Source organism: Streptomyces sp. NPDC006208 (assembly GCF_040613775.1).
In the GTDB taxonomy this organism is placed as follows: domain Bacteria; phylum Actinomycetota; class Actinomycetes; order Streptomycetales; family Streptomycetaceae; genus Streptomyces.
The window spans coordinates 1-100,573 of record NZ_JBEXSW010000035.1 but is presented as its reverse complement, the minus strand read 5'-3'; the positions used below and the strand labels follow the sequence as shown (position 1 = coordinate 100,573).

The window sequence follows — 100,573 nt, the reverse complement described above, 5'->3', positions numbered from 1 at the left end:
CATTGACCACCTTGGTGCCCGCCGTGCCGAGCTCCGACACCGGGCCGGCACGAGTGCCGGCCCGGCGCGGCTCGCTCTCTCAGTTCTGCACCGGGACGCTCCACGGCAGAGCGATCCAGACGGTCTTGCCGCCGTCGGCGGTGGGCGTGATGGACAGGCGCCCGCCGCACTCCGCGGTGAGGCTGCGGATGATGACCATGCCGCGGCCGTTGTCCTGCCGGACCGCCGCCGGCAACCGCTGCGGCCAGCGCGGGTAGCTGTCGGTGACACCGATGCTGAGCTGCTCATCGCGCTCCAGCCGCAGATCGACGGTGAACGTGGGCGACTGGCCGAAGGTGTGCTGCACGGCGTTGGTGGCGAGCTCGGAAACGATGAGCCGTACGGTGTCGGCGGCTTCGGCCTCGACGGGCAGTCCCCACCCGGACACGACACTGGTGACATATCTCCGGGCCGCGGAGACCGAGGCCGGATCGCTCGGCAGAGTGACGGATGCTTCTTGCTTGTCTGCCATGGCGACGCTGTCCCTTTCCCACCGGGGCCGGTCTCCGACTCGTAGCGGATGAAATGCGAGGACGGCCACGGATTGCGCTGCGCGTCAGACTGCCACTTATGGGGCGGCAAGGATGCCGATCCACCGGGATAGGCATTTATCTGTCGCTCGATGCGGTGAACTCTGCTACGGGAGAACGTATTTGGGGTGGCCGGCGCTGTGCGGCGTCACAGCGCCGGAGCGGTCCGGACAATCGTGTCGACCGCCCTGTCGAGCTGCTGACCTGTGAGGTCGGCGCGGGCCGTGAGCCGGATGCGGGAGATGCCGTCCGGCACCGACGGCGGGCGGAAGCACCCGACGACCAGCCCCGCCGCCCGGCAGTCCGCCGCCCAGGCCAGAGCGGCCTCGGGCGAGGGCGCCCGCACCGAGACAACGGCCGCGTCCGGGCGCGCCGAGGTCAGACCCGCGGCCGTCAGCCGTCGGTACAGCGTCGCCGCCACCTCACGGGCGCGGCCCGCGAGCTCCGGTTCACGGCGCAGCAGGCGCACGCCGGCCAGCGCCGCCCCGGCCGCGGCCGGGGCGAGGCCGGTGTCGAAGATGAACGTGCGGGCGGTGTTGACGAGATGGTCGATGACCCGGGCCGGTCCGAGGACCGCGCCGCCCTGGCTGCCGAGGGACTTGGAGAGCGTGAGCGTGGTGACGACACCGGTACGGCCTGCGAGGCCGGCGGCGTCCAGGGCGCCGCGGCCGCCGTCGCCCAGGACGCCCAGGCCGTGCGCGTCGTCGACGAGCAGGGCGGCGCCGGCCTCGCGGCAGGCCTCGGCGAGCGCCGGCAGCGGGGCCGCGTCACCGTCCACCGAGAACACCGAGTCGGTGACGGCGACGACACGCCGGCCGCGGTGCGCGTCGAGTGTCTTGCGCACGGCTTCCACGTCCGTGTGCGGGACGACGGCGGTCTCGGCGCGGGAGAGCCGGCAGCCGTCGACGATGGAGGCGTGGTTGCCCGCGTCCGAGACGATCACCGCGTCACGGCCGCTCAGTGCGGTCACGGCGGCGAGGTTGGCGGCGTAGCCGGAGGACAGGACGAGGGCGGCCTCGAATCCGCAGAACTCCGCGAGCTCGCGTTCGAGTTCCGCGTGCAGCTCGGTGCTGCCGGTCACCAGCCGGGAACCCGTCGCCCCCGCGCCCCAGCGGCGTGCCGCTTGTGCCGCGGCCTCGGTGATCTCGGGCCTGCGGGTGAGGCCGAGATAGTCGTTGCTCGCCAGATCGAGGAGCACGGAGTCGGCGGGGCGCGGCCGGAGCGTCCGTACAAGACCGGCGCGCTCACGGCGGCGCGACTCGTCGTCGATCCAGTCGAAAGGATCCTGAGGCATGGTGGTCCGGTCCTTTTGTAGGCAGCGCACAGACCCTAACCGGGTGCGCTCGAGGAGCGGATGTGGCCATGCACACACCTCAAACAGACGCTGTTGTGGGGATCCTCCTTGGCCGTGGCGTGTGCCGTAGGACAGGATCAGCGCCATGGACCTGCTGAACACACTGGTGGAGAAGGGGTTGCGGCGCGAGCTGCCGACCCGTGAAGAAGCGCTCGCCGTGCTGGCGACCTCCGACGACGATCTGCTCGATGTGGTGGCTGCCGCCGGGAAGGTGCGCCGCCAGTGGTTCGGGCGGCGCGTGAAGCTCAACTACCTGGTGAACCTCAAGTCGGGGCTCTGCCCGGAGGACTGTTCGTACTGCTCCCAGCGGCTCGGCTCCAAGGCGGAGATCCTCAAGTACACCTGGCTCAAACCCGACGAGGCATCCGAGGCCGCGGCGGCCGGCGTCGCCGGTGGCGCCAAGCGGGTCTGTCTCGTCGCGAGCGGCCGCGGTCCGACGGACCGGGACGTCGACCGGGTCTCGAAAACCATCGAGGCGATCAAGGAGCAGAACGAGGGTGTCGAGGTCTGTGCCTGTCTCGGGCTGCTCTCCGACGGCCAGGCCGAGCGGCTGCGCGAGGCGGGCGCCGACGCGTACAACCACAACCTGAACACGTCCGAGGGGACGTACGGGGACATCACCACCACGCACACGTACGCCGACCGCGTGGACACGGTGAACAGGGCGCACGCCGCCGGGCTTTCGGCCTGTTCGGGTCTGATCGCGGGCATGGGCGAGAGTGACGAGGACCTGGTGGACGTGGTCTACGCGCTGCGCGAACTGGACCCGGACTCGGTGCCCGTGAACTTCCTGATCCCGTTCGAGGGCACCCCGCTCGCGAAGGAATGGAACCTCACACCGCAGCGTGCGCTGCGCATTCTGGCGATGGTGCGGTTCGTCTGCCCTGACGTGGAGGTACGGCTCGCGGGCGGGCGCGAGGTGCATCTGCGCACGATGCAGCCGCTCGCCCTGCACCTGGTCAACTCGATCTTCCTCGGCGACTATCTGACGAGTGAGGGCCAGGCGGGCAAGGCCGACCTGGAGATGATCACGGACGCGGGTTTCGAGGTGGAGGGTACGGACACCACGACGCTGCCCGAGCACCGGTCGGGCGGTGGCTGCGCGACGTCGGTGTGCGGTGACGGTGGTACGGGCTGCTCCGACAGCGCCCCTGCCGCCGAGGCGAGCCCTGCGGCCTCGGCCGCGTCGGTTCCGGCTTCGGTTCCGGCGTCGGGGGCGCGTACCGATCTGGTCGCCGTGCGCCGCCGTGGAGCAGGCACGGACGTCGCGCCCAATGCCTGAGCTGCCCCCCGCCGAGCTCCGGTCCCTGGACCGGGCCCATGTGTGGCATCCGTACGGCCCGATGCCGGGCCGTACGGACCCGCTGGTCGTCGAATCCGCGTCCGGGGTACGGCTCCGGCTCGCGGAACCGGCCCTTGGGCAGCGCGAGTTGATCGACGGCATGTCGTCGTGGTGGTCGGCGATCCACGGCTACAACCACCCGGTCCTCAACGAGGCGGCATCCGGCCAGCTGGGGCGGATGAGCCATGTGATGTTCGGCGGGCTCACCCACGAGCCCGCCGTACGGCTGGCCACCCGGCTGGTGGAGATCACCCCCGAGCCACTGCAGCACGTCTTCCTGTGCGACTCCGGCTCGGTGTCCGTCGAGGTCTCCGTGAAGATGTGTCTGCAGTACTGGCGTTCGCTGGGGCGGCCGGCCAAGCAGCGCCTGCTCACCTGGCGCGGCGGGTACCACGGGGACACCTGGCAGCCGATGGCGGTGTGCGACCCCGAGGGAGGGATGCACTCGCTGTGGTCGGGCGTGCTGCCGCGCCAGATCTTCGCGGACGCGCCGCCGGCCGGGTACGAGGAGTCGTACGCGGAGGGCCTGCGCGCCTTGGTCGCGCGCCATGCGGACGAGCTGGCCGCGGTGATCGTGGAGCCGGTGGTGCAAGGCGCGGGCGGTATGCGGTTCCACTCCCCCGAGTATCTGCGGGTGCTGCGGGAGGCCTGCGACGAGCATGGGGTCCTGCTGGTCTTCGACGAGATCGCGACCGGGTTCGGCCGCACGGGAGCGCTGTTCGCGGGGGAGCTCGGCGGTGTATCCCCGGATGTGATGTGTGTCGGCAAGGCGCTGACCGGCGGCTATCTCACGATGGCGGCGACGCTGTGCACCTCGCGGGTGGCTGACGGCATCTCGCAGGGCGAGGTTCCCGTACTGGCCCATGGCCCGACGTTCATGGGCAACCCCCTGGCATCGGCCGTGGCGTGCGCGTCGATCGACCTGCTGCTCGCCCAGGACTGGCAGCAGCAGGTCAAGCGCTTGGAGGCGGGCCTGCGCGACGGCCTCGCGGGCGCCGCCGAACTGCCGGGAGTCAAGGACGTACGGGTGCTCGGTGCGATCGGCGTGATCCAGCTGGACCACGACGTGAACATGACGGCTGCGACGGAGGCGGCGGTGCGCGAGGGCGTGTGGCTGCGGCCGTTCCGGGACCTTGTGTACGCGATGCCGCCGTACATCACGGACGACGAGGACCTGGCCCGCGTGTGCCGTGCGCTGCAAGCAGCGGCGACCGCGGGGTGATGCCGCCGGGCGGTGCCGCACGGCGCCGGCGGGGTGGATTCCCCCGCCGGCCCCGCGGGGCGGTGACCGGGCCGTGCCACGACGGGCGGACGAGGCCGTCACCACCGCAGACGGTAGGACCGGGGCTTGCCTGCGAGACCTCGCAGCGGCCCTGGGCGCGCGGCCGCCGACCCGCAGGCGGTGCCCTGCGACCGCCTGCGGGCGGAACCGGCACACCGTGTACCACCAGGCCGACCGGACCGCGGGGTACGTGCCGGACCAGGCGGACCGCGGGGTACGTACCAGGGAGAACCGGCCGCCGGGGACCGGCCTGCGAAACCCGTGCCGGCCGGTGGCGGACCCCGCCCCGGCCCACCGCCCGCGGGGCGGCAGCGGGGTCCGCTCCGCGCGAGGCCGGGGCCGGTGTCGCAGGAGACCTGCCGTGCTGTGCGCAGCGCGGCCGACCAGGAATCGTGGCACGCGCGTCGTGCCGAACCGCAAGACAGGAAACCGCTCCATGCCAGTGATCGTCGTGACCGGGACCGGAACCGAGATCGGCAAGACCGTCGTCACAGCCGCCGTTGCCGCGCTGGCGCGGGCACAGGGCCGGTCCGTCGCCGTGCTCAAGCCCGCGCAGACCGGGGTCGGGCAAAGTGAGGCGGGCGACGTCGACGAGGTGCGGCGGCTGGCCGGCGATGTCACCGGGGTCGAGCTCGCGCGATTCCCCGAGCCGCTCGCGCCCGCGACCGCCGCGCGGCGGGCCGGCCTCGAGCCGGTGCGGCCCCGGCAGGTTGCCGAGGCCGCGCGGAAGCTGGCCGGTGAGTACGACCTGGTGCTCGTCGAGGGTGCCGGCGGCCTGCTCGTACGTTTCGACGACGACGGGGCCACGCTCGCCGATGTGGCCGGGGAGCTGGGTGCGCCCGTGCTGGTGGTGACACCGGCCGGGCTCGGGACGCTGAACATGACGGCCCTGACCGCGGAGGCGCTGCGCGCACGGCAGTTGGAACAGCTCGGGGTGGTCGTGGGCAGCTGGCCCGGCGAGCCGGATCTCGCGGCCCGGTGCAATCTCGCGGATCTGCCCGACGCGGCGGGCGCCCCGCTGCTGGGCGTCGTACCCCAGGGCGCCGGGTCGCTCGCGCCGGCGGACTTCCGCGACCGGGCGGCGGGCTGGCTCGCGCCGCGGCTCGGCGGCACCTGGGACGCGACGGTGTTCACCTCGACGGCGTTCAGTCCGGCCGTACGCTGAGCCTCATGCGAGCAAGGATCGACGAGATCGTCTTCGACTGTCATGACCCGGCGCGACTGGTGCGCTTCTGGGCCGCGGTCCTCGGCGGCGATCCCGTGGACCGAGAGGACGACTGGTCGTACGTCGATCCACCGGAGTGCATGCGGGTGGCCTTCCAGCGCGTACCCGAGGGCAAGGCGGCCAAGAACCGGCTCCATCTGGACATCGACGCCGGTGATGTCGTAGCGGCCGCCGCCGAGGCCGTACGGCTGGGCGCGACCAGGGTCGGCGGGGTCATGACCGACGAGCACGGGCGTTTCCAGGTGCTGCAGGATCCTGAGGGGAACGAATTCTGCTTCGTGGCGGCGCTGGACGGCTGAGTTCCACCGCCCAGGGGGAGAATGGCGGTGACCGGTCCGTCCGTTCCAAGGAGGCCCGCGATGCCGCTGCGCAGCACCAAAGTGCCGCATGACGCCGTCCACCATCCGCTGTTCGCGCGCTTCTACGCCAGGATGAGCGTGACCGCGGACACCAGGGGCGGCATCGCCGCCTACCGCGCAGAGCTGCTCGCCGGGCTGTCGGGCCGGGTGATCGAGATCGGCGCGGGCAACGGGCTGAACTTCGTGCACTACCCCATGGCCGTCAGCGAGGTCGTCGCACTCGAACCGGAGCGCACGCTGCGGAAGTTGGCCGCCGAGGCGGCGCTGCACGCCGAGGTCCCGGTCGATGTGGTGCCGGGCGCGGCCGAGGCGCTGCCGGTCAAGAGCGAGGCCTTCGACGGGGCCGTCGCCTCGCTGGTGCTGTGTTCGGTGCGGGATCTTCCACGGGCGCTGTCGGAGATCCGGCGGGTGCTGCGACCGGGTGGTGAGCTGCGCTTCTTCGAGCACACGCTGGCGGAGGGCCGGGGCCTCGCGCGTACGCAGCGGGTACTGGACCGCACGGTGTGGCCGCTCATGTGCGGTGGCTGCCACACCGCGCGAGACACGGTCGCGGCCATCGAGGCGGCGGGGTTCGAGCTGGGCACACACCGCAGATTCCGGGTGCCGGAGGGCCGTGTCCAGCTGCCGACGTCGCCTTGTGTGCTGGGAGTTGCGCGCCGTCCGTTCGGTACGGACCAGGGACCGGCACCATGGTGAGCCGCCGTCAGGAGATGGCGGCGGCGCGGGTGGGAATCCGGTCCGATCGCCGGCGTATCAGGGCGGGTCGGCCGGGGCGGTGTGCCGGATCAGCGACTCCACTGCCGCAGCTCTTCCGCGATGGTCCGCACGTCCGCCGTGCCCGCCTTCACCAGCCGGGCCAGATCCCGCACCTGCTGTGGTGAGGTGACGACCTTCAGACCACTGGCGACCAGGTAGCCGTAGGCGACGGCGGAGGCGAACATCGCGTTGGAGCGTTCGAGCGCCGGCACATGCAGCAGGAGTTGGAGCAGCGCCGCGGCCCGGGCGTGCGGGTCGCTGTAGACGGCGACACCGAATATCTCGGCGTCATGACGGCTGACGGCGGCCACGAGCGCGCCCCAGTCGGTGACCTGCGGGTCACCGGGGGTCCTGTGCTCGGCGACCATCAGCAGCCATGCCAGGTCGATCTGCAGATTCACGGGGCCAGGTGACGGTGTCTCAGGGGACTCATCGTTGTCCATGTGGAGAAGCTGCCTCGGAAGTGGGCGGGCGCTGAGTGGTTGCGTTGATCAGTATCCCCCAGCGGCCGGCTCCGATCGAGGGCGGCCGCACACCGTCCGCGTCCGGTCGGGACGCGGTGCCGGGCGGCCCGCGGTCACGTCGGGCCGGCGGCTGCGCCGAAGGGGCTCGTCGCCGTCCCCGTCGGCGCACCTGGCCGCACGGGGACGAGCAGTGCGGTGATGTTGTCGTGCCCGCCGGCGTCGAGGGCGTGACCGACCAGCGACCGTGCATCGGCCAGAAGGCCACCGTCGGCGTACGGTGCCCGCCGGCCTCGCGTGGAGGTGGCACGCAGTCCCTCGGCGTCGGCCAGGTAGCGCCACAGTCCGTCGGTACACAGCAGCAGGCGGCCGGGGCCCTGCGGCCGGTAGCTGCGGACTCGCGGCATCGGTTCGTCCGCGTCGGCTCCCAGCCAGGCGGAGAGCGCTTCGTGCTCGCCCGTGTCGTCCTCGGTCAGCGCCATCCCGATTCCCTCATCGGGCAGCCAGTAGGCGCGGCTGTCGCCGATCCAGGCGCTCCAGATGCCCTCCGGACCCGCGATGCCCGCGACGTATGTGCAGGCGGGTGCGGCATCGACCGAGGCGGCCAGGGCGGTGACGGCGCGGCCCGCGCGGGTGGCGGCGTCGCCGAGCGCGACTTCCGGCAGGACGCCCGCCCCGAGGAGTTCCACCAGGGCGGCCGCGCCGACCTCTGCCGCGACCTGAGCGGCTCGTTCCGCCCGGGGGGACATGGACACGCCGTCGCAGACGACGCCGATCGTCCATGTGCCGGCCGTGGTCAGCGCCATGGCGTCGGCGTTGATGCCACGCCGCTTGCCGCGGTCACTGATTCCCGCGGCGCCGCCGGGCGCCGTGATCTCCACATGCGAGCGGAAGGCCGGCTGGGCGGCACCGCAGTCCCAGCAGTGGCCGTCGGGGGCGACTGTTCCTCCGCACCGGACACAGCCCGGGACCGGTGTGATGAGCGTCAACGCTTGTCGCCGAACTCCTCGGCGAAGAGCGACTCGTACTGCTTCATGAAATCGGCGGCCGCGTCCACGAAGGTGCGGCCCGCCTCGCCCGCGTCCTGTTTGACGAGCTCCTCGATGTAGCGGTTCACGCTCACCCCGCGCTGCAGGGCCCGCTGGCGCGCTGCTTCGGCGGTGCTCTCGTCCACCCTTACGTTCAGCTGGGTCTTCGCCATACCATCAAGCTAGCGCGAAGACGCTAGCACCGGCAAGGCGGCGGCCGAATGGCCCTTGCACCGAACCCTGCGGCCGAACCCTGCGACGGATACCGGCGTGTCCCACCCGGCCCTACTCTCCCCTCCTGTACGGGAGTCGGGGAGCACACCCCTGGAGGCGGCCTTGTCCACACCTGTCACTGCACCCACCGGAGACCCGGCCCCGGAGGTACCGCTGGCCGCCCGGGCGCGCTCGCTCACCAAGGCGTACGGCACCGGCGAGACGGTCGTACGCGCCCTGGACGGGGTCGATGTCGACATCACGCGCGGCCGGTTCACCGCGGTGATGGGGCCGTCGGGCTCGGGAAAGTCCACGCTGATGCACTGTCTGGCCGGACTGGACACCGTGTCCGCGGGCCGGGTGTGGCTCGGCGACACGGAGATCACCTCCCTCAAGGAGCGCGAGCTGACCCGGCTGCGCCGGGACCGGATCGGCTTCATGTTCCAGGCGTTCAACCTGCTGCCGACCCTGAACGCCGCCGAGAACATCACGCTGCCCATGGACATCGCCGGTCGCGCACCGGACCGTGAGTGGGTGGACCAGGTCATCGACACGCTCGGCCTGCGCGACCGCCTCAGCCACCGGCCCGCTCAGCTGTCCGGCGGGCAGCAGCAACGGGTCGCCTGCGCGCGGGCTCTCGCCTCCCGGCCCGAGCTGATCTTCGCCGACGAGCCGACCGGCAATCTGGACTCACGCGCGGGCGCCGAGGTGCTGGGCTTCCTCCGGGAGGCCGTCGACCGGCTGGCACAGACGGTCGTCATGGTCACCCACGACCCCGGCGCGGCTGCCTACTCCGATCTGGTGCTGTTCCTGGCGGACGGCCGGATCGTCGATGTCATGTCCGACCCGACGGCAGAGACGGTCCTGGAACGCATGAAGCGTTTCGACACCCTTCGCAGGAGCTGAGGTCACGGTGCTCAAGGCGACGTTGCGGAGTTTCTTCGCCCACAAGGGGCGGCTGCTGCTGTCCGCACTCGCGGTGGTGCTCTCGGTGGCGTTCGTCGCCGGCAGCCTGATCTTCTCGGACACCGTCTCGCGCACCTTCGACCGGCTGTTCGCCTCGACGTCCGCGGATGTCACGGTCTCGCCGAAGGAAGGCATCGGCGAACGGCTGCCGAGGACCGGCGTCGTACGCACCGTCCCGGCCTCGCTGGCCAAGCGCATCGACGCCGTCGAGGGCGTACGGGCGGCCCATGTCGAGGCGTCGGTGGGAAGCCTCACCGTCGTCGACGCCGACAACGAACCGGTCGGCCCGACGACCGGGGCGCCCACGATCGCCACCAACTGGTACGTCACCGACCGCAGTGCGGTGAGGCTCACGAGTGGTCGCGAGCCCGCGGGCCCCGGCGAGGCGCTGCTGGACAAGGACACCGCCGACAACAAGGGCGTACGTATCGGGGACACTCTCACCGTCCTCGCGCAGCCCGGCTCGTTCCCGGTGAAGGTCGTCGGAATCGCCACCTTCGTCACCACCAACCCCGGGGCCGCGCTGGTCTTTCTGGACACGGCGACCGCCCAGACGGAGCTGCTCGGCCGGCCGGACCGGGCCACCTCGATCGCCGTCGATGCCGCGGACGGGGTGTCCGACGACGTGCTCAAGCAGCGGATCGCGGCCGCGCTCGGCGACGGCTACCAGTACCGGACCGCCGACGAACAGGCCAAGTCGGCCGCGGCCCGGCTCGGTGGGTTCCTCGATGTGATCAAGTGGGTGATGCTCGGCTTCGCCGGGGTCGCCGTACTCGTCGGCATCTTTCTGATCGTCAACACCTTCTCGATGCTGATCGCCCAGCGCACCAGGGAACTGGGGCTGTTGCGGGCACTGGGGGCCGACCGCCGCCAGGTGCGGCGCTCGGTGCTGACGGAGGCGCTGCTGCTGGGACTCGTCGGCTCGACAGTGGGGCTGGCGGCAGGGATCGGGCTGGCCGCCGGGCTCATCGAGCTGATGAGCCTGTTCGGCATGAATCTGGACGCCACCGAGATGGTGGTGGGTGTGGCGACCCCCGTGTCGGCCTATGCGGTCGGTGTCGCTGTCACCTTCGTGGCCGCGTATCTGCCGGCCAGGCGCGCGGCGCGGGTGTCGCCGATGGCGGCACTGGTGGACGCGGAGGTCGCCGGGGTGGGACGACCGTTGACGGTCCGGGCGATCGCGGGGTCGGTGGTGGGCGCGGCGGGCCTGGCGGCCCTCGGCGGCTGCGTGGTCAGTGAGCGGACGGCCACCGCCTCCTCCCTGCTCGGTCTGGGTGTGGTGCTGACGCTGATCGCCATGGTGGTGGCGGGACCGCTGCTGGTGCGGCCGGTGATCCGGGTGCTGGGCGGCGCGTTCCCCCGGCTGTTCGGCCCGGTGGGGCGGATGAGCCAGCGCAACGCCCTGCGCAACCCGCGGCGTACGGGAGCCACCGCCGCGGCCCTGATGGTGGGCCTGGCGCTGGTCGGCGGTCTGTCGATCGCCAGCTCCTCGATGACCAGGTCCTTCGACGAGCGGATCGACCGGACGCTCGGAGCGGACTTCGTCGTGCAGAACACCAACTTCACTCCGTTCCCTCGGGAGATCACGCAGAAGGTGGAGGGCGTCGAAAGCGCGGGCACCATCGTGCGGCAGCGCTTCGCACCCCTCGCGCTGACCCTGCCGGACGGCAAGCGCGTGGAGTCGACCGCGTCGGGGTACGACCCCCAGCTGGACGAGGCCGCCCACCTCACCTACGCGAGCGGGGACACCGCCGCCGCGCTGGCGCCGGACAGCATCGCGTTGGACCGCGACTTCGCCGCCGAGCACGACGTACGGGTCGGCTCGGTGCTGCCCGCCGAGTTCCCGGACGGACAGCGGACGCGGCTGACGGTCAGGGCGCTCACCGACAGGGACACGAGCGGCGGGCCGGGGATGGAAGGTGGCGTGTTCATGGGTCTGGCCACCCTGGAGAAATACGTGCCGGGAGGCCAGGAGGCGGCGGTCTACGTCAACGCGGCGGACGGCAGCGACCCGGCCGAGCTGCGCAAGGGGCTGGAGTCGGCGCTCGACCCCTATCCGCAGGTGCAGGTGCGGGACCAGGCGGACTACAAGGAGCTGGTCCGCCGGCAGATCTCGGTGATGCTCTATCTGGTGTACGCGCTGCTGGGTCTGGCCATCATGATCGCCGTGCTGGGCGTGGTCAACACGCTCGCGCTGTCGGTGGTCGAGCGGACCCGCGAGATCGGGCTGCTGCGCGCCATCGGGCTGTCCCGCGTCCAGCTCCGGCGGATGATCCGGCTGGAGTCCGTGGTGATCGCCGTCTTCGGTGCGCTGCTGGGACTCGCGCTCGGTGTGGTGTGGGGCGTGGCCTTGCAGCAGGTGCTGGCGCTCGAGGGGATGGCCGGGTTCGCCGTGCCGTGGGTGACGATGGTGGCCGTCGTGGTCGGGTCGGTCGTGGTGGGCCTCGTCGCGGCGGTGCTGCCCGCGCTGCGGGCCTCCCGGATGAACGTGCTGACCGCCATCGCGCACGAATAGCCGCCGCGCCGCGGTGAGTTCAGGGGCGGGGCCGTCTCGCAGTGCGGAACCCACTGGCCGGGCCGGACCGACAGATGCTTGGCTCCGGTCATGACCGACCTGCACCTGCGCACCGCTGAGGCCGCCGACGCCGAGGCCGTCCTCGCCTTCTGGAAGGAGGCTGCCGAGGGCACGAGCATCACGGACGACGCGGACGGAGTGGCCCGGCTCATCGCACGCGACCCCGAGGCACTGATCCTGGCCGAGCGCGACGGCCTGCTGGTCGGCTCGGTGATCGCGGGCTTCGACGGGTGGCGCTGCTCCCTGTACCGCCTCGCCGTGCTTCCCTCCCACCGGCGGCAGGGGATCTCGGCGGCCCTGCTCGACGCGGCGGAGCAGCGGTTCCACGCGGTGGGCGGCAGGCGCGGCGACGCCATGGTGCTGGAGGCGAACGAGCTCGCTCATCAGGCGTGGGCGTCGGCCGGCTACCACCGCGAGGACCACTGGCGGCGCTGGGTGAAGCCGTTCGCCCAGGCGTAGCCGGCAGGCACCGACCGGACTGCTTTACCGACCCTTTACCATGGGTTGATCATTCACTTCCGGCATGAAAGGTGTGAGCGTCCGCCCATGGGCGAGCCTCCCAGTAGCAGATACCGAGCGATCCTCCTCCCGCTGTCCGACGATGGGACGGAGGTGGACCGATGACCGAAGTGCTCCTGCTCTTCGTGGCCGTGCTGCTCGCGCTCGCCTGCGGAGGCTTCGTCGCGGCGGAATTCTCGCTCACCACGGTCGAGCGCGGTGAGCTCGAACGGGCGGTCGAGCGCGGTGAGCGCGGTGCGAGTGGCGCGCTGAAGGCCGTACGCAGCCTCACCTTCCAGCTCTCCGGCGCACAGCTCGGTATCACCGTCACCAATCTGGTGGTGGGCATGCTCGCCGAGCCGTCGATCGCCAAGCTGATCCGCGGGCCGCTGGAGGCACTCGGCTTCTCGGCCTCGGTCGCCTCCTCGGCCGCGCTCGTGATCGGCACGGCGCTGTCGACCGTGGTGCTGATGGTCGTCGGCGAGCTGGTCCCGAAGAACTGGGCGATCTCCTCGCCGCTGGCCGTCGCCAAGGTGGTGGCCACCCCCCAGCGGGTCTTCACGGCTGCCTTCCGGCCCCTCATCACCCACCTCAACAACACGGCGAACCGCACCGTGAAGCGTATGGGGCTGGAGCCGACGGAGGAGCTGGCGTCCGCGCGCAGCCCCAAGGAGCTGATCGCGCTGGCCAGGCACTCCGCCAAGGCGGGGGCGCTGGAGGCGGACACCGCCGAGCTGTTCGTCCGCACCCTCCATCTGGCCGAGCTGACCGCGGAGAACGTCATGACCCCGCGGGTCCAGGTCACGGCGCTCGACGTGCTCGCGACCGCGGAGGACGTGGCCAACGCCACGCGGGCGACCGGACTGTCGCGCTTCCCCGTGTACCGGGGCAGCCTCGACATCGTCGTCGGCATCGCACACATCAAGGACGTACTGGCCGTCCCGGCCGAGCATCGCCCCAGGCACCGGGTCTCCGAACTGCTGCGCGAGCCGCTGCTCGTACCGGAGACGCTGACCGTGGACCGGCTGCTCGACCGGCTCTCCGGCAGGTCGACGATGGCGGTGGTGATCGACGAGTACGGCGGCACGGCCGGTGTGGTCACGCTGGAGGACATCGTCGAGGAGGTCGTCGGCGAGGTGCGCGACGAGCACGACCCGCACGAGACACCGGATCTGGCTCCGGCGGGCAAGGACGCGGACGGCCGCAACCTGTGGTCGGCGGACGGGGCTGCCCGCACCGACCAGCTGGCCAGCATCGGGCTGCGGGTGCCGGACGGCCCGTACGAGACGCTGGCGGGAGTGGTGGCGACCGAGCTGGGACGTATCCCGGTCCCGGGCGACCGTCTCGACATCGACGGGTGGCAGCTCGAAGTGGGGGACGCCACGGGCCGGCGGGCTGCGCGGGTGCTGTTGCACGCGCCGCTGAAGCCGGTGCAGGACACGGCCCCCAGGGCGGACCGGTCCGAGCGCGGCGGCCGCTTCGGGCGGGGCGAGCGCATCGACCGGGCGGGTGCCTCGGACCAGGCGGACGGAACCGGCGGAAGCGACGGGACCGGACGCGGGCGCAGTGAGGAGGCCGGACGATGATCGCTGTCCAGCTCTTCATCGGTTTTCTCACGCTGGTCGTCAACGCCTTCTTCGTCGGCGCCGAGTTCGCGCTGATCTCCGTGCGGCGCAGCCAGATCGAGCCGGAGGCACAGGCCGGCAACCGACGCGCACGCAGCGTGTTGTGGGCCCTCGAACATGTCTCGGCGCTGCTGGCCGCCGCCCAGCTGGGCATCACGGCGTGCACCCTCGTGCTCGGCATCGTCGCCGAGCCGGCCATCGCCCATCTGCTGGAGCCGGTCTTCGACGCGCTGGGAGTGCCGCACGGTGCGGTGCACCCGATCTCGTTCGTGATCGCTCTGTCGCTGGCGACCTATCTGCACATGCTGCTCGGCGAGATGGTGCCGAAGAACATCGCACTCGCGGAGCCGGTGCGCAGCGCGCTGCTGCTGGGCCCGCCACTGGTGGCACTGGCCAGGGCGCTGCGCCCGGTGATCTTCTCGATCAACGCGATGGCGAACGGCCTGCTGAAGCTGTTGCGGGTGGAGACGAAGGACGAGGTGTCCGCGACGTTCTCGGACGACGAGCTGGCCTCACTGGTCCGTGACTCCGGCGACGCCGGACTGCTGGACGACCGTTCGGCGGCACGGCTGCGCGACGCACTGGAGCTGGGCCGCAGGCCGGTGCGGGATGTGGTGATGCCGGTCGAGCGCGTGGTGTACGCACGCGCCGGGACCACCCCGGAGCAGTTGGAACTTCTGTCCGCCGAGTCCGGGTTCTCGCGCTTCCCCGTCATCGACGACGACCGGCGCATCCTGGGCTACCTCCACGTCAAGGACGCCCTGGACGCCGCTCCGAGGGACGAGCCGTTCCCGGTCTCGGCGCTGCGCCCGATCGCCCGCGTCCGGGCGACCAGCCCGCTCGACGACGTGCTCACCGCGATGCGCCGCAGCCGCACCCACCTGGCGGCGGTGCTGGACGAGGAGGGCCGGCCGGAGGGCCTGGTGACGATGGAGGACATCCTGCGCGAACTGGTCGGCCGGTCCGACTGACGGGCGTCGGGGCCCGGGGCCGAGCTGCTCCGGGCCGCTGCCTCCGGGGAGAGTGCGGGTGGCCGCCGAGCGCGTCGGGCCGGCATCCCCGGAGCTCTCACCGCGGGGTACGGGAGGACACCGGCGGCCTCGCCGATCTCGCTCCCGAGGACAGCGGCTGCCGCTTCGGCGGCGCGCACCCACAAGGACGCCGGACGGCGCGGTGCGTCCGGGCGGTCGACCGCCCGGACGTCCGCCGAACAGACCCGGGACCACCGGCACACAGAGGCGCCCGTCCGACCTGACGCTCACGTGCCCGGTCGGCAGCCGGGGGCGGGTGCGGAGGCCCCGCCCGCCCGGCCCGGCGTCGCCTCCGCGTCCCGTGCGCCGGCACTACAGCGCCGTCGCCGCCACCCACGCGTCCAGAAGGGCACGGTCGCCGGCGACGGCGAACCGGACGTCGTCCGGGCGCATACGGCCGTAGGTGAGCAGCAGCAGGTCGGCGACCGGCGCCTGGACGCACACCGTGGCCGCATCGGCCGCGGGGCCGCACCTGGTCCAGGCGTACCCGGCGCTGCCGAACGTGATCGTCCAGCCGCCGCCGGTGTCGGTGGCCGACAGGTGCAGCGAGCCGTCCGGCAGCCTGCCGACGGGCTCGGCGATCCGGCCCAGGTGCGGAAGGTTCTCCAGGAACTCGTCGATCCCGTCGGCGGCGGCGCCGGCCGGAATGCCGGGTTCCCGGCCGAGGGCGAGCTCTGCGTCCGCGAGGTGGATCTGCGCCTCGAACAGCAGCCGCCGCGGGAAGAAGGCCACCCGCTGCTCGGCGCCGTGGGACCACATCGGGGTCTCCGGGTCCACCTTGCGCAGGGTGCGCAGCGTCGCCTCGGCGCTGCGGGCCAGCCATTCCGGGTACGCCGCGGGGTCGTCGGGCAGGTCGAGGGGTATGTCCCGTGACCAGACCCGCTCGGCGGCCCGGGTCCGTACGAGGTGCTCCATCCAGCGGTGCGTGGTGCCGTGATGCTTCACCAGGTCCGCGAAGGTCCAGCCGGGACACGTCGGCACCGGGGTCGCGGGGTCCACGTCCCGTACGGCCTCGACGAAGCGCCGCACCAGGTCCTCGACGCCGTCGCAGTACAGCTCGTGCTGATCGTCGTCGAGGCCGAAGCCTTCGGGAACCTTCAGCAGATCGTCCCGCCAGGCGCCCGCCGGGTGGCGTGCCGCCACCTTGCGGAAGAGTCCGGCCAGTTCACGCCGGTCGGCGGGCGGGAGCCGGTCGAGCAGATACGCGGTGGTCTCCAGCCACTTCACCGCGGTGTCCGGGTCGAGCACATCGTCGTCACAGGTATCGATCGAGGTCACCACATCGGCCAGTGCTTCGGCCAGAGCGTGGAGCAGTGCATCACTCACAGGACTCCCCTCCCGGTACGGAACCGACGGACCTTACCGCGCGGTACGATCGCTCCGCCATGGAGATGAATGCCAACTACACCAGTTTTGTCGCGGTCGGTGACTCGTTCACCGAGGGGATGTCCGACCTCCTCCCCGACGGTTCCTACCGAGGGTGGGCGGATGTGCTCGCCGCCCGGCTGGCCGCGCGGTCTCCGGGCTTCCGTTACGCCAATCTCGCCGTGCGCGGGAAGCTCATCGGCCAGATAGTCGACGAGCAGATCGACACGGCGGCCGCCATGCAGGCGGATGTGGTCACCCTCGTGGGCGGGCTGAACGACACGCTGCGGCCCAAGTGCGACATGCCCCGGGTGTGCGGGCTGCTGGAGGAGGCCGTCGAGAGGCTCGCACCGTCGTGCGGACAGCTGGTGCTGATGCGCAGCCCGGGCCGCAGCGGCCCCGTGCTGGAGCGCTTCCGCCCGCGCATGGAGGAGCTGTTCGCGCACGTCGACAAGCTCGCGGCCCGGCACGGTGCGCGGGTGGTGGACCTGTACGGGTCGTCGGCGCTGAGCGACCGGCGGATGTGGGACGTGGACCGGCTGCATCTGACACCGGAAGGGCACCGCCGTGTCGCCGAGGCGGTGTGGCAGACACTCGGGCACGAGGCCGAGGAGGACTGGCAGGCACCGCTGCCGCCCGCCGTCCCGGCGAGGTGGGCCGAGCAGCTCGGCGCCGACCTTCGGTTCGCCCGCCAGTACCTGGGGCCCTGGATCGGCCGTCGGCTGACGGGGCGCTCCTCGGGCGACGGCCGTCCGCCCAAGCGGGCCGAACTGCTTCCGTACGAGTCGCCGCTCGGCCTGGACGAGGCGCGTTCGTAGCAAGGTACGAATGGGGGCGGGGCGCTGGCCTGCAGAAATCGCCAGTAGAATCTGGACACGTGACTGCTGTGTCTGCGAAGCCTCGCATCCCCAATGTCCTGGCCGGCCGCTACGCCTCTGCGGAGCTCGCCGTCCTCTGGTCCCCCGAGCAGAAGGTCAAGCTGGAGCGTCAGCTCTGGCTCGCGGTGCTGCGTGCCCAGAAGGACCTCGGGATCGAGGTGCCGGATGCCGCCCTCGCCGACTACGAGCGGGTGCTCGACCAGGTCGACCTGGCGTCGATCGCCGAGCGCGAGAAGGTCACGCGCCACGATGTGAAGGCGCGCATCGAGGAGTTCAACGCGCTCGCCGGCCATGAGCACGTGCACAAGGGCATGACCTCCCGCGACCTGACCGAGAACGTCGAGCAGTTGCAGATCCGGCTGTCGCTGGAGCTGATGCGCGACCGTACGGTCGCCGTACTGGTCCGTCTCGGCAAGCGGGCGGGCGAGTACGCGGAGCTGGTCATGGCCGGCCGCTCGCACAATGTCGCCGCGCAGGCCACGACGCTGGGCAAGCGCTTCGCGACCGCCGCCGACGAACTGCTGGTCGCCTACGACCGTCTCGAGGACCTGCTCGGCCGCTACCCGCTGCGCGGCATCAAGGGCCCGGTCGGCACCGCCCAGGACATGCTCGACCTGCTCGGCGGCGACACCGCGAAGCTGGCGGAGCTGGAGCAGCGCATCGCCGGTCACCTGGGCTTCGCGCACGCCTTCACCTCGGTCGGCCAGGTCTACCCCCGGTCGCTGGACTACGACGTCGTCTCGGCGCTCGTGCAGCTCGCCGCGGCACCGTCCTCGGTCGCCAAGACCATCCGGCTGATGGCAGGGCACGAACTTGTCACCGAGGGCTTCAAGCCCGGCCAGGTCGGTTCCTCCGCCATGCCGCACAAGATGAACACCCGCTCCTGCGAGCGTGTCAACGGCCTGATGGTCATCCTGCGCGGCTACGCCTCGATGACCGGCGAACTCGCCGGCGACCAGTGGAACGAGGGCGATGTGTCCTGCTCCGTGGTGCGCCGGGTGGCACTGCCGGACGCGTTCTTCGCCTTCGACGGTCTGCTGGAGACGTTCCTGACCGTGCTCGACGAGTTCGGCGCGTTCCCCGCCGTCGTCGCGCGCGAGCTGGACCGCTACCTGCCGTTCCTCGCCACGACCAAGGTGCTGATGGGCGCGGTGCGCGCCGGAGTCGGACGCGAGGTCGCGCACGAGGCCATCAAGGAGAACGCGGTCGCGTCCGCGCTGGCGATGCGTGAGCAGGGCGCGGAGCGCAACGAACTGCTCGACAAACTCGCCGCCGACGAGCGGATCCCGCTGGACCGGGCGCAGCTGGACGCGCTGATGGCCGACAAGCTGTCGTTCACGGGCGCGGCGGGCGAGCAGGTCACCTCGGTGGTCGGCCGGATCGAGGAGATCGCCAAGCAGCACCCGGAGGCAGCGGGCTACATCCCGGGCTCGATCCTCTGAGCCGCGATGGACGCCGGGTGACACCGGAGGAACTCGAGGCCGCCCGCGACCGCGTCGTCGACGACGTGGTCGCGGACGGCCTGACGGTGTTGTTCTGCGGGATCAATCCCGGCCTGATGTCGGGGGCGACCGGCCATCACTTCGCCCGGCCGGGCAACCGGTTCTGGCCGGTGCTGTACCTGTCGGGTTTCACGCCGCGTCAACTGGCGCCCGCAGAGCAGCGCGAGCTGCTGGACCACGGGCTCGGCATCACGAATGTCGTCGCCCGGACGACAGCGCGCGCCGACGAACTCAGCGACGAGGAGCTGCGCACCGGCGGGCGGCTGCTGACCGAGAAGGTGGCGCGGCTGCGTCCCCAGTGGCTGGCAGTCGTCGGCGTGACCGCGTACCGCACGGCGTTCGGTGAACGGACGGCGCGGATCGGACGCCAGGAGCGCACGATCGCGGACACGAGGATCTGGGTGCTGCCCAATCCCAGCGGTCTCAACGCGCATTGGACGGCGCAGGCGATGGCGGAGGAGTTCGGCCGGCTGCGGACCGCGGCGCAGAGCCCTACGGAGGGTCGATCTCGGTGACGACAGCGAGCAGCTGATACGGCAGCGGGTCGTCCGCGGCCCGGCGCGAGAGCCCGACGGCTATCCAGTGGCTCTCCACGCGCCACAGATACACGGACGCGGCGCTGTGGCTCAGCTCGTCCCATGGCGCCGCGACGTCCTCCCCCGCTGCGCTGCGCACCGACGCCGACCACAGACTGATGAGCTGCGCCTCCCCCCAGCGTCCGCTGAGCGCCCCGGCGAGCGCCTCGCACTCGGCCTCGTACTGCTCGACGGCCGCCTCCCGCCGGACGGCCATGCCGTCCGCGGCCGTGTGCAGTGCGGCGAGGTGGTAGCCCGGGCCACTGTCGCCGAGATCCGACCGACCGCGCTCGGCCGGGAACGGCCGGGAGCGCAGCAGGTCGATCGCCGCGAGATGCTGTGCAGTGGTCATGCGGCCAGTAAACCGGCCCGCACCGACAATTGGCACACCGTCAGTGGTCCGGGGCACCGGCCGGCTCCCGTCCGCGATGCGCGCCGGACACACCGCCGGTGAGGGAGCGCTCCCGTGCCCCCTTGCCGGACGAACGACAGCGCCCGGGCGGCCGCCGCCGGCCAAACCCTTGGGCCCACAGCGGAGATCAACAGCCATCAGTGGGGCGACCGGCCCAGGACCGCCTGCCCGTGGGAACAATCACCGGCCTGACCGTCGCAGAGGTGCGTTCGTGCCGCCGCGAGCCATGGGTGCGGGTGGACCTCACCTGCGCCGGGAGCGCACGGCGGGGCGGATCGTGCCGGACGGTCCCCATGGCGGCCGCCGGGCCCGGCGCAACCAGGCCCGGCGGCCGGTCGCCGCCATCGTGCCGGGGCGAGTACGATCCGCACACACGCGCACGAGCTGGGAGGACACACGGTGGGGCGGCTGACCGGCGGGGATCCTTCGCTGTTGCGGCGAATCAATTCCGCGGTGGTACTCCATTCCCTGCGCGGTGCCGAGTCCACCACGCTCACCGGCCTGACCCGGGTCACCGGGCTGTCCCGGCCGACCGTCGAGGGCGTCGTCGAGGGGCTGATCGAGGCCGGGCTGGTCGTCGAGTGCGTGGCGGAGGAGGGCGGGACGCGTCGCCAGGGCCGGCCGGCCCGGCGGTTCAGGTTCCGCGCCGAGGCCGGGCATCTGCTGGGCATCGAGATCGGATCCCATCGCATCGCCGCCCTGCTCTCCGGCCTCGACGGGCGCATCATCGGCGCCGGTTCGCGCGAGGTGTCGGAGACCGCCGACGAGGACGAGCGGCTGGAGCGCGTACGGGCGGTCGTCGCCGATGTGCTGCGCCGGTCAGGCGTCGCGCGCAGCAGTCTGCGCGCGGTAGGGGTCGGCTCCCCCGGGATCGTCGAGTCCGACGGCACCGTGCGGCTGGGGACGGCGCTGCCCGGCTGGACCGGACTGGCGCTGGGTGAGCGGCTGCGCCGGTCGTTCCGCTGCCCGGTGCTCGTGGAGAACGACGCCAACGCCGCCGCGGTCGCGGAGCACTGGAAGGGCGCGGCAACGGACTCGGACGACATCGTGTTCGTACTCGCCGGTCTGAGCCCCGGCGCCGGCTCGCTGATCGGCGGGCGGCTGCACCGGGGTTACGGCGGCGCGGCGGGCGAGATCGGGGCGCTGCACCTGCTGGGCCGTGGGGCCACCCCCGAAAGACTGCTGTCGACCACGGACGAGCCGCTGCATCCGCTGGACGAGCAGGCCGTCGCAGATGTCTTCGCGCTGGCCAAGGGCGGCGACGAACGGGCCGTCGCGGCGGTCGACCGGTTCATCCAGCGCCTGGTGCACGATGTGGCGGCGCTGGTCCTGGCGCTCGATCCGGAGCTGGTGGTCGTCGGGGGCTGGGCGGCCGGGCTGGACGGCGTACTGCCGCCGCTGCGCAGCGAGCTGGCCCGCTACTGTCTGCGGCCGCCTCGCGTGGTGCTGTCCCTGCTGGGCGAGGCGGCCGTGGCGACGGGTGCGCTGCGGCTGGCGCTCGACCATGTCGAGGAGCAACTGTTCGCGGTCGAGGGAACGGTGACGGCCCGCCGCTGAGCTCCTTCGCCCGGAGCGACGGGCCGTGCGGGCCTGGGGTCACGTACGTGCCAGGGTTGGGGAGCCCTGCACGAGCCGGGAGAAGCGCAGTGGGTCAGGAGGCGCGGCGTTCCTGGTCGTGGTGGCTGATCTGCAGGTCCCCGAGGTCGCCGAAGGTGAGCCGGCAGGTGTCGGCCCGGTAGGTGGCCACCGAGACGGCCGCCGTGCGGCCCTCGGCGAAGTAGCGGGTGGTGACGACCAGTACGGGCGCGCCGGGCAGCCGGTCCAGTTCCCTGGCGTCGTCGGCGCGCGCCGAGCCCAGTTCCACAGCGCGGTCCTGGCCCTCGAGGCCGAGCCGCTGGAGCTCACGCAGAACGACACGGGCGAGCGCGGGTCCTGACGGTGCGTCGATGGCGGGCAGCGCGGGCACCGAGGCAGCGGGGACGAAGAGCAGCTCGGCGGCGACGGACTGGCCGTGGATCGTACGCACCCGGCGCACCGTGTGGGTGGCCTCGTCGGCGTCGGTGTCGAGCATCCGCGCCACGGCGGCAGGCGGGACCGCGACGGTGCACTCGGCGGCCTGCCAGGCGTCGGTGTCGGAGCCGGGCCACTCGTGCTGGGAGGTGGACACGTCCACGCCCATGCGCGGCGGCGCGACGGTCGTGCCGACACCGCGGCGGCGCTGGAGCCGACCCTCCAGCTCGAGCTGCTCGAGTGCCTGCCGCAGCGTGGCGCGGGCAACTCCGAAGCGCGCGGCGAGGTCACGTTCGTTGGGCAGGATCTCGCCGACGGTGAAGTCCGAGTCGAGTGCTTCACCGATCACGGTCTTGAGGTGCCAGTACTTCGGCTCCGGCACCGATTCCAGCTGCGTGGTCCCCACCCTGATCCTCCGCAATGGCCGTGTCCCCGGCGGCTTTTACGCGCCCTTGTTTATTAAAGGTTCCTGCACTATCTCTGCGACCATAGGACGGCCCACCCCCTTGGTCAAGACCAATCCTGCCGCCGTCACGCAGTGGAACGGAACGGATTCGCAGAGCGTTTACAGGACGTTCGTGACCGGGCGGAACGGACGTCGCGAAAGGCCCCGCATCCACCGCGGACACGGGGTCCCACATGGCCTGACGTGCGGTGAGGACCGAGGCGGGCCGGCTAGAGGGAGGCGACGGCGCCGAGCTTGTCAGGGTTGCGGACGATGTAAACGCACGTGATGCGGCCGTCCTGAATCTCCACCTGCATGACGGTGTCCGGCTTCCCGCCCGACAGGACGAGCAGTGCGGGAGCGCCGTTGAGTTCGACCACGCGGATCTCGGCGTCGGGAATCGGCTGGTGCGCCACCGCGAAGAGGAAGCGTCCGACCTTGTCCACGCTCTCGAGGACACGCAGCGGGGCCCTGGCCTTGCCGCCGCTGTCGCCGACCAGGCGCACGTCGGGGGCGAGCAGCTTCAGCAGCTCGCCCAGGTCGCCGCCCGACGCGGCGGCGAGGAATCGCTCCGTCAGATCCCGGCATTCAGCGGGGTCGACGTCGTGGTGATGCGTTCGCTCCTCGACATGCTTGCGTGCCCGCCCGGCGAGCTGGCGCACCGCCGCATCGGAGCGCTCCAGCATGGTGGCGATCTCCCCGTACGGGAAACCGAAGGCCTCCCGGAGCACGAACACCGCTCGCTCCAGCGGTGAGAGTGACTCCATGACGACCAGGACGGCGAAGGAGACGGTGTCGGCGAGCACCGCGCGTTCGGCCGTGTCGGGGACAGCGGGTCCGAAGTCCGTGGCGATGGGCTCCGGCAGCCAGGGGCCGACATAGGCCTCGCGCCGCGACTGGACGTGCCGCAGCCGGTCGATGGCGAGACGGGTGGTGATCCTGACAAGGTAGCTGCGTGGCTCCCGGATCTCGTCGCGCTGCTGCGCGGACCAGCGGAGCCAGGCTTCCTGCACCACGTCCTCGGCGTCGGCGACGCGGCCGAGCATCCGGTAGGCCACCCCGGTGAGAACGGGACGGTGCTCTTCGAAGACGTCGGTCAGGGTGTCGGTCGCCATCCCTCCATCCCAGCTGATGCGGCATCCGCTGTCCAGCGGATCGGGTGCCCCGCCCGGCGCAGTGGCGAGCGACGCACTCGTGGCCCCTTGAACTGGAAGCTACCGAACGGTAATTGTTACTGACAGTGCGTCTACGACCAAGGGGCAGGGGCAGCAGAATGGCCAGAGAGATCTCGTTCTCCATCGAGACGGCACGCGGCAGCCGCGAGCTGACCGTCAACTACGAACGGCGCGGCTCGGGCGAGCCGCTGCTGCTGCTCCACGGGATAGGGCATCACTGGCAGGCCTGGGAGCCCGTGCTCGGGATCATCGCCGCCGAGCGCGATGTGATCGCCGTCGACCTGCCCGGCTTCGGCATCTCCCCCGCGCTGCCCGACGGCGTGCCCTACGACCTGTCCTCCGTGTCCGCGGCGATCGGCTCCTTCTGTACGGCCCTGGGCATCGACCGGCCGCATGTGGCAGGCAACTCCCTGGGCGGGCTGCTCGCGCTGGAACTGGGCCGCGAGAAGCTCGTCAGGTCGGTCACCGCGCTGTCCCCGGCGGGCTTCTGGTCGGAGACCGAGCGGCGTTATGCCTTCGCCACGCTGCGTGCGATGCGGCTGGGCGCGCAGTCGCTGCCGCTGCCGCTGATCGAGCGGCTGTCCCGTACGGCCGCAGGACGGACGGCTCTGACGGGCACCATCTATGCTCGGCCGGGCCGGCGCTCACCGGAGGCCGCCGTCGCCGAGACGCTCGGGCTGCGCGACGCCACGGGCTTCCACCAGACCCTGGCCGCCGGACGCAGTGTGCTGTTCACCGACGACATCCCCGACCTGCCCGTCACCATCGGCTGGGGTACGCGGGACCGCCTGCTGGTGCGCCGTCAGGGCATCAGGGCCAAGCACGTCATTCCCGGCGCGCGTCTGATCCGGCTGCCCGGCTGCGGCCATGTCCCGATGAACGACGACCCGGCACTGGTGGCCCGCGTCCTGCTGGACGCCAGCAGCTGAGGCGGGGGCGGCCGTACGGCTACGGTGCGGGACCGGACTGCAGGGCGGCAGCGAGCGGTCGCCGTCGCCGGCTCGGCCGTTGCCTCGGCAAGCGCGTCCCGGTGCTCCGGCACGCGTGCTGGAAGCCTCCGGGAGCGCGCGGGCGTGCGGCTCACGGCACGGGCGGCGGACACGGCACGCCGGGGGACCGCTCGTTGCCTCAACCTCCGCTTCCGGCTGTTCACTTGGGGTTCGTGTGGCGGCCGTGACCAGGCACTAGGCATGGCACGGCACACGATCCGCCACACCGCCTGGAGGCGCAGCGATGTCGCACACCCCACCGAGATCCGCCCCCGACCGCCGCTCCGTGCTCAAGGGCACGGTCGCCGCGTCGGCCGCCCTGGCCCTGCCCACCGCAGCGGGCGCTCCCGCTCTCGCGCTGTCCGGGCGGCCGGGCGCCGCCTGGGGTGTGCAGACCGGTGATGTCACCGCGTCGTCCGGACTGGTGTGGGTGCGCTCGGACCGTCCTGCCCGGATGATCGTGGAGACCTCCGCGACGGAGTCCTTCCGGTACCCCCGCCGCTGGCGCGGACCCCTGCTGGGTCCCGGGAGCGACTTCACCGGGACCACCGCGCTGCGCGGGCTGCCCGCCGGTGAGCAGGTGCACTACCGGGTGGTGCTCGCCGACCCGGACGATCCCCGGCGCACCGGTGAACCGGTGTACGGGACGTTCCGCACCGCGCCCGCGCGACGCCGCGACGGCGTGCGGTTCCTGTGGTCGGGGGACATCGCGGGCCAGGGCTGGGGCATCAACCCGGACATCGGCGGCTTTCGCGCGTTCGAGGAGATGCGCCGCCTCGATCCGGACTTCTTCCTGTCCAGCGGCGACACCGTGTACGCGGACGGTCCCCTCGTACCGAGCGTGACGCTGCCCGACGGGCGGGTGTGGCGCAACCTCGTGACCGAGGAGAAGTCGAAGGTCGCCGAGACGCTCGCCGAGTACCGCGGAAACTTCAGGTACAACCTGCTCGATGACAACGTCAGGCAGTTCAACGCCCAGGTGCCGACGATCGTGCAGTGGGACGACCACGAGGTCCGCAACAACTGGTACCCGGGCCAGATCCTCGATGATCCACGGTACACGGAGAAGGATGTCGACGTGCTGGCGCGGCGCTCGATGCAGGCGTTCGGCGAGTACTTCCCCGTGGGGACCCTCTCGCCGCGTGGCAGCGAGGGCCGGATCCACCGGGTGGTGCACCATGGCCCGCTGCTCGATGTGTTCGTCCTCGACATGCGTACGTACCGCAACGCCAACTCCCCCGGGCGCCAGGCCGACGACAGTGTGGGAATCCTCGGCGCGGAGCAGCTCGCCTGGCTGAAGCGGGAGCTCGCCCGCTCGCGTGCGGTGTGGAAGGTGCTCGCCTCCGACATGCCGCTCGGGCTCGTGGTGCCGGACGGCGCGGCGAACTTCGAGGCCGTGGCGCAGGGCGATCCGGGTGCGCCGCTCGGCCGGGAGCTGCAGATCGCGGAGCTGCTCCGGTTCGTCAAGCACCGCAGGATCACCGGCACACTGTGGCTGACCGCCGATGTGCACTACACCTCGGCCCAGCACTATGCGCCGGAGCGGGCGGCGTTCAAGGACTTCGCACCGTTCTGGGAGTTCGTCTCGGGTCCGCTTGCGGCGGGAGGGTTCCCGGCCAACGCTCTGGACGCGACCTTCGGCCCGGAGCGGGTCTTCGTGCGGGCTCCGCAGCGCGCGAATCTGTCGCCGATGGAGTCGCCGCAGTATTTCGGCGAGGTCGACATCGACGGTGGCTGCGGCGAGCTGACGGTGCGGCTGCGGGCGGAAGGCGGTGCGGTGCTCTTCAGCAAGACCCTGAAGCCGGGGCGGGTGGGCCAGTAGGACGGGCTCGTCACCTTTGCGCCGGCATGCGGCAGTCGGGCTCCGCCCGCCGGCGCCGATACGCGGGCGGGCGGAGCCCGACTGCCCCGAGCAGGTCATGTTCCGCCCCGAGCCGCCCCGAGCCGAGCCGATGAAGAACGGTTGGCGCGGCCGTGGGCCACAACTCCCCGGTACACGCTGCGGGTACCGGTGTCAGTGGCGTGGCCTACGGTCGGTTGCATGACGCGATCAGTGCAGGCGCTCGCCTACGCCCGTGCGTCCGCTCTGGTGTCGTCGCAGGGCGGGCGGCAGCTCGGGCTGGAGACCGCCGGCGGTCTCACCCCGCAAGGTGCCGAGGCCCATCCCCATTTCTTCAGCGGCTTTGTGACGTCGGCCCAGGCGACGGCGCGCGGCCTGCTCGCGGTCGCGGACGTGGCCGCCGCGCGCTATGACGACCGCACCGGACGGCCGGTACTCGACCCGGTGGTGACCGGCAACGGCGACCGCCTGCGGTTCGAGTCCTTCTCCGGCTGCGGTGGGGTGTACGCACGGCTCGACGTGCTGCCCGAGGGACTGGACGGAGCCGAGACCGGGCACGGTACGACCAACGTGGATGTCAACAACCCCCTGCGGGAGACCCTTTCACGGCTGGCGGGCGACGATCCGCTGCATCTGCGCGTCGGCGACGGCGAACTGGCCGTCACCACACTCGGGGGCTCGGTGGTGGAGAAGAAGGTGCCGCTGCCGGACCGATGGCTCCGGGGGTTCGCCGAGGCACAGGTGGCCACGGTCGGGTTCGATGTGCGGGCCGAGCTGACAGCTGCGGATGCGCTGCGCTTCCTGCGTGCCCTGCCTCGTTCATCGGGCAGCGAGGCAGGGCGCGCGACATGGGTCGTACCGGCCGGGCGCACCCTGCGGCCGGCGACCAGGCAGGTGCCGGGCGCGGTGTGCCTGCCGGGCCCACGGCGACTGGTCGCCCTGCAGCGCGTGCTGCGGCAGGCGACGGCTCTGCGGGTGTACGGCCCGTCGGGCGAGGCGGCGACGACAGCGAGCGCCTGGGAGATCGTCCTGCCGGGGATGAGGCTCACGCTCACCCTCTCCCCCGACTCCTCGCGCGGGTTCTCGGGCGAGGGCAGGGTGCTCGAGGCGCTGGCCACCGAGGAGGCGGCGCAGGACGCCGAGCTGATCGCGGTGCTCCTGGCCTGGGAGCCGAGGATCGACCCGGCCGACCTCGCCGCGCAGAGCGGCTTGTCCGCCGAGCGGGTGCGGGCGGCGCTGACCAGGCTCGGCACGGCCGGCCGGGTGGGGTACGACATCGCGGACGCCGCCTTCTTCCACCGGGAGCTGCCGTACGACGCCGACCGGGCCGAACGCGACAACCCCCGCCTGACGGCGGCCCGTTCGCTCGTGTCGTCCGGTGCCGTCGACCTGTCCGGCGAACCGGCCGGCGTGACATCGGGCGGGCGGCGCTACCAGGTGCGGAAGGTGGACGGCCGGCTCAGCTGCACCTGTCGGTGGTGGGCCGGTCACCAGGGCCGGCGAGGACCGTGCAAGCACGCGCTGGCGGTCCGGATCGCCGAACGCACCATGTGCGGTGCGACCGCCACGGCTGAGGGAGCGGGGCTGTGAACGCGCTGCTCGCCGCCGTGCGCGAGGGGCGGTCCGCCGATGTCCCCGGGCTGCTGGCCACCCTCGGTGCGCAGGAGCGCAAGGCGGCACTGGCCGAGTTGAAGGCGCTGCGCTCCGAGGTGCGCGGCTGGGACTGGGACCGCTGGGACGAGCAGGAGCGGGTACGGTCGGCGCTGCTGGTCGCGGGAACGGGCTGTCATACGGGAGCCGCCGCCTTGGCCGCGTGGCTCGGGGCGCGTGACCTGCGCAGCCCGGCGAACCCACCGTACGAGGTGCTGCTGGACCTCCTCAAGGACCGGAAGACGAGCTGGCTGGGAGACCTCGCGCACCGGCTGGCCGGGCGGGCCTCGACTGCGCAGGACGACTTTCCCTTGATCCAGGAGCTGGTCCGGCTGTCCGGCTGCCCTGTGCCCACAACGGACGGCTTCGTCCACGGGTGGGCCGAGGCGATGTGTCCCGCAAGAGGCGCCGGGCCCGGCGCGCTGCGCGAGGATCCGCATGTGCGGACCCTGGTTCCTCTGCTGTTCGAGACCGCCGAGCTGGCCCGTTCGCTCGCTGTCCACGACGACCCCACGGAGCCCCGGCACTGGCCGACCGCGCTGGCGGACCTGGCCGCCGAAGGCGTTGTGGAGCGCTCCGTGCTCGTGGAGCGCTGTGTGCTGCGGCTGCTGCGCGGCGGACGGCCGGGCGAGATGCGCTTCTTGCTCCGTCTGCTGCGCCGGCTGGCACTGAGCGCGCAGGAGGAGCACGCCTTTGCCGCCGAGTGGGCCGCCATGGCCGCGGACGGGCTCTCGACCGTGGCCTCGCATGCGCAGGGCGTCCTCGGGCGGCTCGCGGAGCGTGGCGAGCTGTCGCCCGGCGCTCTGTCCGACGTGTCGGCCGCGGTGCTGTTCCGCCCGGAGAAGAAACTGGTGCGCGGCCAGCTGATGCTCCTGGGCACGGTGCTCGGCGCCGCCGGAGGCGCTGTGGAGGATGCGCGCGTGCTGCTGCCGGTGGTCGCGGAGGCCTTCGGCCACCCGGACATCGGCATACAGGACCGCGCGCTGAAACTGGTGGGCCGTCATCTGTCCGCCGTCGACGAGGACGTCCGGGCGGAGTTGGCCGAGGCGGCGGCGCAGGTCGGTCCCATCCACCGTCAGGCGGCGATTGCCCTGTTCGGTGAGCTCCCGGCGGCCGCGGGCACGTACGAGGAGATCCTGCCGCCCGTCCCGCTGCCGAGGCGGCTCGAGCCGGCCCCGGCTTCGGTCGCGGAACTGGTGGAGCAGCTGGTGGCCCTGCGGCCGGAGGCCGACGTCGCCGCTTTCGAGCGTGTAATGGACGGCCTCGTACGCTTCGCGCACCGCGACCGGGAGAGGCTCACCGAGGCGTTGCGCGATGCCCTGGCCGACCGCTGGTGGTTCGACGACGCGGCACGCCAGGCCACCGAACGTCGCTTCCTCAGCCATCCGAACGGCCTGGACGTGATGGCCGCGGCCCTGCTGGGCAAGGTGTCGGCCAAGACGCTCAACCGCGCCAGGTCGCGCCCTGCGAGGCAGAACGGATGCGTGCATGCCGCGCTGGAGCACACCCAGTGCACCCGTATGTGGGAGGCCGCCTACTTCGCGGTGACGCGGCCGTTGCCGTTCCTGCTCTCCACGCCCACCTGGCACACAGGGACGCTGGAGCCGGACGAACTGCTGGAGCGGCTGAGCGTGTACCGGCGGCTGGGAGTCACTCCGGGCCCGGCGGACTTCGGACAGGCACTGCTGCGGGTACGGCGGACCGGTGAAACGGCGGCGCGGACCGCTGTGGCAGCAGCGGGGCTCGGCACCAAGGAGGCGGACTGGTTTGCCAACTGGCTCACCGCGCCGGAGCCCGTACCGACCGCGCTGCGCGTGCGCATGGATGGCGGCCCGGCCTCGTCCGGGCCCGAAGACCGGCACGAGGGGGCGCGGCAGCTGATCCACGAGACCCGGGAGCGGTGGTCGGTACGCCGTGAGTTCCCGGCTTCGCTGCACTGGCTGACGTGGGCCCAGGACATCTCCCGGACGGAATGCTCCCACTGGGCCTCGGTGGATCTCCGCTGGTCGGCCGTGCTGCCGCAGGACCGGGAGACGCTGGCCGCGTGGCAGCTCGGCGGTGTGCTGGCGACCGCCGTCGACGAGATGCGGGGCAATGCGTCCTGCCTGCCGGCGCTCGCCGAGGCGGAGGGCGACGCGGGACCCGCACTGCACCGGCTCCTCGCCTGCGGTCTGGGCGCCCGGCACGGCGAGGACCGGATGTCGGCGGTGGACGCGCTGCTGGTGCTTGCCGCCCGCGGCCAGCTCGACAGCGCGCTGCTGGGGCGGGAACTCGCCGAGCTCGCACTGCAGGGCACGGTCAAGCTCAACCGGCTCGCCGATGCCGCCCGAGCTGCCGCCGTCACCGGTGCGTACGCGACCACGTGGGCAGTCCTGGCAGCCCTGCTCCCGCCGCTGCTGGGCGCCGCGCCCGGGCCGCGCGGACTGGCAGGGATTCTGGGCGTGGCCGCGGAGTGTACGGAGCAGTGCGGTTCGGCTGTGGCATGCGAGGCCGCGGGTGCCGGCCTGATGGACAGGCTCGCCGCACTCGCCGGGAAGCGGGCTTCTTCCGACCTCGTGCGGCAGGCCTCCCGGCTCCTGGTTGCGTTGGGTCGGTGAGGCGAACACCCCACACCAAAAATGGCCAAAAAAGTGTCCATAGCAGGCCAGATACTGGCTTAACCCATCAGTCACAAAGCGTTCGTGATCACGCAACACCGTTGGGTCACAGTGAAGCCATGACAGATGTGACTTCTGCGAAGAGTGCCCGCCGTTCGCACCACTGGCGGCGGGATCTCGTCGAACTGGCCGCCATGTTCACCGCCGTCGCGGTGGCCGACGCCATCGCCAACCTCGTCGGGCACGGCCCCGACGGTCCGTTCCTGCTCGTCGCCTCCGCGGTGACGCTCGTCGCCACGGCGGCGTTCCACACATGGTGGGCACGCCGCCACAGCCATGCGCCCCCGCCGGGGACACCGGCTGCCGGCGGACCCGGAAAGGCGGAAACCACCGGCTCCGCCCACGCATCCGCCGGCACGGGCCCCCGCGAGACCGTGCTGTGGCGCATGCGCACCACGGTGCGGGACACGCCCGGCAGTCTGGCGGCCCTGTGCACCGCACTGGCCGGGCAGGGCGTCGACATCCTGACGCTGCAGACCCACCCGCTGGCCGACGGGACGGTGGACGAGTTCCTGCTGCGCGCCCCTGCCGGGCTCCAGGCGCTCGACCTCACCCACGAGATCGCGGAGGCCGGAGGCCGTGACACCTGGATCGAACGCGCCGATGCCCACGATCTCGTCGACACCCCCACGCGGGTCCTCGGCCTCGCCACCCGCACGGCGCTGGATGCGGCAGAACTGCCGCTCGCTCTCAGGCAGTTGCTCGGACGCTGCACGATACGCTCCCGCCCCACCCTCTCCCTGACCGGCCGGCCCACCGGTGAACTGCCCCCGGTGGAGGGTGTGCTGGAGGAGACGGTGATGCATCTGCGCGACCCGAACGGCGGCGCGCTCACCGTCGAGCGGCCGTATCTCCCCTTCACGCCCACCGAGTTCGCCCGGGCCCGCGCCCTGGTCGAGCTCGATGCCCGCCTCGGCCCCCGTATCCCGCGCAGCCACGATGTCCTCACCCTCCCCGAGGGCAACGAGATCATCGTGCGCCGCGCCGACCAGAGCGACGTCGAAGCCGCCCTGGCCATGCACGAGCGGTGCTCCGAACGCACGCTGAGCCTGCGCTACCACGGCCCGGTCGGCGACGCCGACCGCTACCTGAACCACCTGCTCAGCCCGCGCTACGGACGCACGCTCGCAGTCCAGACGGCGTCCGGGCGGCTGGTCGCCCTCGGCCATCTGCTCTGGGACGGCGACGAGACCGAGGTGGCGCTGCTGGTGGAGGACGCCTGGCAGCGGCGCGGTATCGGCTCCGAGTTGCTCGGCCGGCTCGTGGGACTGGCCGGCGAGGCGGGCTGCGCGAGCGTGTACGCCGTCACGCAGGCCTCCAACACCGGCATGGTGGCGGCCATGCGCGGTCTCGGTCTCCCGCTGGACTACCAGATAGAGGAGGGGACGATGGTGGTCACCGCACGACTCGATACGGCTCCTGCACGTCCGGCGTCCCGTTACGAGCAGATCGACCGCTGAGCGCCTCGGTCAGATCCCGCCACAGGTCCTCGACGTCCTCGAGCCCGACCGACAGGCGCAGCAGCCGGTCGCTGACTCCCGCCGAGCGCCGGTCACCCTCGGCCACGATCCGGTGGCTGATGGAGGCCGGGTGCTGGATCAGGGTGTCGACGCTGCCCAGGCTGACCGCGGGGGTGATCAGGCGGACGCCGGCGATCACGTCGTGCGGGTCCGCGTAGACCTCGAACGAGACCATCGCTCCGCCGATGCTCGGGTAGTGGACCCGGGCCACGCGGGGGTCCGTGGCCAGCCGCCGCGCCAGGTCGGCGGCGGTCGCGGACGCCGCCTTGACCCGCACGGGCAGCGTGGACAGACCGCGCAGCAGCAGATATCCGGCCATGGGGTGCAGTACGCCGCCGGTCGCGAAGCGCACCTGGCGGAGCTTGCGCGCGAACTCCTCGTCACAGGCGACCACGCCGCCCATCACATCGCCGTGGCCGCCCAGGTACTTGGTGGCGCTGTGCAGGACCAGCCGGGCACCGTCCTCCACCGGGCGCTGGAGCACCGGGGTGGCGAAGGTGTTGTCCACCAGCAGCGGGACCGAGCCGCAGGCGTGCCGCACCGCCCGCAGGTCGACCTCGGCGAGCGTCGGATTGGCGGGGGTCTCCACCATCACCAGGCCGGTGTCGGGACGCAGCGCGTCGGCTATGCCGGCCGGGTCTGCCCAGGTGACCTCGGTCCCGAGCAGCCCGGCGTTCAGCAAATGGTCGCTACAGCCGTACAACGGCCGGACGGCGACCACATGGCGCAGCCCCATGCTCGCCCGCACCATCAGCACAGCGGTCAGGGCCGCCATGCCGCTGGCGAACGCGACCGCGCTCTCGGTTCCCTCGAGCGTGGCCAGCGCAGTCTCGAACCGGGCCGTGGTGGGGTTGTCCAGCCGGGCGTAGACCGGCGGGCCCTCGAGCCTGGCGCCGGTTTCGGCGAAGGCGTCGATCCGCTCGGCCTCGGCTGCGGCGTCGTACGACGGGTAGGTCGTGGACAGATCGAGCGGCGGGGCGTGCACTCCGAGCAGGGCGAGATCCTCGCGGCCGGCGTGCACGGCGTGGGTGGCCAGGGCCCGTGGTACGGGAGTGGCCGAAGCTGCGTTCTCCATGGCCGCACTGTGAACAGCTACCGGAAAGTAACGGTCCAGCACCGTGCTACGTTCGATGAATGGCCGAATCTGTCGCACTGGACCCGGTAGATCTGCACATACTCCGCCTCCTGCAGAACGACGCCCGGACCACGTACAGGGAGCTGGCGGCCGAGGTCGGTGTGGCTCCCTCGACGTGCCTCGACAGGGTCACGCGACTGCGCCGCTCCGGCGTGATCCTGGGTCACCGGCTCGCGCTGGATCCCGCCCGGCTGGGGCGCGGACTTCAGGCGCTGCTGCTGGTACAGGTCCGGCCGCACCGGCGTGAACTGATCGGGCCGTTCGTGGAACGCATCCGCGCCCTGCCCGAGTCCCGGGCTCTGTTCCATCTGACGGGCCCTGACGACTATCTGGTCCATGTGGCCGTGCAGGATCCGGCCGATCTGCAGCGCCTGGTTCTGGACGAGTTCACCTCGCAGCGTGAAGTCGCCCGCGTGGAGACCCGGTTGATCTTCCAGCAGTGGGACTGCGGACCTCTGCTGCCTCCGGCGTCGACGACGGGCGACTGATCCGCAATCATCGTGACGTGAGGGCTTGTCTCGTATCAGGATGAGCGCATGCCAGACACTTCACACAGCGCGCTGCCCCGTCAGGTCGCCGACGCCTACGTCGACGCACTCATCGAACTCGACCCGATCACCGGCACGTATCTGGGAGACAAGGAGAGCTCCGGCTTCCTCCCCGACTACTCGCCCGCGGGGCAGGAGGCCGTCGCCGCACTCGCCCGCGAGACACTGGCCCGTCTGGACGAGGCGGAGAAGCTCCCGGGCGCCGAGAGCGGCGTGGAAAGGCGCTGCAGCCGCCTGCTGCGCGACCGGCTCACGGCCCAGCTCGCCGTCCACGAGGCCAAGGAGGGGCTGCGGACCGTCAGCAACCTGAGTTCGCCCGCCCATGAGGTGCGCTCCGTGTTCACCGTGACGCCGACGGAGTCCGAGGAGGACTGGGCGGCCGTCGCACAACGGCTGCGAGGGGTCCCGGCGGCACTGGACGGATACCGCGCATCGCTGGCCCTTGGGCTCGAGCACAAGGTGTACGCCGGACCCCGCGCGACGAACACGGTCATCGGGCAGTTCACGGAGTGGATCGGCACGGAGCGCAACTGGTTCGAGGCGTTCGCCGCGAACGGCCCCGACGCGCTGCGCGCCGAACTCGACGAAGCCGCCCGCATCGCGGGCGAGGGGCTCGTCGCGCTGCGCGACTGGATGCGCGACGTCTACGCCCCCGCCGTCGCCGGCGCACCCGACACGGTCGGCCGCGAGCGCTACGCCCGCTGGTCGCGTTACTACAACGGCACCGATCTCGATCTCGACGAGGCGTACGCATACGGCTGGGCCGAGTACCACCGGCTGCTGGCCGAGATGAAGCAGGAAGCCGACAAGGTCCTTCCCGGCGCGGGCCCCTGGGAGGCGCTGGCCCATCTCGACGTGCACGGCAAGCACATCGAGGGCGAGGAGGAAGTACGCGTCTGGCTCCAGAACCTGATGGACGAGGCGATCGCCGCGCTGGACGGCACGCACTTCGAACTCGCCGAGCGGGTACGGAAGGTGGAGTCACGCATCGCCCCGCCCGGCGGCGCCGCCGCCCCGTACTACACCGGCCCCTCGGAGGACTTCACCCGCCCCGGCCGCACCTGGCTGCCGACCATGGGCGCCGACCGCTTCCCCGTGTACGACCTGGTGTCGACCTGGTACCACGAGGGCGTGCCGGGCCACCATCTGCAGATCGCGCAGTGGGCCCATGTGGCCGACCAGCTGTCCCGCTACCAGGCGACGATCGGCGGGGTCAACGCCAACGTCGAGGGCTGGGCGCTGTACGCGGAGCGGCTGATGGACGAGCTGGGCTTCCTGCCCGACCCGGAGCGCCGGCTGGGCTACCTCGACGCGCAGATGATGCGGGCGTGCCGGGTGATCGTGGACATCGGCATGCATCTCGAGCTGGAGATCCCCAAGGACTCGCCGTTCCGTCCGGGCGAGCGCTGGACGCCGGAGCTGGCCGAGGAGTTCTTCAACGCCCACAGTGGCCGGCCTGCGGATTTCGTGGAGAGCGAGCTGACGCGCTACCTGTCCCTGCCGGGGCAGGCGATCGGCTACAAGCTCGGCGAACGCGCCTGGCTGCTGGGCCGGGAGAACGCCCGCCGCGCACACGGCGAGGCGTTCGACGCGAAGGCGTGGCACATGGCGGCGCTGTCGCAGGGGTCGCTGGGCCTGGACGACCTGGTCGACGAACTGTCGAAGCTGTGACGACGCCCGCGGTCTGACGGCCCGGGCCCGGGGGCTCCCCTCCCCGGGCCCGGGCCGCCGCTCCCCGCCCGCGTAATTCGGTTCCGCCGACCCGCCCCCGTACCGCATCGTGTCGTGTCATGCGCACCCTTCACCTCTCCCCCAGAGTCACCGCGACCGGCTCCGCCCTGGCGGCGGCCGCCGTCCGGCGCGGCATGAGCGCACGGACGCTGCACGACTGGCGCGTGCCCGAGGAGTCGAAGGGCGCGCCCGGTGCCTCCCTGTACGCGGGGCCGCTGTTCGCGGACGCCGTGGCCGGTGAGCTGGGCCTCGGCCTGCTGGAGGCGCCCGAGGACTGGCTGGCCTCGCTGCCGTACGAACTGACGCGTCGCGAGATACAGTTCACCGCGATCGCTCATGCCCGCGCCCTGCGCAGGCCCGCGTTCATCAAGCCGCCCAACGACAAGAGCTTCCCCGCCCGGGTCTACGCGGACGGCAGCGGGCTTCCGGGTCCGGACGCCGTGGACGACGACATCCGGGTCCTGGTCAGCGACATCGTGTCGTTCACGGCGGAGTACCGGCTGTTCCTGCTGGACGGCGTCGTGGTGACGGGCAGCCGCTACGCCGTGCACGGCAATCTCGATGTCGCACCGCTCGACGCGGACCCGCGCCGGGGCGAGGTACTGGAATTCGCCGCCCGGCTGGACGGCACGAGGCTGCCGAGCGCGATCGTGGTCGATGTGGGTTCCGTGGACGGCGACTGGGCAGTCGTCGAGGCCAACGCGGCGTGGGCGAGCGGCCATTACGCCTGCGACGACGACCTCGTCCTGGACGTCGTCCTGCGCGCGGCGTGCCCGGCTGCCGAGACGCTCCCGTCGGACGCGCGCTATGTGCGCCCGTGCCCCTCGGTCGTACGCCAAGGGTGACGGCGGGGCCTTTCGGCGGGGACGGGTTTCCCTGGTCCGCCCGGCTTCGGCGCAACCCCCGCCGCGTTGCCGCGGTTACCGCCCCGTGGCTCAGCAGCCGCAGTCGTCCGCCGCGACGGGCGCGGTGAGCGTGTCGGTGTCCCGCCGGGTCAGGCCTTCCCAGGTCTCGTACTCGAAGCCCTCGCGGGCCCAGTACTCGAAACCGCCGAGCATCTCCTTGACCCGGAAGCCCAGCTCCGCGAGGGCGAGCGCCGCGCGGGTGGCGCCGTTGCAGCCCGGGCCCCAGCAGTAGGTGACGACCGGGACGGACCTGTCGAGCAACTGCTCGGCCTGCTCAGGGATCAGCGCGGTCGGCAGGTGGACCGCGCCGGGGACATGGCCCTGGTCCCAGGACTCGGTCGAGCGGGAGTCCAGCACGACGAATCCGGGCTCGCCGCCGGACGCGAGGGCGCCGGCGACATCGGAGACGTCGGCATGGAAGGCGAGGCTCGCCCCGAAGTAGGCGGCCGCGACGGCCGGGGAGGCGGGCGGGACACGGAGGACGGGGTTCCCACCCTGACTGCTCCGATGGCCCCCACTGCCCTGATCTGCGGAAATCTGCGTCGTGGTCATGACTGAAAATTTATGGCCGTTGATCGTTTCCAGGAAGTGGGATTCCACGGGACCTGACTTGATCCGCCGGTGATTCCCCTGTTGTCTCTCCGGCATGACCGGATATTCACCGGACGCCACCGACTGGCGCATCCTCCAGGCGCTCCAGGCCCAGGGCAGGGCAAGCTTCGCCGAGCTGGCGCGGGCCGTTTCGATGTCGGCGAGCGCCGTCACCGAGCGGGTGCGCCGGCTGGAGGACGTGGGGATCATCAAGGGCTACACGGCGGTCGTCGACCACGAGCGGCTCGGTCTGCCCATCCTGGCGTTCGTACGGCTGCGCTATCCGAACGGCAACTACAAACCGTTCCACGATCTGGTGGAGACGACACCCGAGATCCTCGAGGCGCACCATGTGACGGGCGACGACTGCTTCGTGATCAAGGTCGCCACGCGCTCCATGAGCCACCTCGAGGAGGTGTCGGGGAAGATCGGCACACTCGGGTCGGTCACCACCAGCGTCGTCTACTCCTCGCCGCTGCCACGCCGCGCCATCGGCCGCTGAACGGCGCGCCTCACGCGCCGCCCCCGCCCGTACGGTGCCGCACCGTCGACCCGTGCCGGTCCTTCACGACCTCCAGCTGGGTGGGGATACGGCGGCGGAGATCGGCGACATGGCTCACGATGCCGACGCTGCGGTCCCGTTCGCGCAGCGAGTCGAGCACGTCCAGCACCTCGTCGAGCGTCTGGTCGTCGAGACTGCCGAAGCCCTCGTCGATGAAGAGCGTGTCCAGCCGCACTCCCCCGGCCTCGTCGGTCACCACGTCGGCGAGGCCGAGCGCGAGGGCCAGCGACGCGAAGAACGTCTCTCCTCCGGAGAGCGTGGCGGTGTCGCGCTCGTTGCCGGTCCACGCGTCCACGACATGCAGTCCGAGACCGGCCCGCTTGCCACCGGTGCGGGCGTCGGAGTGGACGAGCGTGTAGCGGCCGGACGACATCCGCTCGAGCCGTACGGTGGCGGCTGCCGCGACCTGTTCGAGACGCGCGGCGAGGACGTAGGACTCCAGGCGCATCTTGCGCTCGTTGTCGGCGGAGGTGCCGGCGGTCAGCCCGGCGAGGCGGGCGACACGGTCGTACTCGTCGCGCAGCGGCCCGAGCCGGAGGACTTCCTGTGCCGTCTCGCGGGAGAGCCGGTCCAGCTCGGCACACCGTTCGCCGGCCGCTGCGAGCCGGGAGGCGGCGTCGCGCAGTCCCTGTTCGGCGGCCGCGGCGGCGGCCTGGGCGGCCTCGGGCTGCGCGGCGGGGCGCTCGGCCGCGAGGAGGGCGTCGGGCTCGGCGAGACGGTCGGCGACGGCGGCGGCCTCGGTGCGCCAGGCCTCGATCCGCCGCTGTATGTCCCGTTGTTCGGCGTCCGTGACGACGGCGTCCGCCGCGGCGTCCGGAGTGTCGAACCCTGCCTCGTACGCGACATCGGCAAGCCGGTCGTCGGCCTCCTTGAGCCGCTCCTCGGTGCCCTCCTGTGCCCGTAGGGCATCGGCGGCGGCCGCGAGCAGCCCGGCGCGACCCTCGAGGACCGCGGCGTGAGCGGCGACGCTTCCGGCCGCGCCGCGGGCACGTGCCAACTCGGCTGCCAGGGCCGTCTGTTCCTGGTCGAGGGTCTCGCGGCGTGAGGTGCGGGCGGCGATACGCCGCTCGGCCCGCTGCTGGGTGTCCACGCGCTCGCGGTGCTCCCGCTCGATCCGTTCGAGCGCTTCCTGGGCAGCGTGCATGCCGGACGCGGTGCGATGAGCCTGGGCGTACTCCCGCTCCAGTTCCTCGACGGCGGAGCTCAGTTCGTCGACGGTCGGGTCACCGGCCGTGTGCGCGCCGCTGTCCGCGGCCCCCGCCGCGGCGCGGCCGTTCGTCGCGCGCCCCTCGTCGTGCGTTCCCGCCGCAGCGTCCTGAGCCTCGACGGGGCCACTCGCTCCTGGTCCCCCGGCACCGCGTGGCGCCGGCACCCCGGTGCCGGGGTGCAACGGCCCGCCACGACCGCCGTCGTCCAGCAGCAGACGGGACACCGGCACGGCGTCCGCAGCACCGACCGCTTCGCGCCCCAGGCCCGTCCCCCCGGCGACCGGTCCCCGCCGCGAAGGTGCCGCCGCGTCGACGGCTCCCGGTGCAGCCCCCCGCGCGCGGGCCGCCGCGGCCGCACCTGCCTCACGTACCACGGCCAGATCTCGAGCGGCTGCCGCCTTCGCCTCCTCCGCTCGCACACCGGCGGTGTACGCCTCGTCCTCCGCCGCTCGGTCCACATGGCCCGAGCCCGCACGGGCGGGGGCAGGATGGTCGGCCGAGCCGCATACGGAGCACGGCTCGCCCGGCACCAGCGAGGACGCCAACTCCGCCGCGATTCCCCGCAGTCGCCGCTCCTTGAGGTCCAGCCACGCCGCCCTGGCCTCATTGGCCCCGTCGTGCAGGATGCGCAGCCGGTCCGCCGCCCGATCGGCGCGGACCGACAGCTCATCGCGTTCACGCGCGGCGTGCAGCCGGTCGCGGGCGGGGTCGAGGCGACCCGCGAGATGTTCGGCGCGGGTCGCGGCCTCCTGAGCCGCCGCGACGCGGTCCTGGTGGCGGCGTCGCAGGCCCTCCCAGCCGGCCAGCCATACGGACGCCTCCTGCAGGATGTCGTCGTCCGCCCGCGCCTGACGCTCCAGATCCGCCCGCTCACGGTCGATCTCCGCGCTGCGCTGCTCCGCCCGCCGGGCGGACGCCAGGCCGCCGAGCTCCTGGCGCAGCGCGCGCTCGCGATCCGTGAGGTGTCCGGCGCCCGCCTCGGCCAGCTCCTCGGGCAGCCCTGCCCGGGTCCGCTCGCGCTCCACGGCCGCCGCGCGGTGAGCGCGTTCGGCGTCATCGCGCAGCCGCAGCGCGGGTACGACGAGCTCCGCCTTGCGGGCCCGCTCCAGCCGTGCCACGAGCCCTTCGTGCTCACGGCGGCCTTCCTCGATCGTCTCCGCGCGCCGCCGGGCGTCCGCGTGCCGCTGCTGCAGCCGGTCCCGTTCACGCTCGTCGTCGAGACTACTCCGGGCCGCCGCCTGCCGGCTCTCCGCCGCTGCCAGGCCGCACTCGGCCGTGCCGAGCCACTCCCTCGCGTCCGCGCGGGCGATCGCCGCCCACTCCAGGACGCCCGCGGCAAGCCCCGGGTCACCGGGCTGCTGCGCGGGCAGCGGCCGGTCCCCCGCCACCGTGCCCGCGGCCTGGGCCATACGGTGGGCGAGCGCGAGCAGCCGCTCGTCACCGGCCTTCACCTGGTGCTCCGCGGCGCGCCGGCGTTCGGCGAGCCGTTCTTCGACCGCCGCGAAACGCCGCGTGTCGAAGAGCCGCCCGAGGAGTCTGCCGCGCGCTTCGGCGTCCGCCCGCAGGAAGCGTGCGAAGTCGCCTTGCGGAAGCAGCACGACCTGGCAGAACTGCTCCCGGCTCATCCCCACCAGCTGGGTGATCTCCTCGCCGATCTCCTGGTGGGACTTGCTCAGGGCCTGCCACTCGCCGCTCGCGGCGTCGTACTCGCTCAGCAGGCTCTGGGCCCGCTCGGTGACGAAGCCGGTGCCGCGCGCCTTCGGGCGGGGCTGTGCGGGGCGGCGCGTGAGCTCCAGCCGCCGTCCGCCGACAGTCAGTTCGAGGCACACCTCGGTGGGGGTGCCGACCGGGGCGTGGTCGCTGCGCAGCACGGCACCGGGGCTCTGCCGCGCGCCCGGCACTGCTCCGTACAGCGCGAAGCAGACCGCGTCGAGCACGGACGTCTTGCCGGCGCCGGTCGGTCCGTGGAGCAGGAAGATCCCGGCGCCGGCCAGGGCGTCGAAGTCGACTTCCTGGGTGGCGCCGAACGGTCCGAAAGCGGTGACGGTCAGTCGGTGCAGCCTCACCCGGCCACCTCGCGCACGCCCGCCTCGACCCGTACGTCGTCGAAGGCGCCCCGCAGTACGGTGCGCTCGTGGTCGTCGGGCCCGGTACCGCCGCGCACATGCGCCACGAAGTCCTCCGCGATCTGGTGGTCGCTGCGGCCGCGCAGCCGCTGTGCGTAGGAAGCGAGGGTGTCCTGGTCCACGCGCTCCGGTTCGAACACGAGGCTGAGGGTGTGCGGGAATCGTTCGGCCATGCGCGCCATGGGCTCGGCCGGACGCAGCGCGTCGGTGAGGGTCGCCTCGACGAACGACTCCTCGTGGCGGGCGAGCGCCGGGTCGGCCAGGAGGTCCTCCAGCGTGCCGCGCAGCCGGGCGAGCGGCCGGGGCCGCGGGCAGTCGACGCGCTCGGCGGTCAGACCGCCCCCGGCATCGAGGTCCACCAGCCACATGGTCTTGCGGTGACGGGTCTCGGAGAAGGAGTAGGCAAGGGGTGAACCGGAGTAGCGCACACGCTCGGTGATGGTCTGGCAGCCGTGCAGATGCCCCAGGGCCACATAGTCGACGCCGTGGAAGACCTCTGCGGGCACGGCGGCGACCCCGCCGACCGTGATGTCCCGTTCGCTGTCGCTCTCCTCCCCGCCCGCCACGAAAGCATGGGCCAGCACGACGGACCGGGTGCCCGCAGGCCGGTCGGCCAGGTCCTCCCGTACGCGCCGCATCGCCGCGGCCAGCACCGTCTCGTGCCGGGCCTTGTCCGCCTTGAACTCGTCCTTGACCAGGGCCGGTTCCAGATACGGCAGCCCGTAGAAGGCGACCTCGCCGTCGGCATCGGCCAGCACCACGGGTGTGGCGCAGCCCGCCGGGTCGGTGCGCAGATGGATGCCCGCCCGCTCGATGAGTCCGGCGGCCACGCCGAGCCGGCGCGCCGAATCGTGGTTCCCGGAGATCATCACCGTGGGCACGTCCGCTGCCGCAAGCCGGTGCAGCGCCTCGTCGAACAGCTCCACGGCGGCGAGCGGCGGCACCGCTCGGTCGTACACGTCTCCTGCGACCAGCACTGCGTCCACGTCACGCTCGCGTACCGTCGCCACCACATGGTCGAGGAACGCGGCCTGGGCGTCGAGCATGCTCACCCGGTGGAACGACCGCCCCAGGTGCCAGTCCGACGTATGCAGGAATCTCATGATCCAGGAGCGTATCGGCGTGGTCCGACATCGCGGGTGGCTTCGCCGATCCCCGCCCCATACGTCCGCACCGCATGCACCCCCGCCTCAAGCACCCCCGCCTCACACACCTGGACGCCGGGCATCGTCGCGTCAGGCATCGTCGCGTCAGGCATCTCCGTAGGCCTCGCCGCCGAGCTCGAGTCCCGCTGTCCCGGCCGTGACATCGGCCAGCCAGGCGCGGAAGGCGTCCACGTCGGAATCGGGCAGGCCGATCTCGATGGCCACCGCGTCGGCATACCGCACCTCGCGCACCTGCCGCCCGGTCGCCCGCAGGTCGTTCTCGAGTTTCCCGGCCCGCTGGTGATCGACAGTCACAGTGGCGAGCCGGTAGCGCTGCCGGGTGAGAGTGCCGAGCACGTCCAGAGCCTCGCCGACCGCTCCCCCGTACGCCCGGATCAACCCGCCCGCACCGAGCTTCACTCCGCCGTAGTACCGGGTGACGACAGCTACGACATAACGGATTTCACGCCTCATGAGCATCTGCAGCATCGGCACCCCCGCCGTGCCACCGGGCTCGCCGTCGTCACTCGCCTTCTGCACGGCGGCATCCGCTCCGATGACGTACGCGAAGCAGTTGTGCGTGGCGGTCGGATGCTCCTTGCGGATGCGCGCGATGAACTCCTGCGCCTCCTGCTCGGTGGCGGCGGGGGCGAGCGCGCAGATGAAGCGCGATCGGTTGATCTCGGTCTCGTGGACGCCCTCGCCGGCGACCGTGCGGTACTGCTCCTGCATACGGCCACCCTATGCGGCGCCCGGAGGGGAATTCTCCGCCAGGTCGGCCCGTTCCTCCTGGCATGTACGCAGACGCAGAGACGCTCCGCAGGATCCTGACGACCGGCGGGGACACCTGGGCCGTGGTGGGCCTGTCCAACAACGAGTCGCGGGCGGCATACGGCGTGGCCGATGTGCTCCAGCGCTACGGCAAGCGCATCGTGCCGGTGCATCCGAAAGCCGAGACCGTGCACGGTGAGAAGGGGTACGCGAAACTCGCCGACGTCCCCTTCGACGTCGACGTGGTGGATGTCTTCGTGAACTCCGGCCTCGCCGGGGAGGTCGCCGACGAGGCAGTCTCGATCGGCGCGAAGGCGGTCTGGTTCCAGCTGGGCGTGATCGACGTGGAGGCCTACGACCGGACGCGCGCGGCCGGTCTCGACATGGTCATGGACCGCTGCCCCGCGATCGAGATCCCGCGCCTCGGCTGACGCGCCACCCGGAGCAGAGCCCCGGGACCACAGTCTTGGGACCAGAGTCTTGGGACCACAGCCTCGGGATCGGACGCCGAGGCCCGGGGTCAGACGCCGAGGCCCTCGACGGCCACCGCGCCCGGCAGTCCGGCGAACGCCTTGCCGGGCACGATCAACTTGCCGCGCCTGCGGCCGCTGCCGATGAGCACCCATTCCGTGTCCACCACCGCGGAGTCCACCAGCAGCGGCCAGTCGGCAGGCAGCCCGATCGGGGTGATGCCGCCGTACTCCATGCGACTCTCGCCCGTCGCGACGTCCACGGCCGCGAACGACGCCTTCCGGACGCCGAGTTGCCGGCGTACGGCGCCGTTGACGTCGACGCGCGTGTGCGACATGACCAGGCAGGCGGCGAGCGTCGTCTCCCCTCCGCGCTTCCCCGCGACGATCACGCAGTTGGCGGACTGCTCGAGCAGTTCCCTGCCGTAGTGCTCCACGAACGCCGCCGTGTCGGCGATCTCCGGGTCGGTGTCGACGTAGATCAGCTGCTCGGCGGGGACGTCCGCGTTCCAGGCGCGCACCGCGTCGGCGACAGGGGCGGTGAGTTCGTCGAGGCAGTCGGGAGCGGGCCCGGCATGCTCGAAGTTTCCGATGGGTGCGCGCATGAGACGCACGCTAACAGCCCGCCCCGCCCCGGCGTCGGGATGCCTCAGCGCACGGGCGGCACCGAGACGGCCATCGTCATCTCGGCCGCCTCCTCGCCGTCGTTGCGGTACGCGTGCGGGACATTGGCCTCGAAGGTGGCCGAGGTTCCCGCGGGCACGGTATAGGACTCCCCGTCGACGACGAGGGTCAGCGCACCGGCGGTGACATGCAGCAGCTCGGTGGTGCCGTCCGGGTGCGGGTCGGAGGCACTCTGGTCGCCTGGCATCAGTCGCCAGGCCCACATCTCCAGCGGCCCGCCGCTCTCGCTGCCGATCAGCAGGGTGGTGTAGCTGCCGTTGGAGGTGGACCACATCCGCACGGCCTGGTCCGGCGGAACGATGCGGACCTGGGCGCCCTGCTCGTAGTCGAGGAGGGTGGTGATGCTGACACCGAGGGCGTCGGCGAGCTTCACCGTGGTGCCGACGCTCGGGTTGGTGCGCGCCTGCTCGATCTGGATGATCATGCCCCGGCTGACGCCCGAGCGGGCGGCAAGGGCGTCCAGCGTGAACTTCCTCTCGCCGCGCCAGTGCTTGAGATTGCGTGCGAGCGACTGCGTGAGCTGGTCGAGGTCCGACACGTTCCGTCCAATATTTTCAATGGCAGAGTTCAATACATTGCACTATCGTGTGGTGCACCGCATCGTTCACTGCACTGTACTGCGAGGCCCCCCATGACCGCACTGTTCGCCCTGGCCACCAGCCTGCTCTGGGGACTGGCCGACTTCGGGGGCGGACTGCTGACGCGGCGCACGCCGGCGCTCACCGTGGTCGTCGTCTCACAGTCGATCGCCGTGCTGGTGCTCGGCACGATCGTCGTGGCCACCGGCGGATTCGCCGAGGCCGGCCCGAAGCTCTGGTACGCCGTGGCGGCGGGCGTGGTCGGCCCGGTTGCGATGCTCTGCTTCTACAAGGCGCTCGCGCTCGGCCCGATGGGTGTCGTCTCACCGCTCGGCTCGCTCGGCGTCGCCGTACCGGTCGGCATCGGACTGGTCCTCGGTGAACGGCCGGGGCTGCTGCAGTTCGCCGGTATCGCGGTGGCCGTCATGGGCATCGTGCTCGCGGGTGGCCCGGAGCTCCGCGGCGCACCCGTACAGCGGCAGGCGATCATCATGACCCTGGTGGCCGCTTTCGGGTTCGGCGCCGTACTGGCTCTGATCGCCGAGGCCTCGTCCACCGTCACCGGCCTGTTCCTCGCGCTGTTCGTGCAGCGCGTCACCAATGTCACCGTCGGCGGCGCGGCGTTGTACGTCTCGGTGAGGCGCGGCGCTCGGGCGCTGCCCGAGGGGGGCGGCCTGCGGATGCTCCTGACCGCGCTTCCCGCGCTCGCGTTCGTCGGCCTGGCCGATGTCGCGGCGAACGGCACCTACTCCGTCGCCGCACAGACCGGACCGGTCACGGTCGCCGCCGTGCTGGCCAACCTCTACCCGGTGGTCACGGTCCTCGCGGCACTCGTGGTGCTCAAGGAGCGGCTGCGCACGGTCCAGGCTGCCGGTGCCGGACTGGCACTGGTCGGCACCGTACTGCTGGCCACGGGATAGTTCAGCTCTCCTCGAGCTCGGCGAGCGCCACCAGCTGCGCAGGGGTGACACCCGCCGGGATCGGCCGGGGCGTCGGCGTACGCAGCGGCGGCTGCCAGCCGCGTTCCTCGTCCCAGCTGCGCACCACGCGAGCGGGCGCGCCGGCGACCACCGAGTGGTCGGGGACCTCTCCCCGTACGACCGCGCCCGCGGCGACCACCACATTGCGGCCCAGCCGCGCGCCGGGCAGGATCACCGCGCCGGTACCCAGCCAGCAGCCCGGACCGATCTCGACGGGATCGGTGCGCGGCCATTGACGGCCGACGGGCTCGTGCGGGTCGTCGTAACTGTGGTTGGTCGAGGTGATGTAGACGTACGGCCCGCAGTACGTGTTGGAGCCGATGGTCACGCGAGTGTCCGCGATGACATGGCTGCCGCGCCCGAGGACCACCCCGTCGCCCAGCGTCAGGATCGGGTCGGGGCCGAGGTCCAGGCCCGGCATCATCCCGGCCGTCAGGGTCACCTGCTCGGCGATGATGCAGTGGTCGCCGAGCTCGATCCAGGCTTCGCCGAAAACGGTGCCCTGCGGAAAGGCGAGCCGGGTGCCGGGGCCGAGGCGGCGGAACCGCAGCCGCCCGGGATGCTCGGCAGTGATGGCGCCCGCCTCCTGCACGACGCGCCAGCCACGGTGGACGGCACGCGCGAGAACGCGCCGACCCCAGGCGGCAGGCGACGAGAACGTGTTTCTGTTCTTGGGCACCCGCACACGGTAGTCGCCGCCGGCCGGCCGGCCCGGCGCCGCATGCTGTGATCTTCACCCCACCGGCCCCACCCGCGGACGGGTCGCCTACGGTGCTCGTACGCACGACCGGAGATCACCAGGGAGAAGGCATGGCGGAGCGGGCATTGATCGCAGGCGTGGGCAGCCGGGAGCCGAAGGTCGACCCGGGGGCGTTCACCGCTCCGACGTCCGTGGTGGTGGGCGATGTGACGCTGGCCGCCGGGTCGAGCGTCTGGTACCAGACGGTGCTGCGCGCCGACTGCGGTCCGATCGTGATCGGACCGGACAGCAATGTCCAGGACAACTGCACGGTGCACTCCGACCCTGGTTTCCCGGTCACGGTCGGCGCGCGGGTCTCGGTCGGTCACAACGCCGTCCTGCACGGCTGCACCGTCGAGGACGACGTACTCGTCGGCATGGGCGCCACCGTCCTCAACGGCGCGCACATCGGTGCCGGTTCACTGATCGCGGCGCAGGCGCTGGTGCCCCAGGGCATGCAGGTGCCCCCCGGCTCGCTGGTCGCGGGCGTGCCCGCGAAGGTCAGGCGGGAGCTGAGCGACGAGGAGCTGGAGGGCATCAGGCTGAACGCCGCGGTGTACGTGGACCTGGCCCGGGAGCACAGCTTCGTGCAGGGGGACTGAGGCGCGGGCAGACCGGGCGCAGGGGGACCGGACGGCCGTCAGTCGGCGGCCACGGTCTCCCGCTCGGCCGCCACCGGCTGCTCGGTGGGCGTCTGCGCGGCCGCCTTCTTGGCCCGGTTCTTCAGAACCAGCATGGAGGTGACGCCGATCGCCACCGCGAGGACCAGGCCCAGCCAGGAGAACCGCTTGAGCCATGCCTCGGCGACGATGCCGAGGGAGTAGATGACGGCCGTGGTGCCGCCGGCCCACAGGATGCCGCCGAATACGTTGGCGATGGCGAACTTCCAGTACGGCATCCGCAACACGCCCGCGAGCGGTCCGGCGAAGATCCGCAGCAGGGCGACGAAACGGCCGAAGAACACGGCCCACATGCCCCACTTCTCGAACGAACGCTCCGCCATGGCGATCTGCGCGTCGCCGAAGTGCTTGGGGAACTTACCGCCGAGCCAGGCCAGCAGGGGCCGGCCGCCCTTCCGGCCGATGGCGTAGCCGATCGAGTCGCCGATGATCGCGCCCGCCGAGGCACACGCGCCCAGAATGTAGGGGTTGATCTCACCGTGCTGGGAGGCGAGCAGCGCCGAGCTGACGAGGACGATCTCGCCGGGCAGCGGAATGCCGAGGCTCTCGAGCCCGATCACCACGCCCACCAGCAGGTAGACGCTGACCGCTGGGATGTTCTCGAGCCACTCCTGGACGTGCAAGGCCGGTTCCTCCCGAAGATCGCGTGGGCCACGGCCCGGTGTGCACCCCCGTCGGCACACGACGGGCAGCCTACCTGGTCGCACCGGCAGACGGCCGGTGCGCCGACGGCGGCACCGGCCGTCCGGGGGTGCGGGCCACGGGCCCGCACCGGCACGCCCGGGACACGGGTCACGGCCTCTGCCGGGCCGCCCGTGATGCACGCAAGGGCCGCCCCGTCACCTCGGGGGTGTCGGGGCGGCCCGGTCCGTGTGCGCGGGCGTCAGGCGTTGGGGCGCAGCGTCCACACGATGGTCATTTCGCCGGTCACCGCGCCGTCCTCACGCTGGATGGCGATGTTCACCGAGAACTCGGGGCGCTCTCCGGCGTCCAGCTCCTTGACGACGTCCGCGATCGGGCGGCCGAGCGTGGCGGTGGCGGTGACGACGCCCATGGCCAGCTTCTTGTAGCCGATCTCGGCCTTGACGGCGAGCGGTACGGCGCGCGAGAGCTGGTCGCCGAAGGCGGCGAGGACGATCGCCCCGCTCGCGGACTCGGCGAGGGTGAACATCGCTCCGGCGTGCGGTCCGCCGACATGGTTGTGGAAGTCGGCCTGGTCCGGCATGCGGACGACCGCACGCTCGGCGGTCGTCTCCAGGAACTCGAGGTTGAGGGTCCGGGCCATGGGCACGGTGGCAGCGAGCATCTCGCCGACGGACATCTGATCAGCGCTCATGCCGATATGTTACCCATGAGTAGCACTCAGGGGAATCCCTGTTCGGGGGTGGACGTGGAACGAGTCGGGGCGCACCTCTATGGTTACTCGCCATGTGGCCAGGAGAGCAGCCGCCCGGGGGCGAGCAGAACCCGCAGGACCAGAACCCGTACCAGCAGCAGGGGTACCAACAGCCCAATCCGTACCAGCAGCCGGGATACCAGCAGCCCAACCCGTATCAGCAGCCGGGATACCAGCAGCCGACCGCGCCGCAGTACGCCGTGCCGGGGCAGATGCCCGGAGCGCCCCAGCCGCCGCAGAACGAGCGCAGGAAGACGACGGTCGTCGCCATCGTCGCCGCAACGGCCGTGGTCGCCACCGCCGTTGTCACCGGTGTCATCGTCCTGAAGGACGACGGCAAGGGCACATCGGCCAAGGGCGGCGGTCAGCGGGCCGTGTCCACGTCGCCCTCGTCGAGCGGGGCCCCCAAGCCGGGCACGTCGCCGACCGCCAACCCGCGGGGCGGTGACGACGAGAAGCCGACGATCGAGGGCTGGAAAGTCGTCACCAATCCCAAGCACGGGACGCAGTTCGACGTTCCGGCCGACTGGGAGGTCGCGGGGTCCGGCGTGAGCGTCGGCTTCGACGACGAGAAGAAGAACGACGGGACGCCGGCCGCCATCATGGGGGCCCCGGCGGAGTACAAGAGCAAGTGGTGCACGCTCGACACCGACAAGGACGGCCGCAAGGAGGAGTGGGACCTGGCCACGACGGGCACGAAGGGTGCCTCCGGAGCCAAGGACACCGCCGAGGCCGCTCGGGGAACGGCGTACCAGTGGGCGTGGGCGGCGTACGCCCAGACCGAGGAGGACAAGGTGAAGGTCTCCCCGGCCAAGGAGTACACCACCAAGTCCGGCCTCCAGGGCAGTGTCGCCACGGCCACGGCGAAGGGCGTCAAGAAGACGAACAAGTGCGAGACGGACGGCAAGGCGATCGCGTTCGGGTTCAAGAACGAGAAGGGCGACTTCAAGAGCTGGGTGCTCTACGCCAATGCCGGCATCCCGGACGAGGTCCCCGACGAGACCATCCAGAAGATCCTCAGCACGGTACGCGTCGTCGCCGAGACGGGCTGAGCCGGTCCGAGTCGTTGCTCACGGCCCGCGGTGACGGAACACGATTGGCTGTCCGTCACCGCGGGCCGTCGGGCGGTCTCACCCCACGCTGAACGCCCCGTCCGGCGGCTCCGGCGAGGCCACCGCGTCCTCGTCCTCGACCGCTGCCGCGTCACCGATCAGCCGCACCAGCGCACGGCCGTGCTCGACGCGCGCCGGGAAGGCGTCGGCGGCCGTACGGCGAGCCAGGGCAGAGGTGTCGAGCGGAGCCTGCGAGGCGAGCAGCACGGCATTGCCGAACCGCCTGCCCCGCAGCACCGACGGTTCCGCGATCAGTGCCAGCTCGGCGAAGACCTCGGCGAAGGTGGCCAGTTGGGAGCGGAGGAAGGTGAACGGCGCACCGTCCGCGAGATTGGCCGCATAGATGCCCGCCGGCCGCAGCACCCGCTCCGCGGCGCGCGCATAGGCCAGCGATGTGAGGTGGGCGGGGACGCGCGAGCCGCCGAACACGTCGGCGATCAGCACGTCCGCCGAGTCCGCCGGCGCGGCCTGCGTCCAGGCCCGCGCGTCCGCCGCGTGGACGCTGATCCCCGCGTCCACGGGGAGTGGCAGCTCCTCGGTGACGAGCGCCATCAGACCGCGGTCCACCTCGACCACCTCCTGCCGCGAACCCGGACGTGTGGCCGCGACATAGCGCGGCAGGGTCAGCGCACCGCCCCCGAGATGCAGCACATCGAGCGGGGCGCCCTCCTCGGCCGCGACGTCGAGGACATGGGCGAGCCTGCGCGTGTACTCGAACTCGAGATGCGTGGGCTCGTCCAGGTCGACGTACGACTGCGGGGCGCCGTCGACGGTCAGCAGCCAGGCCCGTTCCCGGTCCACGTCGGGCATGAGCTTGGCGGTGCCGCCGTCGACGGCCCGCAGGACGGGGATCTGCTCGTTCACCCGTCCCATTCTGCCTGCCGGCCCGGCCTCAGAGCAGGGCGGTGACCGTCCCCGCCCCGACCGTGCGCCCGCCCTCGCGGACGGCGAAACCGAGACCCGGCTCCAGCGGTACGTCACGGCCGAGTTCGACGGTCAGCGTGACCGTGTCACCGGGCCGTGCCACCACCGCCGCGCCGAGATCGATGTCACCGACGACGTCCGCGGTGCGGATGTAGAACTGCGGCCGGTAGCCGGTGGAGACCGGAGTCGTCCGACCACCCTCCCGCGCCGAGAGCACATACACCTGCGCCGTGAAGCGCCGACTGGGCACCACACTGCCGGGGGCCGCCACCACATGCCCGCGGCGTACCGCGTCACGCGGCATCCCGCGCAGCAGCAGTGCCACGTTGTCCCCGGCCTCGGCGGACTCCATGGGCTTGCCGAACGTCTCCAGCCCGGTGACGACGGTCGTCTGAGGACCGCCGTCCGCGCCGAGCACCTCCACCCGGTCGCCGACCCGCACGATGCCCCGCTCGACGGCGCCGGTGACGACCGTGCCGCGACCGGTGATGGTGAGCACGTTCTCCACCGGCAGCAGGAAGGGGGCCTGCGTGTACCTGACCGGCATCGGCACATAGGTGTCGACGGCGTCGAGCAGCGCCTCGATCGCCGCGGTCCAGCGCGGGTCGCCCTCCAGCGCCCTGAGCCCCGACACCCTCACCACGGGTGCGGCGTCGCCGCCGTACCCGTGGGCGGTGAGCAGCTCGCGGACCTCGAGCTCGACCAGGTCGGTGAGCTCGTCGTCGCCGGCGTCGGCCTTGTTCAGGGCGACGACGATGTGGTCGACGCCCACCTGGCGGGCGAGCAGGACATGCTCGGCGGTCTGCGGCATGACGCCGTCGAGCGCGGAGACGACGAGGATCGCTCCGTCGAGCTGGGCCGCGCCCGTGACCATGTTCTTGACGTAGTCGGCGTGACCCGGCATGTCCACGTGGGCGTAGTGACGCGTCTCGGTCTCGTACTCGACATGCGCGATGTTGATGGTGATGCCCCGCGCGGCCTCCTCCGGCGCCCGGTCGATGCGGTCGAAGGAGACGTACGAGGTGCCGCTGCCGGCTCGCTCGCTGAGGACTTTGGTGATGGCGGCGGTCAGGGTGGTCTTGCCGTGGTCGACATGGCCCATGGTGCCGATGTTCAGGTGCGGCTTGGTGCGCACGTATGCCGTCTTGGGCATGGCTGGGACGGTTCCTTCCCGGAACTCGAAGCGTGAGGTGGACCCCTGGGCCGTGCCGACCCTCCCCCTGCGGGGTCCGCCGGACGATCCGGGAAGGGTCAGCTTCGGGCGCCGCCGAAGGGCGCTGCGGCGACGGCGGCCGCGGCATCGGATGCTGCGGCGACGCATGCTGCGGCAAGGGCTGCCACAGCAGCGCCTGTCGCGGCCGTGGCGGGGAAAGCGGCAGCCTTCGGCGCGTCCGCGACTGCGGACGGCGCTGCGGGGAAGGCGTACCGGAACATGCCGCCCAGCTTCGCTTACGGCCCTGCCGCCGTCGAATGGTTTTCCCGGTACGGGAGTTCAGGCGGTCGCACCGGTCACAGGTTCTTGAGCGCTTCCCGGACCGAGAGCGGGGAGAGCCGGTCCCGCGCGCCCTCGACGAACTCCCGTACCGCGTCCGGGTCGGTCTTCCCGTACTCGCGCAGAGCCCAGCCGATCGCTTTGCGGATGAAGAAGTCGGGATGTCCGGCGCGGCGCAGGCAGTAGCCGAAGAGCCGTTCCGCGTCGGTCGTCCCCCTGCGGCGCAACTGGTGCAGGAGCGCCGTCCTCGCGACCCACAGGTTCTCGTCGTCGATCCAGGCGTCCATCTCGGCCGTCAGCGTGGAGTCCGCCGCCACCAGCGGGCCGACGACATGCGCGGCAAGGAGGTCGACGGTGTCCCACCAGGGCACCGTTTCGACGAGATGGCGGGTCACGGGCAGAAAGCCGGACGAGCAGCGGCCGACATGACGGCGCAGATAGTCGGCCGCGAAGTAGTGGTACTCGCGCTCCGGCAGTTCCCAGCAGCGCAGGGCGATCGCGGCGCAGTCCGCCTCGGCGGGCCGCCCGGTGCCGTCGAGGACCGTACGGGACAGGGCACGGCGCTCGGGGGTCGGGATGCCGAGGAAGGGGGCGACGTCTTTCATGTACGCGGCGGCCTGCGCGGCCCTGGCCGCGTCCGCCCCGGTGGGGTACACGGCGGTGAGCCGGTCCATGACGGTGTCGGCGAGATCGCTGCGCGGGACGGCATACGTCATAGGGCTCACATTACGGCGATCACATCTGCCCTTCGGTTAGTCTCCCCGGATGCTCGACCCCGTCCCCAGGCCGGCATCCGGTCTCGCCCTGCGCTGCTCCAGGGCACTGCTGTCACCGTGGTCCCGCCTGTCCCTTCTCGTTGCGGTGCTGGCCGCCGCGGCGGTGACGGTGCTGATGTACGAGCCGCAGCGTCTGCTCTCGGGAGGCTGGCCGCCCCAGTTGAGCGGTCCGGCGGCGGTGGTGCTGTTCGGCGTGGGTTACGGCGTGTGCACGGCGGCCTTCGTGCCGCGGCCGCTGCTGAACCTGGCGGCGGGCGCGTTGTTCGGCTCGCAGGCCGGCCTGGTCGCGGCGCTGGCGGGGACCGTACTGGGAGCCGGTATCGCCTTCACGCTGGGCAGGGTGCTGGGGCAGGAGGCCCTGCGGCCGCTGCTGCGGGGGCGCTGGCTGAAGGCGGCAGACGGGCAGCTGAGCCGCCACGGCTTCCGTTCGATGCTGGCCGTCCGGCTGTTCCCGGGCATCCCGTTCGCCGCGGCCAACTACTGCGCCGCGGTGTCGCGCATGGGTTACCTGCCCTTCCTGCTCGCGACGGCCATCGGTTCCGTCCCCAACACCGCGGCCTACGTCATGGCCGGCAGCAGCGCCGCTTCCCCGACATCGCCGGTCTTCCTCGCCTCGATGGGCTTCATCGCGCTGTCCGCCGCCGGCGCGGCCGTCGTCGCGTGGCGCAAACGCCACTGTCTCGGCAAGCCCTGACGCCGGCGCCGGATCCTGTAGGACCTACGGAAAAGCGGGTTGTCAACAACCCGCACGAATGCCGGACAGCCGTTGACGCTACGCTGCCACGCGACGGCCGCATGATCGCGGCCCGCACCCGTACGTTCCGACCTGACCAGCGCTTGGATGGCTTTGCTTCATGTCGTGGTTCGAATCATTCATCCTCGGGCTCGTCCAGGGGCTGACGGAGTTCCTGCCCATCTCGTCGAGTGCGCATCTGCGCCTCACGGCGGCCTTCGCAGGCTGGCAGGACCCGGGCGCGGCCTTCACCGCGATCACGCAGATCGGCACGGAGACGGCCGTGCTGATCTACTTCCGCAAGGACATCGCCAGGATCCTCTCGGCGTGGTTCCGCTCGCTGACCGACAAGGAGATGCGCAGGGACCACGACGCGCAGATGGGCTGGCTGGTGATTGTCGGCTCGATCCCGATCGGCGTGCTCGGCGTCACGCTCAAGGATCAGATCGAGGGCCCCTTCCGCGATCTGCGGCTGATCGCCACGACGCTGATCGTCATGGGCATCGTGCTCGGCATCGCGGACCGGCTGGCCGCGCGTGACGAGGACGGCGGCAAGCACCGCGCGGTCCGGGAGCGCAAGACCCTCCAGGAGCTGACGGTCCGGGACGGCCTGATCTACGGCCTCTGCCAGGCGATGGCGCTGATCCCCGGAGTGTCGCGGTCGGGCGCGACGATCAGCGGCGGTCTGCTGATGGGCTACACCCGCGAGGCGGCGGCGCGTTACTCGTTCCTGCTCGCCATCCCCGCCGTACTGGCCTCCGGGCTCTTCGAGCTCAAGGACGCGGGCGAGGGAGGCCATGTGTCGTGGGGGCCGACCATCTTCGCGACGATCATCGCCTTCGGCGTCGGCTACGCGGTGATCGCCTGGTTCATGAAATACATCACTACGAAGAGCTTCATGCCGTTCGTGATCTACCGCGTACTCCTCGGTATCGCACTGTTCGTGCTGGTCGGCACCGACGTACTGAGCCCGCACGCGGGTGAGTCGGGTCACTGACCCCCGCCCGGCGGCGGCCGGGCGGTGGAGACCACTGTCGGTGCGAGCCCGTAGCCTTGAGTCATGTCCGCCTCTCCCAGCGAGTCCCCTTCTTCCGCTTCCTCCGCGTTGTCCGCCGCCGAGCTGAACGCCCGGATCCGTGAGCTGTGGGCCGACGGCGAGCTGCCCGAGGACCGGCGGCCGGAGTACGAGGCGCTGGTGGTGGAGTGGGCCGCTGCGGCACGCGAGGACGTACAGCCCGCGGCGTGACCGCGGATCCCGCCGGGGCCGCTGTCCGCGGCCCGGGTTCCGGCTGCGATCTCCGCCGCGCCCGTGCACCCTGGGTGCATGGCCTGGCAGGCGCCGATCGTGGTGCATCCGCCGTCTCCCGGAGGCGGGCGGCGCGTCGCGGTGCGCGGTGAGATCGTCGGGCTGGCCCGCAGCGACACGGATCTCGTGGAGTTCCTGCGCCGGGCAGGGCTCGAGGACGCCGACATGATCCTCGACGATCCGCACCTGGTGGAGTGGCGCGGCGGCGGCGCCCACCAGGGGTACGCCGCCTGAACCCTCCCCGGCCCGCGTACTCCATGGCCCGGCCCGCTTCGGCGCTCGGCTAGCCTGAGTGCACGATGAACCGTTTGACCACGTCTTGGGGCGCGTTCGACCTCGCCCGATTCCCCGAGGACCCTCGCGACACGCTCCGCGCCTGGGACGCCGCCGACGAGTATCTGCTGCGGCATCTGCACGGCATCGACGGCGCCCCACCGGTGGACCTGTCCGGTGCCGTGGTCGTCGTCGGCGACCGGTGGGGCGCGCTGGCGACCGCGCTCGCCGCGCACCGTCCGGCCGGGTCCGAGCACCCCGTCGTACAGATCACGGACTCCTACCTCGGCCAGGAGGCGACCCGCACCAATCTCACGCGGGCCGGCGTCACGGCGGACCGGGCACGGCTGCTGTCGGCCAGGGACACGCCTCCCGGACGCGTCGACGTCCTTCTCGTACGGGTACCGAAGAGTCTGGCGCTGCTCGAGGACCAGCTGCACCGGCTCGCGCCCGCCGTCCACGAGAACACCGTCGTCGTCGGCACGGGCATGGTCAGCGAGATCCACACCTCGACGCTGAAGCTCTTCGAGAGCGTCATCGGTCCGACGCGGACGTCGCTGGCCGCGAAGAAGGCCCGGCTCATCTTCTGCTCACCGGACATGGGACTCACCCGTGTGCCCAGCCCCTGGCCGCTGACGTACGCGCTGCCCGCCGACGTCGGCACGCTCGCGGGCCGCACGGTCACCAACCACGCCGGCATCTTCTGCGCGGAGCGCCTCGACATCGGCACCCGCTTCTTCCTGCGCAGCCTGCCGCGGCGCCGGGGCCACGACCAGGTTGTCGATCTGGGGTGCGGCAACGGCGTGATCGGTACGGCGGCGGCGGTGGCCAACCCCGAGGCCGAGGTGACCTTCGTCGACGAGTCGTTCTCCGCGGTGGCTTCGGCACGGGCCACGTTCGGCGACAACGCCCCGGCCGGCGCCACGGCACGGTTCGTGGTCGGCGACGGCATGTCCGCGCTGCCGGACGGATCGGCAGATCTTGTGCTCAACAACCCGCCGTTCCACTCCCACCGGGCGACGACCGACACAACTGCCCGGCGGATGTTCGCCGATGCCCGCCGGGTGCTGCGTCCCGGTGGTGAGCTGTGGGTCATCGGAAACCGCCACCTCGGCTACCACGTGCGGCTGCGGCGGCTCTTCGGGAACTGCGAAGTGGTCGCCAGTGACCCCAAGTTCGTCGTGCTGCGGGCGGTCAGAGGCTGAGTCTCAGCCGGCCTGCCCGCGGCCCTGCCACTCCGTGTAGGGAACCCGGCTGATCTCGCGCACCTCGCCGAGCGTCCCCCACTCGTCCTTGCCGAGCCGCGACAGGGGCGCGAGACGGGCCACTTCGGGATGACCGTCCGTCATGACCGCCGCGTCGACGGCCGCGTGCACCACCTGCCCGAAGACGACGGTCGAGTCGCCGAGGCGTACGGTGCTGTGCAGTTCGCACTCAAGCGCCACCGGCGAGGCAGCGACCCGCGGCGGCTTCACCCGCAGGCTCGCCTCCCTCTCGATGCCCACCGTGTCGAACTCGCTGATGCCGCGCGGAAAGTCGGTCGCGGTCGCGTTGATCTGTTCGAAGAGCGGTTCGGGCGCGAAGTTGACCACGAAAGCGCCGGTGTCCTCGATGTTGCGCAGCGAGTCCTTGCGCCCGACCGAGGTGAACTGCACCACCGGCGGCTCCACGCACGAGATGGTGAAGAAGGAGTGCGGGGCGAGGTTGTCGGTGCCCTCGGCCGACGTGGTGGAGACCCAGGCGATCGGCCGGGGCACGACGGTTGCGGTCATCAGCCGGTAGAAGGTGTTGCGGTCGCAGTGGGCGGGATCGAAGTCGATGCGCATGGGGGCAGTATGGCTCGCCGGTGCAATGCTCTTGGCATGTAACACCGCCTGCCCCGACACTGACCCGATGACGCAGCGCGTGGATCTCGCGACCGTGATGGACCGGCTGGCCATCGACGAGGTGGTCACCGGTTACGCGGTGGCCGTGGACGACGGCGACTGGGGTGCCTACCGGGCCCTGTTCACTCCTGAAGGGCGGGCCGACTATCGCGCCTCCGGCGGCATCGAGGGGCCTGCGGCAGAGGTCGCCGACTGGCTGGCGCAGACGATGCAGCTGTTCCCCGTGCGCCAGCATCTGATCGTCAACCGGCGGCTGCGCCTGCAGGATCTGGGCGGCTACCCGGGTGACGGCGCCGAGGTGCAGGCGGACTACATCAATCCGATGCGGCTGGAGTCGGGCGAGGACTTCGTATCGGGCGGGCGGTACACGTTCGGACTGCTGCGTACGGATTCCGTCTGGCGGCTGAGCTCGGTCGTGATCCAGGAGAAGTGGCGCCGGGCGGGCGGTGCGCTCGGCGACGGGTGAGCCGCCGGCACGTGCACCGGGGCGTACAAGGCGCTCTGTCCCCCACCCGGTCCTTCGCGCACACTGGTGGTGAACGGGCCGTTGATCTCGGGCAGGTCCCTTCTCCCGAGATTCTGGGGCCTGGCCGGCGGCGGGCGGAGGTCGCGCCTGCGAGGCGGGACGAGGAGGCGCGGCATGCGGATTCCGGTCGGCCTGCGGGTGCGTCAGCGGTGGCGCGGTCGCTCGGAGCGGCTGCTGGAGTCACCCAGGTGGCGGAGCGGGGCCGCGGTTGTGGCCGGCGCTCTGCCGGCGCTCGCCTTTCCCGAGCCGTCGCTGTGGTGGTTCGCCTATGTCGCGCTGCTGCCGTGGATGCTGCTGGTGCGCACCGCGCCCACCTGGCGGCGGGCTGCGGTCGAGGGGTGGCTGGGCGGCATGGGGTTCATGGTCGCCATGCATCACTGGCTGCTGCCGAGCCTGCATGTGTTCCTGCTGGTGATCGGCGCCCTGCTCGGGCTGTTGTGGGCGCCGTGGGGCGTACTGGTGCGGTCGATGCTCGCCGGCACGCCGTCGACGGCCCGGGCGGCCGCGGCCGTCGCCGTGATCCCTTCGGGCTGGCTCGTGATCGAACTCGTCCGGTCCTGGGAGGGCCTGGGCGGCCCCTGGGGGCTGCTCGGGGCCAGTCAGTGGGAGGTGACGCCCGCGCTGCGCCTGGCGTCGGTGGGCGGCGTGTGGCTGGTGAGTCTGCTGGTGCTGGCGGTGAACACCGCGGGCGTGCTGCTGGTGGCGGTGCCCGAGGCGCGGACTCCGGCTCTGGCGGGGACGGTCGTGTGCGCTCTGGCCGTGACGTCGGCGTGGATATGGGCACCACAGCCGAAGGAGGCGGGGCGGGTCCGGATCGCGGTGGTGCAGCCGGGCGTCGTGAACGGCATGGACAGCGTGGAGCGCCGGTTCGACCGCGGCGAGGAGCTGACACGTCAGGTGCAGGGCAGCGATGTGGATCTCGTTGTCTGGGGTGAGAGCAGTGTGGGGGCGGATCTGGGCCGGCGGGCGGATCTCGCGGTCCGGCTCGCGGAGCTCTCGCGGGCGGTCGGTGCCGAGGTGCTGGTGAATGTGGACGCCAGGAGCGAGGGCACGTCCGGGCAGGCCGGAATCTTCAAGAGTTCCGTCCTGGTGGGTCCGAGCGGTGTGACCGGGGACCGTTACGACAAGATGCGCCTTGTCCCGTTCGGCGAGTACGTCCCGGCACGTGCCGTGCTGGGATGGGCCACGTCGGTGGGCAAGGCGGCCGGCGAGGACCGGCTGCGGGGCGCCGCACCGGTCGTGATGACGATGCCGGCCGACGGGCAGGGCGGACCCGGCGGGCTGCGGCTCGGGCCGCTGGTCTGCTTCGAGTCGGCTTTCCCGGACATGAGCCGGCACCTGACCCGGGCCGGCGCGCAGCTGCTGATCGCGCAGTCGGCGACCTCGTCGTTCCAGGGGAGCTGGGCCCCGGAGCAGCATGCCTCGCTGGCGGCACTGCGGGCGGCGGAGAGCGGCCGGCCGATGGTGCACGCCACGCTGACCGGGGTGAGTGCGGTGTACGGGGCGGGCGGGCGGCAAGTGGGCCGGTGGATCGGCACCGACACCAGCGGCGCGGTCGTGTACGACGTCCCGCTGGCGGACGGCACGACGCTCTACGTCAGGTACGGCGACTGGCCCGTGTACGCCGCGCTGGCCGTGCTCGTGGCGCTGGCTGCGGCCGGGGCGACGCGCTCGCTCAGGCGGCCGTCCCGGCCAGCTCAAGGGCCCGCAGAACCACCCGTTCGCACAGCTCATGGGTCGCCAGCGCGTCCTGTGCGCTGAGCAGCTTGCCCGCACGTACGGCGTCGAGGAACGCGTGCACCGCCTGCTCGATGCCGCGCTGGCGGGCGACCGGCACCCAGTCGCCGCGCCGCCGGATGCTCGGCTGCCCCTTGTGGTCGACGATCTCGGCGAGATTGCGGACCTCGCGTTTGGCGTCCGCGCCGGACACCTCGAGGATCTCCTCGGCGGAGCCGCTCATCCGGTTCATGATGCCGATCGCGGTGAAGCCGTCACCGGACAGCTGGAGCACGACGTGGTGCATCAGGCCGTCGACGATCCGCGCGCGGACATCGGTGTGTTCGACGGTTCCCGGTACCAGGAAGCGCAGGGTGTCGACGACATGAATGAAGTCGTCCAGGACGAGGGTGCGCGGGTCCTCGGCGAGTCCGACGCGGTTCTTCTGCATCAGGATCAGGTCGCGCGGGTGCTCCAGGCACTGTGCGTAGCCGGGGGCGAGCCGGCGGTTGAAGCCGACGGCAAGGCTCGTTCCCCGCTCCTCGGCAAGTGCCACGAGCCGCTCGGAGTCGGCGAGTTCGTACGCAAGGGGCTTGTCGACGTACGTGGCCACGCCGGCCTCGAGGAGCCGGGCGACGATCTCGGGATGCGCGGCGGTGGAGGCGTGGACGAAGGCCGCATCCAGACCGTGGCCGATCAGCGATTCGAGGTCGGTGTGGCATCGGGCTGCGGGGATGTGATGGGTCCGGGCCACCCGCTCGAGCGTGGCGGGTGTACGGGTCTGCAGGTGCAGTTCCATGCCGGGCACGGTGGTGAGGACGGGCAGATAGGCCTTCTGCGCGATGTCGCCGAGCCCGATGCAGCCGACCTTCACAGGTGTCTCCCTCGCTCACTGTGCGGGAACGGCAGCCGGCCTCAGTGCTGTGCGGGCCGTTCCGATTGCACATCCTTCGCTCCGGCAGCATACGTGCGCTGCGGCGGCCGCCAGTCGGCGATGCCGTCGAAGGTGCGCAGCACCAGACCGGGTCCGAGACGGGAGACGACGGACATCACGGTGTTGCGGACCGTCACGGCCGGGGTGCTGGTGAGCGTCATCAGCCGGACCACGCCCGCCGCCTTGCGGACGACCGCGGTGGTGCGCGGGAGCCGTTCGGCGCTGTACGCGGCGAGGGCGGCGCCGAGTTCGCCGCCCGGGGTGACGTGGTGGGCCAGGACGATCGCGTCCTCGATGGCCTGGTTACCACCCTGGCCGAGGGTCGGTGCCATGGCGTGGGCGGCGTCGCCCAGCAGCGCGGTCCGGCCACGGTGGAAGGCTGGGAGCGGGTCGAGGATGTGGTGGACGTCGTTGCGCAGGACCTGGCCCGGGTCCGCGGCGGCGATGACCGCGGGGATCGGGTCGTGCCAGTCGCCGAACCGGCGCAGCAGTTCGGCCTTTTCGCCGTCCGGGGCATGCTGTCCGGCGGGCGCGGCAGCCGCCCCGTACGCGTAGATCCTGCCGTCCTTGAGCGGGTGGGTGCCCCAGAGAAGTCCCGCGCCCCAGGTCTCGTGGGGTTCGAAGGGCTTCCCGGGTGCGGGGACGACGATCCGCCAGGTGGTCAGTCCGGCGTAGGACGGACCGGGGTGCTGGGGGAAGAGGGCCCGGCGTACGCCGGAATGGATACCGTCCGCGCCGATCACGAGGTCGGCCTCGAGTTCGCCGTCCCCGGTGGTGATGCGGGCGGGCCGGCCGCCGGCAGTGCCGGGGTCTGCCAGTTGCGCGGGGCAGCCGGTGCGTACGGCCCCGGCAGGCAGCCGGGAGGCGATGGCGTCCACGAGGACGGCGCGATGCACGAGGACCAGGGGTCCGCCGAACCGCTCGGCCGCCGCGGCACTGCTGGTGCGGGCGAGCCACCGGCCGCCGGGGGTCCGCATGCCGCCGTCGCCCTGCCAGGCGGCAAGGCCGCGGATCGTGTCGCCGAGACCGATGACGTCGAGGGCGCGCTGAGCGTTGGGGGCGAGTCCGATGCCGGCGCCGACGGGCTCCAGCGACGGTGCGCGTTCAAGGACGGTGACCTGCCAGCCGATCTGGTGCAGGGCCACGGCGGCGGTCAGTCCGCCGATTCCGCTGCCGATGACGACGGCGCGGCCTGCGGCACGTGTTCCGGGCATGGCGGCCCTTCCATAGTTGACTACACCTGTAGTGACACCGACACCGTACTACAGCTGTAGTGCAGGCGATAGGTTGGAGCCATGGCCACACGCAACGCCCCGAGCACCCCACGCGCCGAACTGATCGCAGATACCGCACTGCGCCTCCTGGCGGAGCGCGGGATGCGCGGGCTGACTCATCGGGCGGTCGACGCGGCCGCCGGGCTGCCGCAGGGCTCGACGTCCAACCACGCCCGCACCCGCCAGGCACTGCTGGAGACGGCGGTGCGCAGGCTGGCCGAGCGCGAGGCGGCCGTACTGGCCATGGACGAACTGCCGCCCGCACTCGGCGGCGAGACGGGGGACGGGGGCGATCTCCTTGATGCGCTCGCCCTCGCCCTGCACCGGTATCTGACCACTCACCGCGCACTGCTCGTCGCCCGCTACGAGCTGGCTCTCGAGGCGAGCCGCAGGCCGGAGCTCCGGGAGTTCTACGACCGGGCCGGCAGCCGCTTCCGGACTCCGCTCAACGCGCTGATGGCCGCGGCGGGTTCAGCGGAGCCGGAACGTCACGCGCTCTCGTTGATCGCCTGGTGCGAGGGACTGATGTTCTCCTGCGCGGTGGGCTCCTACCACTCCGCCGTCCCGAGCCGCGAGGAGCTGCGCACCGGCTTCGGCGAGCTGCTGCGCGGCATGCTGGGCGCGGGAACCGGACCTCGGGCATAACCGCTGGCGGCACGAGTGATCATGCACGAGGATGGCCGCCATGACCACGACAGAGCGCACCGAGCCGTCCACCACCGCCGCCGAACGCGACATGCTGGAGGGCTGGTTGGAGTACCACCGGGAGACCCTCCTGCTCAAGTGCGCGGGCCTCAGCGACGAGCAGCTCCGTACGGCGCCGATCCCGCCGTCCACACTCACGCTGATGGGCCTCGTGCGGCACCTGGCGGACGTCGAGCGCTACTGGTTCCGGGAGATCATGGCCGGTGAGAACATATCGGCCCTCTACTACAGCGAGGAGGACCCGGACGGCGACTTCCGCGTCACCGACGAGACCACCTGGGTGCAGACGCAGGAGGCCTGGCGCGCCGAGGTCGCCGCGGCCCGCGCGGCCGCAGCGCCGCTGGGGCTCGACGATCTGAGCGGGGCGAAGAGCGGCAGCGGCAAGTCGTTCAACCTGCGCTGGATCATCACCCACATGATCGAGGAGTACGCCCGCCACAACGGTCATGCGGATCTCCTGCGCGAGCAGATCGACGGTGCCACCGGCGAGTGACCGCCCCCGCCCGGTACCACCGGGCGTCACCCGTGCGGGCCATTCTCGGCCTGTGCTGCTGAGGAGCGCCCCGCTCACACAGCAGAGTTACGCGGGTGCACCCGACGAAGACCACAGCGAAGGTTCTGGTGGGGATGGCGGCCTGGGCCGCGACCGGCTGCGTTTCCGTGGAAGCGCAGCCGGGCCCCTTGCCGCCGTCCGTAGCCGTCACGGGTACGGAGCACGTGAAGGCGCCGCAGATCGTGGAGGGCCCGGCGCGCGAGGCCCTGGAGGCGGCGCTGCCGCACGCAACGCCCACGCCCCGGCCGTCACGGACGCAAGGGCCGCCGGCCCCACGGACCCCCGCGGCGGAGCCTGCGGCCCGGCCGAGCGTCCCGACGGTCCCCGGTGGACCCGGTGTCCCCGACGTCCGGCAGTCCGCCCTGCCGTCCTTCCGCCCGCTGCCGCTCGGCCGCAAGGACCTCTGCGCGCTGGGCGAGGAGTACGGCGGCGTGCGGCCCGACAGCCCCCTGGCGGGGTTCTGCCGGGATGCCTACGGGCATTGAGCGTCAGGGTGGCCATGCGGCGTCAGGGAGCTCCCAGCGAGCGCTCCAGGCGGTCGATCGCGGCCCGGACGCCGGTTCCGTAGCCGTCGTCCCCCAGTGCGTCGGTCGCGGCCCGCGCCAGGTCGAGGTGGACCCGTGCGGCCTGACGGCGGTGCAGCTTCGCATAGTCGGTGGCGAGGTTGAGATGGAGAGCGGGGTAGAAGGCCCGCACCGCGAGTGCCTCCTGGTGGCGGGCGAGTCGCTCCTCGCTCAGCCCGTCGGCCGCCGACAGGGCCCGCAGATCCCAGGCGAGCTCGTCGCACGGATCGTCCTGGGTGTCGGCCATGTAGTGGGCGAGGGTGCAGCGGTGCAGCGGGTCACCGGCCTCCCCGATCTCCGACCACAGCAGCGCGAAGCGATTGCGCGCCTCCTCCCGGTCCCCGCCGTGCAGCAGCATGACCGCTTGCCCGATCCGGGTCATGACGGCGTCCTCCGACGCCTCCCTCTGCTCCGTCACTGCGGCCTCCCACGTCAAAGCGGCGCTTCGCTCTCGCAGGGTCCGACGCTAGCCGCAGGTCCGGGCAATGCCGGACAGGCTCGGGCACGGGCCCGAGCCTGTCAGCCGGGCGAGCGAACGTACTCAGCCGAGGTCGGGGATCCGCCAGTCGATGGGGTCGTGGCCCTGGGCGGCGACCGCCTCGTTGATCTGGGTGAAGGGGCGGGAGCCGAAGAACTTCTTGGCCGACAGCGGCGAGGGGTGCGCGCCCTTGACCACCACATGCCGCTCCTCGTCGATGAGCGGCAGCTTCTTCTGCGCGTAGGCGCCCCACAGGACGAAGACGGCCGGGTCGGGCCGGGAGGCGACCGCGCTGATCACCGCGTCGGTGACCTTCTCCCAGCCCTTGCCCTTGTGGGAGTTCGCCTCCCCGGCCCGGACCGTCAGCACCGCGTTGAGCAGCAGGACGCCCTGCTCGGCCCACGGCATCAGATAGCCGTTGTCCGGGATGGGATGGCCGAGCTCGGCCTGCATCTCCTTGTAGATGTTGCGCAGTGAGGGCGGGGTCCTGACGCCGGGCCGCACGGAGAAGCACAGACCGTGCCCCTGCCCCTCCCCGTGGTACGGGTCCTGGCCGAGGATGAGCACCTTGACCCGGTCGTACGCAGTCGCCTCGAGTGCCGCGAAGACCTCTGCCCGGGGCGGGTAGACCGGACCGTTCGCCCGCTCCTTCTCGACGAACTCGGTGAGCTCCCTGAAGTACGGCTTCTGCAGCTCTTCGCCGAGGACGCCGCGCCAGGACTCGGGCAGCATGTCGGTGTCGGTCACGTCAACAACCTCCGGTAAGCGATCAGTTCTGAGATCTCGTCTCCGAGATCTCAGAACTTACCTGCGGCCACTGACAATGGTGGCTACCAGCTGGCCTTCCGGTACAGCTCCCACATCTGCATGACCGTCTGCGGGTCGAGGGCGCGCTCGCCGCCGCCGATCTCCTCGCTGGCCGCGACATACAGCTTGCCCTGCCACACGGGCAGCAGGCGCACGTCCCGGCCCAGGATCTTCTGGGCCTTCTCGAACTGGCTGGTGACCGCGCCGCGGTCGCTCTCGCGCCGGGACTGCGGCAACAGCTGCTCGGTGATCTCAGGGCTCTCGTACGGGGTACCCAGCGCGTTCTTGGCGCCGACGAACGGTGCGACGAAGTTGTCCGGGTCCGGGAAGTCGGGGAACCAGCCACGGCCGAAGACCGGGTACTCGCCCTTGTTGTATCCCGCCTGGAACTCCTCCCACGGCTTGCCCTCGATCGTGATCTTGAACAGGCCGGATGCGTCAAGCTGGCGCTTGAGCTCGGCGAACTCCGGAGCGGTCGCGGAGCCGTAACGGTCCGTGGTGTACCAGAACTTCAGCGGCACCGGCTCGGTGATGCCGTCCTCCTTGAGGATGTCGCGCGCCTTGGTCACATTCGGCTCGCCGAAGCGGTCGAAGAACTCGGTGGTGTGCCCGGCGATGCCCTTGGGGACCATGGAGTACAGCGGCTCGGCCGTGCCCTGGTAGACCTTGCTGACGACGGCGCCCCGGTCGATGATCTGCGCGATCGCCCGGCGCACGGAGAGCTTGCCGGCGTACTGGTCCTTGGGGTTGAAGACCAGGTAGCGGATGTCGGCGCCGACCGACTCGACGAGCTGGAGGTGGTCGTTCTCGGGGCGCTTCTCCTGCAGCTCGACAACCTCCTCCGCGGTCAGACCGCGGTAGGTCGCGTCGATCTCCTTCTCCTTCAGGGCCGTGGTCATCGCCTCGGATTCCTTGAAGTAGCGGATGGTGACGGCGTCGTTGCGGACCTTGGCGAAGCCCTTGTACTGGCCGAACTTCGACAGCTCGGCCCGGTCACCCGCGTTGTACGAGTCGAGGACGTACGGCCCCGAGCCGGTGAGCTTGCCGTCGTCACGCAGTTTGTCGGCGGGATACTGCGACGGCGGGACCAGCGACATCGCGGGCGTGGCGAGAATGAACGGGAACGTGGCGTCGGGCGCCTTCAGACGGAACGTGATGATGCGGTCGCCGGACGTGTCGATCGTGTCGAGGGACCCCAGCAGACCGTTGGGACCACCCTTGCGATCGATCTTCCGGATCCGGTCGATGGAGTGCTTCACGGCGGCCGCGTCCAGCTTGTCGCCGTTGGAGAAGGTCAGCCCCTCGCGGAGCTTGCACTCGAAGGTCTGATTGCCGGTGTCCGTGAATCGGCAGCCCTCGGCGGCGTCCGGCTGCGGAGCGGTGGTCCCGGTCGGGAAGCTCAGCAGCGTCTGGAAGACATTCCGGTACAGCTCCCATGAACCGTCCCAGGCGGCGGCCGGATCGAGAGCACTCGGCATGCTTGTGGTACCGACGGCTATCTTCTGTTCACGGTCGGTGTCCTCATCGGAGAAGAGGCCGCATCCCGCCAGCAGAGACATGGACGCTAGGGCTGCAGCGGCCTGCAGACAGGTCCGGTTGAACACGTGCACGCTCCTCGTTCAGCCATGGGTCGGCCGACCATACCGCAGCGCCCCGCCTGGTCAACCTATGGGCCTGGCGGGGCACTTGGATCATTCAGGAACAAACCGGCTCAGGACGGGCCGGAGGGCGTCAGTGGACTCCCGCGTTGAGGAAGATACCCCCATCGACGACCAGTGTCTGGCCGGTGACCCAGTCCGACTGGTCGGAGGTGAGGAACGCGGCGGCGCCACCGATGTCCGAGGGCACCCCGAGCCGCCCCAGCGGGTAGGCCGCGGCGGCCTCCGCTTCCCGGCCCTCGTACAGGGCTTCGGCGAACTTGGTCTTGATCACCGCGGGGGCGATCGCGTTGACCCGGACGCCCGGCGCCATCTCGTGCGCGAGCTGGAGGGTCAGATTGACCATGGCCGCCTTGCTCATGCCGTAGGCACCGATGAAGGGCGAGGCGGAGACTCCGGCGACGGATGCGATGTTCACGATCGCACCGCCGTTCTCCTTCTGCCATGCCTTCCAGGTCTGCTGGGCGAAGCCCAGCGCCGAGATCACATTCGTCTCGTAGACCTTGCGCGCGACACCGAGGTCGAGCTCGGCGATCGGGCCGAACACCGGATTCGTACCGGCGTTGTTGATCAGGAAGTCCACCCTGCCGAACGCGTCCATCGCGGCCTCGACGGCGGCGGCCTGGTGGGCCTCGTCGTGGGCCTTGCCCGCGACGGCGATCACCCGGTCGGCACCGAGCCGCTCGACCGCCTCCTTGAGGGCCTCCTCACCGCGTCCGGTGATGACCACCTTGTCGCCACGGGCCACGAGCGCCTCGGCGATGCCGTACCCGATGCCGCGGCTCGCGCCGGTGACCAGCGCGACCTTCCCGCTCTCCGCCACCTGTGCAGTCATGTTCGTCGTACTCCGATTCAGTTGAGCGGGCCGCCGGCCACGTACATGACCTGGCCGGAGACGAAGCCGGCGTCGTCACCCGTGAAGAAGGCGATCGCGTTCGCCACGTCCTCGGGACGGCCGACGCGCTGGACCGGGATCTGGGTGGCGGCGGCGGCCTGGAAGTCCTCGAACCCCATGCCGACGCGGGCGGCCGTCTGGGCCGTCATCTCGGTGACGATGAAGCCGGGGGCGACGGCGTTGGCGGTGATGCCGAACTTGCCGAGCTCCTTGGCGAGGGTCTTGGTGAAGCCCTGGAGACCGGCCTTGACCGCGGAGTAGTTGGCCTGGCCGCGGTTGCCCAGCGCCGAGGACGAGGAGAGCGAGACGACGCGGCCGAACCCCGCGTCCACCATGTGCTTCTGGACGGCCTTCGCCATCAGGAACGCGCCCTTGAGGTGCACGTTGATCACGGTGTCCCAGTCGGACTCGCTCATCTTGAACAGCAGGTTGTCGCGGAGCACACCGGCGTTGTTGACGAGGATCGTCGGCGCGCCGAGCTCGGCGGCGACCCGCGCCACCGCAGCCTCCACCTGCGCGTTGTCGGACACGTCGCAGCCCACCGCCAGAGCCTTGCCGCCGGCCGCGGTGATCTGTTCGACGGTGTCCTTGCAAGCGGCCTCATCGAGGTCGAGTACGGCCACGGCGCGGCCCTCTGCCGCCAGCCGTACGGCGGTGGCGGCGCCAATGCCGCGCGCCGCCCCGGTCACGATGGCCACGCGCTGCTCGGTGGTGGACATGCTGGTTCTCCTCGCCCTTGAAGTCCTTGAAGCCCTTGTTGCCCTGGGTCGCAACCCTGGAATCCTCTGCCGGCGGCGGCTCGCTGCTCGTTCACTGAGCAACCGCTTAGTACCTTCGGCAGACGTGACGCTAGAAGCCCTGGCACTCGGTGTCAACGCCGCCAGGCGCGTCCGGCACATGTCACATCAACTGCGGCCCTCCTCAGCGCACCAGCACATCGAGCAGACGCTCGACCTCGGCCCCCGGATCGGCCGTCAGCCCGGTGTGCACGGGGCCCGGCTGGACCACCGTCGAACGGGGTGCGATCAGCCAGCGGAAGCGCCGCCCGGCGTCGTCACGCGCCGCCTGGCCCGCGTCCTCGCCGCCCCGGCACACCCCCTCGACCGCGTGCAGCGCAGCCCTCACCCCGGTCACATCCGCGTGCGGGTCGAGAGCCGTCAGTTTGTTCTCGTCCAGATGGGTGCGGGCGGCCACGAACGACTTGGCACGGCAGTAGACGACCACACCCGCATTGAAGAACTCGCCGCGCTCGACGCGTGGCACGACGCGCAGCACCGCGTACTCGAAGACGTCACGGTCGCTCACAGGTCGCTGTCCTTCTTGCTCTTCTTGGTCGGGTGGGGCCAGGGGGTCAGCTGCTCGGTCAGCCAGCCCGGCGCCTGCGAAGGCCTGCGCTCGGCCCGCGGCCCGAGACCGATGCGCTCGTGGATGTCCGCGGCACGCGACAGCAGCGCCTCGACATAAGCCCGGCGCAACGCGTCCGTGGACTCGAAGCCCGGCTCGTCGACCAGCCACTCGTCGGGTACGTCGGCGGCCACCTCGGTCAGCAGTTCCTCGGTCACCTGCGGCGCCAGCTCGGCGGCGGCAGCGGCGACGTCCGGGCCGAAGGGGGCCAGGGCGTGCTCAGAGGCGTCGAAGGGCTTCGCGGCGGAGGCTGCGGCCCCCGGCCAGTTGTGGTGCCAGATCATGGTGGCGCCATGGTCGATGAGCCACAGATCGCCGTGCCACACCAGCATGTTGGGGTTGCGCCAGGAACGGTCCACGTTGTTGATCAGTGCGTCGAACCAGACGACCTTGCCGGCCTCGGTCGGGTCCACCTCGTACGCCAGCGGATCGAAACCGAGCGACCCCGGCAGGAAGTCCATCCCGAGGTTCAGCCCGCCGCTCGCCTTGAGCAGCTCCTGCACCTCCTGGTCGGGCTCGGAGAGACCGATGACAGGGTCGAGCTGGATGCTGACGAGATCGGGCACCCTCAGACCGAGCCGGCGGCCGAGTTCGCCGCAGATGACCTCGGCGACCAGAGTCTTGCGGCCCTGTCCCGCGCCGGTGAATTTCATGACGTACGTACCGAGGTCGTCGGCCTCGACGATGCCCGGGAGCGAACCGCCCTCACGCAAGGGCGTGACGTAGCGAGTCGCCGTGACTTCAGAAAGCATTACGCCACAGTAATCCTTGAGGGTTTGAACGAGCGTGGCCGGCGACTCGTACACCATCGTGAACCGGCCGGGCGTGGGCCGGCAGTGGACAGGGAGCCAGTATGACCGGATCGCAGAGCACCGGGACCGTGGCGCGCCGAACGGTCGTGGCCGCGGTGGGCGGGGCCGGTCTCGCCGTAGCGCTGAGCGCGTGCGGCGACGCGGACGACTCGGGCCAGTCCGTGTCGCAGCAGCAGGCGGGAGGGCCGTCGATCGGCAGTGCGGCCGGCAAGGAGCTGGCCAGGACCGCCGACATCCCCGAGGGCGGCGGGAAGGTCATCGGCGACGTGGTGGTCACGCAGCCGCGTGCGGGCGAGTTCAAGGCGTTCTCGTCCAAGTGCACGCATCAGGGCTGCGCGGTCAAGGACATCGCCGACGGCACCATCAACTGTCCGTGCCACAACAGCCGGTTCGACGTGGCGGACGGCAGCGTGAAGGCGGGTCCCGCCACCTCACCGCTGCCGCCCGCCGCGATCAAGGTCCAGGGCGACTCGATCACCCTCGCGTGACGCCCGGCCGGCCGGGTCAGGCCCGCGCGGCCCGGCGCGGCCGCCTCCAGCAGGCGAGCACCTCGTCGCTGGTGGCGATCGTGGCGACCAGGGCCAGCGTGTTGCGGATCATCGCGGGCGTGTACTCGGCCGGTACGCCCGCGATGGCGTCGGCGACGACGACCGCGGTGTAGCCCAGATTGACCGCGTCGAAGACGGCGTTGGGAATGGCCACGTTCGCCGAGACTCCGGTGACGACGAGGGTGCGGCAGCCGAGGTTGCGCAGCAGCGGGTCGACGTCCGTGCCGGCCAGGGGCGAGAGACCGTGCAGCCTGCGTACGACGAGGTCCTCGTCGGCGACCTGGATCGGCGGCGCGACGCGCACCGCCGTGGATCCGCTGTGCTGCTGGACCGGCAGCCGCGCGGCGGCCCGGAAGAGCCGGGCGTTGTGGTTGGCACCCCGCCCGTCCGGACGCCGTTCGGCGACGGCGTGCATCACCTGGACGCCGGCTTCATGGGCCGTTGCCACCAGCCGGGCGACATTGTGCAGGGCACCCGAGGAGCGGGCCGCCTCGGCCAGCTCGGGCAGGGCACTGTCCGTGCCCACGACGCCCTGCTGGCACTCGACGGTGAGCAGGACGGTGCTGGACGCCTCCAGCTGTTCCGCGAGTTGTTCGATGGATGGCAAGGTTCCCCCTGTACGGATGGGCCGCGGGTCCTGAGCCGGACGTTCTGCGGCGGGACCGGGCGCGCGAGAGTAGCCTCCGTTGCGCTGTGCCGGAAGAGGCCCCATGATTTCTGACACACAGTCAGCTGCCAGAGGGGGGCTACAGATGGCCGTCACACAACGCCGGGGCCGCCGGATCATGATGTCAGCCGGAGAGCTCGACGCATTTCTGACCGAGAAGCGCACCTGCCGGGTGGCGACCGTCTCCGCCGACGGGCAGCCGCACGTCGGCGCTCTGTGGTTCGCCTGGGACGGCGACTCGCTGTGGCTCTACTCCATCACGCGCAGCCGCCGCTGGGCCCAGCTGCGCCGCGATCCGCGGATCGCGGTCGTGGTCGACGACGGCGAGGAGTACGGGGAACTGCGCGGCGCCGAACTGTCGGGGGCCGTCGTGTTCGTCGGCGAGTCCCCGCGCACCGGTGAGGCCTGCCCCGAACTGGCCGTACCGGAGCGGCTGTTCGCACGGAAGTACTTCGGCATGGACGAGATGCCGCACGACGGCCGGCACGCCTGGCTGCGGCTGACCCCGGGGTCCGTGGCTTCGTGGGACTTCCGGAAGCTGCCGGCCCCCTGAATCGCCGACACTCCTGCGGGCCGGCACGTCGGGTGCCCCGCATCAACTGACCTGATATCAGCTGTCGTCTTGTCAGCCGACTCCGAGCCGTCGTGCCTTGTCTGACCCGGTATCAGCTGTCCCCCGCGCCCGCGGCCAGCCGCAGCGCGTCGGCCGCCGCCCTGATCGACGGCCTGCGGTCGGCGTCCGTGCGCCACACGGCGTACACATGCCGGCGCATGTGCTGGCGCACGGGTACGAGCGCGACACCGTCCGGGACGGGACCGCGGCCGAGCCGTGGCGCGACGCAGACACCGAGTCCGGCGGCGATGAGCGCGAGCTGGGTGTGGTGCTCCCCCGCCAGATGCGTGATGCGCGGCTCGAAGCCCTTGGAACGCAGGGTGAACACCAGCCAGTCGTGACAGAACTCGCCCTCGGGCCAGGAGACCCACTCGTCGTCGGCGAACTCCTCGAGGTCCACCGCCGGCCGCCCGGCCAGGGGGTGATCGAGGGGCATGGCCACATCGGGCACGTCGTCGAGCAGATGCGCCTGGGCAAGGCCGCCGGGCACCGGCAGCCGCTTGTTGCTCCAGTCGAGCACCACGGCGAGGTCGAGGTCGCCTCTGAAGACCTCCCGGATGCCGCGCTCGGGCTCCAGTTCCTGGGACTGCACCCGCAGATCGGGATGGGACCGGCGCAGTTCGGAGATCGCCGACGGGAACAGGCCGCGCGCGGCGGTCGGGAAGGCCCCGATCCTGACCTCTCCGACCACCTGCCCCCGCTGGGCCTCGATGTCCGACTGCGCGAGCTCGACCTGGGACAGGATGCGCGCGGCATGGTCGGCGAGCAGCTGACCGGCGTCGGTGAGGCGTACCCCCCGGCCGTTCTTGGCCAGCAGCTGCTGGCCGACCTCCCGCTCCAGCTTCGCCAGTTGCTGCGAGACCGCCGAGGTCGTGACATGCAGTCCGTCGGCGGCCGCGCTCACCGAGCCGTGCCGGGCGAGGGCGTCGAGTGTGCGCAGGCGCTCCAGATTCAACATGTAAGCAATACTAATCGAATGGCTCAAACATTTCTCGCTTGTGCTACGAGGTTGATGCCTGGATCGTAGAGGTCATGAGCATCGCAACTCCTCCCCGGGGCGCACCGGCCCGCATCCGTACCACCCCGACCGACGCCACTCGGGCCGCTTCCTGCCCGGACGCACCCGCCCGGCACCGGCGGACCGTCGACTGGCGCATCCGCTTCGCGGTGCTCTCACTCGTCTGGGGCTTCAGCTTTCTGCTCATCAAGGTGGGGACCGGCGCCTTCGCCCCTTTCCAGGTGACCCTCGGCCGGCTCTTCTTCGGCACCGCGGTCCTGGCCGTCGCCATAGCGGTACGCCGGGACCGGCTGCCGCGCGGTCTGCATACCTGGGTCCATCTGGCGGTCGCGGCGTTCCTGCTCAACGCCCTGCCGTTCTCACTGTTCGCCTACGCGGAGCTGACGATCCCCTCGACGCTCGCCGGTATCTGCAACGCCACCTCACCGCTGTGGGGCATGGCCCTGTCCCTCGTGGCGCTCTCCGAGGACCGGCCGACCAGGCGCCGGGTCGCAGGGCTCGGCATCGGGTTCCTCGGTGTGCTCACCGTGCTCGGGGCCTGGCAGGGTTTCTCCGGCCTGGACGTGCGCGGGACGTCGATGGCGCTGCTCGCCTCGCTCAGCTACCCGGTCGGCTGGATCTACGTCCGCCGCACACTGGCCGGGACCGGGTACTCGAACCTGTCGCTGACCGGCACGCAGCTGGGCCTCGCGATGGTCCAACTCGCGATCGTGACCCCGTTGTTCACCTCCTTCCCCGGCTCCTTCCCCGTCGTGCCGCTGCTCGCGGTGGTCGCGCTCGGCGCGCTGGGGACAGGATTCGCGCTGCTGATGCAGTACGGCCTGGTCGTCGAGGTCGGCCCGACGACCGCGCAGATGGTCACGTACTTCATCCCGGTCATCGCCACGGCGGCCGGGGTCGCGCTCCTCGACGAGCCGCTCAGCTGGAACACGCCGGTCGGCGCGCTGATCGTGCTGGCGGGCGCGGCACTCACGCAGAGCCGGGCAAGGGCCGCCCGGCCGGTACGGCCCGAGCCCGCCGACGGCGGCGGTGAGGGATCGGGCAGCGGTCAGCCGTGACTGCGCACCGGCATCGGGCCGACCGCCGCGGCCACGGCCGCGGCGAGCGGCTCGATGTCGGCCTCGGTCAGAGCGGAGACCGTCAGCCGCACGGCCGGGGGTGCGGAGATCCGGAACCGCGCCCCGGGAGCGACCGCCCACCCCGCGTGCAGCAGCCGCGCCACCGCGCCGGTCTCGTCGGGGACGGGCACCCAGACGTTCATCCCGCTGCGCCCGTGAGCCGGGACGCCCCGCCGCGCGAGGGCCTCGACGAGTGCGTCGCGCCGGTCCGCATAGGCGCGGGCGACGGCGAGCGGATCGACCGCACCCGACGCCCAGAGCTCGGCGACCGCCCGCTGGAGCAGCCTGCTGACCCAGCCGGGGCCGAGGCTCTGCCGCCCGAGCACCCGGTCGACGGTCACGGCGTCACCGGTGAGCACGGCCACCCGCAGGTCGGGGCCGTACGCCTTGGCGGTGGACCGTACGAACGCCCAGTGATCACTCACCCCGGCGAGCGGGTGCAGCGGCTGGTCGACGATGGCGTGGCCGTGGTCGTCCTCGATGAGCAGCGTGCTCGGGAAGCGGGCGAGGACGTCACGCAGGTGGCTGGCGCGCTCCCGGCCGACGACCGCGCCGGTCGGGTTCTGCGCCCGGTCCGTGACCACGATCGCGCGGGCTCCGGCCGCCAGCGCCCGCTCCACCTCACCGGGCAGCGGGCCGTCGTCGTCGAGCGCCACCGGCAGGGCTCTCAGACCGAGGGCCGGCACGAGGTCGAGCACGCTCCCCCACCCCGGATCCTCCACGGCGACCGCGTCACCGGGCTTGAGATGCGCGGCCAGTACGCGCTCGATGGCGTCGAGAGACCCGGAGGTGGCGGCGAGCGGCCCGTGCGGTACGCCGTCGGCGTCCATGGCCTCCCGGGCCAGCCGGGCGAATGCGGGGTCGAGGGGCGACTGTCCGTACAAGACGGGCGACTCGGCGTTGCGTCGGGCCGCCGCGGCGAACGCGTCGTGCAGCGGCGGCAGCAGGGCCGTGTCCGGGTTGCCCTCGCCGAGATTCCGTACGCCCGGCGGCGCGTCGACCCTGATGGAGCCGCGCGCGGTGCTGGCCGGGCGAGGGCGGATGCGACTGCCCCTGCGGCCTGCGGTCTCGATGACTCCGCGCTCGCGCAGCGTCCGGTAGGCGGCGGCGACGGTGTTCGGGTTCACACCGAGGTCCAGCGCCAACTCCCTCATAGGTGGAAGCAGTTGGCCCGGTTCGAGGTCCCCCGAGCCGACGCCGCGCTCGACGCTCGCGGCAATCTCCGCTGCGCGGCGCCCGACGATCCGATACTCTCCTAGCACAAACAAGATTATGCACTAGTGCAATGGAGTTCGCAATGTCCTACGAGCCGACCACCCGCACGGTCCCCACCCGCGCCAGGGAACGCGCGTCGTACGACCGGGAGCTCGTGCACGCGATACTCGACGAGGCCTACGTCTGCCATCTCGGCTTCGTACGGGACGGGGCACCGATCGTGCTGCCGACGCTCTTCGCCCGGGTCGGCGAGACGCTGTACGTCCACGGCTCGACAGGCTCCCGCCCCTTGCGCATGACGGGGGAGGCGGATCCGGGGCTGCCGGTCTGCCTGACGGTGACCCACGTCGACGGCCTGGTGCTCGCGCGCTCCGCGTTCCACCACTCGCTCAACTACCGCTCGGTGGTGGTCCACGGCACGGCGCACCAGGTCACCGATCCGGCCGAGAAGCGGGCAGCACTGGACGCCCTGGTCGACCACGCGATCCCCGGCCGCTCCGCCGATTCCCGCCCGGCGAACGCCAAGGAACTGGCGGCAACGGCGGTGATCCGCCTGGACCTCGCCGAGGTCTCGGCCAAGACCCGCACCGGCGGCCCGAACGACGACCCCTCGGACCTGTCGCTCCCGCACTGGGCGGGGGTCGTCCCGGTCGCCCCGGCCTACGGCCCGGCCGTCCCCTCAGCGGACCTTCCGGCCACGACGGCGGTACCCGCGTATGTGACGTCCCGCGCGTGACCGCCGTCCGGCCCTGCCCCCGGCCGGGCCGCCGCGAGGGTGGCACGGGGAGATCCGCCGGGACGGCTCGGGCCTCCTGCGGACCCGCGGCCCACAGAGCCGGGTCCCGCAGGAGGGATCGCTGAGGCCTCCGCGGTCCCGCATCACGCATGCGGACACGGTCGGGGACCGAGCCGCCCCGCCCCGGTCCAGCGCCCCCGAAGGACGCAGGTCCGCGGCGCTACACCGGCGCGAGCGCGCGCCGCCGCAGCGCCGCGCCCCTGGCCTCTGCCACCGCGAGACCCGTCACCGCCGACAGCAACAGCAGCGTCCCCGCCACCGTCGCCGCCGTCAGGCTCTCGTCCAGGACCGTCACCGCGATCAGTGCCGCGCTCACCGGCTCCAGGAGCATGATCACTGAGACGGTCGCCGCCCGGACCACGGCCGCGCCCGCGAAGTACAGGGCGTACGCCAGCGCCGTCGGCACGGCGGCCACGTACACCAGCAGCCACACCACGCGCGCCGGATCCGCCGTGTGGGGCAGCAGCCCCTCGCCGACCGCCATCGGCAGCAGCCCGACCGACCCGATCGCGAACGCCCACGCCGTCGTCGACAGCGAGTCGCCGCCACCCCCCTCGCGCCCCAGCCACCGGGTCAGCAACGTGATCGCCGCGTACCCGGCCGCCGACAGCACCGCGAGCGCGACGCCGACCGGCCGCACCGTGGCACCGTCACTGCCGAGCACCAGCACACCGAGGCCGGCGAGCGCGCCTGCGACAGCGAGGGTGCCGCCGCGTCCGAGCCTCTCCCCCATGGACAGGCGCGCGCCGAGGGCGATGAGCACAGGGCCCGCGCCCAGCGTGACGACAGTGCCGACCGCGAGCCCGGTCGCCTCGACGGCAGCGAAGTACGCACTCTGGAAAAAAGTGAGCCCCACTCCCGTGGCGGCGATACGCACCAGACGGCGGCGCCGCGGCTCCGCCGCGACCGCTGTCGCGGCTCCGGCACGGGAGCGTCCCCGTACCGCAAGCACCGCGAGCAGCAGCGCCAGGCCGCCCACGCAGCGCCAGAACGACAGCGCGAGCGGTCCGAGGTCGCTCACCGCGAAGACGAGGGAGGCGGCCGCGCCCGCGGTCCCCCACGCGACTCCGGCCAGGATCAGACAGACGAGACTCCGGCCGACAGGCGTGGCGGCAGCAGGAGATGAGGAATGAATCGACACGTGACTTCTCCGTGTGAAGAACTGAAGGGCTGGTCGCTCGGCTCCGTCACGCGGGCAGCGACAAACCGCTCGGGGACACCCCGAGCCAGGTCTTCGTCACAGAGGGGCCGCCCGCGCTAGGCGGCAGGCGGCGGAAGTACGGTCTTGTGCATGATCGGCACCCTATGCCGTGGGCTGTCGGGCCGCCAACTCGGCCTCCGGGTGCACGCCGTCGCCGAGGCTCTCGTGCGCACCGCCCGCAGCCGGCGGCCCACCCGAAGCAACCGGCCCGGACGGCGCCTTCGGTGCCTGCGACTGCGCGATGAAGGCACCGGCCAGCACCAGCGCACCTCCCACGATCTGCGGTGCCGACAGGTGCTCACCCAGCAGCACCCATGCCAGCACGGTCGCCACGACCGCCTCGAGACAGGCCACCACTCCCGCGATCTGCGGCGAGAGCTTGCGCACCGAGACGACCCCGGTGACATACGCAAGCACGGTCGCGACGAGCACGACCCAGCCGAGGAGCAGCGCCGCGGGGACCGCCGTCCCGCTCATGTCCGCACTGCCGCCCAGCAGCGCCCAGTCCATGGACCACGGCCGGGCCACGAGCGTGAGGACCGCGGCGCCGACGAGAAGTCCGTACGCGATGACCCCCAGCGGGTCGGCCGCGTCGTCGCCGCCCGTGCCGTGGTCGGCCAGGACGAAGTAGCTGACCTGGCAGCACGCGGCCCCCAGCGCCAGCAGCAGCCCGAGCGCGTCGAAGCCGAGTCCCGACCAGACCTGGACGACGCATGCGAGACCTGCGACGGCGAGTGCCACGCCGACCGCCGCGGCCCGGGTGACGGGCCGGCGCTGGACGAAACGGATCCAGCCGAGGAGCAGCGCCGGGCCGAGGTATTCGATGAGCAGCGCGACGCCGACAGGAATCCGGGAGATCGCGGCGAAGTAGCAGGCCTGTACGCCGGCCACGGCCAGCAGCCCGAACCCGGCCAGCAGCGCGGGCTTGCGCACCACCAGAGCCCGGTGGCGCCAGGCCACGGGCAGCATGATGAGAGCGGAGCCGGCCACTCGCAGCCAGACGACATGCAGCGGGTCGAGCCCCGCTTCGATCAGCGGCTTGGCCGCGACACCTGATCCACCGAACGCGAACGCCGAGCCAAGGGCGAGTCCCAGGCCGGCGCTCCTTCCCTGAGACGCACGCATTGGCACATCATGTCAGGCCGAGTCAGGACCGTCACCCGGGTGACACATGTCGAGACCTGCCCGGTATCCGCTCTGCCAGCAGGTTCGTGTCGACCCCCGCCCGCCGCAGCACTTCGACCGCCCGGCACCGGGGGTCCACGGCGATACAGGCGAGCACATCCGTGCCCCGCACACGCGCATCGCCGCGCAGCCCGGCCCGGGCGAACGCACCCTCCATGGCGGCCACCGCCGACGGCGACCAGCCCGACCCCGAATCCGCCCCCCAACGGGCCGGACTCCCTGCCGCACTTCGCCCCTCTCTCAGCACTGGAACCGCACCGGAGTCCTCGACCGAGCTCTGCCAGCGCAGCCCGTAGCCGATGCTGCGCTGCACGAGGTAGCCGAGCACGCGCGCGATCTGGGAAGCGTCTCCGACGGCGGCCCGCACCTCGGGGTCCGACTCCATCAGGGAGTGGAGCAGATGAGCCGTGTCGATCTGCCGGTCGCCGTCCCTGAGCGCCCGTCTGCGCGCACCGGCGACCACCGAGGCCAACTCCACGGTGAGTACGCCTTCGACGGCTGCACGGAGAGGGGTGGTCTGGGCAGGCACCCGCGGGACCGGACTTTGCACAGGTCCCACCTCATCAGTTCGCGGCCGCCCCGGCGTCCCCGCGGGGAATCATTTCCGCCTCCCACCGAGGGTGCGGACGCGCGCCGGCCCGTCCTCCTTACGGATGAGATCGGGACATGTTTCCCCCTCCGGGGCGCGCCGCCTTGCCGTATCTGCGCGCGGCGCAATCTGACTGTTCATCAGTATTGAATGTTCCGGCACCTGCGGCTACGTTCCGCGACACCGAAACCCGACCCGAAGGGGTGGTCGCATGGCCGAAGTCAGCGCAGAGGCACGTATCGAGGCGCCCGCCGGGAAGGTCTGGGCCCAGCTGACGGACTTCGACTCGTACGGCCGGTGGAATGCGACCCACACCAGCTTCCCCCAGGGCGGTCCGGACACCCTGGCGGCGGGCGCCACGTTCGCGGAGAACATGAAACTGATGGGCTTTCCCGCCGAAGTGACATGGACCATCGAGGAGTTGGAGGCGGAACGGGTGTTCGCCATCAAGGGCAAGGGCCCGATGGCCGTCAACGTCGGCACCCGGTACGTCCTCACCCCGGACGGGGACGCCACCACAGTGCGCATCGACGGGGAGTTCACCGGCGCCGCGGTGTCGTTGATGGCCGGCAAACTCAGGGACTCGGCAACCGCGGCGCTCAACGAGTCGCTGCGCAAGCTCGGCGGACTGGTGACCTGACCACGCACACAGGAGCAGGGGCCCGCACGGGACCCCTGCTCCTGTCAGAGCCGGCTCAGCGCTCGTCCCGGACGGCTCAGTGCTCGTCGGCGAGGATCAGATACAGCTTCTTGCGTGCCTCGTTGATGACGCCGACGGCCTTCTGCCGCTGCTCGGCGCTACCGGTCTTCCAGACCTGGCCGAACGCCTCCATCAGACCGAAGCCGGCCTGCCGGATCTCGTTGACCGTGTCCCAGTCGACGCCGCGCCCGGCCTCTTCCCAGGGAGCCTCCGGCCCCGACTGGGCCTCGGTGCGCCCGGCATCGGTGAGCGTGAACAGCTTCTTGCCGCCCTCGCTCTCGCTGACGATCAGCCCCTCGTCCTCGAGCAGCTGAAGCGTCGGATAGACCGAGCCGGGACTGGGCTTCCAGGCCCCGCCGCTGCGCTCGCCGATCTCCTGGATCATCTCGTAGCCGTGCATCGGGCGGTCCTTGAGCAGGGCGAGGATCGAGGCACGCACATCACCGCGCCGCGCGCGCCCCCGGCCGCCGCCGCGACCGCGCCCGCCCCCGAAAGGTCCACCGAAGGGCGGCCCCCAGGGCCCGAACGCCGCGCGCCGCGCCTCGTACTCACCGTGACCTTGATGGCCGGGCCCGCAGTGCCCATGACCCCGACCGTGTTCGTGTCCATGCGAACGCATCGCTACGCTCCTTCCATCGTTGATCTGTCGCGATGCGTCAACGATATATCGGAATGTGTCGCCGGACAAGACTCGATCGGTCCAACGACCTCGAATTGGCCTTGGCCTGCGGCTTTGCCGGACCTCTACGGTCACTGCATGCGGATTCGAATCGTCGACGCCTTCACCGACCGCCCCTTCGCGGGCAACCCCGCCGGAGTGCTGCTGCTGGACTCCGACGGCTTCCCGGACGCCTCCTGGCTCCAGCACGTGGCGACCGAGGTGAATCTCTCGGAGACCGCGTTCTGCCACCCGCTGCCCACCCAAGGCGAGGCGGACTGGGCGCTGCGCTGGTTCACCCCGGCCACCGAGGTCGACATGTGCGGCCATGCCACGCTCGCCGCCGCCCATGTCCTGCACACCACGGGTACCGCGAGCGGCACGGTCCGCTTCGCGGCGCGCTGCGGCATCCTCACCGCCACCGCCCACCCGGACGGAACGATCACCCTCGACTTCCCCACGTCGCCGCTCACCCCCGTCGAGACCCCCGAGGGCCTCGCCGAGGCCCTCGGCGCGAAGGCGGTGTCCGTCCACGACACCGGCGTGCACATCGGTGACCTGCTGGTCGAGGTGGCAGACGAGCGGACCGTACGGGGGCTGAGGCCCGACTTCGCCGGGCTCGTGGCGCTGTCCGAGCGCGGCATCATCGCCACAGCCGCGGCCGAAGACCCCTCAGCCGGTTACGACTTCGTCTCGCGCGGCTTCTTCCCCCGGGTGGGCATCGACGAGGACCCGGTCACCGGCAGTGCGCACACGGCTCTCGCGCCGTACTGGTCCGACCGGCTCGGACGCGACGAGCTGACCGGCCTGCAGGCCTCGGCCCGCTCCGGCCTGGTCCACACCGCCCTGCGCGGCGATCGCACACTCCTCACCGGCCGGGCCGTGACCGTGATCGACGGCGAGCTGCTCACGGCACCCTGACGGTGTTGCCCACGTAAGCGTGAGGGGCGTACGGCTGCGGCCGTACGCCCCTCGTACCGCTCATCGCGCCGGCCTCATGGCGTGGGCAGCCACCCCACCTTCCCGACCAGCAGCCCGTAACCGACGAAGGCCACGATGTCGAGCAGCGCATGCGCGGCGACCAGCGGCCCGACCCGCCCCCAGCGCCGGTACAGCAGGACGAAGACGGCGCCCATCACCATGTTGCCGACGAAGCCGCCGATGCCCTGGTAGAGGTGGTACGAGCCGCGCAGCACCGAACTCGCGGCCAGTGACCCCATCGGCGACCACCCCAACTGGTCCAGCCTGCGCAGCAGATACCCGACGACGATCACCTCCTCCACGACGGAGTTCTGGATCGCCGAGAGGATCAGCACCGGGTACTTCCACCACACATCGGGCAGCGACTCCGGCACCACGGTGAGATTGGCCCCCGACGCCCGGACCACGAGGTAGAACACGAGCCCCACGCTGCCGATCCCCGCGGCGACCAGCGTGCCCCGCCCCAGGTCCTGCCAGGGCCTGGTGCGGTCGAAGCCGATCGCCCGCATCCCGCCGGCCCGTTCCCGGTACAGAAGGTGCGCCACCAGCGCGACCGGAACGAGGGCCGTGGTGATCCCGAAGAGCTGCCAGGCCAGATCCAGCCAGGGCCGCCCGGGGGCGAACGAGCTGTTGAGGTTTGCCGCCTGCTCTTTCAGACCACCCGGTTTCGTCACCGAGCCGACAAAGCTGATCAGCGACGACAGCGCACTCGCGCCGAGCGAGAGTGCGAGGACGAGCACGGTCTCGGACCTCAGGATCCTTCGCGACATACCCTCCTGAGGGAGAGAACCAGCCACGCCACCTGCCTCCGCCTGCACCACTGCCTCCAGTTGAGTAATCCCGCCTCATGCTCATCTTCGCCCCGCTAGGGTCTCGAAAGCAGTTACGAAGATCGCGCACAACGAGCCGGGGGACACACGTCACGCGATGACGTCGGTCCCCTTTTTCTTGCACGTCGCACGTCGCACATCGCACAAGGAGGGGCACCACCGCATGGGACGTCAAAGCTTGCCCGACCACGGAGCGACGGACTCAGGCAGGTCCCGCCGGCCGCACGCGCGCCGCCGCTCGGCCGCCCTCGCCACGATGCTCGTCCTCGTCGTGGCAGCGGGGACGGGGGTCGCGGCGCAGACCGGCCTGCTGTCCTTCACCCGCTCCTGCGAGGACACTGCCGTCGAGCTGGACCTGGTCGCCTCCCCGGACATCGCACCCGCCGTGCGCGAGATAGCCGACCGGGCCCGCGAGGACCGCGTCACCTCGGACGGTCAGTGCATGGACGTGCACGTCAGCGCCCGCGAGAACCATCAGGTGGCGCAGGAACTGGCGACGGCCGGCAACGACCTCGGCTACGAGGTGTGGCTGCCCGACTCGGCGATCTGGGCGGAGCGCGCCCGGGGCACGGGCGGCGGCGTCCCGCTCACCGCCGCCGGCAATGTCGCGGCCTCCCCTGTCGCTCTCGCGACGCTTCCGTCGGCCGGCAGCAGACTGGGCTGGCCGGCCAGGACGTACACCTGGGCACAGCTGACGGCGTCGGCCGCTGCGGACGATTTCCGCCTCGGCGCGGCCGATCCGGCCCGCAGCGCCACGGGCCTGCTGGCCCTCACCAGTGTCGCGCGCTCGGCGAAAACTGCCGGCTCGAAGGGGGACACCACCGTGGCGGCCACGGCCAGGCTGTTGTCCCGCCGGGTGTCGGCGACGGACGCGCGCGCCGCGCGCACGCTCGCCTGGGCGGACTCCGGCGTGTCAGCCGACGACCCGACACGCAACCAGGCCGTCTTCCTCTCCGAGCAGGCGGCCTTCGCCTTCAACTCGGACGCCGACGTGGCGGCGCCGAAGCTCGCGCTCTTCTACCCGACGGATGTCGCGCCGCTGCTCGACTACCCGTACCACCTGGTCGACGAGTCACGCCTGAGCACCGACGAGAGCCGGGCGGCGACACGCTTCATGGCGCTGCTGGCGGAGCCGGAGTCCCGCCGCACACTCGACAGGAGCGGCTTCCGGGCGGCGGACGCCACGGCCGGCCCGCAGGTCGTGGGGACGGCGGGCGGGCGGTCACCACAGCGGTACGCGGCCGCAGGCCGGTCGGAGCCGCTCTCACCGGACGCCCTGGAGGAGACGCTCGGCATGTGGACGATCACCGTGCAGAGTGCCCGGCTGACCGCGGTCGTCGACATCTCGGGCTCGATGCAGACCCCGGTACCCGGCAGTGGCGGCAGGACCCGGCTGGAGGCCACCAAGGCATCCCTGCGCCGGACCATGGACCGGTTCTCCCCCGACGACGAGCTCGGGCTGTCGGAGTTCGCGACCGGCCTGGACGGCGGACAGGACTTCCGCGAGCTGGTGTCGACTCGCCCGCTGGGCCCGGCAGGCAAGGGAGGCGGTGCCCAGCGGGCGCGGCTGTCCAAGGCCTTCGACGAGCTGAAGACCGTGCCCAACGGAGCGACCGGCCTGTACGACACCACGCTCGCGGTGTACGAGAAGGCCCGGGCCGGCTATGTACCGGGCAAGCTCAACGCACTTGTCGTGATCACCGACGGCACCAACGACGACCGGTTCAGCATCTCCCGCAGCGCGCTGATCTCCGGGCTGAAGAAGCTCGGTGATCCCAAGCACCCGCTGCCGGTGATCGCCATCGCCGTCGGGACGGAGACCGATCTGCAGGAGATCGAGCAGATCGCCGAGGCGACCGGCGGCGCGGGCCGCCAGGTCGCCGACCCCTCGGAGATCCAGGGTGTGATCCTCGAGGCGATCGTGGAGATCGGCCGGCGGGCCCCCGCGGATCAGGGCTGAGGCCCTGGGAAGCCCACCGGCCAGGTGTGCACGGGTTCCCCTTCGTGCATGAGCTCGACATAGCGACGGGTGGTGGCCGCGAGCGCCGCGTCCCGTTCCAGTCCGGCCTCCAGCGCCCGGTGGTAGGTGTCGGCCTGCCACGATGCTCCGTTCACCCGGCGGCGGCACCGCTCCTCGATCACGCCCAGATACAGATCGCGGTCGGCGGGCTCGATGTGCCATGCGTCGAGCCCGGCCGCCGCCAGTGGCAGCAGCTCGTCGCGGATCAGTTTCACGGCGGGCACCGTGGTCAGACCGCCGCCCCGGCCGGGCCGCGGCCAGACGAGCTCGGCGTCGATGCCGTGACGGCACGCGGTGTCGAAGTTCTCGGCGGCGGTGGTGAACGGCATCCGTGTCCACACCGGGCGCGACTCCTCGGCGAGGGCCCGCACCAGCCCGTAGTAGAACGCGACGTTGGCCATGACGTCGGTCACCGTAGGGCCGGCGGGCAGGACACGGTTCTCCACCCGCAGGTGGGCGACCCCGTCGACAACGCCGTACACCGGCCTGTTCCAGCGGTAGACCGTGCCGTTGTGCAGGACAAGCTCCTGCAGCCTCGGTGTGCCGCCGTCGTCGAGGACCCGCAGCGGATCCTCGTCGTCACAGATCGGCAGCAGGGGCGGGTAGTAGCGCAGATTCTCCTCGAAGAGGTCGAAGGCCGAGGTGATCCAGCGCTCGCCGAACCAGGTACGCGGGCGCACTCCCTGCGCCTGGAGCTCGGGCGGGCGGGTGTCGGTGGACTGCTGGAACAGCGGCGGGCGGGACTCGCGCCACACCTCCTTGCCGAACAGGAAGGGCGAGTTGGCACCGATCGCCACCTGCACCGCGGCCACCGCCTGCGCGGCGTTCCACACATCGGCGAAGCGTCCCGGTGTCACCTGGAGATGCAGCTGGACCGAGGTGCAGGCGGCCTCGGGGGCGATGGAGGCCGACGTGCAGGTGAGGTGTTCCACGCCGGATATGTCGAGACTGAAGTCCTCGCCCCGTGCGGCGACGATCTGGTCGTTGAGCAGCATGTAACGGTCGACGTCGGAGAGGTTCGCGGTGACCAGGTCATGCTGGCGCAGCGTCGGCAGAATTCCGATCATCACAATTCCGGTGCCGGCTTCCTGCGCCTTGCGGTGCGCATACCCCAGACCGGTGCGCAGCTCTTCGGCGAGCTGATCGAGCACACGTCCGCCCAATCGGTGCGGCACGATGTTCACTTCCAGATTGAACATTCCCAGTTCGGTCTGGAAATCAGGACTCGCTATGCGCTCCAGCACCTCCGCATTCATCATGCGTGGCATGCCGTCGGCACCCGCGAGATTCAGCTCTATCTCGAGCCCCATCAGATTCTTGGGTCGATCGAACCTCTTCTCTGCCAGGAGTCGCTCCAGCCCCGCCAGGCACTGCTGCAACTTCCGCCGGTATCTCTGCCGATCGGACAGGTCGAACCCGCCTGCCACGACCTTCTCCCCCATCGAAGCGTCCCTCCTCGAGTGGGCAGCCACGCAGCATCGGCCGCTCGTGTACGGACGATAATGCCCAGACTCTCTGATCCATAACGCCCGCACGGCCGGCCCTTGGCCGATAGTCTGGGACTTGGCGGTCGGTCGGCACATTCCCGCGGCATGGCGCAGGCGTCACTTTCCGCCACCCTGCGCCCGGCGTAACACCGATCAGTTTCGGCCTACCGCTCCTTCGGTGAATCCGCAGGCCGCAGCTCCGCGTTCGTTTAAATCAGCATGAATTGCGGCAGAAGAAGGACCGATAGTGACCTTGCCGGTAATACGGGCGACGGCTAGCGGAAACACTGCCTGAACACGTGTCGTATAAACTCCGTGGACGAGGCAGAGAGTTGGCGCCCGGTGGCCTTCCGGCCTTCCTCTGGCCCCGCATGCGACAGTGCCGTCCGCACCTGCCCCGCTTCACCCTGTCTCTTGAGTGAGAGGCGACCCACCATGCCGCTGCATGTTCCCCCGGCTCCCGCGCCTGCCCTGCGCAGCGTCCTCGCGGCTCTCCATTCCCCCACAGCCGTCAGCGAGGCCCGCACCCCGGCCCTGAGGTCCGTCCAGGGACCTCTGTGCCCCGAACTTCCGCTCCCGGTCCATGTGCTGGACCAGATCGTCCCGAGCGGCCACACCCCTTACACCCGCCTCGCCGGCTGGCGCTTCCTGATCCGCAGCGGCGACCGTGCCGTGGCGGCCGCGGACACGATGCTGACGGCGGACGGCTGGACCTTCTCGCACTTCTTCGAGGGTCCGTACCTGAGCTCGACGGAACGGGCCCTGCGCCAGGCAGAGTCGCTGGTTACCGACTTCCAGCCACGCCTGCTGTCCATCCCGGAGCTCTACATGCTCACGCTCTGGCTGCACGGCAACACCGACAGCGACGCTTCGGTCGGCACGCCGCTGCCCACGGACGTTCTGGTGCCACTGGCACCGGCTCCGCCGGGTATCGCCGCGCACCTGCCGCACCGTGTCGCGGACCTGCTCCCGGTGATGACCATGAGGCTGACTCCCGCACCGCTGCTCGGCTCTCCCGCCTGACAGCCGGCAGGACACCCGCCTTCGCGCCCCGCAACCATCCGGTCGCGGGGCGCAGTCACGGCCACCCGGACTAGCCCGGCCGGGCCATGCGGAACCACCCGAAAGGACAGCCCAGTTGAGCTGAACCGTCCGCGTGGGTGACACGTCATTAAGCAGTAAGGAACTGCTGCCGTGAAATCCCTGCGGAAATACTCCCGTGGGGCAACACTGGGATCGGACCGACAGATACGGGGGGCGGCGATGAACAGCTCATCAAGCCGCAGGACACTCGACACAACGCAGCGAAAGAACCCACCCATGTGCCAGCACCAGCCACCCTGCCCCACCTCCGACTCCGCCGACCGGGAGGCGGCCCGCCTCGTGGCGCACCACCCCGAGCAGGGTTGGAGCCTGCTGTGCAACGGTGTCCTGCTCTTCGAGGACACCGGTGAGCTGCTGCCGGACGGACAGATCATCGCGCCGCACCGGCCGCGGCAGGCCATGACCGCCGCCTAGCGCGGCCGGACACGACAGGGGCCGGCCCGGAGGTTTCCCTCCGCACCGGCCCCGATGCATGTGCACCCGCTCAGGCGGGGCCTGCCTCAGTTGTCGTACTCGTCCAGCGGCGGGCAGGAGCAGACGAGGTTGCGGTCACCGAACGCCCCGTCGATCCGGCGCACCGGCGGCCAGTACTTGTCCGCCGCGCTCACGCCGGCCGGGAAGACCGCCTCGTCACGGCTGTAGGCATGCTGCCACTCACCGCCGAGCGCGGCCGCCGTGTGCGGCGCGTTGCGCAGCGGGTTGTCGTCGGCGGGCCACTCGCCCGACGCCACCTTCTCGATCTCGCCGCGGATCGCGATCATCGTCTCGCAGAAGCGGTCCAGCTCGGCCAGGTCCTCGCTCTCGGTGGGCTCGATCATCAGCGTGCCGGCCACCGGGAACGACATCGTCGGCGCGTGGAAGCCGTAGTCGATCAGCCGCTTGGCGATGTCGTCGACGCTCACCCCGGTCGCCTTGGACAACGGGCGCAGGTCCACGATGCACTCGTGCGCGACCAGCCCGGCCGGGCCGGTGTACAGCACCGGGTAGTGCGGCTCGAGTCGCTTGGCGATGTAGTTGGCCGCGAGTACGGCCACCTGGGTCGCCCTCTTGAGGCCCTCGCCGCCCATGAGGCGGACGTACGCCCAGGAGATCGGCAGGATGCCCGCGGAGCCCCACGGGGCGGCCGAGATCGGGCCGACGCCCGTCTCCGGGCCCGCGGTGGGCTGGAGCGGGTGGTTGGGCAGGTACGGGGCGAGGTGTGCACGCACACCGACCGGGCCGACGCCCGGCCCGCCGCCGCCGTGCGGGATGCAGAAGGTCTTGTGCAGGTTCAGGTGCGAGACGTCGCCGCCGAACTTGCCCGGCTTGGCGAGGCCCACCAGCGCGTTGAGGTTGGCGCCGTCGACGTACACCTGGCCGCCGGCCTCGTGCACCTGGGCACAGATGTCGGCGACGTGCTCCTCGAACACACCGTGCGTGGACGGGTAGGTGATCATGAGCACCGAGAGCTCGTCGCGGAACTGCTCGATCTTGGCGCGCAGGTCCGCCACGTCGATCTCGCCGTCGTCGGCGGTCTTCACAACGACCACCTTCATACCGGCCATCACCGCGCTGGCGGCGTTGGTGCCGTGCGCGGAGGACGGGATGAGGCAGACGATGCGCTGGTCGTCGCCGTTGGCGCGGTGGTAGGCGCGTACGGCGAGGAGACCGGCGAGCTCGCCCTGCGAACCGGCGTTCGGCTGGATGGACACCTTGTCGTAGCCCGTGACCTCGGAGAGACGCTCCTCCAGCTCACGGATCAGGGTGAGGTAGCCCTGTGCCTGCTCGACCGGAGCGAACGGGTGCATCTGGCCGAACTCCGGCCACGTCACCGGCTCCATCTCGGTGGTCGCGTTCAGCTTCATGGTGCACGAGCCGAGCGGGATCATGCCGCGGTCCAGCGCGTAGTCGCGGTCGGCGAGGCGGCGCAGGTAACGCAGCATCGCGGTCTCGGAGCGGTGCTGGTGGAACACCGGGTGGGTGAGGACCTCGTCGCTGCGCAGCAGGCCGGCCGGCAGCGCGTCGGCGATCGCCGCGTCGAGTGCCTCGATGTCGCCCTGCACGCCGAAGGCGGCCCACACGGCGGTCAGCTGCGCCCGCCCCGTGGTCTCGTCACAGGCGATGGAGACGTGGTCGGCGTCGGCGAGGTGCAGGTTGACCCCGTTCTCGCGGGCGGCGGCCACGACATCGGCGGCCTTGCCCGGTACCCGGGCGGTCAGCGTGTCGAAGTACGAGCCGTGCACGACCTCGACGCCGCCGGCGCGCAGGCCCTCGGCAAGGACGGCCGCGTAGCGGTGGGTGCGCAGGGCGATCGCCCTCAGGCCCTGCGGGCCGTGGTAGACGGCGTACATGCCTGCCATGACGGCGAGCAGCACCTGGGCGGTGCAGATGTTACTGGTGGCCTTCTCGCGGCGGATGTGCTGCTCGCGGGTCTGCAGGGCCAGGCGGTAGGCCTTGTTGCCGTCCGCGTCCACGGAGACGCCGACGAGGCGGCCGGGGAGGCTACGGGCGAACTTCTCGCGGACGGCCATGTAGCCGGCGTGCGGGCCGCCGAACCCCATCGGGACGCCGAAGCGCTGGGTGGTACCGATCGCGATGTCCGCACCGAGCTCACCGGGTGAGGTGAGCAGCGTCAGCGCCAGCAGGTCCGCCGCGACCGTGACGATCGCACCGATCCCGTGGGCCTGCTCGATGACCGGCCCGAGATCCCGTACGGCACCGGAGGCGCCCGGGTACTGCAGCAGGACGCCGAAGACGCCGCGCTCGGCGATCTCGGCCGGGATGCCGTCGCTCAGGTCGGCGACGACGACCTCCACGCCGGTCGGCTCGGCACGGGTCTCGATCACGGCGATGGTCTGCGGCAGGGCGTCGGCGTCGACCAGGAAGACGCCGTCCTTGACCTTGCCGACCCGACGGGCCAGCGACATGGCCTCGGCGGCCGCCGTCCCCTCGTCGAGCAGCGAGGCGCCGGAGGTGGGCAGACCGGTCAGATCGGCGACCACGGTCTGGAAGTTCAGCAGCGCCTCGAGACGGCCCTGGGAGATCTCCGGCTGGTACGGCGTGTAGGCGGTGTACCAGGCCGGGTTCTCCATGACGTTGCGCAGGATGACCGGCGGCGTGAAGGTGCCGTAGTACCCGAGTCCGATCATGGGAGCGAGGACCTGATTGCCGTCGGCGAGCGCGCGCAGCTCGGCGAGCACCTCGGCCTCGGTGCGGGCGTCGGGGAGATCGAGCGCCTCCGCGCTCTTGATCACATCCGGGACCGCGGCGGCGGTCAGCTCGTCGAGCGACCCGTAACCGACCTGCGCCAGCATCTTCGCCTGGGCCTCGGTATCAGGGCCGATGTGGCGCTGTTCGAAGGGGGTGCCCCGCTCCAGGTGGGAAAGCGGAATGCGGTTGGCGGTCATATGGGAGGCCTCCTGGTCTTGAACGACCTGCGAGGGGCATCGCGGCACGGATGCCCGGACGGCCTCCCCCTCTGTCATCTCAACCTGAGAGTTTCACCGGACGCCCACGGGCAGTCCGGCTTTCACCGTCGGTGAGAGCGGATGCCGTCCGACACCCGCCCTGCTTTCCAGAGTGACCTCTCCCGTGCGGTACAGGGGCCTGAGAGATTCCGGGGAGGATTTGCTCCTTCGGCGCCACCGGCACTTTCGCCGGAGGACTCTCCCGCACAGGGTCAGCAGCCGCTAGCCAGCCTACCAGCGCGCCTCCTCGCCGATCGCTCAAGTGGCCGACACCCGAGATGTAGCCTTTCGTAGTCCTTACAGATCAATTGCGACCTGTTGGAGGGACCGTGCAGACCGACATCGATCCGCGCAGCCTGATCGGCCGCAAGGCGTTCGACCGCAACGGCACCAAGATCGGGACCGTCGACGAGGTGTATCTGGACGATGCCACAGGCGTACCCGAATGGGCGGCCGTGCGCACCGGCCTGTTCGGACGCGATGCCTTCGTCCCGCTGGAGCCCAGCGAGGTCGTCGACAACACCCTCCATGTCCCCTACGAGCGCGCACTGATCAAGGACGCACCCGACTTCGGCGTCGGCAGACACCTCTCGCCCGAACAGGAACTTCAGCTCTACCACCACTACGGGCTCGACATCTCCTCACCGCCCGAGACGCCCGCCCCCTCGTCGGGGGACCCGTCCTTCGGACGGGTCTCCGGCCAGGAGGACTGAGCCGGCGCGGCAGTCGGCGCGGGCGACGCCACCAGCGGCAGCGGGTCCGACGGCTCCAGATCGGGGTCGGCGATCCGGAACGTGCGCACGCGTCCGGGCGCCGAACCGGGCTCCTCGAAGCGCACCGTGACCCGGCCCACCCCGCTGCCCTGGACCCAGCCCGCCCCGTACAGGGCGTGCCGCACATCATGTCCGGCCGCCCAGCGGCGCTCGGCGGGCAGCTCGGGCGCGCTCGCGGCGTGGTCCTGCCCAGGGCCCTCCGGCCCGCTGCCCTGCCCCCCAGCGGCCGCCTCGGACTCCTCCGAGGCGGCTCCCTGGTCACCGTGGTCCTCAGCGGCGGCCTGGGCGAACAGGTCCTCCTGCGTGTAGTCCGTGAGCCCCGTGACGCCCACCCCGAGCAGTCGTACGCCTCCGGTGGTGTCCACGGCCTCCAGCAGCCGTCCTGCGGCCTCCCGTACCACTGCCGGGTCGTCCGTCGGACCGCGCAGCGTCTCCGAGCGCGTCAGCGTCGAGAAGTCGAACCGCCGCACCTTCAGCACGATGGTCCGTCCCGAGTGACCGGACGCCCTCAGCCGCCGCACACAGCGCTCCGCCAGCCGCTCGACCTCCATGCGCACCCGCACCCGGTCGTGCAGATCCACGTCGAAGGTGTCCTCCACCGAAACCGACTTCGCGTCCCGCTCGGCCACCACCGGCCGGTCGTCATGGCCGAGTGCCATCCGGAACAGCGAGGTCCCGTGCGCCCTGCCCAGCAGCCGTACGAGCTCGTCCTCGCCCGCCTCCGCGAGGTCCGCCACGGTCGTCATGCCGGCACGCCGCAGATGCTCCCCCGTCGCCGGCCCCACGCCCGGCAGTGTCCGCACGGACATCGGCCCCAGCAGCTCACGCTCGGTGCCGGGCTCTATCAGCACCAGACCGTCGGGCTTGGCCTGCTCCGAGGCGATCTTGGCGATCATCTTGGACCCGGCGAGACCTACGGAACCGGTGAGCCCGGTCACCGCCCTGATGTCCGACCGCAACCGCTCACCCGTTGCCCGCGCCGACGCGGAGTCGTCCGCCGTTCCCCCCGCCTCGAGGTCGACGAACGCCTCGTCCAGGCTCAGCGGCTCCACCAGGGGCGAGAGCGTGCCCAGCAGCTCCATCACCTGCTCGCTCACCGCGCGGTACAGGGAGAAACGCGGCACCAGATACGCCGCGTTCGGTGCCAGCCGTCTGGCCTGCGCCATCGGCATCGCCGAGTGCACACCGAAGCGTCTGGCCTCGTACGAAGCGGTGGCGACGACGCCGCGTGGCCCGAGCCCGCCGACGACGACCGGCTTCCCGCGCAACGAAGGCTTCGCCGCCTGTTCGGCAGCGGCGAAGAAGGCATCCATGTCCAGATGCAGAATCGTCGGCGCGGTTCTCACACCACCGATGCTGCCTCACGCCACTGACAACGGCGCCGGTGACAACGCCCGCACCCCGCGTTCGGACGGCGCGGTGCGTTCAGACGGCGCGGTCGCGCCGCCGCCTGGCCAGCTCGTCCATGGGGTTGTTCCCGACGAGGGTCTCTCCCGTGTCGACGCGCTCCCCGTGCAGTTGCGAGAGCGCGGCCTCGACATCGCGCCAGACGACACCCACGGCGATCCCGAAGATCCCCTGGCCCCCCTGGAGCAGATCCACGACCTCGTCGGGCGACGAGCACTCGTAGACCGTCGCACCGTCGCTCATCAGCGTCATTCGTTCGAGATCGCGGAACCCGCGGTCCTGCAGGTGCTGCACCGCGGTACGGATGCTCTGCAGGGCGACACCGGTGTCCAGGAACCGTTTGACGATCTTGAGGACGACCACATCGCGAAAGCTGTAGAGCCGCTGCGTGCCCGATCCGTACGCCGAGCGGACGCTCGGCTCCACCAGGCCCGTACGCGCCCAGTAGTCGAGCTGCCGATAGGTGATGCCGGCCGCCGCACATGCGGTGGGCCCTCGGTAGCCGATGGTGTCGGCGGAGGGTTCGGCCGCGCTGCTGTGAAGCGGCACCGGCCCGCCTTCCACCGGACTGCGTCCGGTGCCGCCCCCAGCCGTACTGTCGCCGCTGCTTCTCACGCCGACCTCCGTCCTTGACCTGCCTCCTCGACGGTAGGCAGTCACCAGGGGTGCGTCAACGATCGCCACACTCGGCACGCCGAGTGATAATCACCCTGAGAGTGGTTTCTCGTGCCCCGATCCGGGGAAAGGCTACTCGAATGCGCCGAGGCGGGGCGGGGCGTCCGTACCATCACTGGCTGCTGGAGCCGAAATCCTCGGGCGAGATCTGGTCGAGGAACTCGCGGAACTTCTCCACCTCGTCCTCCTGCTCGTCCGGGATCGCGATACCGGCGTCGTCGAGCACCCCGTCGCTGCCGTAGATCGGCGTACCGGTGCGCAGCGCCAGCGCTATGGCGTCCGACGGCCGGGCGCTCACCTCGACCCCACTGGCGAAGACCAGCTCCGCATAGAACACGCCCTCACGCAGATCCGTGATGCGGACCTCGGTGAGCTCCTGCCCGACGGCCTCCAGCACGTCCTTGAACAGGTCGTGCGTCAGCGGCCTGGCGGGGGCCATGCCCTGCTGCGCGAAAGCAATGGCGGTCGCCTCCCCTGGACCGATCCAAATAGGGAGGTACCTGTCGCCTCCCACTTCACGCAGGAGCACGATCGGTTGGTTCGAGGGCATTTCGACCCGGACACCCACAACGTCGAGCTCGTTCACACAGCAACCCTAGGACGTGCCCGACCGGTTTGGGTAGTCGGGCTCCCCCATGATCAGTGCAGCCGGACCCCGAGAGCGGTCTGCACCAGGGCGGCGTGCAGCCGTACGGACAGTGCCGCAAGCTCCTTGGTCGTCGCCTCGGCATGCGCTCTGGTCTGCGGATTCCGATGCCGCCGAAGGGGTGCCACCACCTGCTCGACAAGGCCGGCGTCGCGTTCGGCGGAGGCCTTCATCGCTCGCAGATGTCGAGGTTCGAGACCGAATCTGCCCAGATCCGCGACCAACCGGGCGACGGTGATCGCCTCGGAGTCGTATCCGCCGTCCTCGTCGGGCGTGAGCAGGCCGTACGACTCCCACTCGGCGAGTTCCTCCTCGCCGAACTCGGCGGCGGCCAGCAGCTCCGCACGGCCGATCCGGGCGGCCGTCGGGCGCTCGCCCTCCGCCGGGTCCCAGGTTCCGTCGAACAGCTCCCGCTGCGGGCCCTGCGCGGGCAGCTGAAGGGGTTCACCGCGCTCCAGGGCGTCCAGCTGCTCCCGGATCACCTTGAGGGGAAGGTAGTGGTCGCGCTGCATCCGCAGCACCAGCGCAAGCCGCTCGACGTCCCTTGCGGTGAACTTGCGGTACCCGGACGGCGTCCGGCGCGGTTCGACGAGCCCCTCGGTCTCCAGGAAACGGATCTTGGAGATCGTGACCTCGGGAAACTCGTCACGCAGGTGGGCGAGCACCGTGCCGATGCTCATCAGCGTGTCGCCCCCGGTGGCGGTGCCGTGGCCGGCACCGCCCGTCGGTGTTCGCAGCATGGACCTTCCTTGGGGTCCCCCCGAACGGAGTCCGGGGGAGGGTCACACGCCCCGCTGGCTCGCATAGAAGACCAGCCGGTACTTGCCGATCTGAACCTCGTCACCGTTCGCCAGGACCACCGAGTCGATCCGCTCACGGTTGACGTATGTGCCGTTCAGGCTGCCGACATCGGCGACGCTGAAGAGGCCGTCCGGGCTCCGGCGGAACTCCACATGCCGCCGAGAGACCGTCACGTCGTCGAGGAAGATGTCGCTCTGCGGGTGACGGCCGGCCGTGGTCAGGTCGCCGTCCAGCAGGAAGCGGCTGCCCGAGTTCGGACCGCGGCGCACCACGAGGAGCGCCGAGCCGAGCGGCAGGGCATCGACCGCGGCCTGGGCCTCCGGGGAGAGCGAAGGAACCGCGGTCTGACCCGTCACCTCCGAGTCGTACGCCTCGATACCGGAGATGGAGATGGTCGAGGTCGTCTCCGAGGGGCGCTCCGCCGCCGCTCCGCGAAGCGGCGCACCGCAGTTGGAGCAGAACCGGCCGGCCTCGGTGTTCCGGTGTCCGCACCTCGTACAAACCGGCAAGCCCGCCATGGACGGATCCTCCTGCCCCGACTGTCCCGCGTGAGGATTGGTGGCATACGGATCGGAGGAAAACCCTCCACCCGTACTTGAGGTTGATGGTTCTCCGAAACCTATGCGGCCGGAACCTGCAGGGTCAACAGACGACGCGCCCTGTCCGCCCGAATTGTCACCGCCCGGACCAGCGACCTCGTCCCGGAACAGCGGGCGGTCGGCGCCCTGATCCTCACTCTGGCCATGGCGCGGAGCGCGATGTCTGGCGTTGCCGCCGTCCTCGCGCGCGCTCTTGCCGAACCACTTCGAAAACAACTTCACGGGCGTTTCCCCTTGACCGAAATAGACCCGCCCGTGGGGCAGGACGACCTCTCGACGACCACACCTGCCGACCCGGACACCTTCACAACGTCCGTATCCGTCAGACAGTTTCCACCACGCACCACATGTGTGGTGCGTCGCCCCCCTGCATGCTCATGCCCTGGTCCGGCAGCCCTCATGATCCCCCGTCTCACTGCGACGACGACCGAGCGTAGTCAGGCCGCTCCGCCGGTCGCAAGGCATCGACAACGATCTTGTCCGAACGGGCCACCGTTGCGGTGGCCTGCTCCTTCTCCAAGGTCTGCACCACACCGCCCGGAATGTTCAGGGCAGGTTCCAGATCCTGCGGCTTGCCGATGACTTTGAAACGGTACGGGGCGGTGACCGGCTTCCGGTCCACCTGGATGTCGCCCGCCGTCCCGGAGAGGTAGGTGTCGGCCACCACCCTCACGTCGTTGACCTGTATCGCCTCGGCACCGGCGGCGCGCAGCTCCTGGATCGCGTCGAGCAGCTTGTCCGGCTCCACGATGCCCGTCGGGTCGTCGATGGTCAGCGTGATGCCCGGGCCCTCGGCCGCGACCGTGCCGGCCAGGATCCCGAGCTGCTGTTCCTTCTGGAGCGTCTGCTTCCGGGCCTCTTCCGCCTGGTCCGAGCTGTTCTCCAACTCGGTGCGCTGGTCCTCCAGACGCTGCTTCTCGTCCTCGAGCCTCTGGGTGCGGTTGTCGAGTTCGTCGAGGATGCGCACCAGGTCCTCCTGACGCGCACCGCGCAGGGCGCTGTCCTCGCTGTTCGACCGGACCTGAATGGCAAGTCCGAGACCGAGCACGAACAGCAGCAGGGCGACGACGAGTTGGGCCCGGGACGCCCGCGGCGGCCACAGCGACGCCAGCAGCCGCTGGCGTCCGGTCTGCGGCTCGGCGGCGGAGGCGGCCGGCGGGGCGGGAGCCGACGGTTCGGTGTCCGGCTGCGGGGCCGGCGGAAGGTCCGCCGGGGCGGCCGGTGGGGCGGGCTGCGACGCCGGCTGCTGCGACGGCTCCGCCCCCCGCTCCTCGTCCTTCGGGTTCTCTTCGTTACTCATCCGCATCACGCCCTCAACACGTGCCGGCGGATGGCGGCGGCGTTGGAGAAGATCCGGATTCCGAGCACCACGACCACACCGGTGGACAGCTGGGCGCCGACGCCCAGCTTGTCGCCGAGAAACACGATCAGCGCGGCGACCACCACGTTCGACAGGAAGGAGACCACGAAGACCTTGTCGACGAAGATGCCGTCGAGCATGGCCCGCAGACCGCCGAACACGGCGTCGAGCGCCGCGACGACCGCGATCGGGAGATAGGGCTCGACCACCGCCGGCACTTCGGGCCGGACCAACAGTCCGACCACGACTCCCACGACGAGGCCCAGTACGGCGATCACGATGTGCCCTTCCCTGTGTCTGCCGTCTCCGGCCTGCCGCTCCGGGCGGCGTCGGCGGTCTTCGGCTCTGCTGTACGTACGATCAAGCTCGGGGCAGCGGGCAGGCGCACCGTTTCCTCGTCCGAAATACTGGACCGGATCCCGAAGTTCTCCCGCAGCGCGTCCAGATAGTGCCCGTCGGCACTGTCCTGGAACGCGGTGCTCAACTTCTTCCCGTCCCCCACCGCCAGCACCGTGTACGGCGGTACCAGCGGCCTGTTGTCGACCAGTATGGCGTCGCCCGCGGCGCGGATCGCCGACAGGGCCGTCAACCGCTGGCCGTTGATCGCGACGGCATCGGCGCCCGACTCCCACAGACCGTTGACGACCCGCTGCAGATCGCGGTCCCGTACCCGTCCCGTGTCGGAGAAGCCGCTGCTCTCACGCGGTCCCCCGCCGCCCTCGTCGGACTCCTCGGCGTCGTCGACGACGAGTTTGACTCCCGGCCCCGCGACCTCGGTCGCTCCGGCCAGCAGCGCGACGAGATCGCTCTGGTCCCCACCCTGCGTCTTGAGGGCTTTGCGCTGCTGCTCCTCGACCTCACTCCGGAGCGCCTCGACGTTCCGCTCCAGCTCGTCCACGGCCTCGGTCTGCGCGTCGACGCGGTCGATGAGCTCCTCACGTTCCTTGGCGAGCACGGGAGCCGATATCTGCGCCTGCGCGGCACCGACGGTGACGATGACTGCCGCGATGACCAGCCCGGCGGCAAGCCCCAGCTTGGCCCTGAGGGTACGGGGCAGTCCCCCGCCCTCGGCCTGCCTGCGCGCCGTCGCCTCCGCGTATCCGTCGTCGAGGCTGTGCTCCATGACGTTCGTCAGCAGCGACATGGAGGCATCCGGACGCGCGGGCGGGGAACCGGTGCTCCGAACGGGGGGCTGCTGCGACATGCCGCACATCGTCGCACGTCGCGGCCGCTACCGCCGAATGGCCCCACCGGTGTGCCGGAAGCCGTCCTCGGACGACTGCCGGCACACCGGCTCACACCTCAGTGACCTGCGCTGTCGACGACCGCGGCCCACTCGTCCAGCAGGGCCTGCGCCGACGTGTCGTCCGGCCCTTCTGCCCACAGATGAGTGACGGCCTCGGCGGGGTCCGGGAGCACCATGACCCAGCGCCCGTCGGCCTCCACCACGCGGACTCCGTCGGTCGTGTCGACGTGCCGGTCACCGGCCGCCTCGACGACGCGCCTCATCACCAGCCCCTTCACGGCCCACGGGGTCGGCAGATCACGCTTCAGCACATGTGCCCGCGGGATCCGGGCATCGATCTGGCTGAGCGTGAGCTGCGTCCGGGCCACCAGACCCACCAACCGCACGAACGCGGCCGATCCGTCGAACACACTGCTGAACTCCGGGATGATGAAGCCGCCCCGGCCGTCGCCGCCGAAGATGGTGGTCTCCTCCCGGCCGACCCGGGTGAGGTCGTCGGGCGATGTGGTCGTCCACTCCACCTGCGTGCCGTGATACGCCGCCACCTGCTCGGCGATCCTCGTGGTCGTCACCGGCAGCGCGACCCGACCGCTGCGCCGCTCGGCGGCCACCAGGTCCAGCAGCACCAGCAGCGCTCGGTCGTCCTCGACGATCCGGCCCCGCTCGTCGACGAGCGAGAACCGTTCACCGACGGGGTCGAACCGCACGCCGAACGCCGCTCGTGCGGAAGCGACGATCTCGCCCAGGCGTACCAGTCCCGACCTGCGGGTGTCGGCCGTCTCCGTGGGCCGGGCCTCGTCGAGACCCGGGTTGATCGTCAAGGCGTCCACACCCAGGCGTCCGAGCAGGCTCGGCAGTACGAGCCCGGCGCTGCCGTTCGACGCGTCGATGACGACCTTCAGGCCGGACTCCGCGATCCCGGACGTGTCCACATTGCGCAGCAGGGACCCGGTGTACGAGTCGAAGACGCTGGACGGAAAGTGCAGATCCCCGATCTCACCGGGGAAGGCCCGGCGGTACTCCTGGCGGGCGAACACGCGGTCCAGCTTCCGCTGACCGCCCTGGGAGAGATCGGCGCCACGTTCGTCGAAGAACATGATGTCGACGGAGTCGGGCACACCCGGAGACGTACGGATCATGATTCCGCCCGCGCTGCCGCGCGCGGTCTGCTGCCGTGCCACGGGCAGCGGCACGTTCTCCAGGTCGCGTACGTCGATGGCACTGGCCTGGAGCGCGGAGATGACCGCCCGTTTCAAGGCTCGCGCACCACGCGAGTGGTCGCGCGCGGTGGTGACGGTCGCACCCTTCTTGAGGGTGGTGGCGTACGCGCCTGCCAGCCGCACCGCGAGCTCGGGCGTGATCTCCACGTTCAGGATCCCGGAGACGCCGCGGGTGCCGAACAGATGCGCCTGCCCCCTCGACTCCCAGATCACCGACGTGTTGACGAACGCACCGGCCTCGATGGTCTTGAACGGATAGACCCGCACGTTTCCCTGGACAATCGATTCTTCGCCCACCAGGCACTCGTCACCGATCACCGCACCGTCCTCGATGCGCGCGGCGCGCATGATGTCGGTGTTCTTGCCGATGACACAGCCGCGGAGATTGCAGTGCTGGCCGATGTAGACGTTGTCGTGGATCACGGCCCGGTGCAGGAATGCCCCGCTCTTGACGACGACGTTGGAGCCGATGACGGTGTGCTCGCGGAGCTCCACGCCGGCTTCGATCTTGGCGTAGTCACCGATGTACAGCGGGCCCCGCAGAACCGCCTCGGGGTGCACCTCGGCGCCTTCGGCGACCCAGACACCCGGCGAGATCTCGAACCCGTCGAGCTCCACCTGCACCTTGCCCTCGAGGACATCGGCCTGAGCCTTCACATAGCTCTCATGGGTGCCCACATCTTCCCAGTAGCCCTCGGCGATGTAGCCGTAGATCGGCTTGCCTTCCTTCATGAGCTGGGGGAAGACGTCCCCGGACCAGTCGACCGACACATCGGCTTCGACGTAGTCGAAGACTTCGGGCTCCATGACATAGATGCCCGTGTTGACGGTGTCCGAGAAGACCTGGCCCCAGGTCGGCTTCTCCAGGAAGCGCTCGACCTTTCCTTCTTCGTCGACGATCGTGATACCGAATTCCAGCGGATTCGGTACACGCGTCAGACAGACGGTGACCAGTGCCCCTTTCTCCTTGTGGAAGGCGATGAGGTCCGTGAGGTCGAAGTCGGTGAGGGCATCCCCGGAAATGACGAGGAACGCGTCGTCCTTCAGCGCTTCCTCGGCATTCTTCACACTTCCCGCGGTGCCGAGTGGCTTCTCCTCATTGGCATAGGTGAGCTCCATCCCGAGCTCTTCGCCGTCACCGAAGTAGTTCTTGACGAGCGAGGCGAGAAACTGCACGGTAACGACGGTCTCATTGAGCCCGTGCCGCTTGAGCAGCCGAAGCACATGCTCCATGATCGGCCGATTGGCCACCGGCAGGAGCGGCTTGGGCATACTCGACGTCATGGGGCGAAGCCGGGTTCCTTCGCCACCGGCCATCACGACGGCCTTCATGTCGGAAGCGTCCTCCTTGAAGAGACGACGGTCTAGCCGACTTCACCCGCCCAAAATGAGGCCCTTTGGCGTCATGCGCGGCCGGCGACACTGCACGGCACCGCGCCGACGAGGTCAATCGGCCACTGCGTCCGCCTTGACGAGTCGGCGGACCTGGACCACATAGAGGATCCCTGCCCACCAATAGAGAGTTGTACCCCATCCGGCGAACGCCCATCCGAAAATCGCGGCGAGTGACGCAAGCCACCCCACTCCGTCACTCAGGAGCAGCAAGGGGAAGGCGTACATGAGGTTGAAGGTGGCCGCCTTGCCGAGGAAGTTCACCTGCGGCGGGGGATAGCCGTGCCGGCGAAGGATGCCCACCATCACCAGCAGCATCAGTTCTCGTGCCAAAAGGGCGAGCGTCAGCCAGAGCGGCAGAATCTCGCGCCACGTCAGTCCGACCAGGGTGGACAGGATGTACAAACGGTCGGCGGCCGGATCGAGGATCCGGCCCAGGCTGCTGATCTGGTTCCAGCGTCGGGCGAGCTTGCCGTCAAGATAGTCGCTGACGCCGCTCAGCATGAGTACCAGCAGTGCCCAGCCATCGCTCTTGGGGCCGCCGAACTCGGGGCGGAGAATCAGCCACAGGAAGAGCGGCACGCCGACAAGACGCGCCATGCTGAGGATGTTGGGGATGGTGAGTACCCGGTCCGTCTGAACGCGGGTCTCCTGGACCTCCACCCGGGGCCTCCTGTGTGGAACGTACCAACGATGCCTCATGACCTTACCGTCAGCCATCGGGGTCTCCTGCACAGGGGTATCAGGACTGCCCCTGAACGCAGAAAAGCCCCGCACCGTAACCCGGTGCGGGGCTTTTCACAAAGATTGTTCGGCGGCGTCCTACTCTCCCACAGGGTCCCCCCTGCAGTACCATCGGCGCTGAAAGGCTTAGCTTCCGGGTTCGGAATGTAACCGGGC

Annotated in this window: 99 protein-coding genes, 1 rRNA gene and 1 riboswitch; of the genes, 47 read left to right on the top strand and 53 right to left on the bottom strand. The window is 71.1% G+C overall.

Annotation, left to right across the window (positions count from 1 at the left end; translation table 11 throughout):
• Window positions 1-79 precede the first annotated feature (79 nt).
• Together ABZ208_RS26555 and ABZ208_RS26550 are read right to left on the bottom strand one after the other, a co-directional pair.
• Window positions 80-511, bottom strand: coding sequence for an ATP-binding protein (locus ABZ208_RS26555; RefSeq protein WP_328403224.1), 432 nt, complete (start codon window positions 509-511; stop codon window positions 80-82).
• 206 nt (window positions 512-717) lie between these two features.
• The gene (locus tag ABZ208_RS26550) at window positions 718-1,863 is read right to left on the bottom strand and encodes an 8-amino-7-oxononanoate synthase (protein WP_356911973.1); all 1,146 of its coding nucleotides are present in this window, start codon (window positions 1,861-1,863) and stop codon (window positions 718-720) included.
• Between the two features lie 145 nt (window positions 1,864-2,008).
• Here ABZ208_RS26550 and bioB point away from each other — a divergent pair, with 145 nt between their 5' ends.
• The 5 genes from bioB (at window position 2,009) to ABZ208_RS26525 (ending at window position 6,827) form a co-directional block, all read left to right on the top strand.
• Window positions 2,009-3,205, top strand: a complete 1,197-nt coding sequence (gene bioB, locus ABZ208_RS26545) for a biotin synthase BioB (protein ID WP_356911972.1) — start codon at window positions 2,009-2,011, stop codon at window positions 3,203-3,205.
• On the top strand, window positions 3,198-4,487 hold the full coding sequence (locus tag ABZ208_RS26540; RefSeq protein WP_356911971.1) for an adenosylmethionine--8-amino-7-oxononanoate transaminase: 1,290 nt from the start codon (window positions 3,198-3,200) through the stop codon (window positions 4,485-4,487). The genes bioB and ABZ208_RS26540 overlap by 8 nt, the downstream gene beginning before the upstream one ends.
• 496 nt (window positions 4,488-4,983) lie before the next feature.
• Window positions 4,984-5,712: a dethiobiotin synthase gene (gene bioD / locus ABZ208_RS26535; protein WP_356911970.1), complete on the top strand. Its 729-nt coding sequence runs from the start codon at window positions 4,984-4,986 to the stop codon at window positions 5,710-5,712.
• 5 nt (window positions 5,713-5,717) lie between these two features.
• The gene (locus tag ABZ208_RS26530) at window positions 5,718-6,071 is read left to right on the top strand and encodes a VOC family protein (protein ID WP_356911969.1); all 354 of its coding nucleotides are present in this window, start codon (window positions 5,718-5,720) and stop codon (window positions 6,069-6,071) included.
• 60 nt (window positions 6,072-6,131) lie between these two features.
• Window positions 6,132-6,827: a class I SAM-dependent methyltransferase gene (locus ABZ208_RS26525; RefSeq protein ID WP_356911968.1), complete on the top strand. Its 696-nt coding sequence runs from the start codon at window positions 6,132-6,134 to the stop codon at window positions 6,825-6,827.
• Window positions 6,828-6,916: 89 nt separating this feature from the next.
• Here the strand turns inward: ABZ208_RS26525 and ABZ208_RS26520 are convergent, their stop codons facing one another.
• From ABZ208_RS26520 to ABZ208_RS26510, 3 genes are all read right to left on the bottom strand, one after another.
• Window positions 6,917-7,288, bottom strand: coding sequence for a fic family toxin-antitoxin system, toxin component (locus tag ABZ208_RS26520; protein WP_356911967.1), 372 nt, complete (start codon window positions 7,286-7,288; stop codon window positions 6,917-6,919).
• 176 nt (window positions 7,289-7,464) lie between these two features.
• The gene (locus ABZ208_RS26515; RefSeq protein WP_356911966.1) at window positions 7,465-8,337 is read right to left on the bottom strand and encodes a protein phosphatase 2C domain-containing protein; all 873 of its coding nucleotides are present in this window, start codon (window positions 8,335-8,337) and stop codon (window positions 7,465-7,467) included.
• Window positions 8,334-8,549 (bottom strand): antitoxin, encoded by a 216-nt coding sequence (locus ABZ208_RS26510; RefSeq protein WP_328403208.1) that lies wholly within the window; start codon window positions 8,547-8,549, stop codon window positions 8,334-8,336. The genes ABZ208_RS26515 and ABZ208_RS26510 overlap by 4 nt, the downstream gene beginning before the upstream one ends.
• Before the next feature lie 163 nt (window positions 8,550-8,712).
• Here ABZ208_RS26510 and ABZ208_RS26505 point away from each other — a divergent pair, with 163 nt between their 5' ends.
• From ABZ208_RS26505 to ABZ208_RS26485, 5 genes are all read left to right on the top strand, one after another.
• A complete protein-coding gene (locus ABZ208_RS26505; RefSeq protein ID WP_356911965.1) occupies window positions 8,713-9,495 on the top strand; it encodes an ABC transporter ATP-binding protein in 783 nt (260 codons plus the stop codon).
• Between the two features lie 7 nt (window positions 9,496-9,502).
• Window positions 9,503-12,070 (top strand): FtsX-like permease family protein, encoded by a 2,568-nt coding sequence (locus ABZ208_RS26500; protein ID WP_356911964.1) that lies wholly within the window; start codon window positions 9,503-9,505, stop codon window positions 12,068-12,070.
• A 90-nt stretch (window positions 12,071-12,160) separates the two neighbouring features.
• Window positions 12,161-12,589: a GNAT family N-acetyltransferase gene (locus ABZ208_RS26495; protein WP_356911963.1), complete on the top strand. Its 429-nt coding sequence runs from the start codon at window positions 12,161-12,163 to the stop codon at window positions 12,587-12,589.
• Between the two features lie 161 nt (window positions 12,590-12,750).
• Window positions 12,751-14,214, top strand: coding sequence for a hemolysin family protein (locus tag ABZ208_RS26490; RefSeq protein ID WP_356911962.1), 1,464 nt, complete (start codon window positions 12,751-12,753; stop codon window positions 14,212-14,214).
• A complete protein-coding gene (locus ABZ208_RS26485) occupies window positions 14,211-15,224 on the top strand; it encodes a hemolysin family protein (RefSeq protein WP_356911961.1) in 1,014 nt (337 codons plus the stop codon). The genes ABZ208_RS26490 and ABZ208_RS26485 overlap by 4 nt, the downstream gene beginning before the upstream one ends.
• A gap of 372 nt (window positions 15,225-15,596) precedes the next feature.
• On the opposite strand, the gene ABZ208_RS26480 is transcribed toward ABZ208_RS26485, so the two are convergent.
• Window positions 15,597-16,610: a maleylpyruvate isomerase family mycothiol-dependent enzyme gene (locus ABZ208_RS26480; RefSeq protein WP_356911960.1), complete on the bottom strand. Its 1,014-nt coding sequence runs from the start codon at window positions 16,608-16,610 to the stop codon at window positions 15,597-15,599.
• 59 nt (window positions 16,611-16,669) lie between these two features.
• On the opposite strand from ABZ208_RS26480, the gene ABZ208_RS26475 reads away from it, so the two are divergent.
• From ABZ208_RS26475 to mug, 3 genes are read left to right on the top strand one after another with little or no spacing between them, the layout of a single operon-like run.
• The gene (locus ABZ208_RS26475; RefSeq protein WP_356911959.1) at window positions 16,670-17,467 is read left to right on the top strand and encodes an SGNH/GDSL hydrolase family protein; all 798 of its coding nucleotides are present in this window, start codon (window positions 16,670-16,672) and stop codon (window positions 17,465-17,467) included.
• Between the two features lie 59 nt (window positions 17,468-17,526).
• A complete protein-coding gene (gene purB, locus ABZ208_RS26470) occupies window positions 17,527-18,969 on the top strand; it encodes an adenylosuccinate lyase (RefSeq protein WP_356911958.1) in 1,443 nt (480 codons plus the stop codon).
• Window positions 18,970-18,986: 17 nt separating this feature from the next.
• Window positions 18,987-19,544 (top strand): G/U mismatch-specific DNA glycosylase, encoded by a 558-nt coding sequence (gene mug, locus ABZ208_RS26465; RefSeq protein WP_328403190.1) that lies wholly within the window; start codon window positions 18,987-18,989, stop codon window positions 19,542-19,544.
• On the opposite strand, the gene ABZ208_RS26460 is transcribed toward mug, so the two are convergent.
• Window positions 19,522-19,956, bottom strand: a complete 435-nt coding sequence (locus ABZ208_RS26460; RefSeq protein WP_356911957.1) for a hypothetical protein — start codon at window positions 19,954-19,956, stop codon at window positions 19,522-19,524. The two genes, mug and ABZ208_RS26460, sit on opposite strands and share 23 nt — an antisense overlap.
• A 459-nt stretch (window positions 19,957-20,415) precedes the next feature.
• On the opposite strand from ABZ208_RS26460, the gene ABZ208_RS26455 reads away from it, so the two are divergent.
• A complete protein-coding gene (locus tag ABZ208_RS26455; RefSeq protein WP_356911956.1) occupies window positions 20,416-21,573 on the top strand; it encodes an ROK family transcriptional regulator in 1,158 nt (385 codons plus the stop codon).
• Window positions 21,574-21,667: 94 nt separating this feature from the next.
• Here the strand turns inward: ABZ208_RS26455 and ABZ208_RS26450 are convergent, their stop codons facing one another.
• On the bottom strand, window positions 21,668-22,432 hold the full coding sequence (locus ABZ208_RS26450; RefSeq protein ID WP_356911955.1) for a GntR family transcriptional regulator: 765 nt from the start codon (window positions 22,430-22,432) through the stop codon (window positions 21,668-21,670).
• Between the two features lie 269 nt (window positions 22,433-22,701).
• Window positions 22,702-23,586 (bottom strand): RNA polymerase sigma-70 factor, encoded by an 885-nt coding sequence (locus tag ABZ208_RS26445; RefSeq protein ID WP_356911954.1) that lies wholly within the window; start codon window positions 23,584-23,586, stop codon window positions 22,702-22,704.
• A 158-nt stretch (window positions 23,587-23,744) separates the two neighbouring features.
• Between ABZ208_RS26445 and ABZ208_RS26440 the strand changes: the two genes are divergently transcribed.
• The 5 genes from ABZ208_RS26440 (at window position 23,745) to ABZ208_RS26420 (ending at window position 32,242) form a co-directional block, all read left to right on the top strand.
• Window positions 23,745-24,575 (top strand): alpha/beta fold hydrolase, encoded by an 831-nt coding sequence (locus ABZ208_RS26440; RefSeq protein WP_356911953.1) that lies wholly within the window; start codon window positions 23,745-23,747, stop codon window positions 24,573-24,575.
• 304 nt (window positions 24,576-24,879) lie between these two features.
• Window positions 24,880-26,457, top strand: coding sequence for an alkaline phosphatase D family protein (locus tag ABZ208_RS26435; RefSeq protein WP_356911952.1), 1,578 nt, complete (start codon window positions 24,880-24,882; stop codon window positions 26,455-26,457).
• Window positions 26,458-26,676: 219 nt separating this feature from the next.
• Window positions 26,677-28,065: an SWIM zinc finger family protein gene (locus tag ABZ208_RS26430; RefSeq protein ID WP_356911951.1), complete on the top strand. Its 1,389-nt coding sequence runs from the start codon at window positions 26,677-26,679 to the stop codon at window positions 28,063-28,065.
• A complete protein-coding gene (locus ABZ208_RS26425; RefSeq protein ID WP_356911950.1) occupies window positions 28,062-30,722 on the top strand; it encodes a DUF6493 family protein in 2,661 nt (886 codons plus the stop codon). The genes ABZ208_RS26430 and ABZ208_RS26425 overlap by 4 nt, the downstream gene beginning before the upstream one ends.
• Window positions 30,723-30,841: 119 nt before the next feature.
• The gene (locus tag ABZ208_RS26420) at window positions 30,842-32,242 is read left to right on the top strand and encodes a GNAT family N-acetyltransferase (RefSeq protein ID WP_356911949.1); all 1,401 of its coding nucleotides are present in this window, start codon (window positions 30,842-30,844) and stop codon (window positions 32,240-32,242) included.
• Here the strand turns inward: ABZ208_RS26420 and ABZ208_RS26415 are convergent.
• Window positions 32,178-33,377, bottom strand: a complete 1,200-nt coding sequence (locus tag ABZ208_RS26415; protein WP_356911948.1) for a PLP-dependent transferase — start codon at window positions 33,375-33,377, stop codon at window positions 32,178-32,180. The genes ABZ208_RS26420 and ABZ208_RS26415 overlap by 65 nt on opposite strands.
• Before the next feature lie 59 nt (window positions 33,378-33,436).
• Between ABZ208_RS26415 and ABZ208_RS26410 the strand changes: the two genes are divergently transcribed.
• The 3 genes from ABZ208_RS26410 to ABZ208_RS26400 all read left to right on the top strand — a co-directional run bounded on the left by ABZ208_RS26410 (window position 33,437) and on the right by ABZ208_RS26400 (window position 36,561).
• Window positions 33,437-33,925, top strand: coding sequence for an Lrp/AsnC family transcriptional regulator (locus ABZ208_RS26410; protein ID WP_356911947.1), 489 nt, complete (start codon window positions 33,437-33,439; stop codon window positions 33,923-33,925).
• Window positions 33,926-33,973: 48 nt separating this feature from the next.
• Entirely contained in the window at window positions 33,974-35,656 is a 1,683-nt protein-coding gene (locus tag ABZ208_RS26405) for a DUF885 domain-containing protein (protein WP_356911946.1), read from the top strand.
• A gap of 119 nt (window positions 35,657-35,775) precedes the next feature.
• Entirely contained in the window at window positions 35,776-36,561 is a 786-nt protein-coding gene (locus ABZ208_RS26400) for an ATP-grasp domain-containing protein (protein WP_356911945.1), read from the top strand.
• Window positions 36,562-36,651: 90 nt separating this feature from the next.
• Here the strand turns inward: ABZ208_RS26400 and ABZ208_RS26395 are convergent, their stop codons facing one another.
• On the bottom strand, window positions 36,652-37,173 hold the full coding sequence (locus tag ABZ208_RS26395; RefSeq protein ID WP_356911944.1) for a rhodanese-like domain-containing protein: 522 nt from the start codon (window positions 37,171-37,173) through the stop codon (window positions 36,652-36,654).
• 94 nt (window positions 37,174-37,267) lie between these two features.
• Here ABZ208_RS26395 and ABZ208_RS26390 point away from each other — a divergent pair, with 94 nt between their 5' ends.
• The gene (locus ABZ208_RS26390; RefSeq protein WP_356911943.1) at window positions 37,268-37,714 is read left to right on the top strand and encodes an Lrp/AsnC family transcriptional regulator; all 447 of its coding nucleotides are present in this window, start codon (window positions 37,268-37,270) and stop codon (window positions 37,712-37,714) included.
• Between the two features lie 10 nt (window positions 37,715-37,724).
• Here ABZ208_RS26390 and ABZ208_RS26385 read toward each other — a convergent pair whose 3' ends face one another.
• The 3 genes from ABZ208_RS26385 to ABZ208_RS26375 all read right to left on the bottom strand — a co-directional run bounded on the left by ABZ208_RS26385 (window position 37,725) and on the right by ABZ208_RS26375 (window position 42,985).
• Window positions 37,725-41,048: an SMC family ATPase gene (locus ABZ208_RS26385; RefSeq protein WP_356911942.1), complete on the bottom strand. Its 3,324-nt coding sequence runs from the start codon at window positions 41,046-41,048 to the stop codon at window positions 37,725-37,727.
• A complete protein-coding gene (locus ABZ208_RS26380; protein ID WP_356911941.1) occupies window positions 41,045-42,211 on the bottom strand; it encodes an exonuclease SbcCD subunit D in 1,167 nt (388 codons plus the stop codon). The genes ABZ208_RS26385 and ABZ208_RS26380 overlap by 4 nt, the downstream gene beginning before the upstream one ends.
• Window positions 42,212-42,358: 147 nt before the next feature.
• Window positions 42,359-42,985 carry a YigZ family protein gene (locus ABZ208_RS26375; RefSeq protein WP_356911940.1) on the bottom strand — a complete coding sequence of 209 codons (627 nt, stop codon included), beginning with the start codon at window positions 42,983-42,985 and terminating at the stop codon, window positions 42,359-42,361.
• A 62-nt stretch (window positions 42,986-43,047) separates the two neighbouring features.
• On the opposite strand from ABZ208_RS26375, the gene ABZ208_RS26370 reads away from it, so the two are divergent.
• Window positions 43,048-43,455: a CoA-binding protein gene (locus ABZ208_RS26370; RefSeq protein ID WP_356911939.1), complete on the top strand. Its 408-nt coding sequence runs from the start codon at window positions 43,048-43,050 to the stop codon at window positions 43,453-43,455.
• Window positions 43,456-43,544: 89 nt separating this feature from the next.
• Here the strand turns inward: ABZ208_RS26370 and ABZ208_RS26365 are convergent, their stop codons facing one another.
• Window positions 43,545-44,099 carry a YbaK/EbsC family protein gene (locus tag ABZ208_RS26365; protein WP_356911938.1) on the bottom strand — a complete coding sequence of 185 codons (555 nt, stop codon included), beginning with the start codon at window positions 44,097-44,099 and terminating at the stop codon, window positions 43,545-43,547.
• Window positions 44,100-44,143: 44 nt separating this feature from the next.
• Window positions 44,144-44,716: an XRE family transcriptional regulator gene (locus ABZ208_RS26360; protein WP_356911937.1), complete on the bottom strand. Its 573-nt coding sequence runs from the start codon at window positions 44,714-44,716 to the stop codon at window positions 44,144-44,146.
• A gap of 93 nt (window positions 44,717-44,809) precedes the next feature.
• Between ABZ208_RS26360 and ABZ208_RS26355 the strand changes: the two genes are divergently transcribed.
• Window positions 44,810-45,676: an EamA family transporter gene (locus ABZ208_RS26355; protein ID WP_356911936.1), complete on the top strand. Its 867-nt coding sequence runs from the start codon at window positions 44,810-44,812 to the stop codon at window positions 45,674-45,676.
• A 1-nt stretch (window position 45,677) separates the two neighbouring features.
• Here the strand turns inward: ABZ208_RS26355 and ABZ208_RS26350 are convergent, their stop codons facing one another.
• The gene (locus ABZ208_RS26350; protein ID WP_356911935.1) at window positions 45,678-46,415 is read right to left on the bottom strand and encodes an acyltransferase; all 738 of its coding nucleotides are present in this window, start codon (window positions 46,413-46,415) and stop codon (window positions 45,678-45,680) included.
• A gap of 131 nt (window positions 46,416-46,546) precedes the next feature.
• On the opposite strand from ABZ208_RS26350, the gene ABZ208_RS26345 reads away from it, so the two are divergent.
• Window positions 46,547-47,077 carry a gamma carbonic anhydrase family protein gene (locus tag ABZ208_RS26345; RefSeq protein ID WP_356911934.1) on the top strand — a complete coding sequence of 177 codons (531 nt, stop codon included), beginning with the start codon at window positions 46,547-46,549 and terminating at the stop codon, window positions 47,075-47,077.
• A 38-nt stretch (window positions 47,078-47,115) separates the two neighbouring features.
• On the opposite strand, the gene ABZ208_RS26340 is transcribed toward ABZ208_RS26345, so the two are convergent.
• Together ABZ208_RS26340 and ABZ208_RS26335 are read right to left on the bottom strand one after the other, a co-directional pair.
• On the bottom strand, window positions 47,116-47,778 hold the full coding sequence (locus tag ABZ208_RS26340; RefSeq protein WP_356911933.1) for a DedA family protein: 663 nt from the start codon (window positions 47,776-47,778) through the stop codon (window positions 47,116-47,118).
• A 260-nt stretch (window positions 47,779-48,038) separates the two neighbouring features.
• The gene (locus ABZ208_RS26335) at window positions 48,039-48,476 is read right to left on the bottom strand and encodes a DUF4442 domain-containing protein (RefSeq protein ID WP_356911976.1); all 438 of its coding nucleotides are present in this window, start codon (window positions 48,474-48,476) and stop codon (window positions 48,039-48,041) included.
• 107 nt (window positions 48,477-48,583) lie between these two features.
• Here ABZ208_RS26335 and ABZ208_RS26330 point away from each other — a divergent pair, with 107 nt between their 5' ends.
• A complete protein-coding gene (locus ABZ208_RS26330; RefSeq protein WP_356911932.1) occupies window positions 48,584-49,603 on the top strand; it encodes a hypothetical protein in 1,020 nt (339 codons plus the stop codon).
• Between the two features lie 78 nt (window positions 49,604-49,681).
• On the opposite strand, the gene ABZ208_RS26325 is transcribed toward ABZ208_RS26330, so the two are convergent.
• The 3 genes from ABZ208_RS26325 to ABZ208_RS26315 form a co-directional block, all read right to left on the bottom strand.
• On the bottom strand, window positions 49,682-50,527 hold the full coding sequence (locus tag ABZ208_RS26325) for a fused MFS/spermidine synthase (RefSeq protein WP_356911931.1): 846 nt from the start codon (window positions 50,525-50,527) through the stop codon (window positions 49,682-49,684).
• Between the two features lie 28 nt (window positions 50,528-50,555).
• Complete coding sequence (gene tuf / locus ABZ208_RS26320; RefSeq protein WP_356911930.1) at window positions 50,556-51,740, bottom strand: elongation factor Tu; 1,185 nt, start codon at window positions 51,738-51,740, stop codon at window positions 50,556-50,558.
• 356 nt (window positions 51,741-52,096) lie between these two features.
• Complete coding sequence (locus tag ABZ208_RS26315) at window positions 52,097-52,795, bottom strand: DNA alkylation repair protein (RefSeq protein WP_356911929.1); 699 nt, start codon at window positions 52,793-52,795, stop codon at window positions 52,097-52,099.
• Window positions 52,796-52,844: 49 nt separating this feature from the next.
• On the opposite strand from ABZ208_RS26315, the gene ABZ208_RS26310 reads away from it, so the two are divergent.
• The 5 genes from ABZ208_RS26310 to ABZ208_RS26290 all read left to right on the top strand — a co-directional run bounded on the left by ABZ208_RS26310 (window position 52,845) and on the right by ABZ208_RS26290 (window position 56,372).
• Complete coding sequence (locus ABZ208_RS26310; protein ID WP_356911928.1) at window positions 52,845-53,549, top strand: TVP38/TMEM64 family protein; 705 nt, start codon at window positions 52,845-52,847, stop codon at window positions 53,547-53,549.
• Between the two features lie 160 nt (window positions 53,550-53,709).
• Complete coding sequence (locus ABZ208_RS26305) at window positions 53,710-54,585, top strand: undecaprenyl-diphosphate phosphatase (protein ID WP_356911927.1); 876 nt, start codon at window positions 53,710-53,712, stop codon at window positions 54,583-54,585.
• Between the two features lie 63 nt (window positions 54,586-54,648).
• Window positions 54,649-54,834 (top strand): hypothetical protein, encoded by a 186-nt coding sequence (locus ABZ208_RS26300; protein WP_356911926.1) that lies wholly within the window; start codon window positions 54,649-54,651, stop codon window positions 54,832-54,834.
• Window positions 54,835-54,912: 78 nt separating this feature from the next.
• The gene (locus ABZ208_RS26295) at window positions 54,913-55,128 is read left to right on the top strand and encodes a hypothetical protein (protein WP_328403126.1); all 216 of its coding nucleotides are present in this window, start codon (window positions 54,913-54,915) and stop codon (window positions 55,126-55,128) included.
• Between the two features lie 65 nt (window positions 55,129-55,193).
• Window positions 55,194-56,372: a methyltransferase gene (locus ABZ208_RS26290; RefSeq protein WP_356911925.1), complete on the top strand. Its 1,179-nt coding sequence runs from the start codon at window positions 55,194-55,196 to the stop codon at window positions 56,370-56,372.
• A gap of 3 nt (window positions 56,373-56,375) precedes the next feature.
• Here ABZ208_RS26290 and ABZ208_RS26285 read toward each other — a convergent pair whose 3' ends face one another.
• On the bottom strand, window positions 56,376-56,993 hold the full coding sequence (locus ABZ208_RS26285) for a flavin reductase family protein (RefSeq protein WP_356911924.1): 618 nt from the start codon (window positions 56,991-56,993) through the stop codon (window positions 56,376-56,378).
• A gap of 67 nt (window positions 56,994-57,060) precedes the next feature.
• Here ABZ208_RS26285 and ABZ208_RS26280 point away from each other — a divergent pair, with 67 nt between their 5' ends.
• Window positions 57,061-57,519: a nuclear transport factor 2 family protein gene (locus ABZ208_RS26280; RefSeq protein WP_356911923.1), complete on the top strand. Its 459-nt coding sequence runs from the start codon at window positions 57,061-57,063 to the stop codon at window positions 57,517-57,519.
• 174 nt (window positions 57,520-57,693) lie between these two features.
• Window positions 57,694-59,340 (top strand): apolipoprotein N-acyltransferase, encoded by a 1,647-nt coding sequence (lnt, locus tag ABZ208_RS26275; protein WP_356911922.1) that lies wholly within the window; start codon window positions 57,694-57,696, stop codon window positions 59,338-59,340.
• Here lnt and ABZ208_RS26270 read toward each other — a convergent pair.
• Both ABZ208_RS26270 and ABZ208_RS26265 read right to left on the bottom strand, forming a co-directional pair.
• Entirely contained in the window at window positions 59,255-60,169 is a 915-nt protein-coding gene (locus ABZ208_RS26270; protein ID WP_356911921.1) for a Gfo/Idh/MocA family oxidoreductase, read from the bottom strand. The two genes, lnt and ABZ208_RS26270, sit on opposite strands and share 86 nt — an antisense overlap.
• A 41-nt stretch (window positions 60,170-60,210) precedes the next feature.
• Entirely contained in the window at window positions 60,211-61,443 is a 1,233-nt protein-coding gene (locus ABZ208_RS26265; RefSeq protein WP_356911920.1) for an FAD-dependent monooxygenase, read from the bottom strand.
• Between the two features lie 81 nt (window positions 61,444-61,524).
• Here ABZ208_RS26265 and ABZ208_RS26260 point away from each other — a divergent pair, with 81 nt between their 5' ends.
• The 3 genes from ABZ208_RS26260 (at window position 61,525) to ABZ208_RS26250 (ending at window position 63,246) form a co-directional block, all read left to right on the top strand.
• Window positions 61,525-62,148 carry a TetR family transcriptional regulator gene (locus ABZ208_RS26260; protein WP_356911919.1) on the top strand — a complete coding sequence of 208 codons (624 nt, stop codon included), beginning with the start codon at window positions 61,525-61,527 and terminating at the stop codon, window positions 62,146-62,148.
• Window positions 62,149-62,188: 40 nt separating this feature from the next.
• The gene (locus ABZ208_RS26255) at window positions 62,189-62,701 is read left to right on the top strand and encodes a DinB family protein (RefSeq protein WP_356911917.1); all 513 of its coding nucleotides are present in this window, start codon (window positions 62,189-62,191) and stop codon (window positions 62,699-62,701) included.
• A gap of 95 nt (window positions 62,702-62,796) precedes the next feature.
• Window positions 62,797-63,246, top strand: coding sequence for a hypothetical protein (locus ABZ208_RS26250; protein WP_356911916.1), 450 nt, complete (start codon window positions 62,797-62,799; stop codon window positions 63,244-63,246).
• 22 nt (window positions 63,247-63,268) lie between these two features.
• Here ABZ208_RS26250 and ABZ208_RS26245 read toward each other — a convergent pair whose 3' ends face one another.
• From ABZ208_RS26245 to ABZ208_RS26215, 7 genes are all read right to left on the bottom strand, one after another.
• Window positions 63,269-63,742 (bottom strand): hypothetical protein, encoded by a 474-nt coding sequence (locus ABZ208_RS26245; protein WP_356911915.1) that lies wholly within the window; start codon window positions 63,740-63,742, stop codon window positions 63,269-63,271.
• A gap of 123 nt (window positions 63,743-63,865) precedes the next feature.
• Window positions 63,866-64,549, bottom strand: coding sequence for a uracil-DNA glycosylase (locus tag ABZ208_RS26240; RefSeq protein ID WP_356911914.1), 684 nt, complete (start codon window positions 64,547-64,549; stop codon window positions 63,866-63,868).
• An 83-nt stretch (window positions 64,550-64,632) separates the two neighbouring features.
• Window positions 64,633-66,213 carry an ABC transporter substrate-binding protein gene (locus ABZ208_RS26235; protein ID WP_356911913.1) on the bottom strand — a complete coding sequence of 527 codons (1,581 nt, stop codon included), beginning with the start codon at window positions 66,211-66,213 and terminating at the stop codon, window positions 64,633-64,635.
• A gap of 127 nt (window positions 66,214-66,340) precedes the next feature.
• Window positions 66,341-67,102 carry an SDR family oxidoreductase gene (locus ABZ208_RS26230; RefSeq protein ID WP_356911912.1) on the bottom strand — a complete coding sequence of 254 codons (762 nt, stop codon included), beginning with the start codon at window positions 67,100-67,102 and terminating at the stop codon, window positions 66,341-66,343.
• A 17-nt stretch (window positions 67,103-67,119) separates the two neighbouring features.
• Window positions 67,120-67,881, bottom strand: coding sequence for a 3-oxoacyl-ACP reductase FabG (gene fabG / locus ABZ208_RS26225; protein WP_328403098.1), 762 nt, complete (start codon window positions 67,879-67,881; stop codon window positions 67,120-67,122).
• A gap of 202 nt (window positions 67,882-68,083) precedes the next feature.
• Window positions 68,084-68,467 (bottom strand): DUF3037 domain-containing protein, encoded by a 384-nt coding sequence (locus ABZ208_RS26220; RefSeq protein ID WP_356911911.1) that lies wholly within the window; start codon window positions 68,465-68,467, stop codon window positions 68,084-68,086.
• Window positions 68,464-69,318: a HipA family kinase gene (locus tag ABZ208_RS26215; protein WP_356911910.1), complete on the bottom strand. Its 855-nt coding sequence runs from the start codon at window positions 69,316-69,318 to the stop codon at window positions 68,464-68,466. Before ABZ208_RS26215 ends, ABZ208_RS26220 begins: the two co-directional genes overlap by 4 nt.
• A 101-nt stretch (window positions 69,319-69,419) precedes the next feature.
• Between ABZ208_RS26215 and ABZ208_RS26210 the strand changes: the two genes are divergently transcribed.
• Complete coding sequence (locus ABZ208_RS26210; protein WP_356911909.1) at window positions 69,420-69,866, top strand: Rieske (2Fe-2S) protein; 447 nt, start codon at window positions 69,420-69,422, stop codon at window positions 69,864-69,866.
• A 16-nt stretch (window positions 69,867-69,882) separates the two neighbouring features.
• Here ABZ208_RS26210 and ABZ208_RS26205 read toward each other — a convergent pair whose 3' ends face one another.
• Window positions 69,883-70,533: a cysteine hydrolase gene (locus ABZ208_RS26205; protein ID WP_356911908.1), complete on the bottom strand. Its 651-nt coding sequence runs from the start codon at window positions 70,531-70,533 to the stop codon at window positions 69,883-69,885.
• Window positions 70,534-70,678: 145 nt separating this feature from the next.
• Between ABZ208_RS26205 and ABZ208_RS26200 the strand changes: the two genes are divergently transcribed.
• On the top strand, window positions 70,679-71,146 hold the full coding sequence (locus tag ABZ208_RS26200) for a pyridoxamine 5'-phosphate oxidase family protein (protein ID WP_356911907.1): 468 nt from the start codon (window positions 70,679-70,681) through the stop codon (window positions 71,144-71,146).
• 112 nt (window positions 71,147-71,258) lie between these two features.
• Here ABZ208_RS26200 and ABZ208_RS26195 read toward each other — a convergent pair whose 3' ends face one another.
• Window positions 71,259-72,164, bottom strand: a complete 906-nt coding sequence (locus ABZ208_RS26195) for a LysR substrate-binding domain-containing protein (protein WP_356911906.1) — start codon at window positions 72,162-72,164, stop codon at window positions 71,259-71,261.
• A gap of 38 nt (window positions 72,165-72,202) precedes the next feature.
• Here ABZ208_RS26195 and ABZ208_RS26190 point away from each other — a divergent pair, with 38 nt between their 5' ends.
• A complete protein-coding gene (locus ABZ208_RS26190) occupies window positions 72,203-73,282 on the top strand; it encodes a DMT family transporter (RefSeq protein ID WP_356911905.1) in 1,080 nt (359 codons plus the stop codon).
• On the opposite strand, the gene ABZ208_RS26185 is transcribed toward ABZ208_RS26190, so the two are convergent.
• The gene (locus tag ABZ208_RS26185; protein WP_356911904.1) at window positions 73,273-74,604 is read right to left on the bottom strand and encodes an aminotransferase class I/II-fold pyridoxal phosphate-dependent enzyme; all 1,332 of its coding nucleotides are present in this window, start codon (window positions 74,602-74,604) and stop codon (window positions 73,273-73,275) included. The genes ABZ208_RS26190 and ABZ208_RS26185 overlap by 10 nt on opposite strands.
• Window positions 74,605-74,627: 23 nt before the next feature.
• Between ABZ208_RS26185 and ABZ208_RS26180 the strand changes: the two genes are divergently transcribed.
• The gene (locus ABZ208_RS26180) at window positions 74,628-75,293 is read left to right on the top strand and encodes a pyridoxamine 5'-phosphate oxidase family protein (RefSeq protein WP_356911903.1); all 666 of its coding nucleotides are present in this window, start codon (window positions 74,628-74,630) and stop codon (window positions 75,291-75,293) included.
• A 220-nt stretch (window positions 75,294-75,513) separates the two neighbouring features.
• Here ABZ208_RS26180 and ABZ208_RS26175 read toward each other — a convergent pair whose 3' ends face one another.
• The 3 genes from ABZ208_RS26175 to ABZ208_RS26165 all read right to left on the bottom strand — a co-directional run bounded on the left by ABZ208_RS26175 (window position 75,514) and on the right by ABZ208_RS26165 (window position 78,268).
• Window positions 75,514-76,488 (bottom strand): DMT family transporter, encoded by a 975-nt coding sequence (locus ABZ208_RS26175; RefSeq protein WP_356911975.1) that lies wholly within the window; start codon window positions 76,486-76,488, stop codon window positions 75,514-75,516.
• Between the two features lie 168 nt (window positions 76,489-76,656).
• The gene (locus ABZ208_RS26170) at window positions 76,657-77,679 is read right to left on the bottom strand and encodes an EamA family transporter (protein ID WP_356911902.1); all 1,023 of its coding nucleotides are present in this window, start codon (window positions 77,677-77,679) and stop codon (window positions 76,657-76,659) included.
• 31 nt (window positions 77,680-77,710) lie between these two features.
• Window positions 77,711-78,268 carry a Clp protease N-terminal domain-containing protein gene (locus ABZ208_RS26165; protein ID WP_356911901.1) on the bottom strand — a complete coding sequence of 186 codons (558 nt, stop codon included), beginning with the start codon at window positions 78,266-78,268 and terminating at the stop codon, window positions 77,711-77,713.
• Between the two features lie 271 nt (window positions 78,269-78,539).
• Between ABZ208_RS26165 and ABZ208_RS26160 the strand changes: the two genes are divergently transcribed.
• Entirely contained in the window at window positions 78,540-78,968 is a 429-nt protein-coding gene (locus ABZ208_RS26160; protein WP_356911900.1) for an SRPBCC family protein, read from the top strand.
• 76 nt (window positions 78,969-79,044) lie between these two features.
• Here the strand turns inward: ABZ208_RS26160 and ABZ208_RS26155 are convergent, their stop codons facing one another.
• Complete coding sequence (locus tag ABZ208_RS26155; protein WP_328403070.1) at window positions 79,045-79,647, bottom strand: PadR family transcriptional regulator; 603 nt, start codon at window positions 79,645-79,647, stop codon at window positions 79,045-79,047.
• A gap of 138 nt (window positions 79,648-79,785) precedes the next feature.
• Between ABZ208_RS26155 and ABZ208_RS26150 the strand changes: the two genes are divergently transcribed.
• Window positions 79,786-80,607 carry a PhzF family phenazine biosynthesis protein gene (locus ABZ208_RS26150; protein ID WP_356911899.1) on the top strand — a complete coding sequence of 274 codons (822 nt, stop codon included), beginning with the start codon at window positions 79,786-79,788 and terminating at the stop codon, window positions 80,605-80,607.
• 74 nt (window positions 80,608-80,681) lie between these two features.
• Here the strand turns inward: ABZ208_RS26150 and ABZ208_RS26145 are convergent, their stop codons facing one another.
• A complete protein-coding gene (locus ABZ208_RS26145; protein WP_356911898.1) occupies window positions 80,682-81,437 on the bottom strand; it encodes a CPBP family intramembrane glutamic endopeptidase in 756 nt (251 codons plus the stop codon).
• Window positions 81,438-81,660: 223 nt separating this feature from the next.
• On the opposite strand from ABZ208_RS26145, the gene ABZ208_RS26140 reads away from it, so the two are divergent.
• Window positions 81,661-83,457 (top strand): substrate-binding domain-containing protein, encoded by a 1,797-nt coding sequence (locus ABZ208_RS26140; RefSeq protein WP_356911897.1) that lies wholly within the window; start codon window positions 81,661-81,663, stop codon window positions 83,455-83,457.
• On the opposite strand, the gene ABZ208_RS26135 is transcribed toward ABZ208_RS26140, so the two are convergent.
• Entirely contained in the window at window positions 83,448-84,959 is a 1,512-nt protein-coding gene (locus ABZ208_RS26135; RefSeq protein WP_356911896.1) for a glutamate-cysteine ligase family protein, read from the bottom strand. The genes ABZ208_RS26140 and ABZ208_RS26135 overlap by 10 nt on opposite strands.
• A gap of 480 nt (window positions 84,960-85,439) precedes the next feature.
• Between ABZ208_RS26135 and ABZ208_RS26130 the strand changes: the two genes are divergently transcribed.
• Together ABZ208_RS26130 and ABZ208_RS26125 are read left to right on the top strand one after the other, a co-directional pair.
• Window positions 85,440-86,027, top strand: coding sequence for a hypothetical protein (locus ABZ208_RS26130; RefSeq protein WP_356911895.1), 588 nt, complete (start codon window positions 85,440-85,442; stop codon window positions 86,025-86,027).
• Between the two features lie 297 nt (window positions 86,028-86,324).
• Window positions 86,325-86,522: a DUF5999 family protein gene (locus ABZ208_RS26125; RefSeq protein WP_328403058.1), complete on the top strand. Its 198-nt coding sequence runs from the start codon at window positions 86,325-86,327 to the stop codon at window positions 86,520-86,522.
• Between the two features lie 86 nt (window positions 86,523-86,608).
• Here the strand turns inward: ABZ208_RS26125 and gcvP are convergent, their stop codons facing one another.
• Window positions 86,609-89,494 (bottom strand): aminomethyl-transferring glycine dehydrogenase, encoded by a 2,886-nt coding sequence (gene gcvP / locus ABZ208_RS26120; RefSeq protein ID WP_356911894.1) that lies wholly within the window; start codon window positions 89,492-89,494, stop codon window positions 86,609-86,611.
• Window positions 89,495-89,671: 177 nt separating this feature from the next.
• Window positions 89,672-89,769, bottom strand: a riboswitch (glycine riboswitch).
• Between the two features lie 114 nt (window positions 89,770-89,883).
• On the opposite strand from gcvP, the gene ABZ208_RS26115 reads away from it, so the two are divergent.
• On the top strand, window positions 89,884-90,267 hold the full coding sequence (locus tag ABZ208_RS26115; protein ID WP_356911893.1) for a PRC-barrel domain-containing protein: 384 nt from the start codon (window positions 89,884-89,886) through the stop codon (window positions 90,265-90,267).
• Here ABZ208_RS26115 and ABZ208_RS26110 read toward each other — a convergent pair.
• The 11 genes from ABZ208_RS26110 to rrf form a co-directional block, all read right to left on the bottom strand.
• Window positions 90,177-91,673 carry a DNA polymerase IV gene (locus ABZ208_RS26110; protein WP_356911892.1) on the bottom strand — a complete coding sequence of 499 codons (1,497 nt, stop codon included), beginning with the start codon at window positions 91,671-91,673 and terminating at the stop codon, window positions 90,177-90,179. The genes ABZ208_RS26115 and ABZ208_RS26110 overlap by 91 nt on opposite strands.
• A 79-nt stretch (window positions 91,674-91,752) precedes the next feature.
• Window positions 91,753-92,349 (bottom strand): MerR family transcriptional regulator, encoded by a 597-nt coding sequence (locus tag ABZ208_RS26105; RefSeq protein WP_328403050.1) that lies wholly within the window; start codon window positions 92,347-92,349, stop codon window positions 91,753-91,755.
• A gap of 172 nt (window positions 92,350-92,521) precedes the next feature.
• Entirely contained in the window at window positions 92,522-92,995 is a 474-nt protein-coding gene (locus ABZ208_RS26100) for a bifunctional nuclease family protein (protein WP_026281837.1), read from the bottom strand.
• A gap of 53 nt (window positions 92,996-93,048) precedes the next feature.
• The gene (locus tag ABZ208_RS26095) at window positions 93,049-93,795 is read right to left on the bottom strand and encodes a MerR family transcriptional regulator (RefSeq protein ID WP_356911891.1); all 747 of its coding nucleotides are present in this window, start codon (window positions 93,793-93,795) and stop codon (window positions 93,049-93,051) included.
• A gap of 42 nt (window positions 93,796-93,837) precedes the next feature.
• The gene (locus tag ABZ208_RS26090) at window positions 93,838-94,785 is read right to left on the bottom strand and encodes an FHA domain-containing protein (RefSeq protein ID WP_356911974.1); all 948 of its coding nucleotides are present in this window, start codon (window positions 94,783-94,785) and stop codon (window positions 93,838-93,840) included.
• An 82-nt stretch (window positions 94,786-94,867) separates the two neighbouring features.
• Complete coding sequence (locus ABZ208_RS26085; RefSeq protein WP_356911890.1) at window positions 94,868-95,755, bottom strand: DUF881 domain-containing protein; 888 nt, start codon at window positions 95,753-95,755, stop codon at window positions 94,868-94,870.
• 5 nt (window positions 95,756-95,760) lie between these two features.
• A complete protein-coding gene (locus tag ABZ208_RS26080; protein WP_356911889.1) occupies window positions 95,761-96,093 on the bottom strand; it encodes a small basic family protein in 333 nt (110 codons plus the stop codon).
• The gene (locus ABZ208_RS26075; RefSeq protein WP_356911888.1) at window positions 96,090-97,019 is read right to left on the bottom strand and encodes a DUF881 domain-containing protein; all 930 of its coding nucleotides are present in this window, start codon (window positions 97,017-97,019) and stop codon (window positions 96,090-96,092) included. The genes ABZ208_RS26080 and ABZ208_RS26075 overlap by 4 nt, the downstream gene beginning before the upstream one ends.
• A gap of 98 nt (window positions 97,020-97,117) precedes the next feature.
• Window positions 97,118-99,613 (bottom strand): mannose-1-phosphate guanyltransferase, encoded by a 2,496-nt coding sequence (locus ABZ208_RS26070; protein WP_356911887.1) that lies wholly within the window; start codon window positions 99,611-99,613, stop codon window positions 97,118-97,120.
• Window positions 99,614-99,727: 114 nt separating this feature from the next.
• Window positions 99,728-100,336 (bottom strand): CDP-alcohol phosphatidyltransferase family protein, encoded by a 609-nt coding sequence (locus tag ABZ208_RS26065; RefSeq protein ID WP_356911886.1) that lies wholly within the window; start codon window positions 100,334-100,336, stop codon window positions 99,728-99,730.
• Between the two features lie 146 nt (window positions 100,337-100,482).
• Window positions 100,483-100,573, bottom strand: a 5S ribosomal RNA gene (gene rrf, locus ABZ208_RS26060); the annotation flags it as partial.

What these genes read in the sequence shown, in the direction of transcription:
- ABZ208_RS26555 (WP_328403224.1), bottom strand. Translation starts at nt 511, where the DNA reads ATGGCAGACAAGCAAGAAGCATCCGTCACTCTGCCGAGCGATCCGGCC.
- ABZ208_RS26550 (WP_356911973.1), bottom strand. Translation starts at nt 1,863, where the DNA reads ATGCCTCAGGATCCTTTCGACTGGATCGACGACGAGTCGCGCCGCCGT.
- bioB (WP_356911972.1), top strand. Translation starts at nt 2,009, where the DNA reads ATGGACCTGCTGAACACACTGGTGGAGAAGGGGTTGCGGCGCGAGCTG.
- ABZ208_RS26540 (WP_356911971.1), top strand. Translation starts at nt 3,198, where the DNA reads ATGCCTGAGCTGCCCCCCGCCGAGCTCCGGTCCCTGGACCGGGCCCAT.
- bioD (WP_356911970.1), top strand. Translation starts at nt 4,984, where the DNA reads ATGCCAGTGATCGTCGTGACCGGGACCGGAACCGAGATCGGCAAGACC.
- ABZ208_RS26530 (WP_356911969.1), top strand. Translation starts at nt 5,718, where the DNA reads ATGCGAGCAAGGATCGACGAGATCGTCTTCGACTGTCATGACCCGGCG.
- ABZ208_RS26525 (WP_356911968.1), top strand. Translation starts at nt 6,132, where the DNA reads ATGCCGCTGCGCAGCACCAAAGTGCCGCATGACGCCGTCCACCATCCG.
- ABZ208_RS26510 (WP_328403208.1), bottom strand. Translation starts at nt 8,549, where the DNA reads ATGGCGAAGACCCAGCTGAACGTAAGGGTGGACGAGAGCACCGCCGAA.
- ABZ208_RS26495 (WP_356911963.1), top strand. Translation starts at nt 12,161, where the DNA reads ATGACCGACCTGCACCTGCGCACCGCTGAGGCCGCCGACGCCGAGGCC.
- ABZ208_RS26490 (WP_356911962.1), top strand. Translation starts at nt 12,751, where the DNA reads ATGACCGAAGTGCTCCTGCTCTTCGTGGCCGTGCTGCTCGCGCTCGCC.
- ABZ208_RS26485 (WP_356911961.1), top strand. Translation starts at nt 14,211, where the DNA reads ATGATCGCTGTCCAGCTCTTCATCGGTTTTCTCACGCTGGTCGTCAAC.
- ABZ208_RS26475 (WP_356911959.1), top strand. Translation starts at nt 16,670, where the DNA reads ATGGAGATGAATGCCAACTACACCAGTTTTGTCGCGGTCGGTGACTCG.
- ABZ208_RS26460 (WP_356911957.1), bottom strand. Translation starts at nt 19,956, where the DNA reads ATGACCACTGCACAGCATCTCGCGGCGATCGACCTGCTGCGCTCCCGG.
- ABZ208_RS26445 (WP_356911954.1), bottom strand. Translation starts at nt 23,586, where the DNA reads ATGGCGACCGACACCCTGACCGACGTCTTCGAAGAGCACCGTCCCGTT.
- ABZ208_RS26440 (WP_356911953.1), top strand. Translation starts at nt 23,745, where the DNA reads ATGGCCAGAGAGATCTCGTTCTCCATCGAGACGGCACGCGGCAGCCGC.
- ABZ208_RS26435 (WP_356911952.1), top strand. Translation starts at nt 24,880, where the DNA reads ATGTCGCACACCCCACCGAGATCCGCCCCCGACCGCCGCTCCGTGCTC.
- ABZ208_RS26430 (WP_356911951.1), top strand. Translation starts at nt 26,677, where the DNA reads ATGACGCGATCAGTGCAGGCGCTCGCCTACGCCCGTGCGTCCGCTCTG.
- ABZ208_RS26420 (WP_356911949.1), top strand. Translation starts at nt 30,842, where the DNA reads ATGACAGATGTGACTTCTGCGAAGAGTGCCCGCCGTTCGCACCACTGG.
- ABZ208_RS26415 (WP_356911948.1), bottom strand. Translation starts at nt 33,377, where the DNA reads ATGGAGAACGCAGCTTCGGCCACTCCCGTACCACGGGCCCTGGCCACC.
- ABZ208_RS26410 (WP_356911947.1), top strand. Translation starts at nt 33,437, where the DNA reads ATGGCCGAATCTGTCGCACTGGACCCGGTAGATCTGCACATACTCCGC.
- ABZ208_RS26405 (WP_356911946.1), top strand. Translation starts at nt 33,974, where the DNA reads ATGCCAGACACTTCACACAGCGCGCTGCCCCGTCAGGTCGCCGACGCC.
- ABZ208_RS26400 (WP_356911945.1), top strand. Translation starts at nt 35,776, where the DNA reads ATGCGCACCCTTCACCTCTCCCCCAGAGTCACCGCGACCGGCTCCGCC.
- ABZ208_RS26395 (WP_356911944.1), bottom strand. Translation starts at nt 37,173, where the DNA reads ATGACCACGACGCAGATTTCCGCAGATCAGGGCAGTGGGGGCCATCGG.
- ABZ208_RS26390 (WP_356911943.1), top strand. Translation starts at nt 37,268, where the DNA reads ATGACCGGATATTCACCGGACGCCACCGACTGGCGCATCCTCCAGGCG.
- ABZ208_RS26380 (WP_356911941.1), bottom strand. Translation starts at nt 42,211, where the DNA reads ATGAGATTCCTGCATACGTCGGACTGGCACCTGGGGCGGTCGTTCCAC.
- ABZ208_RS26375 (WP_356911940.1), bottom strand. Translation starts at nt 42,985, where the DNA reads ATGCAGGAGCAGTACCGCACGGTCGCCGGCGAGGGCGTCCACGAGACC.
- ABZ208_RS26370 (WP_356911939.1), top strand. Translation starts at nt 43,048, where the DNA reads ATGTACGCAGACGCAGAGACGCTCCGCAGGATCCTGACGACCGGCGGG.
- ABZ208_RS26365 (WP_356911938.1), bottom strand. Translation starts at nt 44,099, where the DNA reads ATGCGCGCACCCATCGGAAACTTCGAGCATGCCGGGCCCGCTCCCGAC.
- ABZ208_RS26355 (WP_356911936.1), top strand. Translation starts at nt 44,810, where the DNA reads ATGACCGCACTGTTCGCCCTGGCCACCAGCCTGCTCTGGGGACTGGCC.
- ABZ208_RS26345 (WP_356911934.1), top strand. Translation starts at nt 46,547, where the DNA reads ATGGCGGAGCGGGCATTGATCGCAGGCGTGGGCAGCCGGGAGCCGAAG.
- ABZ208_RS26335 (WP_356911976.1), bottom strand. Translation starts at nt 48,476, where the DNA reads ATGTCCGTCGGCGAGATGCTCGCTGCCACCGTGCCCATGGCCCGGACC.
- ABZ208_RS26330 (WP_356911932.1), top strand. Translation starts at nt 48,584, where the DNA reads ATGTGGCCAGGAGAGCAGCCGCCCGGGGGCGAGCAGAACCCGCAGGAC.
- tuf (WP_356911930.1), bottom strand. Translation starts at nt 51,740, where the DNA reads ATGCCCAAGACGGCATACGTGCGCACCAAGCCGCACCTGAACATCGGC.
- ABZ208_RS26315 (WP_356911929.1), bottom strand. Translation starts at nt 52,795, where the DNA reads ATGACGTATGCCGTCCCGCGCAGCGATCTCGCCGACACCGTCATGGAC.
- ABZ208_RS26310 (WP_356911928.1), top strand. Translation starts at nt 52,845, where the DNA reads ATGCTCGACCCCGTCCCCAGGCCGGCATCCGGTCTCGCCCTGCGCTGC.
- ABZ208_RS26305 (WP_356911927.1), top strand. Translation starts at nt 53,710, where the DNA reads ATGTCGTGGTTCGAATCATTCATCCTCGGGCTCGTCCAGGGGCTGACG.
- ABZ208_RS26300 (WP_356911926.1), top strand. Translation starts at nt 54,649, where the DNA reads ATGTCCGCCTCTCCCAGCGAGTCCCCTTCTTCCGCTTCCTCCGCGTTG.
- ABZ208_RS26295 (WP_328403126.1), top strand. Translation starts at nt 54,913, where the DNA reads ATGGCCTGGCAGGCGCCGATCGTGGTGCATCCGCCGTCTCCCGGAGGC.
- ABZ208_RS26290 (WP_356911925.1), top strand. Translation starts at nt 55,194, where the DNA reads ATGAACCGTTTGACCACGTCTTGGGGCGCGTTCGACCTCGCCCGATTC.
- ABZ208_RS26285 (WP_356911924.1), bottom strand. Translation starts at nt 56,993, where the DNA reads ATGCGCATCGACTTCGATCCCGCCCACTGCGACCGCAACACCTTCTAC.
- ABZ208_RS26280 (WP_356911923.1), top strand. Translation starts at nt 57,061, where the DNA reads ATGACGCAGCGCGTGGATCTCGCGACCGTGATGGACCGGCTGGCCATC.
- lnt (WP_356911922.1), top strand. Translation starts at nt 57,694, where the DNA reads ATGCGGATTCCGGTCGGCCTGCGGGTGCGTCAGCGGTGGCGCGGTCGC.
- ABZ208_RS26265 (WP_356911920.1), bottom strand. Translation starts at nt 61,443, where the DNA reads ATGCCCGGAACACGTGCCGCAGGCCGCGCCGTCGTCATCGGCAGCGGA.
- ABZ208_RS26260 (WP_356911919.1), top strand. Translation starts at nt 61,525, where the DNA reads ATGGCCACACGCAACGCCCCGAGCACCCCACGCGCCGAACTGATCGCA.
- ABZ208_RS26255 (WP_356911917.1), top strand. Translation starts at nt 62,189, where the DNA reads ATGACCACGACAGAGCGCACCGAGCCGTCCACCACCGCCGCCGAACGC.
- ABZ208_RS26230 (WP_356911912.1), bottom strand. Translation starts at nt 67,102, where the DNA reads ATGACTGCACAGGTGGCGGAGAGCGGGAAGGTCGCGCTGGTCACCGGC.
- fabG (WP_328403098.1), bottom strand. Translation starts at nt 67,881, where the DNA reads ATGTCCACCACCGAGCAGCGCGTGGCCATCGTGACCGGGGCGGCGCGC.
- ABZ208_RS26215 (WP_356911910.1), bottom strand. Translation starts at nt 69,318, where the DNA reads ATGCTTTCTGAAGTCACGGCGACTCGCTACGTCACGCCCTTGCGTGAG.
- ABZ208_RS26210 (WP_356911909.1), top strand. Translation starts at nt 69,420, where the DNA reads ATGACCGGATCGCAGAGCACCGGGACCGTGGCGCGCCGAACGGTCGTG.
- ABZ208_RS26200 (WP_356911907.1), top strand. Translation starts at nt 70,679, where the DNA reads ATGGCCGTCACACAACGCCGGGGCCGCCGGATCATGATGTCAGCCGGA.
- ABZ208_RS26195 (WP_356911906.1), bottom strand. Translation starts at nt 72,164, where the DNA reads ATGTTGAATCTGGAGCGCCTGCGCACACTCGACGCCCTCGCCCGGCAC.
- ABZ208_RS26180 (WP_356911903.1), top strand. Translation starts at nt 74,628, where the DNA reads ATGGAGTTCGCAATGTCCTACGAGCCGACCACCCGCACGGTCCCCACC.
- ABZ208_RS26170 (WP_356911902.1), bottom strand. Translation starts at nt 77,679, where the DNA reads ATGCGTGCGTCTCAGGGAAGGAGCGCCGGCCTGGGACTCGCCCTTGGC.
- ABZ208_RS26160 (WP_356911900.1), top strand. Translation starts at nt 78,540, where the DNA reads ATGGCCGAAGTCAGCGCAGAGGCACGTATCGAGGCGCCCGCCGGGAAG.
- ABZ208_RS26155 (WP_328403070.1), bottom strand. Translation starts at nt 79,647, where the DNA reads ATGCGTTCGCATGGACACGAACACGGTCGGGGTCATGGGCACTGCGGG.
- ABZ208_RS26150 (WP_356911899.1), top strand. Translation starts at nt 79,786, where the DNA reads ATGCGGATTCGAATCGTCGACGCCTTCACCGACCGCCCCTTCGCGGGC.
- ABZ208_RS26145 (WP_356911898.1), bottom strand. Translation starts at nt 81,437, where the DNA reads ATGTCGCGAAGGATCCTGAGGTCCGAGACCGTGCTCGTCCTCGCACTC.
- ABZ208_RS26140 (WP_356911897.1), top strand. Translation starts at nt 81,661, where the DNA reads ATGGGACGTCAAAGCTTGCCCGACCACGGAGCGACGGACTCAGGCAGG.
- ABZ208_RS26135 (WP_356911896.1), bottom strand. Translation starts at nt 84,959, where the DNA reads ATGGGGGAGAAGGTCGTGGCAGGCGGGTTCGACCTGTCCGATCGGCAG.
- ABZ208_RS26130 (WP_356911895.1), top strand. Translation starts at nt 85,440, where the DNA reads ATGCCGCTGCATGTTCCCCCGGCTCCCGCGCCTGCCCTGCGCAGCGTC.
- ABZ208_RS26125 (WP_328403058.1), top strand. Translation starts at nt 86,325, where the DNA reads ATGTGCCAGCACCAGCCACCCTGCCCCACCTCCGACTCCGCCGACCGG.
- gcvP (WP_356911894.1), bottom strand. Translation starts at nt 89,494, where the DNA reads ATGACCGCCAACCGCATTCCGCTTTCCCACCTGGAGCGGGGCACCCCC.
- ABZ208_RS26095 (WP_356911891.1), bottom strand. Translation starts at nt 93,795, where the DNA reads ATGCTGCGAACACCGACGGGCGGTGCCGGCCACGGCACCGCCACCGGG.
- ABZ208_RS26085 (WP_356911890.1), bottom strand. Translation starts at nt 95,755, where the DNA reads ATGAGTAACGAAGAGAACCCGAAGGACGAGGAGCGGGGGGCGGAGCCG.
- ABZ208_RS26075 (WP_356911888.1), bottom strand. Translation starts at nt 97,019, where the DNA reads ATGTCGCAGCAGCCCCCCGTTCGGAGCACCGGTTCCCCGCCCGCGCGT.
- ABZ208_RS26070 (WP_356911887.1), bottom strand. Translation starts at nt 99,613, where the DNA reads ATGAAGGCCGTCGTGATGGCCGGTGGCGAAGGAACCCGGCTTCGCCCC.